Annotated in this window: 98 protein-coding genes (1 of these 98 running past the window's edge); 40 read left to right on the top strand and 58 right to left on the bottom strand. The window is 66.5% G+C overall.

The window, feature by feature from the left end:
* From VNM24_09150 to VNM24_09175, 6 genes are all read right to left on the bottom strand, one after another.
* Nucleotides 1-962 (bottom strand): Zn-dependent alcohol dehydrogenase (locus VNM24_09150; GenBank protein ID HWQ38756.1); only part of this gene is annotated, 962 nt, incomplete at its 3' end.
* A gap of 25 nt (nucleotides 963-987) precedes the next feature.
* Nucleotides 988-2,295 carry a TRAP transporter large permease subunit gene (locus VNM24_09155; GenBank protein ID HWQ38757.1) on the bottom strand — a complete coding sequence of 436 codons (1,308 nt, stop codon included), beginning with the start codon at nucleotides 2,293-2,295 and terminating at the stop codon, nucleotides 988-990.
* Nucleotides 2,292-2,795, bottom strand: coding sequence for a TRAP transporter small permease subunit (locus VNM24_09160; protein HWQ38758.1), 504 nt, complete (start codon nucleotides 2,793-2,795; stop codon nucleotides 2,292-2,294). The genes VNM24_09155 and VNM24_09160 overlap by 4 nt, the downstream gene beginning before the upstream one ends.
* A gap of 60 nt (nucleotides 2,796-2,855) precedes the next feature.
* Nucleotides 2,856-3,893, bottom strand: a complete 1,038-nt coding sequence (locus VNM24_09165; protein ID HWQ38759.1) for a TRAP transporter substrate-binding protein — start codon at nucleotides 3,891-3,893, stop codon at nucleotides 2,856-2,858.
* A gap of 172 nt (nucleotides 3,894-4,065) precedes the next feature.
* Nucleotides 4,066-4,935, bottom strand: coding sequence for a phytanoyl-CoA dioxygenase family protein (locus VNM24_09170; protein HWQ38760.1), 870 nt, complete (start codon nucleotides 4,933-4,935; stop codon nucleotides 4,066-4,068).
* Nucleotides 4,936-5,011: 76 nt separating this feature from the next.
* The gene (locus VNM24_09175; protein HWQ38761.1) at nucleotides 5,012-6,091 is read right to left on the bottom strand and encodes an SMP-30/gluconolactonase/LRE family protein; all 1,080 of its coding nucleotides are present in this window, start codon (nucleotides 6,089-6,091) and stop codon (nucleotides 5,012-5,014) included.
* A 149-nt stretch (nucleotides 6,092-6,240) separates the two neighbouring features.
* Between VNM24_09175 and VNM24_09180 the strand changes: the two genes are divergently transcribed.
* The gene (locus VNM24_09180; GenBank protein ID HWQ38762.1) at nucleotides 6,241-7,041 is read left to right on the top strand and encodes an IclR family transcriptional regulator; all 801 of its coding nucleotides are present in this window, start codon (nucleotides 6,241-6,243) and stop codon (nucleotides 7,039-7,041) included.
* A gap of 13 nt (nucleotides 7,042-7,054) precedes the next feature.
* On the opposite strand, the gene VNM24_09185 is transcribed toward VNM24_09180, so the two are convergent.
* The 4 genes from VNM24_09185 to VNM24_09200 all read right to left on the bottom strand — a co-directional run bounded on the left by VNM24_09185 (nucleotide 7,055) and on the right by VNM24_09200 (nucleotide 11,159).
* Nucleotides 7,055-7,915 (bottom strand): sugar phosphate isomerase/epimerase, encoded by an 861-nt coding sequence (locus VNM24_09185; protein ID HWQ38763.1) that lies wholly within the window; start codon nucleotides 7,913-7,915, stop codon nucleotides 7,055-7,057.
* A 46-nt stretch (nucleotides 7,916-7,961) separates the two neighbouring features.
* The gene (fghA, locus tag VNM24_09190; protein ID HWQ38764.1) at nucleotides 7,962-8,804 is read right to left on the bottom strand and encodes an S-formylglutathione hydrolase; all 843 of its coding nucleotides are present in this window, start codon (nucleotides 8,802-8,804) and stop codon (nucleotides 7,962-7,964) included.
* A 191-nt stretch (nucleotides 8,805-8,995) separates the two neighbouring features.
* On the bottom strand, nucleotides 8,996-10,108 hold the full coding sequence (locus tag VNM24_09195) for an S-(hydroxymethyl)glutathione dehydrogenase/class III alcohol dehydrogenase (GenBank protein HWQ38765.1): 1,113 nt from the start codon (nucleotides 10,106-10,108) through the stop codon (nucleotides 8,996-8,998).
* Nucleotides 10,109-10,271: 163 nt separating this feature from the next.
* Nucleotides 10,272-11,159 (bottom strand): phytanoyl-CoA dioxygenase family protein, encoded by an 888-nt coding sequence (locus VNM24_09200; protein ID HWQ38766.1) that lies wholly within the window; start codon nucleotides 11,157-11,159, stop codon nucleotides 10,272-10,274.
* A 303-nt stretch (nucleotides 11,160-11,462) separates the two neighbouring features.
* On the opposite strand from VNM24_09200, the gene VNM24_09205 reads away from it, so the two are divergent.
* A complete protein-coding gene (locus VNM24_09205; protein HWQ38767.1) occupies nucleotides 11,463-12,566 on the top strand; it encodes a cyclase family protein in 1,104 nt (367 codons plus the stop codon).
* Nucleotides 12,567-12,651: 85 nt separating this feature from the next.
* Here VNM24_09205 and VNM24_09210 read toward each other — a convergent pair whose 3' ends face one another.
* A complete protein-coding gene (locus tag VNM24_09210) occupies nucleotides 12,652-12,828 on the bottom strand; it encodes a hypothetical protein (protein HWQ38768.1) in 177 nt (58 codons plus the stop codon).
* A gap of 282 nt (nucleotides 12,829-13,110) precedes the next feature.
* On the opposite strand from VNM24_09210, the gene VNM24_09215 reads away from it, so the two are divergent.
* The gene (locus VNM24_09215) at nucleotides 13,111-13,785 is read left to right on the top strand and encodes a hypothetical protein (protein ID HWQ38769.1); all 675 of its coding nucleotides are present in this window, start codon (nucleotides 13,111-13,113) and stop codon (nucleotides 13,783-13,785) included.
* Here the strand turns inward: VNM24_09215 and VNM24_09220 are convergent.
* Nucleotides 13,769-14,560 carry a fumarylacetoacetate hydrolase family protein gene (locus VNM24_09220; protein ID HWQ38770.1) on the bottom strand — a complete coding sequence of 264 codons (792 nt, stop codon included), beginning with the start codon at nucleotides 14,558-14,560 and terminating at the stop codon, nucleotides 13,769-13,771. The two genes, VNM24_09215 and VNM24_09220, sit on opposite strands and share 17 nt — an antisense overlap.
* A gap of 240 nt (nucleotides 14,561-14,800) precedes the next feature.
* On the opposite strand from VNM24_09220, the gene VNM24_09225 reads away from it, so the two are divergent.
* The 6 genes from VNM24_09225 (at nucleotide 14,801) to VNM24_09250 (ending at nucleotide 22,823) form a co-directional block, all read left to right on the top strand.
* Nucleotides 14,801-16,336, top strand: a complete 1,536-nt coding sequence (locus VNM24_09225; protein HWQ38771.1) for a sugar ABC transporter substrate-binding protein — start codon at nucleotides 14,801-14,803, stop codon at nucleotides 16,334-16,336.
* A 103-nt stretch (nucleotides 16,337-16,439) separates the two neighbouring features.
* The gene (locus VNM24_09230) at nucleotides 16,440-17,330 is read left to right on the top strand and encodes a sugar ABC transporter permease (GenBank protein ID HWQ38772.1); all 891 of its coding nucleotides are present in this window, start codon (nucleotides 16,440-16,442) and stop codon (nucleotides 17,328-17,330) included.
* A 7-nt stretch (nucleotides 17,331-17,337) separates the two neighbouring features.
* Entirely contained in the window at nucleotides 17,338-18,168 is an 831-nt protein-coding gene (locus tag VNM24_09235) for a carbohydrate ABC transporter permease (GenBank protein HWQ38773.1), read from the top strand.
* Between the two features lie 63 nt (nucleotides 18,169-18,231).
* Entirely contained in the window at nucleotides 18,232-19,332 is a 1,101-nt protein-coding gene (locus VNM24_09240) for an ABC transporter ATP-binding protein (GenBank protein ID HWQ38774.1), read from the top strand.
* An 86-nt stretch (nucleotides 19,333-19,418) separates the two neighbouring features.
* Nucleotides 19,419-21,377 carry a hypothetical protein gene (locus tag VNM24_09245; GenBank protein ID HWQ38775.1) on the top strand — a complete coding sequence of 653 codons (1,959 nt, stop codon included), beginning with the start codon at nucleotides 19,419-19,421 and terminating at the stop codon, nucleotides 21,375-21,377.
* A 114-nt stretch (nucleotides 21,378-21,491) separates the two neighbouring features.
* Nucleotides 21,492-22,823 carry an MFS transporter gene (locus VNM24_09250; GenBank protein HWQ38776.1) on the top strand — a complete coding sequence of 444 codons (1,332 nt, stop codon included), beginning with the start codon at nucleotides 21,492-21,494 and terminating at the stop codon, nucleotides 22,821-22,823.
* 50 nt (nucleotides 22,824-22,873) lie between these two features.
* Here the strand turns inward: VNM24_09250 and VNM24_09255 are convergent, their stop codons facing one another.
* A complete protein-coding gene (locus VNM24_09255; protein ID HWQ38777.1) occupies nucleotides 22,874-24,352 on the bottom strand; it encodes an aldehyde dehydrogenase in 1,479 nt (492 codons plus the stop codon).
* 124 nt (nucleotides 24,353-24,476) lie between these two features.
* Here VNM24_09255 and VNM24_09260 point away from each other — a divergent pair, with 124 nt between their 5' ends.
* Both VNM24_09260 and VNM24_09265 read left to right on the top strand, forming a co-directional pair.
* Nucleotides 24,477-25,748, top strand: coding sequence for a Glu/Leu/Phe/Val dehydrogenase (locus tag VNM24_09260; protein ID HWQ38778.1), 1,272 nt, complete (start codon nucleotides 24,477-24,479; stop codon nucleotides 25,746-25,748).
* A 37-nt stretch (nucleotides 25,749-25,785) separates the two neighbouring features.
* Nucleotides 25,786-26,883, top strand: coding sequence for a DegT/DnrJ/EryC1/StrS family aminotransferase (locus VNM24_09265; GenBank protein HWQ38779.1), 1,098 nt, complete (start codon nucleotides 25,786-25,788; stop codon nucleotides 26,881-26,883).
* A gap of 160 nt (nucleotides 26,884-27,043) precedes the next feature.
* On the opposite strand, the gene VNM24_09270 is transcribed toward VNM24_09265, so the two are convergent.
* Nucleotides 27,044-27,988 (bottom strand): Gfo/Idh/MocA family oxidoreductase, encoded by a 945-nt coding sequence (locus VNM24_09270; GenBank protein ID HWQ38780.1) that lies wholly within the window; start codon nucleotides 27,986-27,988, stop codon nucleotides 27,044-27,046.
* A gap of 8 nt (nucleotides 27,989-27,996) precedes the next feature.
* Nucleotides 27,997-28,878, bottom strand: a complete 882-nt coding sequence (locus tag VNM24_09275; protein HWQ38781.1) for a lipid A biosynthesis acyltransferase — start codon at nucleotides 28,876-28,878, stop codon at nucleotides 27,997-27,999.
* Nucleotides 28,879-29,269: 391 nt separating this feature from the next.
* On the opposite strand from VNM24_09275, the gene VNM24_09280 reads away from it, so the two are divergent.
* Both VNM24_09280 and VNM24_09285 read left to right on the top strand, forming a co-directional pair.
* Complete coding sequence (locus VNM24_09280; GenBank protein HWQ38782.1) at nucleotides 29,270-29,494, top strand: hypothetical protein; 225 nt, start codon at nucleotides 29,270-29,272, stop codon at nucleotides 29,492-29,494.
* Between the two features lie 100 nt (nucleotides 29,495-29,594).
* Nucleotides 29,595-30,386, top strand: a complete 792-nt coding sequence (locus VNM24_09285; GenBank protein ID HWQ38783.1) for an SDR family oxidoreductase — start codon at nucleotides 29,595-29,597, stop codon at nucleotides 30,384-30,386.
* 99 nt (nucleotides 30,387-30,485) lie between these two features.
* Here VNM24_09285 and VNM24_09290 read toward each other — a convergent pair whose 3' ends face one another.
* Both VNM24_09290 and VNM24_09295 read right to left on the bottom strand, forming a co-directional pair.
* Entirely contained in the window at nucleotides 30,486-31,040 is a 555-nt protein-coding gene (locus VNM24_09290; GenBank protein ID HWQ38784.1) for an AraC family transcriptional regulator, read from the bottom strand.
* Between the two features lie 60 nt (nucleotides 31,041-31,100).
* Nucleotides 31,101-31,562, bottom strand: coding sequence for a hypothetical protein (locus tag VNM24_09295; GenBank protein HWQ38785.1), 462 nt, complete (start codon nucleotides 31,560-31,562; stop codon nucleotides 31,101-31,103).
* Nucleotides 31,563-31,687: 125 nt separating this feature from the next.
* Between VNM24_09295 and VNM24_09300 the strand changes: the two genes are divergently transcribed.
* Nucleotides 31,688-32,536 (top strand): helix-turn-helix transcriptional regulator, encoded by an 849-nt coding sequence (locus VNM24_09300; GenBank protein HWQ38786.1) that lies wholly within the window; start codon nucleotides 31,688-31,690, stop codon nucleotides 32,534-32,536.
* Nucleotides 32,537-32,557: 21 nt separating this feature from the next.
* Here VNM24_09300 and VNM24_09305 read toward each other — a convergent pair whose 3' ends face one another.
* The 15 genes from VNM24_09305 to VNM24_09375 form a co-directional block, all read right to left on the bottom strand.
* Complete coding sequence (locus tag VNM24_09305; protein ID HWQ38787.1) at nucleotides 32,558-33,550, bottom strand: SMP-30/gluconolactonase/LRE family protein; 993 nt, start codon at nucleotides 33,548-33,550, stop codon at nucleotides 32,558-32,560.
* An 87-nt stretch (nucleotides 33,551-33,637) separates the two neighbouring features.
* Nucleotides 33,638-34,789: an alpha/beta fold hydrolase gene (locus tag VNM24_09310; protein HWQ38788.1), complete on the bottom strand. Its 1,152-nt coding sequence runs from the start codon at nucleotides 34,787-34,789 to the stop codon at nucleotides 33,638-33,640.
* Between the two features lie 48 nt (nucleotides 34,790-34,837).
* Nucleotides 34,838-35,695: a TauD/TfdA family dioxygenase gene (locus VNM24_09315; GenBank protein HWQ38789.1), complete on the bottom strand. Its 858-nt coding sequence runs from the start codon at nucleotides 35,693-35,695 to the stop codon at nucleotides 34,838-34,840.
* Nucleotides 35,696-35,801: 106 nt separating this feature from the next.
* On the bottom strand, nucleotides 35,802-36,821 hold the full coding sequence (locus tag VNM24_09320) for a hydroxyacid dehydrogenase (protein ID HWQ38790.1): 1,020 nt from the start codon (nucleotides 36,819-36,821) through the stop codon (nucleotides 35,802-35,804).
* Between the two features lie 66 nt (nucleotides 36,822-36,887).
* Nucleotides 36,888-37,691 (bottom strand): aldolase/citrate lyase family protein, encoded by an 804-nt coding sequence (locus VNM24_09325; protein HWQ38791.1) that lies wholly within the window; start codon nucleotides 37,689-37,691, stop codon nucleotides 36,888-36,890.
* Between the two features lie 186 nt (nucleotides 37,692-37,877).
* On the bottom strand, nucleotides 37,878-38,633 hold the full coding sequence (locus VNM24_09330; protein ID HWQ38792.1) for a glucose 1-dehydrogenase: 756 nt from the start codon (nucleotides 38,631-38,633) through the stop codon (nucleotides 37,878-37,880).
* Nucleotides 38,634-38,819: 186 nt separating this feature from the next.
* The gene (locus VNM24_09335; GenBank protein HWQ38793.1) at nucleotides 38,820-39,584 is read right to left on the bottom strand and encodes a glucose 1-dehydrogenase; all 765 of its coding nucleotides are present in this window, start codon (nucleotides 39,582-39,584) and stop codon (nucleotides 38,820-38,822) included.
* Nucleotides 39,585-39,778: 194 nt separating this feature from the next.
* The gene (locus VNM24_09340) at nucleotides 39,779-40,753 is read right to left on the bottom strand and encodes a quinone oxidoreductase (protein HWQ38794.1); all 975 of its coding nucleotides are present in this window, start codon (nucleotides 40,751-40,753) and stop codon (nucleotides 39,779-39,781) included.
* Nucleotides 40,754-40,895: 142 nt separating this feature from the next.
* Entirely contained in the window at nucleotides 40,896-41,399 is a 504-nt protein-coding gene (locus VNM24_09345) for a 2,4'-dihydroxyacetophenone dioxygenase family protein (GenBank protein ID HWQ38795.1), read from the bottom strand.
* 390 nt (nucleotides 41,400-41,789) lie between these two features.
* Entirely contained in the window at nucleotides 41,790-43,280 is a 1,491-nt protein-coding gene (locus VNM24_09350; protein HWQ38796.1) for a tripartite tricarboxylate transporter permease, read from the bottom strand.
* On the bottom strand, nucleotides 43,281-43,754 hold the full coding sequence (locus VNM24_09355) for a tripartite tricarboxylate transporter TctB family protein (GenBank protein HWQ38797.1): 474 nt from the start codon (nucleotides 43,752-43,754) through the stop codon (nucleotides 43,281-43,283).
* Between the two features lie 89 nt (nucleotides 43,755-43,843).
* A complete protein-coding gene (locus VNM24_09360) occupies nucleotides 43,844-44,785 on the bottom strand; it encodes a tripartite tricarboxylate transporter substrate binding protein (GenBank protein ID HWQ38798.1) in 942 nt (313 codons plus the stop codon).
* 71 nt (nucleotides 44,786-44,856) lie between these two features.
* Nucleotides 44,857-45,834, bottom strand: a complete 978-nt coding sequence (locus VNM24_09365) for a tripartite tricarboxylate transporter substrate binding protein (GenBank protein ID HWQ38799.1) — start codon at nucleotides 45,832-45,834, stop codon at nucleotides 44,857-44,859.
* A 126-nt stretch (nucleotides 45,835-45,960) separates the two neighbouring features.
* Nucleotides 45,961-47,217, bottom strand: a complete 1,257-nt coding sequence (gene phaZ, locus VNM24_09370; protein HWQ38800.1) for a polyhydroxyalkanoate depolymerase — start codon at nucleotides 47,215-47,217, stop codon at nucleotides 45,961-45,963.
* A 156-nt stretch (nucleotides 47,218-47,373) separates the two neighbouring features.
* The gene (locus VNM24_09375) at nucleotides 47,374-48,354 is read right to left on the bottom strand and encodes a serine/threonine protein kinase (GenBank protein HWQ38801.1); all 981 of its coding nucleotides are present in this window, start codon (nucleotides 48,352-48,354) and stop codon (nucleotides 47,374-47,376) included.
* A 66-nt stretch (nucleotides 48,355-48,420) separates the two neighbouring features.
* Here VNM24_09375 and VNM24_09380 point away from each other — a divergent pair, with 66 nt between their 5' ends.
* Nucleotides 48,421-49,458, top strand: a complete 1,038-nt coding sequence (locus tag VNM24_09380; protein HWQ38802.1) for an alpha/beta fold hydrolase — start codon at nucleotides 48,421-48,423, stop codon at nucleotides 49,456-49,458.
* 117 nt (nucleotides 49,459-49,575) lie between these two features.
* On the opposite strand, the gene VNM24_09385 is transcribed toward VNM24_09380, so the two are convergent.
* Nucleotides 49,576-50,652, bottom strand: a complete 1,077-nt coding sequence (locus tag VNM24_09385; GenBank protein ID HWQ38803.1) for a hypothetical protein — start codon at nucleotides 50,650-50,652, stop codon at nucleotides 49,576-49,578.
* Nucleotides 50,653-50,836: 184 nt separating this feature from the next.
* Between VNM24_09385 and VNM24_09390 the strand changes: the two genes are divergently transcribed.
* The 14 genes from VNM24_09390 to sulP all read left to right on the top strand — a co-directional run bounded on the left by VNM24_09390 (nucleotide 50,837) and on the right by sulP (nucleotide 72,895).
* Nucleotides 50,837-52,351: an amidohydrolase family protein gene (locus tag VNM24_09390; protein HWQ38804.1), complete on the top strand. Its 1,515-nt coding sequence runs from the start codon at nucleotides 50,837-50,839 to the stop codon at nucleotides 52,349-52,351.
* A gap of 233 nt (nucleotides 52,352-52,584) precedes the next feature.
* On the top strand, nucleotides 52,585-53,013 hold the full coding sequence (locus VNM24_09395; protein ID HWQ38805.1) for an SRPBCC domain-containing protein: 429 nt from the start codon (nucleotides 52,585-52,587) through the stop codon (nucleotides 53,011-53,013).
* 15 nt (nucleotides 53,014-53,028) lie between these two features.
* The gene (locus VNM24_09400) at nucleotides 53,029-53,499 is read left to right on the top strand and encodes an NUDIX domain-containing protein (GenBank protein ID HWQ38806.1); all 471 of its coding nucleotides are present in this window, start codon (nucleotides 53,029-53,031) and stop codon (nucleotides 53,497-53,499) included.
* A 264-nt stretch (nucleotides 53,500-53,763) separates the two neighbouring features.
* On the top strand, nucleotides 53,764-56,061 hold the full coding sequence (locus VNM24_09405; GenBank protein HWQ38807.1) for a PAS domain S-box protein: 2,298 nt from the start codon (nucleotides 53,764-53,766) through the stop codon (nucleotides 56,059-56,061).
* Nucleotides 56,062-56,093: 32 nt separating this feature from the next.
* Nucleotides 56,094-56,564 (top strand): response regulator, encoded by a 471-nt coding sequence (locus tag VNM24_09410; protein HWQ38808.1) that lies wholly within the window; start codon nucleotides 56,094-56,096, stop codon nucleotides 56,562-56,564.
* A 31-nt stretch (nucleotides 56,565-56,595) separates the two neighbouring features.
* Nucleotides 56,596-59,316: an EAL domain-containing protein gene (locus tag VNM24_09415; GenBank protein HWQ38809.1), complete on the top strand. Its 2,721-nt coding sequence runs from the start codon at nucleotides 56,596-56,598 to the stop codon at nucleotides 59,314-59,316.
* A gap of 71 nt (nucleotides 59,317-59,387) precedes the next feature.
* Nucleotides 59,388-60,875, top strand: a complete 1,488-nt coding sequence (locus VNM24_09420) for a PAS domain S-box protein (protein ID HWQ38810.1) — start codon at nucleotides 59,388-59,390, stop codon at nucleotides 60,873-60,875.
* Complete coding sequence (locus tag VNM24_09425) at nucleotides 60,872-61,513, top strand: response regulator transcription factor (protein ID HWQ38811.1); 642 nt, start codon at nucleotides 60,872-60,874, stop codon at nucleotides 61,511-61,513. Before VNM24_09420 ends, VNM24_09425 begins: the two co-directional genes overlap by 4 nt.
* Nucleotides 61,514-61,685: 172 nt before the next feature.
* Complete coding sequence (locus VNM24_09430; protein HWQ38812.1) at nucleotides 61,686-66,050, top strand: EAL domain-containing protein; 4,365 nt, start codon at nucleotides 61,686-61,688, stop codon at nucleotides 66,048-66,050.
* A gap of 46 nt (nucleotides 66,051-66,096) precedes the next feature.
* Entirely contained in the window at nucleotides 66,097-68,790 is a 2,694-nt protein-coding gene (locus tag VNM24_09435; protein ID HWQ38813.1) for a diguanylate cyclase, read from the top strand.
* Nucleotides 68,791-69,071: 281 nt separating this feature from the next.
* Complete coding sequence (locus tag VNM24_09440) at nucleotides 69,072-69,557, top strand: GNAT family N-acetyltransferase (protein ID HWQ38814.1); 486 nt, start codon at nucleotides 69,072-69,074, stop codon at nucleotides 69,555-69,557.
* Between the two features lie 169 nt (nucleotides 69,558-69,726).
* The gene (locus VNM24_09445; protein HWQ38815.1) at nucleotides 69,727-70,200 is read left to right on the top strand and encodes an isoprenylcysteine carboxylmethyltransferase family protein; all 474 of its coding nucleotides are present in this window, start codon (nucleotides 69,727-69,729) and stop codon (nucleotides 70,198-70,200) included.
* A gap of 113 nt (nucleotides 70,201-70,313) precedes the next feature.
* The gene (locus tag VNM24_09450; protein HWQ38816.1) at nucleotides 70,314-70,985 is read left to right on the top strand and encodes a Crp/Fnr family transcriptional regulator; all 672 of its coding nucleotides are present in this window, start codon (nucleotides 70,314-70,316) and stop codon (nucleotides 70,983-70,985) included.
* 8 nt (nucleotides 70,986-70,993) lie between these two features.
* Nucleotides 70,994-72,895, top strand: coding sequence for a sulfate permease (sulP, locus tag VNM24_09455; protein ID HWQ38817.1), 1,902 nt, complete (start codon nucleotides 70,994-70,996; stop codon nucleotides 72,893-72,895).
* Here the strand turns inward: sulP and VNM24_09460 are convergent.
* The 4 genes from VNM24_09460 to VNM24_09475 all read right to left on the bottom strand — a co-directional run bounded on the left by VNM24_09460 (nucleotide 72,789) and on the right by VNM24_09475 (nucleotide 77,463).
* Nucleotides 72,789-74,009 carry an ABC transporter permease gene (locus VNM24_09460; protein HWQ38818.1) on the bottom strand — a complete coding sequence of 407 codons (1,221 nt, stop codon included), beginning with the start codon at nucleotides 74,007-74,009 and terminating at the stop codon, nucleotides 72,789-72,791. The two genes, sulP and VNM24_09460, sit on opposite strands and share 107 nt — an antisense overlap.
* On the bottom strand, nucleotides 74,006-74,719 hold the full coding sequence (locus tag VNM24_09465; GenBank protein ID HWQ38819.1) for an ABC transporter ATP-binding protein: 714 nt from the start codon (nucleotides 74,717-74,719) through the stop codon (nucleotides 74,006-74,008). Before VNM24_09465 ends, VNM24_09460 begins: the two co-directional genes overlap by 4 nt.
* Nucleotides 74,720-74,902: 183 nt before the next feature.
* A complete protein-coding gene (locus VNM24_09470) occupies nucleotides 74,903-76,051 on the bottom strand; it encodes an efflux RND transporter periplasmic adaptor subunit (protein HWQ38820.1) in 1,149 nt (382 codons plus the stop codon).
* Nucleotides 76,048-77,463, bottom strand: a complete 1,416-nt coding sequence (locus tag VNM24_09475) for a TolC family protein (GenBank protein HWQ38821.1) — start codon at nucleotides 77,461-77,463, stop codon at nucleotides 76,048-76,050. Before VNM24_09475 ends, VNM24_09470 begins: the two co-directional genes overlap by 4 nt.
* A gap of 198 nt (nucleotides 77,464-77,661) precedes the next feature.
* Between VNM24_09475 and VNM24_09480 the strand changes: the two genes are divergently transcribed.
* Together VNM24_09480 and VNM24_09485 are read left to right on the top strand one after the other, a co-directional pair.
* A complete protein-coding gene (locus VNM24_09480; GenBank protein HWQ38822.1) occupies nucleotides 77,662-78,954 on the top strand; it encodes an amidohydrolase in 1,293 nt (430 codons plus the stop codon).
* A gap of 18 nt (nucleotides 78,955-78,972) precedes the next feature.
* Nucleotides 78,973-79,566 (top strand): ACP phosphodiesterase, encoded by a 594-nt coding sequence (locus VNM24_09485; protein HWQ38823.1) that lies wholly within the window; start codon nucleotides 78,973-78,975, stop codon nucleotides 79,564-79,566.
* Between the two features lie 16 nt (nucleotides 79,567-79,582).
* Here the strand turns inward: VNM24_09485 and VNM24_09490 are convergent, their stop codons facing one another.
* The 3 genes from VNM24_09490 to VNM24_09500 all read right to left on the bottom strand — a co-directional run bounded on the left by VNM24_09490 (nucleotide 79,583) and on the right by VNM24_09500 (nucleotide 82,683).
* Nucleotides 79,583-80,998 carry an amidase gene (locus VNM24_09490; GenBank protein HWQ38824.1) on the bottom strand — a complete coding sequence of 472 codons (1,416 nt, stop codon included), beginning with the start codon at nucleotides 80,996-80,998 and terminating at the stop codon, nucleotides 79,583-79,585.
* 35 nt (nucleotides 80,999-81,033) lie between these two features.
* Nucleotides 81,034-81,867: a mechanosensitive ion channel domain-containing protein gene (locus VNM24_09495; GenBank protein ID HWQ38825.1), complete on the bottom strand. Its 834-nt coding sequence runs from the start codon at nucleotides 81,865-81,867 to the stop codon at nucleotides 81,034-81,036.
* Nucleotides 81,868-81,978: 111 nt separating this feature from the next.
* The gene (locus tag VNM24_09500) at nucleotides 81,979-82,683 is read right to left on the bottom strand and encodes a superinfection immunity protein (protein HWQ38826.1); all 705 of its coding nucleotides are present in this window, start codon (nucleotides 82,681-82,683) and stop codon (nucleotides 81,979-81,981) included.
* A gap of 172 nt (nucleotides 82,684-82,855) precedes the next feature.
* Between VNM24_09500 and VNM24_09505 the strand changes: the two genes are divergently transcribed.
* Nucleotides 82,856-83,440: a hypothetical protein gene (locus tag VNM24_09505; protein ID HWQ38827.1), complete on the top strand. Its 585-nt coding sequence runs from the start codon at nucleotides 82,856-82,858 to the stop codon at nucleotides 83,438-83,440.
* A 19-nt stretch (nucleotides 83,441-83,459) separates the two neighbouring features.
* Here VNM24_09505 and VNM24_09510 read toward each other — a convergent pair whose 3' ends face one another.
* On the bottom strand, nucleotides 83,460-84,515 hold the full coding sequence (locus tag VNM24_09510) for an alcohol dehydrogenase (GenBank protein HWQ38828.1): 1,056 nt from the start codon (nucleotides 84,513-84,515) through the stop codon (nucleotides 83,460-83,462).
* A 244-nt stretch (nucleotides 84,516-84,759) separates the two neighbouring features.
* Between VNM24_09510 and VNM24_09515 the strand changes: the two genes are divergently transcribed.
* On the top strand, nucleotides 84,760-86,409 hold the full coding sequence (locus tag VNM24_09515) for an amidase (protein HWQ38829.1): 1,650 nt from the start codon (nucleotides 84,760-84,762) through the stop codon (nucleotides 86,407-86,409).
* 47 nt (nucleotides 86,410-86,456) lie between these two features.
* Here the strand turns inward: VNM24_09515 and VNM24_09520 are convergent, their stop codons facing one another.
* From VNM24_09520 to VNM24_09535, 4 genes are all read right to left on the bottom strand, one after another.
* Nucleotides 86,457-88,931, bottom strand: a complete 2,475-nt coding sequence (locus VNM24_09520) for an SAM-dependent methyltransferase (GenBank protein ID HWQ38830.1) — start codon at nucleotides 88,929-88,931, stop codon at nucleotides 86,457-86,459.
* Between the two features lie 15 nt (nucleotides 88,932-88,946).
* The gene (locus VNM24_09525) at nucleotides 88,947-89,582 is read right to left on the bottom strand and encodes a protein-L-isoaspartate(D-aspartate) O-methyltransferase (protein ID HWQ38831.1); all 636 of its coding nucleotides are present in this window, start codon (nucleotides 89,580-89,582) and stop codon (nucleotides 88,947-88,949) included.
* Nucleotides 89,583-89,725: 143 nt separating this feature from the next.
* Nucleotides 89,726-90,919: a CoA transferase gene (locus VNM24_09530; protein ID HWQ38832.1), complete on the bottom strand. Its 1,194-nt coding sequence runs from the start codon at nucleotides 90,917-90,919 to the stop codon at nucleotides 89,726-89,728.
* 51 nt (nucleotides 90,920-90,970) lie between these two features.
* Nucleotides 90,971-91,933 (bottom strand): tripartite tricarboxylate transporter substrate binding protein, encoded by a 963-nt coding sequence (locus tag VNM24_09535; GenBank protein ID HWQ38833.1) that lies wholly within the window; start codon nucleotides 91,931-91,933, stop codon nucleotides 90,971-90,973.
* A 72-nt stretch (nucleotides 91,934-92,005) separates the two neighbouring features.
* On the opposite strand from VNM24_09535, the gene VNM24_09540 reads away from it, so the two are divergent.
* Complete coding sequence (locus VNM24_09540) at nucleotides 92,006-92,788, top strand: fumarylacetoacetate hydrolase family protein (protein ID HWQ38834.1); 783 nt, start codon at nucleotides 92,006-92,008, stop codon at nucleotides 92,786-92,788.
* 20 nt (nucleotides 92,789-92,808) lie between these two features.
* On the opposite strand, the gene VNM24_09545 is transcribed toward VNM24_09540, so the two are convergent.
* Both VNM24_09545 and VNM24_09550 read right to left on the bottom strand, forming a co-directional pair.
* The gene (locus VNM24_09545) at nucleotides 92,809-94,452 is read right to left on the bottom strand and encodes a cation:proton antiporter (GenBank protein HWQ38835.1); all 1,644 of its coding nucleotides are present in this window, start codon (nucleotides 94,450-94,452) and stop codon (nucleotides 92,809-92,811) included.
* A gap of 203 nt (nucleotides 94,453-94,655) precedes the next feature.
* The gene (locus tag VNM24_09550) at nucleotides 94,656-95,270 is read right to left on the bottom strand and encodes a hypothetical protein (GenBank protein HWQ38836.1); all 615 of its coding nucleotides are present in this window, start codon (nucleotides 95,268-95,270) and stop codon (nucleotides 94,656-94,658) included.
* Nucleotides 95,271-95,537: 267 nt separating this feature from the next.
* On the opposite strand from VNM24_09550, the gene VNM24_09555 reads away from it, so the two are divergent.
* Nucleotides 95,538-95,792, top strand: a complete 255-nt coding sequence (locus VNM24_09555) for a hypothetical protein (protein ID HWQ38837.1) — start codon at nucleotides 95,538-95,540, stop codon at nucleotides 95,790-95,792.
* A 119-nt stretch (nucleotides 95,793-95,911) separates the two neighbouring features.
* On the opposite strand, the gene VNM24_09560 is transcribed toward VNM24_09555, so the two are convergent.
* The 6 genes from VNM24_09560 to VNM24_09585 form a co-directional block, all read right to left on the bottom strand.
* On the bottom strand, nucleotides 95,912-96,664 hold the full coding sequence (locus VNM24_09560) for an aldolase/citrate lyase family protein (protein ID HWQ38838.1): 753 nt from the start codon (nucleotides 96,662-96,664) through the stop codon (nucleotides 95,912-95,914).
* A 207-nt stretch (nucleotides 96,665-96,871) separates the two neighbouring features.
* Nucleotides 96,872-97,261 carry a cupin domain-containing protein gene (locus tag VNM24_09565; GenBank protein ID HWQ38839.1) on the bottom strand — a complete coding sequence of 130 codons (390 nt, stop codon included), beginning with the start codon at nucleotides 97,259-97,261 and terminating at the stop codon, nucleotides 96,872-96,874.
* Between the two features lie 53 nt (nucleotides 97,262-97,314).
* Nucleotides 97,315-98,289: an META domain-containing protein gene (locus VNM24_09570; protein HWQ38840.1), complete on the bottom strand. Its 975-nt coding sequence runs from the start codon at nucleotides 98,287-98,289 to the stop codon at nucleotides 97,315-97,317.
* Nucleotides 98,290-98,361: 72 nt separating this feature from the next.
* The gene (locus tag VNM24_09575) at nucleotides 98,362-99,930 is read right to left on the bottom strand and encodes an amidase (protein ID HWQ38841.1); all 1,569 of its coding nucleotides are present in this window, start codon (nucleotides 99,928-99,930) and stop codon (nucleotides 98,362-98,364) included.
* Between the two features lie 158 nt (nucleotides 99,931-100,088).
* Entirely contained in the window at nucleotides 100,089-101,216 is a 1,128-nt protein-coding gene (locus VNM24_09580; protein HWQ38842.1) for an FIST C-terminal domain-containing protein, read from the bottom strand.
* Nucleotides 101,217-101,317: 101 nt separating this feature from the next.
* Nucleotides 101,318-102,550: a magnesium transporter gene (locus VNM24_09585; GenBank protein HWQ38843.1), complete on the bottom strand. Its 1,233-nt coding sequence runs from the start codon at nucleotides 102,548-102,550 to the stop codon at nucleotides 101,318-101,320.
* A 180-nt stretch (nucleotides 102,551-102,730) separates the two neighbouring features.
* On the opposite strand from VNM24_09585, the gene VNM24_09590 reads away from it, so the two are divergent.
* The gene (locus VNM24_09590) at nucleotides 102,731-103,549 is read left to right on the top strand and encodes an enoyl-CoA hydratase (protein HWQ38844.1); all 819 of its coding nucleotides are present in this window, start codon (nucleotides 102,731-102,733) and stop codon (nucleotides 103,547-103,549) included.
* A gap of 94 nt (nucleotides 103,550-103,643) precedes the next feature.
* Nucleotides 103,644-104,636, top strand: coding sequence for a hypothetical protein (locus tag VNM24_09595; protein HWQ38845.1), 993 nt, complete (start codon nucleotides 103,644-103,646; stop codon nucleotides 104,634-104,636).
* Here the strand turns inward: VNM24_09595 and VNM24_09600 are convergent.
* From VNM24_09600 to htpG, 4 genes are all read right to left on the bottom strand, one after another.
* Entirely contained in the window at nucleotides 104,626-105,159 is a 534-nt protein-coding gene (locus tag VNM24_09600) for a CDP-alcohol phosphatidyltransferase family protein (protein ID HWQ38846.1), read from the bottom strand. The two genes, VNM24_09595 and VNM24_09600, sit on opposite strands and share 11 nt — an antisense overlap.
* 29 nt (nucleotides 105,160-105,188) lie before the next feature.
* Nucleotides 105,189-105,575 carry a dienelactone hydrolase family protein gene (locus VNM24_09605; protein ID HWQ38847.1) on the bottom strand — a complete coding sequence of 129 codons (387 nt, stop codon included), beginning with the start codon at nucleotides 105,573-105,575 and terminating at the stop codon, nucleotides 105,189-105,191.
* Between the two features lie 100 nt (nucleotides 105,576-105,675).
* Complete coding sequence (locus VNM24_09610; protein ID HWQ38848.1) at nucleotides 105,676-107,961, bottom strand: hypothetical protein; 2,286 nt, start codon at nucleotides 107,959-107,961, stop codon at nucleotides 105,676-105,678.
* 259 nt (nucleotides 107,962-108,220) lie between these two features.
* Nucleotides 108,221-110,164, bottom strand: coding sequence for a molecular chaperone HtpG (htpG, locus tag VNM24_09615; protein ID HWQ38849.1), 1,944 nt, complete (start codon nucleotides 110,162-110,164; stop codon nucleotides 108,221-108,223).
* Nucleotides 110,165-110,286: 122 nt separating this feature from the next.
* Here htpG and VNM24_09620 point away from each other — a divergent pair, with 122 nt between their 5' ends.
* Complete coding sequence (locus VNM24_09620; GenBank protein HWQ38850.1) at nucleotides 110,287-111,387, top strand: sorbosone dehydrogenase family protein; 1,101 nt, start codon at nucleotides 110,287-110,289, stop codon at nucleotides 111,385-111,387.
* Here VNM24_09620 and VNM24_09625 read toward each other — a convergent pair.
* Nucleotides 111,371-113,542, bottom strand: coding sequence for an AMP-binding protein (locus VNM24_09625; GenBank protein ID HWQ38851.1), 2,172 nt, complete (start codon nucleotides 113,540-113,542; stop codon nucleotides 111,371-111,373). The genes VNM24_09620 and VNM24_09625 overlap by 17 nt on opposite strands.
* Nucleotides 113,543-113,984: 442 nt before the next feature.
* Between VNM24_09625 and VNM24_09630 the strand changes: the two genes are divergently transcribed.
* Nucleotides 113,985-114,938, top strand: a complete 954-nt coding sequence (locus tag VNM24_09630) for a crotonase/enoyl-CoA hydratase family protein (GenBank protein ID HWQ38852.1) — start codon at nucleotides 113,985-113,987, stop codon at nucleotides 114,936-114,938.
* 73 nt (nucleotides 114,939-115,011) lie between these two features.
* Nucleotides 115,012-115,343: the 5' end (the start) of an EAL domain-containing protein gene (locus VNM24_09635; protein HWQ38853.1), read on the top strand. 1,609 nt of this gene lie beyond the right edge of the window; 332 of the gene's 1,941 nt are visible here — the first part of the coding sequence; its start codon is at nucleotides 115,012-115,014; its stop codon lies off the right edge, out of view.

Genomic DNA, 115,343 nt, shown 5'->3' on the forward strand with positions numbered 1-115,343 from the left:
GGGAAATCGCGCATCGGCCGCGCGCCGCCATAGCTGGAGCGCACGATGCGCCGCTCGCCCATCAGCGAACCCCAGCGAAAGCTCACTTCCTCGTCGACGTTGACCTTGCCCAGCCAGACCACGTTGCCCCCAGGCCGGCAAACCTCCACCGCAAGGCGAAAGACTCTTGCGCTTCCCGCCGCTTCGAACACATGGTCCGCGCCGCGGCCGGCAGTGAGCGATTTCACCTGCTGCGGCACATTTGCGTCGGCTGCGTCGATTGCATGAGTGGCACCGAAGCGCATGGCGCGCGCCAGCTTCTCTCCTCCGAGGTCGATCGCGATGATTCTCTGCGCACCGGCAAGCTTCGCACCCTGCACGGCGTTGAGTCCGACGGCGCCGCAGCCGATCACCGCCACATTCGAGCCGGGCTCGACCCTGGCCTTGCGTGTCACCGCTCCCACCCCGGTCATCACGCCGCAGCCGATGATGCAGGCGCGGTCGAAAGGCATCTCTTTCGGGATCGGAATAGCGCCGGATTCCGGCACCACCGTCAGCTCGGCATGCGTGGAAGTCACGGAATAGTGGTGCACCTTCGCGCCCTTGCGCTTCATCCTGGAAGTGCCATCCAGCAGAAGTCCCTGGGGCTGGTGGCGGGTGAACGGCTCGCAGAGGATCGGCAAGTCGCGCTCGCAGTAGAAGCAGTGGCCGCAGTGCGGATTCCAGGACAGGATTACGTGATCGCCCGGCTTTATCCTCGTGACCCGGCTGCCGACCGCTTCCACGATGCCGGCGCCCTCGTGACCCAGCACGATGGGCGTCGGGTAGGCGAGGTGGCCCTGGATCACCTCGAGGTCCGTGTGGCACAGTCCGCTCGCCTTGATCCGCACCAGCACGTCTTCGGGCTGCAGCGGATCCATCTCCAACTCGTCGATGACGAGCGGCGTGCCCACCTTCTCCAATACCGCCGCCTTGAATTTCATTCGACTCACCTTTTAATAAAAGCGCTCATAGGGAAGGCAGCCAGAGAGCGATCTGGGGAAAGAAGAGCACCGCCATCAGCACCGCCGCCTGGAGAACGATGAACGGCCATAGCGAAGCAAAGATGTCGTTGAGCGAAATGTGCGGCGGCGCCACGCCCTTCAGGTAGAACGCCGCGGGACCGAAGGGCGGCGTGAGGTAGGAGATCTGCATGTTCAGGCAGAACAGCACGCCGAACCACACCGGGTCATAGCCCAGCTCGCGCACGATCGGCACGAAGATCGGCATGGTGAGCAGGCAGATGCCCACCCAGTCCATCACACAGCCCAGGATCACCAGAATGCCCATCATCATCAGAACGACGACGACCGGGGGTACGGCCAGCCCGGTAAAGAGCTCCTTGACGAACTGGGGCCCGCCAGCGAGATTGTAGACACCGATCATCGCCGTCGCGCCGAAGGACAGCCAGAGCAGCATCCCGCAGGTGTGCATGGTCTGCCTGAGGGACTTGCGCACCGCGTCGAAGCTCAACTCGCCGCGCGCCGCGCAGGCGATCAGCGTGCCGATTACGCCCATGCTCGCGGCCTCCGTGACCGACGCGATCCCGAAGTAGATCGTTCCCAGCACCGCCGCGATCACCAGCAGCGGAAGTCCGAGCCCTTTGAGCAAAGCGACCTTCTTGCCGAAGGACCTGCTGCGTTCGGCTTCCGGCGCCGGTGGTCCGAGCTTCGGGTCAAGCTGGCAGCGCGCGAAGATGTAGGTCATGTACACCGCGGAGAGCACGAGCCCCGGGACCACATTGGCCACGAACAGCTCGCCGATCGGGACGTTGACCGTCAGTCCGTAGATGATGAGCACGATCGAGGGCGGGATCATGGTGCCGAGCGAACCGCCCGCGCAGATCGTTCCGATGGCCAGGCTCTTGTCGTAGCCGAGCCGCAGCATCTGCGGCAGCGCGATCAGGCCGAGCAGTACGATCTCCCCGCCGATGATCCCGGTCATCGCGCCCATGACGGTCGCCGCGACCATGGTCTGGATGGCCAGCCCGCCGGGGAGCCGCCCGGCCCACACGCGCATGGCGTCGAACAGGTCTTTCGCCACGCCGGAGCGCTCCATGAGCGAGGCCATCATGATGAACATCGGCACCGAGACCAGCGCGTACTCGCCCATGAAGCTGTAGATGCGGCTCGCGACGAGCTGCAGGCCATTGACACCGAACAACCCGACCGTGAACAGCACGCCGATCAGGCCGGTGACGAAGGCGAGCGGCAGACCCAGCGCCAGCAGCAGGAACATGGCGCCGAACATGAGCAGCGTGATCAGCTCGATGCTCACGCGCGGCCTGCGCGCCCCCTCAGCGCGGAAACATCCTGGACGAAGTGCAGCGCCGACTGCAGGGTCATCACCACCGCGCAGACCGCGAAGAGGGTTTTCAGATACACCGGAATCGGCCAGTTGAGCGCGGTCCCGGTCTTCTCCATGACCTTGAGCGCCAGCCCTGCCTGCACCAACGTGGCGAAGGTGAGAAATCCGCAGAAAGCCAGGGCGAACAGGGAACCCAGCGCGCGGGACCAGCGCCGGGCCGCCGGGCTCATGCGCTCATAGAAGAAGCCGATCGCGATGTGATGGCGATCCTGATGCACGTAGGGACCGCCGATGACGAAACAGGTAGCTGCCAGCGCGACGGAAAGCTCATGCACCCACAGCGTGGGCGCATTGAGCAGATAGCGCATCGTCACTTCATAGGCGGTGATGAGGACGACGACAAGGTACAGCCAGCTCGCCGTCTCGCCCGCTCGGCGCACGAGCCGGGCGATGCGCTCCTCCAGGCGCATAGTTCCCCCTGGTGTTGTTCCGGCGTCTTCTCGCGGCGGCGGGAGTCGGGTCCCGCCAGCCTATTGCAGCAGCCCCAGTTGCTGCAGGAAGGCGATCTGGGAGTCGTAGACCCTCTGCGCCATGGGGCTCTTGGCAGCATAGCTCTTCCACACGCCCCTGGCGATCTCCCGGAACTTCTGCCGCTCGCCCGGCGGTAAGTCGATCGGCTCGAACCCGCGTCTGGTCGCCTCGACCGCGATCTTCTGGTCCGCGAGGTAGTTGCGCTGGATCATCTCGCGCGCGTACTCATGGGTGGCGACTTCGATCGCGGCCCGCAGGTCGGCAGGCAGCGCTTCCCAGCGCTTCAAGTTGATCGAGATGTCGCCGCTCGGCATCGAGTGAAACCCCGGATAGGTCGGATATCTCGCGAGCCTGTGGTAGCCGAGATCCTCGTTCATCGACAATGTGCCCCAATCGCTCGCATCGACTACGCCCCGTTCGAGGGCGGTGTAGACCTCGCTGCCCGGCAGCTGGACGGGCGCGGCGCCAAGCAGGCTGAAGATCTCTCCGCTCATCCCCTGCGGTGCGCGGATCTTCAGGCCCTTGAAATCGGCCAGCGCGCGCAGCGGCCGCTTCGAGACCAGGGATTCGACGCCGTACCACACGCCGCCGACGTAGCGAACGCCATACTGTGCATACAGCTCGCGTGCCAGCTCCTTGCCTCCGCCATATTCCATCCACATTTGCATTTGATAAGGATTGTCGAAGGCGCCCTGAGGATCGCCAATCAACGCGAATGCCGCGTCCTTTCCGGTGTAATAGGCCGGGCCGCCATTCTGGCCATCGAGCACGCCGGCACCGACGGCGTCCAGGCCTTCGGGAGGGGCCACTACTGCATTGGTCGGCAGCGCCTCGATCCTGAGACGTCCGCCTGAGAGCGTCTCCACGCGCTTCGCGAAATCCTCGAAGAGCTGCTGCGGGAGCGTGCCCGACTGCCAGTAAGACTGCATCTTCCACTGCAAGGTCGGGCTTGGCCCGGCTGGCTGCTGCACCTGCTCGGTCTTCTGCCCGCAGGCGACCAGCACGAATACGATCGCGGCAAGCAGCGGATTTCTCACGTGGTTTGTCTCCCTGGTCGTGAACGTCGTCAGTGCCGCAGCCCGGCGCCGGCATCAGTCTCGCAGCGCAAAAGGCGCCGGGCACAGCCGGTCATCGAAGCACGACAGTGGTCGGATTCTGGCCGCATCCTCGACCGAGCCTGCCGGTTCTTCGCCTCTCGCCCTTGCGCCTTCACCCCCGCCCTGGCGCCCGGTCCGTGCCCCGATAGAGGATCCGGTTGGCTTCTTCGGTGATCAACCGGTGCGCGGCGCGCTCCTCCTCGCCGAACTCGACCTTCGGTACCGGCTCGTACTCGAAATGACGGTAGCGATCCACGCCGCGCACAAGCGTGGCATAGTCCTTGGGGCCGGCGGTCTGTCGCACGTAGGTCGGCACGTACCGGATCGCAAGTCCGATGCGCCGGTAGTCGGCGCGGTTGGGCTCGGAGCCATGCACCATGCGCACATGGTGCAGCGACATCTCGCCCGGCTGCAGCGTCATGTCCACCACCGTGCGCTCGTCGACCTCCACCATTACCTCCTGCCCGCGCGTCAACAGATTGTTCTGGGCAAAGGTGTCCCTGTGCGGAAGCTGGTCCTTGAGGTGGCTGCCTGGCACGACCCGCATCGCGCCGTTCGCCGGATCGCTCACGGAAAACGCCACCCAGGCGGTCACGATGTCGGGGTGCGACAGGCCCCAGTACGTGGAATCCTGGTGCCAGGAGATGTAGGCCGGATCGTGAGGTTCCTTGATGAAAAAACTCGATCCCCACACCAGCAGATCGGGGCCGAGCAGATCTTCGATCGCATCCACGATGCCGGGGTGCCGGATGAGCTGGTTGACCCACTTGAAGACCAGATGCGGCTTGTTGCGGTACGCGGTCTTCATGATGAGCCCGTGCTGCGCTTCGAACTCCTCCAGCCGGCGCCGGTAACCGGCGGCCTCCTCGGCAGACATCACGCGCAACGGAAAGTGATAGCCGTTGCGATTGAAAGCCTCCACCTGCTCCGCGGTGAGCCGCCGGGTGGTTGCGGCCCTGGATGATCGCTGCGCAGTTTCCATTGTCTCGCTCCTGCCCGAAAGCCCGCAGGGACCTCACGGTCCCTGCGCTTGCTCAAAGCAGAGAATGTCCGTCGCCTTAGGGCAGGTGATAGCCCTTCCTGTTGGTCCGCACGCGGTACAGACTCTTGCCCGAGGTAATGTAGAGAATGTTCGCCATGTCTCCCCGACCGAACCCCACGTTGGTCGGCAGTTCTTTGCCGGTGGAGATGAAGCCGACTTCCCGGCCGTCGGGCGAATAGACCGCGATGCCGGGCCGGTGCTCGCAGCGCTCGGCGACCCAGATGAAGCCTTCCGAGTCCATGACCAGACCGTCGGGCCCGCTGCACGCGGGACTGCGGTCCTTGCTGTAGTCCTTGAACACGCGGCGGTTGGACAGCGTGCCGTCGGCGTTCACGTCGTAGACCTGCAGCAGGTGATGCCCCTGCAGCGTCTTCTCCCCCTGCTTCAGGTTCTCGAAGGCGAGGAAGCCGTTGTCGTTGCTGACGATGTACATGCGCTTCTGGTCCGGCGAGATGGCGATGCCGTTGCACTTGCCGCAGTCGGTCGCCACGCGCGATACCGTGCCGTCCGGATCCAGGCGGTAGGCCGCGAAGCCATCCGCCATCACGGGCTCGTGGCCGAGGTAGCGCGGATCGGTGAAATAGATGCGGCCCTGCTCGTCGATCGTGATGTCGTTCAAGGCGTTGAATGGCTTGCCCTCGAAGCCCCCGGCGAGAATCATGCTGCGGCCGGTCTTCATGTCGATCTTGGCGAGCATGCGCAGGCCGAAGTCCGCACCCATCGCCAGGATCATGTTGCCTTCGCGATCGAACTTGGTGCCGTTGGACATGCCCGAGGGGCTGCGGAAGATCTCCGCCTTGCCGGTCTTCGGGTTGTACTTCCACACGTGGCCGCCCATCGGATGCTTGCCGCTCGGGTCCTTGCAGAACCTGGTGAAGGTGATGTCGCTGAAATAAACCATGTTGTCCGGGCCCACGGACACGCCCTCGCTGAAGCAGTCGGCCTCGAACAGTTTCTCCACCTTCGCCCCCGAAGGAAACACGTTCCCCGTGGGAGCAGGAAACCCGGCGTCGGTCTGTGCGCCGGCCAGGCCGATCAGTCCGAAGCAGGCGCCCACGACGGCGGCACTTTGTCGCGCAAAACGCATCGCTCTCATCACACTCCTCCTCTTTGCTTTACTTTCTCGATGGTCGGCCGCGTCGCGGCCGGGAAAATGGCTTGGATTGCCACGCGGCGCCTGATTGCCGCTTGCAGGCAGTGTTCACCTATAAAATGGGTTTTCAAATTTAAAAACGGAGTTCGACGTTGTCAACAAAAAAACGCGCGGTGCATCGCAACAAGGCGCGCTACTCCGCTCCGGCGCTGGAAAAGGGCCTGGACGTGCTGGAGCTGCTGGCGCAGGAAGCGCATGGACTGAGCCTGCAGGAGATCGCGCAGCGGCTCGCACGCTCGCCCAACGAGATCTATCGGATGCTCGACGTGCTCGTACGCAGGGGTTTTCTCGCACGCCGGCCGGATGCGACCTACGTCCTGACCCTGCGCCTGTTCGAGCTGGCGCACCGGCATCCGCCGATGGGCCGGCTGCTCGACGTGGCGATGCCGCACATGCAGGAGCTGGCGCGCCTGACCGGACAGTCGAATCACCTGTGCGTGCATCACGACCGGCGGCTCGTCGTTCTTGCGCGCGCCGAGCCTCCGGAGCCCATGAGCGCCTCTTTCCGGCAGGGCGCGCACTTTCCGTTTCACGACGACCGCGTCTCGGCACGCGTGATCTCCGCGTTCCAGCCGCCCGACAAGCGGCCCTGGTACCTGTCCGAGTTGCTGGCCGACGAAAAGCCGAGTGAGGCGCGGCGCCGGGCGCTCGCGAAGAGACTGGACGAAATTCGCGACCGGGGCCATGACGAAGGGCCCAGCGATACCGTCTCCGGAGTGGTCGACATCTGCTTCCCGATCTTCGACCATTTCGGCGTGGTCGCCGCGATGACGGTCGTTTATCTGAAGCACCGCGACGTGCGCGTGGACATTCCCACCGCGCGCGAGCACGCACGCACGGTGTCGCAGTCGATCTCGCGGGCGCTCGGCCACACCGAGACCGCTGCGGCGTGAATCCCTCGACCTGCTAGGCCGCGCGCGCTTCCTGCGCTTCCTCGTCCTCGATCCTCTTCCACAGCGCGCGGATCATGTCCTTGAGCATCAGCGACTCTTCCCAGCGGTCGGACAGCTCGTAACCGTCGCGTCCGGTGATCGCGTACTCCTTCGGCCCGAGCTCGCAGAGGAAAGTGAGCGTGGCGTCCTTGGGTGCGCGCCGGCGCCAGCTGCGCAAGCCGTATTCCCACCACTGCATGAACAGGTCGACCCAGTGCTTCATGGTGGGGAAGCTGATCTGGATCTGGATCTGCTCGCGGCTCGCGACGCGACCGTGGTAGGCCCAGCAGTGGTCCATGATCCGATGCATGAGCACGTGGTGCTCGTCGGGCACCGGATACCAGAACTCGCGCCCGACGAGATAGTGCGAGAGATCTCCCGTGAGCTTCAGGTCGGGGAAGCAGTCCAGAAGGCGCAGCGTGAAGTGCAGGTCGGTCGTCATGCGGTCGCGGTGCGTCTCCATGAACATCGGAATGCCCGCGTCGTCGGCGAGCCGCCGCCAGCCTTCGACATAGGGAATGCAGTCCTCCAGCCGCAGTGGCCGCACGTCCGCCTGCAGGTTGATGTGGTCGGCACCCAGTTCCTGCACATACTCGATGACGGGTTTGAGGTCATCCACCGTCTTCGGATAGCACTGCGCCTGCCAGATCATCCCGTGCGCGCGCAGGAAAGAGGTGACCTCCCTTGCGAAGCCGTAGTCGATGAAGCGCACTCCGCAGCCGTCGAAACCGGCGTCGCGGATCATCGTAAGCTTCTCTTCCAGCGTCCACTCGAGGCCATCGGGCCGGCGGCGCTCCATGGCCCAGAGCGATTGCAGCACTTTCAGCTTTTGCATTGCTCCCTCCACCGTTTTGAAGCGTTCACCGCGGCGAGCGCTTGTCTCAGGCACCGAGCTGGGCGGCGTGATGGCGCAGATGGTCTTCGACGAAAGTCGAAATGAAATAGTAGCCGTGATCGTATCCCGCATGGCGGCGCAATTGCAGCGACTGCTTTTTCTGCCTGCACGCCGCCTCGAATACATCCGGATACAGTTGTTCGGCGAGAAACTTGTCCGCCATGCCCTGATCGAGCAATATCGGCCCGGGAAAGGGCGCGCGCCTCACCAGCTCGCTCGCATCGTACTCGCGCCAGACCGTCGGATCCTCGCCCAGATAACCGTGAAACGCCTTCTGCCCCCAGGGACAGCGCATCGGCGCGCAAATCGGCGCGAGCGCGGAGAGGGACCGATACCGGTCCGGATTGCGAAACGCGCACACCAGGGCGCCGTGCCCGCCCATTGAATGACCGAAAATGCCTTGTCTGCCGCCGTCGGCAGGAAAGTGCTCGCCAATGATCCGTGGCAGCTCGCGAGTCACGTAGCTGTACATCCGGTAGTGCTTCGACCAGGGCTCCCGCAGCGCATCGACGTAGAAGCCGGCGCCGAGTCCGAAATCCCAGGAATCGGCCTCGCCGGGAATATTGGCGCCCCGCGGGCTCGTGTCCGGCGCAACCAGCATGAGGCCCGCCTTTGCCGCGAAACGCTGGGCGCCAGCCTTGATCATGAAGGTTTCCTCGGTACAGGTCAGACCCGCCAGGTAGTAGAGCACCGGCACCTTGGCGTGCCTCGCGTGCGGCGGCCGATAGACCGAGAAGCGCATCGGCAGGCCGATCTCTGCCGAATCGTGCAGATAGAAGCCCTGCACGCCTTCGAAGCACTTATGCTCGCTGATGGTCCTGATGGCCATGAACGAATTCAAGCGCTCGCCGCGCAGGATGCGAAGCGATACGCAGAAAGAGCGAGCCATGAGGGCATGAAGACCCGAAGATAGAGAAGAACTTCATGCGCTTTCTTCGTGCTCCTTTGTGTCCTTGCGCGGCGTGCTTTACAGGGTTGCCTGTTCCGCGTCCCCCGCGCCCTCGGCGGTGAGACCCTGACTCAGTAGACGACAACGCTGCGGATCGACTCGCCGGCGCGCATGAGCTCGAAGCCCTTGTTGATGTCCTCCAGCCTCAGCGTGTGCGTGATCAAAGGATCGATCTGGATCTTGCCTTCCATGTACCAGTCCACGATCCTGGGCACGTCGGTGCGCCCCCTGGCGCCGCCGAAGGCGGTGCCCTTCCACACGCGGCCGGTGACGAGCTGGAACGGACGGGTCGAGATTTCGGCGCCGGCCGGCGCCACTCCGATGATGACCGAGACACCCCAGCCCTTGTGGCAGCACTCCAGCGCCTGGCGCATCACTTTGACGTTGCCGATGCACTCGAAGCTGTAGTCCGCGCCACCCTTGGTCAGGTTGACGAGATGGGGAACCAGCTCGTTCTCGGCCATGTCCCCGGGATTCACGAAGTGCGTCACGCCGAACGCTTCGGCCAGCGCCCTGCGCCTGGGGTTGACGTCGACACCGACGATCATGTCGGCGCCGGCCATGCGCGCGCCCTGAACGACGTTGAGCCCGATTCCGCCCAGGCCGAACACCACCACGTTGGCGCCGGGCTCGACTCGGGCGGTATTGATCACCGCGCCGATCCCCGTCGTTACGCCGCAGCCGATGTAGCAGACCTTGTCGAATGGCGCATCCTCCCGGATTCTGGCCAGCGCGATCTCGGGCACGACGGTGTAATTCGAGAAGGTGGAAGTGCCCATGTAATGATGGAGTTTCGACGCCCCCAGCGAAAAGCGGCTGGTGCCGTCGGGCATCAGGCCCTGGCCCTGGGTGAGGCGGATCGCCTGGCAGAGATTGGTCTTCCGGGACAGACAGTACTCGCACTCACGGCATTCGGGGACATACAGCGGAATGACGTGATCCCCTTTCTTCAGGCTTCTCACGCCGGGCCCGACGTCGACCACGACCCCGGCGCCTTCGTGCCCGAGAATCGCCGGAAACAGGCCTTCGGGATCCGCGCCGGAGAGCGTGTATTCGTCGGTGTGACACAGGCCAGTCGCCTTGATCTCGACCAGGACTTCGCCGGCTCTGGGTCCGTCGAGCTGCACGGTTTCGATCGATAGCGGCGCGCCCGCCCTGTGCGCGACCGCCGCGCGGGTTTGCATGGGTCTCCTCCTGGTCTTCGTCCGGCCGCCACGCCGGGCCGCGGTGTCCGCTACAGTATAGTGAACCGGCGTGAGGCAGCCGGAGCCACCGCCGCAATGCAACGCATCGCGACAAAAAAAGGCGCAGCCGGCGCTGCACCTTCTTGCCGGGCGAGGGCCGCGCTCAGGTCGCTGCCTGCTTGATCTCGAAGAAGCGGTTGCGCAGCGCCGTCTGGTTCTCGTAGATCGACCCCTGCGCGAGCGCCGGCGGATAGGGCATGCGCACCGGCACCTTCTCCAGGCGCGCTTCCAGGGTCGGCTCACCGCAGATCATGCGGCTGTTGAAGTCGTCCAGCCCGCCGAAATTGAGCGCCGTCAGCGGCCAGGCGTCGGCCGCGGCGCACTCGTAGAGCAGCAGATTGCGCGGCTTCACCGACGTGTTCTGCGCCGAGCCGTGCACCAGCCGCACGTGGTGGAAGGAGCACGAGCCCGCTCTCCCGGTGCAGGCCACGGCCCTGGAGTAATCGAGGTCCGGCGTGTTGGCGGGGTCCATGGCGCCGCAGAAGCGCCCGTCCAGGTGGTGGTCCCACACCTTGGGGACGCGGTGCGTACCCGGCATTACCAGCAAAGGTCCGTTCTCCAGCTCGACGTCATCGAGCATCACCCCGATTGCCAGCAGGTCGTCGTTGGTGTGGGGATAGAACGCCCAGTCCTGGTGCCACTCGACCGGCGAGCCGTACTGGGGGGATTTCATGTTGAGCTTGGACCCGTGCAGGCGCACATTGGGCCCGAGCAGCGCCTTCAGAATCGCCACCATCTTCGGGCTTTTCACGATCTCCCAGAAGATGGGATGCCACTTGTGAGGTGTCTTGATGCGCCGCACACGCGGGCTGTCCGGCGAGTGAGTGGGCTCGAGATCGTAGACCTCGTTGTGGGTGGTCAGGCCCTTCGCCTTGGCCACGAACTCGGCGATCACGCCCTTTATCCGGCTGACCGTATCCGGATCGATGACGTTCTCGACCACGATGTAGCCGTTGTCGCGGTAGAACCGAACCTGCTTGTCGTCGATCACTGTCGCCCCCGAAAGCGAATGTTCACTGAACCCACCAATAGCTTACCCCAAGATCGCGCGCGCCGAGTTTGCTGCGAATCAAACCGGCTCCGACCGGCACAGGTCGGGCTCGCACCCGAAGGTCCCGATGGCCCCGTCGTGCCGCCATGGCGCTGTTCTGCGGCTTGCAACCGACTGCGCCTTGTGCCATCTTACTGCGGCGTCTGCGGGCGGGGTGCGTTCTCGGTGCTCCACGCAGAGGTCGGAGAAACAACAACCACCGGCAGTTCCAACACCGATTCATTCGGGGAGAGAGGAGAATCCATGAAGCTGAGCATCATCGCGAGCGCCGTCGCGGCCCTGTGCGTAGGTTCGGGCGCGATCATGGCGCAGACACTGAAGGGCAACGTCGACGACTCGCCCATCACCGAAAAATGGTTCCCGAGCAAGTGGGGTGCCGACGACAAGGCGGGGAGCTCCAACCACACCAAGAATCCGGCGAATGTGCGCAAGGCGCTCGGCACCATCAAGCAGTACAAGGTGCTGACCGTCGGCAAGTACTATCATCGCGAAGCACCGGCTTTCGGTCCGCGCGGATGGCACATGTGGATACCCGGCACACCCACCGGCGGCCCGTTCGGCAAGAACGCGCTGGTGTATCACGACGAGCTGGTCACCACGCAAATCGGCCAGATCCAGACCCAGTTCGACGGTCCCGGCCACATCGGCGTGAACACCTCCAAGGGCCCGATGTTCTACAACGGGCGCATCAGCTGGGATTCCTACGAGCGCGGCGCCGGCGGCCAAGTCATGGGCATGGGCCCGCTGGGCGTCGAGCACGTGGGCGAGAACGGTTTCGTCTGCCGCCTGGTGGTACTGGACGCGGTGGGCTGGCGCAAGTCGCAGGGCAAGCTCGCGCAGGACGCCGAAATGCTGCCGATCCCGCGCAGCAAAGACTCTCCGGGTATCGTCACCGCAGCCGACGTTCAGGGCATGGTCAAGGCGATGGGCATCGCCGAGATCGGTCCGGGGGACTGCGTAGCGATCCACACCGGCCAGGGCAACTCCTGGGGCAACGGCCGCTACAAGTCGCTGACCTCCGAGCAGCGGGCCGCCGCGCGTGCGCTCTTCGGTCAGGGCGAACCCGGCTTCGGTATCAGCGCCTGCCAGTACCTCGCCTCGCGCGACATCGCGCTGACCATGGGTGACACCTCGGCCAATGACGCTCAGCCCTTCGGGGAGGAAGGCGACCAGTACGCGGTGCCCTGCCACACGCAGCTGCAGACCCGCCGCGGCATCTGGAACCTGGAGAACGTCGACACCGAGTCGCTGGTCAAGGCCGGCATCAAGGAAGCCGCGTTCATCTGGGCGCCTCTGCGCATCATCGGCGGCACCGGCTCGCCCGGCAACCCGGTCGTGATCTACTGAGATCAAGCAGTCAACAACGAAAGCAGCAACGACTCGAACCGGCAGCGCGCGAAAGCGCCTGCCGGTTTTTCTTCAGATGCGCACGTCAAAGCGGCCGAGCATCCAGATCGTCGCCGGACAGGCCCCCGCGGTGAGCAGCACAGGGAGGGCGAGACTCCAGTAGAGCGCGCAGCAACGCCGGCAGCGCGAGAAACAGCAGCAGCGAGGGCGGCACCAGCGAGAACACGCCGACGGAGAAATCGGCGATCCTCCGGCTGTCCATGGTCCACGTAGATCCAGATCATGGCCAGCACGCAGACCAGCGCAATGGACGCGAGCAGCGCTCCCGCAATGACACTGCGTTTCCCCCTTCGGACACGACCACCACCAGAACGGCGGTGATCAGGAGCTTGATGGCATATTCGGTCACAGTGCCTTCGCCTCGTTGGACGCCGGCCGCGCGCGGGCTCGCTCTCGGCGCTCCGGTTTTCTCAACTCGATGCGCCCCGACCTCGCGCTTTCCCTGCCGTCCTGGAGCCTGGATGGTTCAATTGCGTAATTCGACATGACGCTGAACGACTACGTCGATGCGTACTGCGAGCGGGTCGAACCCGGCTTCTGGAGCGAGCCGTTCAACGCCTTCAGCAACGCCGGCTTCTGGATCGCCGGCGCATTGCTGGCCGCGCGGCTGCGCCGCAACGCAGTTCCGCTGCCGCTGTCGATCCGGCTGCTGCCGGCCTGGCTGATCCTCGTTGGCTTCGGCAGCTTTGCCTTCCACACCCTGGCGACCGTGTGGGCCGGGTGGCTGGATACCGGATTCATCCTCGCGTTCGCCTGCACCTTCGTCTACGCGTTCCTGCGTCATGTCGCCGGCTTGAAGACATGGCTGTGCGCACTCGCCGCGCTGATCTTCTTCTGGCTGAGTTTCGGCGCCAAGGCCTGGATGCCCGCCCTGGGGTTGAACGGCAGCGAAGCCTACCTGCCGATGCTGCTGGGACTGTTCGCGATGACCGCCTGGCTGTGGCGTCGTAGCACCGCCTTCAAGCCTTTCCTGGGCGCGAGCCTGCTGTTCTGCGCGTCGCTTGCGCTGAGAACCCTCGACCATGCGTTGTGTGCGGACTTCTCGCTCGGCACGCACTTCGCTTGGCACCTGCTCAACGCGCTGCTCCTCTACGTCCTGACCACGGCAGTGGCCGGCAACGGCCGCCATGCGCGACAGGCCGCTAGGCGCCAACGCTGAGCGAGACTTCGCCCAGTTCCTCGATCTGCACGCGGACCTCGTCGCCGGCATCGAGCCATTTGGTTTCGACGACGCTGCCCAGCAGAACGAACGCGCCTTTCTTCAACCCCATGCCCCGCAGCGCGCGGGCGCGCGCCAGCCAGGCCAGCGCTTCGAAGGGGTGATCCATGACCAGCGCCCCCGTGCCGCGCCCGACCTCGATCCCGTTGATTCGGGTCGCGCCGCAGATGCGGCTCAAATCCAGGCTGCGCCAGTCACGTACGGGCTCGCCGAGCACGCAGCCCGAGTCGAAGAAGTCGTCCGCGATCAGCGTGGGCACACCCAGCGCCCGGTAGTCCCGGTAGCGGTCGTCGACGATCTCGATCGCGGCCATCACTTCATCGACGGCGAACGCGACGCTGTCGCGAGTGAACGGCGCGTCCTGAGGAAAGATATCCCGGCCCAGCCGCACGGCGATTTCGCATTCGATGCCCAGCTTGATGAAGCCCGAGCGCGGAACGCGCCCGGCGCGCTGCATGACGGTTCGCTCGAACACATCGCCTGCGCAGGGGTTCGGGATACCGAGAAAGCGCTGCATGACCGGGGTGGTGCATCCGATCTTGTGGCCCACCACCGGACCCAGGCCGGCCTCGGTCAGCATGCGGTTCACCGCCTGCTGGATGCGGTAGCCCTCGGGCTCGTCGCGCGGGCGCCACCCCGTGGGCAGGGGCTCGATGGGGCTCAGCGACAGGCGCTGCTCGACCAGTCGCGCGGCCGCCTTCTCGTGTCGCTTCATTGCTGCGTCCTGTTCTGATCGGCGGCCTGCCGGCGGCCGCGAAAACTGCGGTGCACAATGCATCGGGGGGCACCGCGACTATGGCATCATAGCGCGGGGCAGCGGGCGACGTTGCTTGACGAGATCGCGAGCCCTTAAAGATAATCGGCCGCAAAAATCGGATCCGGACATCGGCACCCCCGGGTCACGGCCAAGAAACAAGACCGCAATCACAAAGACCACACCTCAGGAGGAACCACCATGAAGGACAGCGTCGCCTTCCCTCGCCGTCCAGATTTGCCGCAAGCGCATTCGTCCACGAAGCTCGGTCTGACCGCCGCGGCGTTGCTCGCGCTCGCGTTGAGCGCCTGCGGCAAGAAGGAAGAAGCGGCACCCACCGCCGGTCCTGCAACAACCGCTGGCAAGAGCGCGGCGCAGATCGCCGTCGAGGCGGCAAAACCGCTGTGCCAGGGCGGCAAGACCATCACGATCGTCTGGGAAGCGGGCCTGCAGTCGCTCGATCCGCTCAACTTTTCCGGCCCGAAGTGGGAGCAGGAAACCGGCTGCAAGGTGAAAGTGGTCGAAGTCCCCACGGCCGAGATGTTCACCAAGATCATGCAGGAGTATCGCGCCGGCACCGGGGCCTATGACGCGCTGAACGTGATCCCGGCCTGGATGCCGGATCTGGCCCAGGCCGGCGCGCTGGAGGTCCTCGATCCCTACGTCGACAAGTACGGCTACCGGGAAGAACTGCAGAAAATCGCGCCGACCTACCGCGACAACCAGATGACCGTCGACGGCAAGATCTACGGCTTCCCGGACGACGGCGACGTGTTCCTGTTCTACTACCGCAAGGACATCTTCGCCCGCGAAGATCTGCAGAAGGCCTTCAAGGCCAAGCACGGCTACGATCTCGCCCCGCCCAAGACGTGGAAGGAATTCGACGAGATCGGCTCCTTCCTCACCGACGCACTGAAGAAGGAAGGCGTCTACGGCGCTGCGTTCTTCCGCGAGCCGCCCTACACGATGTACATGTTCCAGGAGCGCTTCCGCGTCGAGGGCGGGAAGTTCTTCGACGCCGACACGATGAAGGCCACGGTAAACAGCCCGATCGGCGTCAAGGTGCTGACCGAGATGCGCAAGGAGAACCGCTTCATGCCGCCGGGCGTGGAGAAGTTCGGTTTTGTCGAGAACCTCGCTACGTTCCTCGAGGGCAAGAGCGCGATGACGATCTCCTGGCCGCCTTATGGCCGCTTCGCCGCCGGCTACCTGGCGGAGGAGAAGGCGCTCGCCTGGGTGCCGAAGTCGAAGATCGCTGGCAAGGTGGGCTACGCGCTGCCGCCGGGCGGCCATCCGGAACTGGCCGCCGGTTTCGCGCTGTCGGTCGCCTCCACCAGCAAGAACAAGGAAGCCGCATACCTGTTCATCCAGTGGCTGAACAGCGAGGAGACCAGCAGCCAGCGCGTGAAACTGCCCTTCGCCCTGCGCGACCCGTTCCGCGATTCGCACTTCACCGATGCGGACTACATGAAACTGTGGCCGGACGCGAAGGACTATTTGGCCGCGCTGAGCGAGGGCGCCAAGACCGGTTTGCTCGACCTGTCGCTGATCCAGACCGACAAATACGAGGAAGCGCTGCGCCAGGGCATCAGCCGCCTGTGGGCGGGCGACGATCCGCAGAAGATCCTGGACGATGTCGCCAAGCAGTGGGACGCGGTCACCCAGCAGGTGGGTGTGGACAAGCAGAAGGCGGTGTACGCCGCCTGGGCCGCGAAACCGGGTGCCTATCCCAGGTAAGCGGGCGTCGTTGATCGCCCGCGCTGCCGCGCCGCGGCGCGGCAGCGCGAAGACGGGGAGCGCTCGACGGCGCTCCCCGTTTTTCCGTCTGGAATGACGCAAAGTGGTCTCGCACACGTCGCACGCCAGCTTCACCGAGCGCAACTTCAAGTACCTGCTGGTCTGGCCGGCCATTCTCGTGCTGCTCCTGATCGGCATCTTCCCGCTCGTCTATCTGCTGGTGGTGAGCTTCCAGGGCATCACGATGACCGAGACCGACACCGGTTTCATCGGCTTTCGCAATTACGCGATGCTGTTCCAGGACGAGCGGCTGTGGGAAGCGATCCTGCACACCGTGATATTCACCGCGATCGCGCTGCCGGTCGAGCTGCTGCTCGGGCTGGCGATGGCGCAACTGTTCCTGGACAGAATGCCCGGCCGGCAGGTCTTCATCGCGCTGCTGGTGCTGCCGGTGGTAGTCTCTCCGATCGTCTCGGGCGCGACCTGGTCGCTGCTGTTCGATCACCGCTTCGGTCCCATCAACCAGATCATCGGCTGGTTCACCGGCTCCGACGAGGCGATTCTCTGGACCATCAATCCGAACCTGGTCTATCCGGCGATCCTGGCCGCGGAGATCTGGCAGTGGACGCCTTTCATGTTCCTGCTGTTGCTCGCCGCGCTGGCCAACGTCGACAAGTCGCAGCTCGAAGCGGCATCGATCGACGGGGCGGGCTGGTGGCGCACTTTCTTCAGGATCGTGCTGCCGGCCATCTGGCCGGTGATGGCGATTGCGATCCTGATTCGCGGACTGGACTTGTTCCGCCTGTTCGACATCGTGTGGGCGCTGACCAAGGGCGGACCTGGAACCATGACCGAAACGATCTCGATCTTCACCTATGTGAAGGGCTTTCAGCAGTTCGAGACCAGCTATACCGCTGCGGTCGCGTTCCTGATCGTCGTTCTGCTGTCGATCGTGGTGATGCTCGCGTTGAAGCGCGTCGAGCTGGCGAGATAGGACCGCGATGACGCTCAAGGGACGGCGGACCGTTCAGCTGTGGCTCAGGGTGCTGGCCGCCGCCGCGCTCACGCTGCTCTTTCTGTTCCCCATCTACTGGCTGGCGATGATCTCCTTCAAGACTCCGGAGGAGATCTATTCCTTCCCGCCGAAGTGGTACCCGGGACAGATCCAGTTCGACAACTATGCCGTGCTGTTCAAGGACGGTGACGCCACCACGGTAATGAACAGCCTCATCGTGGCCGGCGTGAGCACGGTGATCGCGATGATCCTCGGCACGATCTGCGCCTATTCGCTGGCGCGCTTCCGCACCGGCGGCGAGCATCTGGCCAACTGGATCATTTCCCAGCGCATGATTCCGCCGATCGCGATCGTTTTTCCGATCTTCCTGCTCTACGTGTGGCTGGGGCTGGTCGACACCTTCGCCGGCGTGATCCTGCTCTACACCGCGTTCAACCTCCCTTACGTGATCTGGATGATGCGCGGCTACATCCTGGATATTCCAAAGGCGCTCGAGGAATCGGCGCTGGTCGACGGCTGCACGCGCTGGCAGGTCATCTGGAAGGTGGTGTTCCCGATGTCGCGGGCGGGTCTGTTCGCCACCGCGATCTTCACCTTCGTCTTCGCCTGGAACGATTTCCTGTTCGCCCTGGTGCTCACGCGCACCGAGGTCACCACCTACACCGTGCAGGTCACGCACTACTTCGGCGGGCAGTCGAACTTCTGGGCCAAGATCTCCGCGATGTCGGTGCTGGGCACGATCCCGATCTTCGTCGTAGTGGCGTTCATGCAGCGATATCTCGTGCGGGGCATCTCCCTGGGCGCGGTAAAAGGTTAAGCCGATGGGAACCACCAAGGCGCCAGGACACGACGAAAACCGAATCGGAGCGAGATGACGTAGATGGCGGATTTGAGGATTACCGGTCTGCACAAGTACTACGGCAACGTGCACGCCGTGCGCGGGATCGACCTAGAGATCCCGGCTGGCGAGTTCACGGTGCTGGTCGGCCCGTCCGGGTGCGGCAAGAGCACGCTGCTGCGCACGATCGCGGGGCTGGAGGACGCGGACGAAGGCGTCATCGAGATCGGAGGCCAGCCGGTCACCCATCTCCCGCCGCGCGAGCGCGACATCGCGATGGTATTCCAGAATTACGCGCTGTATCCGTACATGAAGGTGTACGACAACATCGCCTTCGGACTGCGCTCGCGCAGGACTCCGGAAGCCGAGATCGCACCCAAGGTGCGCGGCGCCGCGAAAATGCTCGCCATCGAACATCTGCTCGACCGCTATCCACGCCAGCTCTCCGGCGGGCAGCTGCAGCGCGTGGCGATCGGCCGTGCCATCGTTCGCAATGCCCGCCTCTACCTGTTCGACGAACCGCTGTCCAACCTCGACGCCCAGTTGCGAGACGAAATGCGCAGCGAGATCAAGCGCCTGCACCAGGAGCTGGGCAAGACCATGATCTACGTCACGCACGATCAAATCGAGGCGATGACCATGGCCGACCGCATCGTGCTGCTGCGCGACGGCGTGATCGAGCAGGCTGGCGCGCCGCTCGACCTCTACGAACGCCCGGCCACCAAATATGTCGCCGGCTTTCTCGGTTCGCCGTCCATGAACTTCATTACCGCCGACCTGACGGAAGCGAACGGCGGGCTCGCGCTGCAGCTTGCCGATGGCACGGCACTGAGGCTGCCTGCGTCCCGCCAGGACAGGTACGCTGCGCATCGCGGGCGGCCGGTCGTTCTCGGCGTGAGACCGGAGCACATGAGCCGCGCGCAGGCCGGGGAACTCAGGGCGGGCTTCGCACGTCATGCGGCGACCATCGACCTGGTCCAGCCGACCGGCTCGCGCACTTACGCGACGTTCAAGCTCGGCGGGGTGGAGACGGTGGCCGAGCTGCATGCGCACGACGTTTCGCAGCCCGGCGAACGCATCGAGCTTGCGATCGACATGAATCGGGTCGTGCTGATCGACCCGTCGACCGAGAGAGTGCTTTGATAATGGAAACACGGAGGAAAGCCGACGCTCAAGACGAATGTGTCCTCCGTGGTTCCAGTCGCTTCCAATAGAGAGGAACCAACAAGATGAAGAACGCTTCGCAGGCGATCAAACTCTGCGGCACCGAGCAGCCGGACCTCGTCGGACGCATCCTGAAGGCGGGGCCGATGGAGGTGGAATTCGACAACGGCCAGTTGCGCTATCTGAAAGTCGACGGCGTCGAGGTGCTGCGTGCGATCGGCTTTCTGGTGCGCGACGAGAACTGGGGCACCTACGTGCCGAAGATCAGCGACCTGAAGATCGAGGAGCGCCGCGAATCATTTTCCGTGTCGTTTCATGCGGTCTGCAGCCGGCCGGGCCAGGAGATCGCGTACGACGCCGAAATCCAAGCCACGCCGAACAGTCTCGAGTTCACCGGCACCGCGGTTCCGAAGACCGACTTCCTGACCGCGCGTACCGGCTTCGTGGTGCTGCATCCGCTCAAGGGCGTGGCCGGGTGCCCGGTCACCGTCGAACATGTCGACGGCAAGATCGTCAATGCGAAGTTCCCCGAGCGGGTCGATCCGGTCCAGCCATTCCTCAACATTCGCGCGCTCACGCACGAAGTGCTGCCAGGTCTGAAGGCGACGGTACGCATGGAGGGCGACACCTGGGAGATGGAAGATCACCGCAACTGGACCGACGCCTCGTTCAAGACCTATGTGCGCCCGCTGTCGCTGCCCTGGCCGTACACGCTCAAGGCCGGCGAGACCGTGAAACAGTCGATCAAGGTCACGCTCTCCGGCTCGGCCAAGGCCCGGGCCGGGGGCGCCGTGCCGAGCGGCATCGAGGTGAAGTTGGGCGCGACGATGCGCCAGACGCTGTTGCCGGTCGGGCTCGGCGTGCCGGCCGAGGAAGTCGAGCACGCGGTCAAACGGCTCGATCTGGTGCGGCTCGCGGCGCCACGCCTGCTGCAGTGCCATTTCGATCCGCGGCAGAAACATGGACTCGCGGAGCTGTACGGCTACCGGCTGCTCAGCGAAGCGTGCGGCGCCGATGCAATCCTGGAAATCGTGGTCGAAAGCCTGGATGAATACGCGAAGGAGCTGCAAGGCGTCGCCGCGCTGGTCAAGGAGTCCGGCCTCAAGCTCTCCGGCGTGGCGCTGTGCCCGGTGGGCGATCTGAAGGCCGTGCTTCCGGGCGGCGCGCGTCCCCCGGCACCCGCACTGGAAAAGCTGTACGCGGCCGCGCGCGCGGCTTTTCCCGGGGTCGAGCTGGGCGGCGGGATGTTCTCCTTCTTCACCGAACTGAACCGCAAGCATCCACCGGCGCACTTGCTCGATTTCGTGATGAACACGACCTGCCCGATCGTGCACGCGGCCGACGACCGCTCGGTCATGGAAACGCTGGAAGCACTGCCCTACCAGGTGCAGACCGCACGCTCGTTCATCGGCAAGACGGCGTATCGCGTGGGGCCGAGCGCGATCGGTTGCCGCGACAATCCGCACGGCAAGACCTTCACGCCGAATCCGGACAACGAGCGCGTCTGCCTGGCGAAGATGGACCCGCGGCAGCGCGGCCTGTTCGGCGCGGCGTGGACGCTCGGCTACATCGCCACCTTCGCGCGCACCGGCATCGCCTCGCTCACGCTCGGCGCACCCACGGGCCCGCTGGGATTCATCTACCGCAAGACCGACTACAGGCAGCCCTACTACGACGAGCTCGCCGGTCCCGCGGTCTATCCCGCCTTCCATGTGGTGAGCGGCGTGGCGCGTGGCGCGGGCCGCAAGCTCGTTTCGGCGACCTCGTCGGACAGCCAGAAAGTCGAATGCCTCGCCTACCGCGCAACGGGCGGCACCACCGTGTGGCTGGCGAATCTCACCGCGAAGCAGCAGCCGGTGAAACTCGCCGGGGTGGCGCAAACGGCGTTCGGCACACTGCTCGACGAAGACAGCTTCGAGACGGCCACCGCCGACCCGCGCGGTTTCCAGCGGACCTGGAAGGCGATGAAGAACTCGTTGACACTGAAGCCCTACGGCGTTGCAATCCTGTCGCTGAGCGACTAGAACCTGTTCCAGCCGTCAAGCCCGCGCAACCGCGGGCGTCGCGAGCACAACCCGAAACCGCACGCAGCGCCGCGCTCGCGGCACTGTTGCGCGAGTCTCGCCACAGGGGGAGCCATGGACGTTTCGCACAAGAGAGTCATTCTGGCGTCGGCGGTGGGCTCGGCGCTCGAGTGGTACGACTTCTTCATCTACGGGACGGCTGCGGCCCTGGTTTTCGGCGAGCTGTTCTTTCCCAAGGCCGAGCCGGCGGTCGGCACGCTGCTCGCGTTCGCCACGTTCGGCGTGGGCTTCGTCGCGCGCCCCTTCGGCGGTCTCGTCTTCGGGCATCTGGGCGACCGGATCGGACGCAAGCCGGTGCTGGTCATGACGCTGCTGCTCGTGGGCGGCGGCACTTTCCTGATCGGCGTGCTGCCGACCTACGAATCGATCGGCCTGTGGGCGCCGGCGCTGCTCGTGCTGATGCGCCTGATCCAGGGCTTCGGTGCGGGCGCCGAATACGGCGGTGCGGTGATCATCGCCGTGGAGCACGCCCCGCCCGGCAAGCGAGGCCTGTTCGGCAGCTGGGCGCCGCTGGGCGTGACGGTGGGAATCCTGCTCGCCAACGGCGTGTTCGCGCTGTTCGCCGCGCTGCCGCGGGAAGATTTCCTGAGCTGGGGCTGGCGCATACCGTTCCTGCTCAGCATCGTGCTGATCATCGTCGGCCTGTACATCCGCGCCAAGCTTTCCGAGACACCGGTGTTCACCGAGATCGCGGCCAAGAACAAGGCGGCGCGTTCACCGGTCATCGAAGCGGTGAAGAAGCATCCGCGCGAGTTCCTGGTCGTGATCGGCGCTCGTCTGGCGGAGAACGGGCTCGGCTACCTGTTTCCGGTGTTCGCGTTGAACTACATGACGCAGCAGCTGCAACTGTCCAAACCGATGATCCTGCAGGGCAACATGCTTGCCTACGCGGTGCAGCTCGTCACCATCCCGTTCTTTTCCATCCTTTCGGACAAGGTCGGCAGGCGGCCGGTGTACATGGGCGGTGCGCTGTTCTCGGCGGCGTTTGCCTTTCCCTTTTTCATGCTGGTCAACACCCAGGTGCAGCCGCTGATCTATCTCGCGCTGGTGCTCGCGATTTCAGTGGGCGTGGGCGCGATGTTCGGACCGCAGGCGGCCTATTTCGCCGAGCTGTTCGGCGCGCGGCTGCGCTACAGCGGCTTCGCCTTCGCGCGCGAACTGGGCTCGATCCTGGCGGGCGGACCGGCGCCGTTCATCGCGGGCGCGCTGCTCATGTACGCGGGCGGAGAGCCCTGGCTGGTGGCGGGCTACATGATGCTGCTCGCGCTGGTAACCGCGGCCGCCGTGTACTGGGGGCCGGAGACCTATCGCAGCGACATCCACGCCGATGTCGCGGAACCCCCTGCGAGGACCGGTCGCGCAGCGGCGATGCCGGTCGGGGATTGACGCGGTACACGGCGAAGGCAGCGCGCTGCGCTCGTTCGGCGGCGCACCGCTCAGCGCATCACGAACGGATTGGCGGTCGCCGCGCCGGAATTGATCCAGACACTCTTGACCTGCAGGTACTCGCGCACCGCGTCGATGCCGTTCTCGCGCCCGAGTCCCGAATCCTTGTAGCCCCCGAACGGCGACATGAAGCTCACCGCGCGATAGGTGTTCACCCAGACAGTGCCCGCCTGGATGCGCTCGGCCATGCGGATCGCGCGCGCGATGTCACTGGTCCATACGCCCGAGCCGAGGCCGAAGCGCACGTCGTTTGCGATTGCCACTGCTTCGTCCTCGTCGTGGAACTTGATGACCGAGAGCACCGGGCCGAACACCTCCTCCTGGGCGATGCGCATGCGGTTGTTCACCGCGCCAAAGATGGTGGGCTCGACGAACCAGCCGCTGCCGCATTCGGGCCGGGTGGCCGGGCCTCCCCCCATCAGCAGCTCGGCGCCTTCCTGTTTGGCGATCCCGATGTAGTTGAGCACTTTCTCGTACTGCGGGCGCGTGGTGACGGGACCGACCTGCGTGTCGAAGCTCATCGGATCGCCCATGCGCGCGGTCCGGGCGAGCTTGAGCAGCCGCTCGACGAACTCGTCGTGCAGGCTGTCCTGCAGCAGCAGGCGCGAGCCGGCGATGCAGGTCTGTCCGGTGGCGGCGAAGATCCCGGAGACGGCGCCGTTGACCGCGTCCTCGATCTTGGCATCGGCGAACACGATGTTGGGCGACTTGCCGCCGAGCTCGAGGCTCACGCGCTTGAAGCTCTTCGCCGCCAGCTCGTTGATCGCGCGCCCCGTCGCGTCCGAGCCGGTGAAGGCGATCTTCCTCACCAGAGGATGCGCCACCAGTGGCGTGCCCACTTCCTTGCCGAAGCCCGTCACCACATTCACCACGCCGGGCGGGAAACCCGCCTCCTCGACCAGCTTTACGAATTCCAGCGTCGAAGCCGAGGTGAACTCGGAGGGCTTGACCACCACCGTGCAGCCCGCCGCGAGCGCCGGGGCAAGCTTCCACGCAAGCAGCAGCAGCGGCGAGTTCCAGGGCGTAATCGCAACCACGACGCCGAGCGGCTCGTGACGCGTGAAGTTGAAGTAGCCCTTCTTGTCCAGCGGGATCACCGTACCCTGGATCTTGTCGGCCAGCCCCCCGAAGTAGTAGTACCAGTGCGGCACGTAGTTCAGTTGCGCCTGCATCTCGGCGATGAGTTTGCCGTTGTCGCGCACCTCGATCTCGGCCAGGCGCCCGGCTTCGCGCGCCACCAGATCGCCAAGACGATGCAGCAGCAGCCCGCGCTGGGTCGCCGTGAGCTGCGCCCATGGTCCCGCGCTGAATGCCCGATGCGCCGCCTGCACCGCGCGGTCCGCATCCTCGGCGTTGCCGCGCGCGATTCGAGCCCACGGCTGCCCGGTATACGGGTTGTAGCTGTCGAACCATTCGCCCGACGCCGGATCGACCGACTGTCCATCGATGTACATACGGTACTGCTGCATGCGTTCCTCCCTGTTCTTCACCTTGCCCCGCATTTTCCGATTTCTACGCGTGATTTGCACGGAGATAAACTCACCGGGCCTTGCCCCGCGTCAGGGGCGAGCGTCCCTTCGTCGAGGAGAAGACATGAGCGAGCTGTCCTACGTCACCCCGGCCCCGAGCGGTCCCTGGCAGACCTTTCTTTCGCAGGTCGAGCGCGTCACGCCCTACCTCGGCCCATTGGCGCGCTGGGTGGATTCGCTCAAGCGGCCCAAGCGCGTGCTCGTGGTCGACGTGCCCATCGAGATGGACGACGGCAGCACGCGCCACTTCGAGGGCTACCGCGTTCAGCACAACCTGTTCCGCGGACCGGGCAAGGGCGGCGTGCGCTACCACCCGGACGTGACGCTCGAAGAAGTGATGGCGCTCGCGGCGTGGATGTCGATCAAGACCGCCGCGGTCAACCTGCCCTACGGCGGCGCCAAGGGCGGCATCCGGGTCGACCCGAAGCAACTGTCGATCAAGGAACTGGAGCGCATGACCCGCCGCTACACCAGCGAGATCGGCATCGTCATCGGACCGCAGCACGACATTCCGGCACCCGATGTCAACACCAACAGCCAGATCATGGCGTGGATGATGGATACCTATTCGATGAACGTGGGCGCCACGACGACCGGCGTGGTCACCGGCAAGCCGGTCGACCTCGGCGGATCGCACGGACGGCTGAAGGCCACCGGGCGCGGCGTATTCGTCACCGGCCGCGAAGCGGCCCGGCGCCTGGGTTTGAATCTCGACGGGGCGCGCGTGGCGCTGCAGGGTTTCGGCAACGTGGGCAGCGCGGCGGCCGAGCTGTTCGTCGGGTCCGGCGCGAAGGTGGTGGCGGTGCAGGATTCCAGTGGCACGATCGCCAATCCCCAGGGCCTGGACATGTCGGAACTGATGCGTACGCTGCGCCGCGACGGCCACATCCATGCCTACAGGAACGGAGAGCGCATGCCCAACGAGGCGTTCTGGGACGTCGATTGCGACATCCTGATTCCGGCCGCGCTGGAAGGTCAGATCACCGCCGGGCGCGCGCGCCGCATCAAGGCCAGACTGGTGCTCGAGGGCGCCAACGGTCCGACGCTGCCCGAAGCCGACGACGTGCTGCGCGAGCGTGGTGTCCTGGTGGTGCCGGATGTAATCTGCAACGCCGGCGGAGTGACTGTGAGTTACTTCGAATGGGTGCAGGATTTCTCCAGCTTCTTCTGGACCGAGGACGAGATCAACGTCCGCCTGGACAAGATCCTGGTGGGCGCGCTGAAGAGAATCTGGGAAGCCGCAGACCAGCACCGCGTCACGCTGCGCACCGCCGCCTTCGTCATGGCTTGCGAGCGCATCCTCACGGCGCGCCAGCAGCGCGGGCTTTACCCATGAAAACAGATACAGCATCGCACCGGGAGCTTCCTCCGACATGGAATTCATCGATCTGAGATCCCAGTACCGGGCCTTGCGCGAGTCGATCGAGGCGCGCATCGGGCGCGTACTCGCGCACGGGCGGTTCATTCTCGGCCCCGAGGTACGCGAGCTCGAGACACGCCTGGAAGAATACACGCAGGCCAGGCACTGCATCACCGTGGCCTCCGGAACCGACGCCTTGCTCATCGCGCTCATGGCGCTCGAGGTAAAGGCCGGCGACGAAGTCATCACGACGACTTTCTCATTCGCCGCCGCAGCGGAGGTCATCGCGCTGCTGGGCGCCCGGCCGGTTCTGGTCGACGTGGAAGCCGACACCGGCAACATCGATGCGAGCCTGATCGAGGCCGCGATCAGCCCGCGCACGCGCGCGATCGTGCCGGTGTCGCTCTACGGTCAGCCGGCCGACATGGACGAAATCAACGCGGCTGCCGCGCGCCATGCGCTGCCGGTTATCGAAGATGCGGCGCAGAGCTTCGGCGCGACCTACAAGGGCCGCAGGAGCTGCAATCTGTCCACGATCGGTTGCACGAGCTTCTATCCGTCCAAGCCGCTCGGCTGCTATGGAGACGGCGGCGCGATCTTCACCAGCGACGACGCCCTCGCCAGGGCGATGCGCGAAATCCGCGTTCACGGCCAGGAAGGCCCGTACCGGCATGCGCGCCTGGGCGTGAACGGCCGGCTGGACACGATCCAGTGCGCCGTCCTGCTGGCGAAGCTCGAGCGCTTCGACTGGGAAGTGCGGCGCCGTGGCGAGATCGCCGCGCGTTACGACGAACGACTGCGCCCGCTCGAGCCGGCGCTGCGGCCGCTGCGCGTGAAGCCGGATCGAACCAGCGTCTACGCCCAATACACCGTCCGGGTGCACAAGCGCGAAGCCGTGCGGGCCCGCCTGGGAGAGGCGGGCGTTCCGACCGCGGTCCACTATCCGCTGGCCCTGCATCGGCAGCCCGCGTACGCGGCGCTGCGCCTGGCCCACCCCTGCCCCATCGCCGATGCGCTCGCCGAAGAAGTACTCAGCCTTCCGATGCACGCCGACCTCGACGAGAATAGCCAGGACACGATCGTCGATGCTGTGCGCAAAGCGGTCGTCTGAGCACGAGCCGGCGCGAAACACGAAAGCGCAAAGAGGAAGCGACCCAGCCTCCGACCGCAAGCCAAGGCTCAGAGGTTCGTCGAGGGAAACCCGAGCTGCTGCCGTTGCCCTGCTGGTGATCTTGGTGGTTCCATCGGCTCTTGCTTTGTTCGCGCCCGCTTCAGCGCGAATCGCCGCGGATGCGATGATCGATGAGCAGCGCGAGTTCCAGCGCGCGGCGGCCCTCCTGCGCCGAGGCGGCGTTGCGGGGCAGCCCGCGCACCGCGTCGACGAATGCCGCGAGTTCCGCCTGCAGCTCGTCCCCTTCGGAATAGGCGATGCGTTCCAACGCGATGCCGGGAAGCGGGCCGCTGTCCGCATTCGATTCCACGCGCGCAATCTCGACCGAGCGCTCGCGGAAGTCGACGGCGAGGTAGCAGTCGGACTGGAATACGCGAAGCTTGCGCATCTCCTTCCCGCTCACCCGGCTCGCGGTGACATTGGCCACGCAGCCATTCTCGAACTCGATCCTGGCATTGGCGATGTCCAGTCCGCCCGTGAGCACCGGCGCCCCATTGGCCCTTACCTCGGCGACCGGTGAATCGGACAGCGAGAGGATGATGTCGAGATCGTGGATCATGAGGTCGAGCACGACGTCGACGTCGGTGCCGCGCGGCTTGAATGGAGCGAGTCGATGCGCCTCGATGAAGCGAGGCCGGCTGATGTGCTTGCGTGCCGCGATGAGCGCCGGATTGAATCGCTCCAGGTGTCCGACACACAGCACCAGTCCCTTGGCCGCGGCCAGACCGACGACGCGATCGGCCTCCTCCAGGGTCGCCGTGAGCGGCTTTTCGACCAGCAGGTGAATGCCGGCGCCGAGCAGCGCCTCGGCCACTTCCGAGTGGATGCGCGTGGGCACCGCCACCGTGGCGATGTCCACGCTGCCGAGCACTGCCCGGTAATCGGTCGCGGTCCGCGCATTCAGCTCGAGGGCGAGTTCCCGGGTCCGCGAGCGATCCGCGTCCACCAGGTACTCGAGCCGCACGCCGGGCAGTCGCGCGAGGCGCAGGGCATGGCGCGAACCGAAATAGCCCACGCCGATCACCGCCGCGCGCAGAGTTTCCATGGAAGCCCTCAATAGAAGCCGGGCTCGCCCGGGGGTCGCGTCTTGAAGCGCCGGTGGATCCAGTTGTACTGTTCGGGCATCTCGCGCACGCACTGTTCGATGAACGCGTTCACGCGCCGCGCGTCGGCGCGCTCGTCGCCGGTGGGGTAGTCTTCCCACGCGCGGTAGATTCGCACTTCGTAGCCGCGCGCGCCGGGCAGCATGCGGGTGACGGCGGGGACCACCCGTGCACCGGTCAGCCGGGCGATCCGGGACACGCCCGTGATGGTCGCGGCCGGCACCCCGAAGAACGGCACGAAGATCGAATCGCGAGCGCCGTAGTCCTGGTCCGGCAGATAGTAGAAGGGCAGCCCGTTCTTCATTTCCTGGATCACGCGACGGATCCCGTGCTGTCGGGAATAGAGCCGGATCGGCTTGAAACGGTTGCGCGCACGCTCGAGCAGCCGGTCCACGTGGGGATTCTTCTGACGCGAATACATGCTCACCGCTTCGCCTTCCATGGACAGTCGGGTCGCGCCGGCGTGCAGGCCGACGAAATGCGGCGCCAGCAGAATCACCGGCCCGGTGGCGGCCGCCCGGTAGTGCTCCATGCCGTCAATGCGCACCAGGCGGGCGATGCGCCGCGCCGAAGACCAGAACAGGATCCCGTGGTCGACCATGCTTCGGCCAAGGGCCGCGAAATGCCGCTTGGCCAGCGCTCTGCGCTCGCTCTCCGGCATTTGCGGGAAGCACTTCGCGAGATTCACCAGGCACACATGCCTGCGCTCCGCCAGCAGGTGGAAGCCCAGCCGCCCGAGCGCCGCGCCGATCGGCGCCAGAACCGGAACGGGCAGAAAATGCAGGAGCCACAGCAAGCCGATGCCGCAGCGGGTAAGGACGGACCCGAGCACTGAGCAATCGGCAGCCGGAATGATTCGCCGGCGCGCGATCGATCGGGAAGTGCGTGCCGATCCGGATGTTGTCATGGCGCCTGTTTCAATTCGTTGCGGGAGATATCCGGTGCCAACCAGGACCTTGCCGCTGCTGAAATCCAGCGCGCGTGTTGCCCGGACCGCGCGGCCGCATCAAGGCGAATTCAACCCCCAAAGCGCCCCGCTGACAAGCGTCCTTGCTTCGCCGCTGTTGCGTGTTCCGAGCGGTCGTCCGCGTGCCAGGAAGATCCACGACTCTCCGCTCTTGGCCGGATCGGACCGGCGAAGCTATGCTATCGGCAAGCCGGGCATACCCCACGCCAGAGGGGTGGCTTCGCCTGGTGACGCGATGCCCGGTGAGGAGAAGACGATGAAGACCGAACTGTTCTGTCTGCCGCTGGCGACGCTGTTGACCGGCCTGATCTGGATCCCTTGCATCCCGGTTCGCGGTGGAGGGAATCGCCGATACGGTCGGTCACCCGGAGCACCCCAAGACCCGGTCCGCGTGGGCGCAGCGGCCAACCTCGGCTTCGTTTCACAGGCAGCGATCGCCTGGCGGCTGCCGGTCTTGAACGCTGCGCCAGCTTGCCGCTGACAAGCCGTTTTCTCTGGCCGCGGACTGCGCCAATGACTCCCATGAGCCGAAGCGGCGGGAAGAGCGACTTCCCCGTGGATTTCCTGTTGCCCGTTGATCGATGGACCTCAAACTTCAGGACAAGCTCGCACTGATCTCCGGTTCCACCAAGGGCATCGGCCTCGCCGTGGCCACGCTGCTTGCGCAGGAAGGCGCGCGAGTCATCGTCAACGGCCGCAGCGAGGCCGCGCTCGCGGAAGCGACTGCCGAGATCCGCCGCAGCGCGCCGAGTGCGCGGATCGACGGTTTCGCCGGCGATCTGTCCACCGCTTCGGGATGTGCCGGGCTCGTGCGCCGCTTCCCGGCGGTGGACATCCTCGTCAACAACCTCGGCATCTTCGAACGCAAGGCGTTCGAGGACATCACCGACGAGGACTGGCAGCGTTACTTCGACGTCAACGTCATGAGCGGCGTACGCCTGTCACGCGCCTATCTGCCCGGCATGAAGCAGCGCAACTGGGGCCGCATCGTGTTCATCAGCAGCGAGAGCGGCATCCAGATCCCCGACAACATGATCCACTACGGCATGACCAAGACCGCGCAGCTCGCAATCTCGCGCGGACTCGCCGAGACCTGCGCGGGGACGAACGTGACGGTCAACGCCGTGCTGCCCGGCCCGACACTGACCCACGGCAACAAGGCCGCCATCGCGAAGCGCGCCCCCGGACGGCCGTTCCCGGAAGTCGAAAGGGAGTTCTTCGAGAAAGTCCGCCCCAGTTCTCTGCTCAAGCGCTACGCCACGCCCGAGGAAGTGGCCACCCTGGTGGCGTACGTGTGCAGTCCGCTTTCCTCGGCCACCAACGGGGCCGCCCTGCGCTGCGACGGCGGAGTCGTACGAGCCTGCTTCGGATGAAGGTCAAGCGATGCGGTTGCCCGCCGCCGATGTTCCCGAGCGCGGCGATCACCGACTTTGTCTTCGTTACCGTTTCGAACGAGAAGAGGCATCTGCGCATCATTCGCGCGCTGCTCGAAGAAGGCGCTGACCGGTCCTTCCCGCAGCCTCACCGCCTCCCGGTCCGCGCGACACCCGGCCCGGCGCAACGCCAAAGGCGCGCTTGAAGTGCCGGGCCAGATGGCTCTGGTCGGCAAAGCCGACAGCTCCCGCAATCTCGGCCAGAGACCGGTACCTGCCGCTCATCAGCAGGCAACGCGCCGCATTCACTCGCACGTGAATCAGATAACGATGCGGCGTGAAGCCCGTTGCCCGCTTGAAGCGGCGGCTGAAATGGAACGGACTCAGGTGCGCCGCCGCGGCGATGTCCCGGACCGTGATCGCGCGTGCATAGTTGCCTTGCATGAAGACAAGCGCCTTCATCACGGCCCGTGGCGGCGGCTTGCCCGCGCCAGCGTCGCCCGGCGCGCGACGGTTCCGCAGTAGATGCAGGGCCACAATTCCGGCCCACGACTCGACGTAGAAACGGCTGCTTGCGCCCCCCGTGCCGGATGGGGCTGCAGTTTCCGGGATCGCGGCATCGCGTCCGGCCGATGCCGACTGCATCGTGTTCATGATCGATATGCCCGTTGAAGCGCCCGCGGGGCGCGGCCCCGCGGAATCTGCGCTCGAGTGTCAGATCGCTGAAGTCGCGCCGGCCGGCGAAAGGGTCCTGCCTTGCAGGTACGCGAGCACGCCCACGGCGGCGCCCACGACGCTCATCGCCAGGATGCCGATCGCGGAGAACAACGAGTGCCAGAGGGCGAGCACCACGATGGCCAGCACGACGGTGGCCCAGTTGGCCGCGACAATCCAGGAACGGAAGCGGGCGAGTCCGCCGCGCGAGCGGGCCGCCAGTACCGTCTCGGCGGCGAACAGGATCAGGAAAGCGCCGAGAAAGCGCATTACCGATTCCGAGGCGAAACCGAAGACCGTCGCCTGCCCGGGCAGCAGCAGCCGCGCAACGTCGGGGGCGAAGATGAGCAGATCCAGTCCCACCGCGGTGTCGGCGGCGGCACCGACGTAGAAGGGCCACGAGCGACGCGCGCCTTGACGCGGAGCCGAAGAAGTCTGTCGAGCCAGGGTACCGGTGAACATGATGTGCCTCCTTCAAGAGTTGAACGTTTTCGAACAGCGAGCGCATCATGCAGGCCGTGAGGTCGGCGCCGCAATTACCTGCCAGGTAATTGCCAGAGATCACAAACAGGAGGAGAAAGCCTCCCATGACCGTGAATTCGATGGACCGGAGCCTGTCCTCCGCAGCGCCGGCTTTCGGGCTGATGCTGCGGGAGTGGCGCAAGGCGCGCGGCGTCAGCCAGCTGGACCTGGCGCTGAGCTGCGGGCTGTCGCAGAAACACCTGAGCTTTCTGGAATCCGGGCGCAGCCGTCCGAGCCGCGGCATGGTGCTGCATCTGGCTTCGGCGCTGAACGTGCCGCTGAGCCAGCAGAACGCACTGCTGCTGGCTGCGGGGTTCGCGCCGGCCTACAAAGAGCGGTCCATGGACGCACCCGACATGCAGCCGGTGGAACTGGCCCTGGGCCACGTGCTGCGGCAGCAGGAACCCTATCCGGCGCTCGTCGTCGATCGGGCGCACAACATTCTGCGCATCAACCGCTCGCTGGGCGGCTTGCTGGCGTTCCTCTCCGGCATGGACCCGCCAGCGCTCGCCGCCGGACCGCCCCTGAACGCGATCGAGTTTTCCCTCAGGCCGGACGGCCTGCGGCCGGTGATCGAGAACTGGGAGGAACTCGCGGTCTGGTCGGTGCGGCGGCTGCGCGCCGAAGCGATGGTGGAAGGCGGCGCCGCGCAGCCGCGGGCGCTGCTCGATCGCATCCTCTGCCTGCCCGGCGTGGCCGAGGCTGCGCGCGCCGCGCACGACGATGGCGAGTTTCCGCCCACGCTCGCCGTACGCTTCAGGAAAGGCGACACGCGCCTCGCGCTGTTTTCGATGATCGCCACCATCGGAACCCCGCTCGACGTATCCGTGCAGAACCTGCGGCTGGAGCTGTTCTTCCCCGCCGACGCGCAGACCGCACGATGGTTCTCCGAGCGTCTTCCCGCCGGTAACTGAACCCGGTCAACGCAAGCACCCTCAAGCGCCGGCAACGCCCTGGGTGTTGACGTAGAGCGCATAGACGCTCCTGGCGGCTGCCATGAAAAGCCGATGGCGATGCAGGCCGCCGAAGCACACGTTGGCGCAGCGTTCCGGCAACGCGATGCGGCCGATCAGCCGACCCTCGGGGTTGTAGACGTTCACGCCATCGAGCGCCGCATCGCCCATGCCCCAGCCGATCCACAGATTGCCGTCGACGTCGCAGCGCATGCCGTCCGGCGTTCCCGGCCCGGCGTCGATGAGCTTGCGTTTTCCCGACAGCCGCCGTCCACGGTCCACCACGTCGTAGGCGTACACGTTGCGCGGCGTCGTGCCCGATTCGACGATGTAGAGCGCCGACTCGTCCGGGGAGAAACACAGCCCGTTCGGCCGGTTGATCGAGTCTTCCACCACCGTCACCTCTGCACTCTGGCCGTCGACCCGGTAGACGTTGGTCGGCAGTTCCTGTTTGCCTGAACGACCCTCGTAGTGACTGAGCAAGCCGAACGGCGGATCGGTGAACCAGATCGAACCGTCGGACTTCACCACCACGTCGTTGGGCGAATTGAGCGGCTTGCCGTCGAAGCGATCGACAATCACCGTCAACGTCCCGTCGTACTCGGTGCGCGTGAGGCGACGAGCGCCATGCTCGCAGGTCACCAACCGGCCTTGCCGGTCGCGCGTGTTGCCGTTGGCCAGATTCGAGGGCTGCCGGAACACGCTCACCGCAGCGGTTTCCTCCTCCCACTTCAGGATGCGGTCGTTCGGGATGTCGCTCCACAGCAGATAGCGACCGTCGCCGAACCACACCGGGCCCTCGCACCAGCGCAAGCCGTGCGCCAGACGCTCCACCGATGCCAGGTTCAGCCGATACCTGGCGAAGCTCTGATCGAGCACCTGTACCGCCGGGTCCGGGTAGCGCGCGCTCGGTACCCACGGCACGCGGTTGTCGCTGCCCAGACCCAAGGAGGATGTGCGGTCGTGCGTTGTCATGGTTCACACCGTCTCGTGGCTGCCCGGACACCTCGCGGTCCGTGGCGTCGATGTTCGGCCCGATGCGCTCGCTCGAAGCGATCCTTGTCAGCGGGCCGATCGGGCCAGCAGTCGCTCCAGATACGGCTTCCACAGAGAAGCATCGTAGAAGCTCGCATGCCCGCGGGTCCGATCGCTGGCCGGAATGGTGACGGCCTTGCCTTTGCGCACCCGCATGATCTCCTTTTCCAGAATGCCCAGCTCCGGCGGAGTACGCTCGTCGTCGGCGAAATTGATCGCGACCACGGCTGCACGGATCTCCTCCAGGCCCGGAGCCGGGTTGTAGTCGCGCGAAGCTTCCCAGGCGTAGAGAAAGTCGTTGGCGTCGGTGGCTCGCAGGCGCTCCTGCACCCGCTCATCGAGCAGGCGGTCGGCTGCTTCCATGGTGGGCGCAGCGAGGTAGAGCTGGCGCGCGCTGCCACTGGTGATCAATGCCGCCTTCAATGCCGTCGCGAGCCCTTGCGGCGGCCTGGCGTAGTTGCCGCCGTTCCATTCCGGATCGTTGCGAATGGCATCCACGATGAGTCGCCGCTCCATGCGGTTGCGCCCGGAAATCTGCGCCGGCAGGCAAGCCAGTGGCAGAACCGCGTCCATGAAGTCGGGATAGTTCACCGCCCACATCCAGGCGTGCATCCCGCCCATCGAGGTTCCGAGGACGAGCCGCAACCGGTCGATGGCGAGCTTCTCCGTGACCAGCCGGTACTGGGCCGTGACCATGTCGGCGTAGCCGTAGCGCGGAAAACGCGTCCGCAGACCGTCGCTGGGTTTGCTGGAGCGGCCGTGACCGATGTTGTCTGGAACGATGATGAAGTAGCGCTCGGCGTCCAGCGGCTGCCCGCTGCCGAACAGCTCGCCTGCGAAACTGCCGATGAAGAAGTTGGCCGCGCTGCCCGCGGTGCCGTGCAGCAGGAGAACGGCATTGGTCGTGCGCCCGGCGGAGTCGCGCTGCAACCGGCCCAGCGTGTAGTAGTGGAGCTTGAGCTCAGGCAGGGTCTCGCCGTTGGTGAAGCGAAAGCCGCGCAAGATGAACTCGCCCGGCTGGGGTTCCGGATACGGCGCGGCGCGCGCGTCTTCCATGAAGACGGGACAGCCGACCGCCAGGGACACCAGGAGAACCGCGAAGCGAAATCGCGAAGCGAGCGCCGGTTTCCGCTGCGCTACAAAATCCGCCCAGGCCTTGTCTTTGACGCTCCCGGTCATGCGCTTGTCCTGGTGAACTTGGTGTTCCGGGCGGTTCGCGTGCCGCCTCTAGGCAGCCGGGCGCTGGGTTTCCTTGGTGGTGATGCGCCACAGCGTGCGCGGGTCGTTCGGGTCGGTGAGGGTCGCCGAATGCAGTACGGAGGCGTTGTCCCAGACCACCACGTCGCCGACGCCGTATTTCACGCGGTACTGATATTTCGGCTGGGTCGCGTGCGCGGCCAGCTCGCGCAGCAGCGCCAGTCCTTCGGCTTGCGGCAGGCCCTCCACGGCGAAGGATGTCCCGCACACGGCGTACAGCGCCAGCCGCCCGGTGTAGGGATGGCGCCGCACCAGGGGATGGCGAATCAGCGTGGCGCCGCGGCGCATTTTCTGCTCCTCGGTCGGCTGGTAGGCCGAGGTGCGCGACGCCGGGTCGGGATCGTCGCGGTTGCCGTAAACGTTCAGAGTCACCATGTCCCGGATGCGCCGCTTGGTCGCCTCCGGCAGTTCCTCGTAGGCCTGTTCCTGGTCGGCGAACAGCGTGTCGCCGCCGACCCTGGGCACCTGGATCGAATAGAGCAGCGTGGCGCGCGCCGGAATCTCCAGATAGGAGTAGTCGCTGTGCCAGTAAGTGCCGCCGTCGGCCAACCCGATCGGCTTGCCGTCCTTCCTGACGTTGGACAGGATCAGAATGTCGGGATACCCGGGATGGTGAAACTGGTCGAGCACGTGCGGCTCCGGCGGGCCGAAGCGGCGTGCAAACTCCAGAAAGGACCGTGGTTCGAGCCGCTGCGCGCGAAACACCAGGACGTGGTAACGGTGCAACGCCTCACGGACCGCGCCGAAGCTATGGTCCGGCAACGGCTGCGACAGGTCGAGGCCGGAAACCTCGGCGCCCATGCAACCGCCGGAAGGGCGAATGTCCAACGTGGTCGCCTCCTCTCGCTATTGAACGAATTGTGGCATCAACCAGCGCGGCAGCGCCAGAATCGCACGCGGGAAGCGGCGGGCACCTCGTCACCCGTCTTTCGCTTTACCGATGGAAGTAGGGAACCCTGCCGAGCACTTCCTGATTGACGACATTCTTCGGTACGCGCCCCGCGGCGAGATCCCGACAGGCGCTGAACACGCTCGCGGCGATGGTGTTGATGCATTCGTCGGTCAGGCAGATGTGATGCGGGGTCACGATGACGTTGTCGAGCTTCAGCAACGGGTTGTCCGGCGACACCGGTTCCTGCTCGAACACGTCGAGCCCGGCACCCGCGATGCGCCCCGCCGCCAGCGCTTCGTAGAGCGCCTTCTCGTCGACGATCGGTCCGCGCGCCGTATTGATGAAGAATGCGGTCGGCTTCATCAAGGAAAACTGCCGCGCGCCGATCATCTTGCGCGTGTCTTCGTTGAGCGGACAGTTCACGCACACGAAATCCGACTCGCGCATGAGCGTATCCAGATCTACGAGCTTCACTCCGAGCGGAGCCACCGATTCCTGCGTAATGTACGGGTCGTGGCCGAGATGCTTCATGCCGAAGGGCGCGACCAGCCGGAACAGCTCCGAGCCGATGTTGCCCACGCCGACCGAGCCGAGCACGCGCCCGGAAAGCCCCGTGCCGAAGTGGTTCAAGCGTTCCTGCCAGCGGCCTTCGCGCGTGATCCGATCCTTGATCAGCACGCGCTGCGCCAGCATCAGCACGAAGGTCAGGGCCGACGTGGCCACTGGCCGGCGCACTCCGTCGGGGGTAATCGTCAGAATGACTCCGTTCTCGGTGAGCGCGGGGACGTCCACCGTGTCGTAACCCACGCCGAAGCGGGCCACGAGTTTCAATCGCCTGCTCGGGCCGGAAACGGTCTTGCGGGTGACCCTGGCCAGCATCACGGCCAGGGCGTCGTACTTCGCAGCGCTTTCGGGCGTCAGCTCGGGTTCGGTCTGAGTCAGAAATTCGTACTCGATGCCCGCCTGCTCCAGGATCTTGAAGGCCGACGGGTCGAAGATCGGCTTGCCGTCCGGCTTGAGGTTGTCGCGGGTGATGCCGACGCGAAATCTGCCTTGTGCCATCGCTTCTCCTCCTTGAACCTCGACGACGTGGGATTCTCCTGCCGACCGGCGCGCCGGCCGCCGACGCTATTTCCCGCTTCCAGCCGATCGGCCGGATGCGCTGAGAGTCCGCAGATGATCGATGCCGTTCTTGAGGGCGCCCTGCAGCAGCATCGAGTCGATACCCATGGAAAAAAGACGGAATCCCTTGTCCCAGTACTGGCGGCTCCACTTCTCGTCCGCGGTCATGCAGCCCAGGACCTTGCCGTGCCTTTTCGCGGCTGCAACCATCCTGTCGATGGCCTTGACGTACTTCGGATGATCGAACTGCGCCGGAATGCCGAGAAAGTTGGTGAGATCGAAGTGGCCGAGCCAGAGCACGTCCACTCCAGGCTCGGCCGCGATCTTTTCCACGTTTTCGATGCCTTCCGCGGTCTCGATCAGGCACATCACCAGGGTGCGCTGGTTAGCGATCCGGATCTTGTCGGCGACACTGCCGCCGATGTAGTCGTCGGCCGCAAAGCCGAATGCCGCGCCCCGGCGGCCCTCCGGTGGATAGCGGGTGCAGGAGACGATGTAGCGCGCTTCCTCCGCCGATCCCACCATCGGAGCCATGATGCCCATGATGCCGAGGTCGAGCGCACGCGAGATGTAGTGGTACTGGTTGGCTGGCACGCGCGCCATCGGCACGAGGTCGAGGCCGCGGCACAGCGCGGCCTGGTCCTTGATGGTTTCGTAGGTCGTGCCGGCGTGCTCCATGTCGAGCAGCAGGAACTCCGCACCCGAAGCCTTCACCATCTGCGGCAGACCGGGAACCATGAACTCCCAGCCGAACGCACCGAAGACGGCCTCGCCTCGAAGAAGCTTTTCCTTCACCGGATTGGTTCTCATAGGAGCTCCGTGGTGACGTGACTATCGCAGCGAGCCCACTTCGGTCGAGAACCGCGCAGGCACCAGGGCACGAAGCAACACGAGGAAAGGCGCCTCGGATTTTCCGATTTTCTCTGTGTCACTTCGTGCCTTTGTGTCTTTGTGGCAAGTCCGATCGGCCACCGATCCGGCAACCGACTCTGCCGTCTACATCGCCGCCGAAAACGCCCCGTCCACCACCAGCACGTGGCCGTTGACGTAGGATGCCTCGTCGGAAGCGAGGAATACGGCGACCGGGCCGATTTCCTTCAGCTCGCCCCAGCGGCCGGCCGGCGTACGCCTGCACACCCAGTCGTTGAATTCGCGATTCTGGATGAGCGCAGTGTTCATCTCGGTGGCGAAGTAGCCCGGTGCGATCGCGTTCACCGTGATGTTGTGCGGGGCGAGCTCGACCGCCAGCTCCCGCGTCAGCGCATGGATCGCGCCCTTGGACGCGACGTAGGCCGAGATGGTCGGCCGCGCCAGCAAAGCGCTGATCGAGCCGGTCATGATGATGCGGCCGCGCTGCGCGGGAATCATCGCCTTCGCAGCTTCGCGCACGAGCGCCCAGACGGCCGTGAGGTTGGTGTCGATCACGCGCCGAAAATCAGCGGTTTCGAACTCCGTGACGGGCTTGCGGTGCTGGATGCCGGCGTTGGCGACCAGGATGTCCAGGCGACCGTACTTCTGCACCGCACCCTGGATCGCCGCGGCGCCCGCGGCATGGTCGTTGACGTCGAAAGCCGCCGCCTCGCCTTTCAGACCCCGGGAAGCGAGCTCGCCGGCGCGTTCCTTCAACGCTTTTGCATCACGGGCGTTGAGCAGGACGAGCGCGCCCGCTGTGGCCAGCGATTGCGCCATCGCCCAGCCCAGGCCGCGCGAGGCACCGGTGATCAGCGCCACCTTCCCGCTCAGATCGAACATCTCTCCTCCCGGAATTCCATCCACCACGCAGAAACAGAGAAGGACGAAATCCGCAATCAACCGCCGAGGCTAAAAAGCGCCAAGAATCGCCCCGGACTTTCAAACGAACCCTTGGCGGCTTGGTGGTGGGGCATGTTTTCGTCGGTGCAGCTGCGTGCCTGCGTGTCTGTCTGGCGAATGCCCTGCCTACGGCATGTATTGACCGCCGTTGACTTCCAGAATCTGCCCGGTCATGTACCCGCTCATCCTGTCCGAGGCGAGGAACAGGAACGCGCCGGCGCACTCGTCAGGCGTTCCCAGTCTGTTCATCGGAATCGTGGCCTTGAAGCTCTCCAGCATCTGCGGCGTGGAGAAGCGCTCGTGGAAAGGCGTCATGATCACGCCGGGGCTCACAGCGTTCACCCGGATCCTGTCCTTGACCAGCTCCTTCGCATGGCCGCGCGTCATGGTCGACACGAAACCCTTCGCCGCGGCGTAGAGCACCGCGCCCGGTCCTCCGCCATGCCGCGCCGCGACCGAAGTCACGTTGATGATCGCGCCGCCGCTGCCCTGCCTTCTCATCTGCACGACGGCGGCGCCGGTGCACATGACAGCGGAGCGCACGTTGAGGTCGATCACCTGATCGAACAGCTCGTCGGTGATCGACTCGACCGGCAGGCGCTGGACCAGGCCGCCGGCGTTGTTGATCAGAACGTCGATGCGCCCGAAGTGCGCGACAGTGCTCTGCACCAGATCCTTGCAAACCGGGGAGCTGGTGACATCCCCGGACACCAGGAAGGCCTTGCCGCCGGCCTTTTCGACTTCGGCGGCGACTTGCTCCGCTTCGGCCTTGCTCCTGTTGTAGTGCACGGCGACCTTGGCGCCGTTCGCGCCGAAGGCCTTCGCCGCGGCGGCACCGATGCCGGTGCTCGATCCGGTAATCAGCACGACCTTGTCCTTCAGGTCCTCGATCATCTCTACCCCCGATTCAATCTCCCGGCGCGGAGGACGCGAAGGGCGGGGCGGAAGACGAGAACCAGGGGCGAAACACGAAGGCACGAAGAGACAAAAGGCCGGGATTTGTTCTCCGTGTGCTGCATGGTTCCGATTCCTTCCTCCTGCTCGCCTCTGCGTCCTTCACGGCCTGCGCATCGAGCGTTCTTGCGCTAGGGCAACAGAACAGTGGAGCCGGTGGTCTTGCGGCCTTCCAGGTCGCGATGCGCCTGCGCCGCGTCGGCCAGCTTGTAGGTCTGGTTGATCTCGATCTTGACCTTGCCGGACTTCACGACGTCGAACAGCCGGCTCGCGCCTTCCTCCAGGTCCTCGCGCCGCGCCGTGTACGTCATCAGGGTCGGCCGCGTCACGTAGAGCGAACCCTTCGCTGCGAGCAGGTTGAGATCGAAAGCCGAAACCGGGCCCGAGCCGTTTCCGAACACGCACAGCAGGCCGCGCGGCATCAGGCAGTCCAGCGATCCCATGAACGTGTCCTTGCCGACGGAGTCGTAGACGACCGGAACCTTGCGCCCGCCGGTGATCTCCTTCACCCGCTCCACGAAGTTCTCCCGGGTGTAGACGATCGTGTGATCGCAGCCGTGTGCCTTGGCGATCTTTGCCTTCTCGTCGGAGCCGACCGTGCCGATCACCGTCACTCCCAGCGCTTTCAGCCACTGGCAGGCGATGAGTCCCACGCCGCCGGCCGCGGCATGCCATAGCACCGTTTCCCCTTTCTCGACCCGGTAGGTGCGATGGATCAGATACCACACCGTCAAGCCCTTGAGCATCATCGCCGCGGCCTGCTGGTCGGTGATTCCGGCGGGGACCCTGACCAGCTTGTCGGCCGGCATCACCCTGATCTCGGAATAGGCGCCCGGAGCGCCCCCGGCGTAGGCCACGCGGTCGCCGGCCTTGACGTGTGCCACCCCCGGGCCGACCGCCTCGACGATACCCGCGGCTTCCAGTCCCAGCCCACTGGGCAGCGGCAACGGATAGAGGCCGCTGCGATGGTAGGTGTCGATGAAATTCAGGCCGATCGCGGTATGCCTGACCCGGACCTCTCCGGCGCCGGGTTCACCGACTGCCACATCTTCGTAGACCAGAACTTCCGGTCCGCCTGTCTTGTGAAAACGCACAGCCTTCGTCATGTTGTTCACTCCCGTGCATCAAGCAATATTGTTTCGATTCCAGCGGTCCTGCTGCCCGCTCCGCGGTCACGTTCAGCGCGCCGAAACGCGCGGAACCCGTTCCACTGTCGGGATGGCCGGTTGAAGCATTGATCGTCTCGTCTCAACGTATGAACTGATTCACGAAATCGCGACCCAGCCCCACCTTTTCATAGTGGGCCCGGCACATCTCGATCTTGGTGAAGACGTCCTCGTAGGCTAGGGTCTCGCCTTTCCCGTCGACGTAGATCATCGCGCCGTTGACGTTGAACAGGGTGATCATCTCTTCCGCGGCGTCGTCGACGATCAGCGTGTGGACTTCGCCCGGCGGTTCGTACACGAAACCGCCTTCCTCGGCGATCCAGTCGTGCTCGAGGTAGCGCCATCTGCCCTTGATGACATATCCATAGACCGCCATCGGGTGGCGATGGCGGGAAAGAATCCCGCTCTTGCGCACGCGCAGCAGGTTGAACCAGCCCCCGGAAACGGTATTCAGCATGAGAGGCCGGAACCACACCCCTGGAGCCTGCGGCACCCAGACGCGTTCGTCGGAGGGAACGGCCAGTGTCACGATCTCGTGATGCATTCCGGCCGCCGCAAGGGGGTTCGACCTGAGCGGAGCGTTCATCGCATTCTTTTCCTCAGCCAATCGGGTCAGGTGACCAGGTGCCCGCCGTCCCCCGGGACAATCGCCCCGTTGACGAAACCGGCGAGGCGAGCAGACGACGGCGCCGGCGACACCTTCGGGCACGGCCCCAGCGTCGCAGGGCGTGCGAGCATGCCGCGGCTGCGCTCGGTCCCTCCGAAGCGCCTGCGTGAGCGGGGTCGCGATCCCGGGAGCGACGCGTCAACGCGTATTTTATCAGCGGCACATGCGCTCGAAAGCGACTTCCTCGGTTGCGGCTGCGTTTCGAGGTCGAAGTCCTTCGACGCGATGCAACGCAAAGGACACGTCGTCAGCGGCGATCGAGAACGATCGGGGCACAGGTGTCGTCGTCTGCCTCGCGTTGAACGCCTTTCAGGCGGCTGCGGCGCGGCGGCGCCGCAGCCGGAGGAAGAACGGCGAGAGCCACACCAGAATGGCGAACACGCCGAGCGCGCCGGCGATCGGCCGCTCGAAGAATGCGGCGATGCGGCCTTCGGACTTGATGAGCGAGGTCGCCAAGTTCTCTTCCAGCATTGCGCCCAGCACCACCCCGAGGATCGCCGGCGCGACCGGAAAGCCGTTGCGTTCCATGAAGAAGGCGATGATGCCCGCGGTGAGCATCACGCCGATATCGAATGCGGTGTTGTTGATGGCGAAGGCGCCCACCATGCAGAAGGTCAGGATCACCGGCATCAGCACGTGCCTGGGGACCCGCAGCACGCGCTTGTAGCCCTTGATGGCCATGAGCCCGAGCGGGATCATCAGCAGGTTGGCGATGAAGAAGACGATGAACACCGCGTAGATGTTCTCCGGGTTGTTGAGGAAGATCGTCGGGCCCGGGTTCATGCCTTTCAGATAGAGCACGCCGATCGCGATCGCCGTGATCGAATCTCCCGGAATGCCGAACACGAGCGCGGGAATCCACGCACCGGACAGCGCGCCGTTGTTGGCGGCACCGCTCTCGATCACGCCCTCGACGTGCCCGGTGCCGTACTTCTCCGGAGTCTTCGAGAACTTCTTGGAGATTGCGTAGGAGATCCACGCGGCGATGTCGGCGCCCGCACCGGGCAGCGCGCCGATGGCGGTGCCCACGGCACTGCCCCGGAAGGCGGCGGCGGGATACCTGCGGACGAGCTCCCACTGCCCGCGAAAGATGTTGCCGATTCTCTCCTGCGCCAGGTGCAGCGGCGCATCCTTCGAGGTCACGTAGCGCAGCACCTCCGAGACCGCGAACATGCCGATCATCATCGGAATGAAGTTGATGCCGCCCATCAGCTCGGTATTGTCGAAGGTGAAGCGGGGAAAGGCGGCCGGATTGTTCAGTCCCACGCAGGAAACCAGCAACCCGAGGAGCAACGAGACGCTCGCCTTCAGCGGGCGGTCCGACGCGATGAACACCGCGCACGTCAGTCCCAGCAGCACCAGCCAGAAATACTCGAACGAGCTGAAGTTGAGCGCCACTTCTGCGAGCCAAGGCGCCGCCGTGACCAGCACGACCGTTCCGAGGATGCCGCCGATCGCGGAGAAGACCAACCCCGCCCCGAGCACCAGCTCCGCCTGCCCTTTTCGGGTCATCGCGTACGCTTCGTCGGTGTAGGCAGCGGAGGCCGGCGTGCCGGGCATGCGCAGCAGCGCACCCGGAATGTCGCCGGCGAAGATGGCCATGGCGGTGGTGGTGACGATCGCCGCGACCGCGGGAACCGGCTCCATGAAGAACGTCACGGGCACCAGCAGCGCAGTGGCCATGGTGGCGGTCAGTCCCGGAATCGCGCCGACGAAAAGCCCGAACAGCGCGGCACCGAGAATCACCGCGAGGACATAGGGATCCAGTACCAGCGCAAAGGCGGTGGTCAGCTCGCTCATCTACCAGGCCAGCGGTTCGAGCAATCCCCACGGCAGAGGCACCTTCAGCGCGCCGTAGAAGATCCAGTGGATGACGAAGGCGGCGACCAGCGCCGTGGGCAGCGCGACGAACCAGCGGTTGCGCAGCGCGAGCAGGATGGCGAGGAGGGCAAGCGGCGCTGCGATCAGAAAGCCGAGCCTATCCGAAAACAGAATGTAGAACGCCATCGCGCCGATCACGACGGCGAAATTCAGCGCCAGCCGCGGCGTACGCATCCACTCAGAAAGTTCGATCGCCCCTTGCGTCTTCCAGCGGCGCAGGCCCGATGCGATCAAGGCGAGACCGGTGAGGGCGAAGCCCGCGGCAATGGCGCGGGGAAACAGCGACGGCCCGAACTGCTGCCCGGGCATGGGCGGGAAACCGTGCACGTACCAGGCGATCAGGGCGGCGAACGCCACGAGCGCCGCGCCAATGAGAGCGTCGTTGAATCTCATCAGCAAAGGCCCGGCCGAGGACGGGTCCGACTTACCACAGTCCGAGTCCGGCTTCCATCGGCGCGCTCTCGATCGCTCGACCCCAGCTTCTATTTCGCCAAGCCGACGACCTTCATCAGCGCGCCCAGCTCGGCGTCGTCCCTGGCCATGAACGCCGCGAATTCCTGCGGCGGCGCGTAGCGCATGCCGAAGCCGCGCGAGGTCATGAAGTCGCGGAACTCGCGGCTGTCATAGGCCTTCTTGACCGCGGCGACCAGGCGGGCTTCGATGTCCTGTGGCAGCCCTTTCGGCGCAGCAACCCCGCGCCAGGCCCCGCTCACCCATTTGCTGCCGATCGCCCGCCTGAGCGTGGGCACCTTGGGAAACAGCGTCGAGGGCTTGTCGTCCATGATCGCCAGGCTCCTGACCTTGCCCGCCTCGATGAGCGCGCGTGCCTCCGCGTGCGATCCGACGACCATGTCCACTCCGCCGGCCACCAGATCGAGCAGCCCGGCGGCGTTGCTGGCGCTGGGCACCCACAGAACGCTCTGCGGATCGACCTTCAGGTCGTGCAGCATTCCGTAGAGCGACAGATGCCAGATTCCGCCGTGCGCGGTCCCTGAAGCCTTCAACTTGCCCGGACTGGCTTCGATGGCGGCAATCAGATCGGCGAGATTTCCGTAGGGCGCATCGGCGCGCACCTGCACCGCCGCGGCATCGACGTTGATCAGCCCCAGCGGCGCGAACGAGGCACCGTTCAATCGGGTCAGACCCTGGTGATGCATCATGCCGATCTCGACGGTGATGACGCCGATGGTGTAGCCGTCCGGTTTTGCGGCGGCGATCGCCTGATGTCCGACCACTCCGCTGCCACCGGTGCGGTTGACGACATTGACCGGCTTGCCCAGATCGCGCTCGAGCAGCGTGGCCATCATGCGGCCGACGGCATCCGTACCGCCGCCCGCGCCCCACGGGACGATGAAGGTCACCGGGCGCGCGGGGTAGTCGGCGGCGACGCAGAACGGTGCGGCGACGGTGAGCAGCAGCGTCAAAAGCAGTCTTCGCCTTGCGAAGCGCATTTGCACCGGCTGGCCCCGAAGGCGGCGACAAGCAAGAGGCGGACTCATCGATTGATGATGCCCACAACTGTCATCGTCCTGCCCATCGCCGCGTTGCTCTGCTTCATATGCTCGGCAAACTGTCTCGCGTCGCCCCACAGCAGGCCGAAGCCGCGGCTCGCCATGAAGTCGCGATACTCCCTGGCCTCGTAGACCTTTTTCAGGGATGCCGCCAGCCGGTCGACGATCGGCTGCGGCATGCCTTTCGGCCCGGCCACCCCGCGCCATGCTCCCAGCGTCCAACCACTGGCGACGGCTTCCTGTAGCGTGGGCACGTCGGGAAACAAGGGGGCTCGCTTCGCGTCCATGATCGCCAGGCTCCTGACCTTGCCGGCCTCGATCAGCGAACGCGCTTCCGGCAGCGAACACGGAACCACCTCGACGCCGCCCGCGACCAGATCGAGCAGGCCGGGCGCGGCGCCGTTGCTCGGCACCCAGGCCACCGACCCGGGATCGATCTTCTTGTCGGCGAGCAGGCCGAAGAACGACACGTGCCAGATGCACCCCTGTCCGCAGCCGGTGGCCTTGATCCGCCCGGGCCGCTTGCGGATGTCGTCCAGCAGATCCTGCAGCGTCGCGTACTTCGAATCGGCCCGCACCTGCACGCCGGCCGGGTCGAAGTTCATCAGCGCGATCGGGGTGAAGTCATCGGGCGTAAGCGGTGTCAGGCCCTGCCAGTGCAGCATCGCGATCTCGGTGGTGATGAAGCCGAGGGTGTAGCCGTCCGGCGGGGCGCTGGCCACGGCCTGATGGCCGATGACGCCGTTGCCGCCGGTGCGATTGACCACGTTGATCGGCTGCCCGAGGTCCCTTTCCATCAGGCTGGCGATCATCCGCGCGATCGCGTCGGTTCCGCCGCCCGCGCCCCAAGGCACGACGATGGTGATCGGGCGCGACGGATAGTCCTTGCTGCCGCCGCAACCGGCAAGCGCCAGCAAGACGGCGCAAAACGCCGCCAGCAGCCCGTTTCTCCTCCGAATCATCGTGTGCTTCTCCTGCCTGGTCGTTCCCGGCGCGACCAAAAACAAGCGGCGCCTTCAGGCGCCGCGGGGGTTTTCGCGGATTGTATTGCAAGGCCGCCGCCTGAATCGAGCCCTTAACGAGGCTTTCTATCTCGCGAGGCGAAGGCGTCCGAGGGCGCGCTGCTGCCGTGTCTGCTGGAAAATGAACTCGCGGATCTGCGGGTAGATCGTTTCGCGGAACTTGCGGCCGCTGAAGATTCCATAGTGGCCGACACCTCTGGCCAGCAGGTGCCGCCGCCTCTCCGCCGGAATGGCCCTGCACAGGGCGTGCGCAGCTTCGGTCTGACCGTTGCCGGAGATGTCGTCCAGCTCGCCTTCGATCGTGAACAGCGACGTCTGCGCGATGGCCTCGGGGCGCACCGGCTCACCACGCACCCGCCACTGGCCCTTCGGCAGCTGGAATTCCTGGAACACCACCTTGATCGTGTCCAGGTAGTACTCGGCGGGCATGTCGAGCACCGCGTTGTACTCGTCGTAGAAGCGGCGATGCGCCTCGGCCGATTCGCCATCGCCTCGCACCAGGTGCATGTAGAACCTCCAGTGCGAATCGAGGTGCCGGTCGGGATTCATCGCCAGGAAGCTCGCGTGCTGCAGGAAGCCGGGGTAGACCTTGCGCATGAAGCCGGGGTAGTTGGGCGGCACGCGCATGATCACCTTGTCGGCGAACCAGGAATGCGGCCGGCCCTGGGCGAAATCGTTCACCGCGGTCGGATTGCGGCGGGTGTCGATCGGCCCGCCCATCATGACCATGGTCCTCGGCAGGGCCGGATCGTCGCTCGCGGCCATCAGCGACACCGCCCCCAGTACCGGGACGGTGGGCTGGCACACCGACATCACGTTCACGTCGGGGGCCAGAAAGCGGATGAATTCCCGGACATAGTCGACGTAGTCGTCGAGGTGGAACGGACCCCGCGGCAGCGGAACCATCTTCGCGTCCACCCAGTCGGTGATCCACACGTCGAAGTCGGGCAGCGCGGTACGGACCGTATCGCGCAGCAGTGTCGCGAAGTGGCCGGACAGCGGCGCGACGATCAGCAGCTTGGGGTGGGCATGTTTCGTTTCCTTGCGGAAGTGCAGCAGCTCGCAGAACGGTTTCGCGAGGGCGACCTCGCGCCGCACGACCACCGTTTCGCCATCGACGACGGTGTGCTCGATGTTCCACTGGGGCTTGGGATACCGCCGCAGCAGGCGCACGAACAGCTCGCTGCCCGCCGCGAGGGTGCGCGCGCCCGGCACATAGGCCAGAGGGCTGAAGGGGTGGGTGAAGAACTGCCTCGCCGCATCGGCCCAGACGACAGCCGGGGCCATGACGTTCTTATGAAACTCGTGCAACTGGTAGATCATCGCCGATGTCTCCCACCCCCCTTGAAGCCGTGTTGCTTTTGTTCGGAGCTGAAACCTGCCGCTGTGTTGCGGCTGCCACGGCGCACCGCCGCGACTGTAAGGATTGTGTCATGAAGCGTCAAGGAGGTTCTCGACGCTGCCGGACCGCGGCTTTGGCTAGAGCGCCAGCGGCGGTTCGCCCATCGCGCCCACCTGCTCCCTCAAGTGCAGGATGTGTTCCTCCCAGTAGCGGCGGGAGCCGAACCACGGAAAGGCGGCCGGAAAGGCCGGGTCGTCCCAGCGGCGGGCAAGCCAGGCGGCATAGTGGATCATCCGCATGGCGCGCAGGGTTTCGATGAGCCGCAGCTCGCGGTCGTCGAACTCGGCGAACTGTTCATAGCCGTCCAGTACATGGCGCAGCTGCCGCGCCATCGCCGACCGATCGCCCGACAACAGCATCCAGAGATCCTGCACGGCCGGTCCTGTCCGGCAATCGTCGAGATCGACGAAGTGCGGCCCGTCGTCGGTCCAGAGAATGTTTCCGGCATGGCAGTCGCCGTGCAGCCGGATCCGGCCGACGGGCCCGGCGCAATCGAACGCCGCGGCGCCCGCTTCGAGCGCCTTCGCGGTTACGGCACGATACGGCTCGACCAGGTCCGGCGGGACCTTTGCGCTCTCCAGCAAGAAAACGCGCGGCTCCTCGATGAAGGACGCCAGGTCGAGCTCCGGCCGGTGCGCGAATCGCCTCGCGGCGCCAACCGCGTGAATGCGCCCCAGAAACCGGCCGATCCATTCGAGCACCTCGGGATCCTCCAGTTCGGGCGCCCGGCCGCCCCGGCGCGCAAAGAGCGAAAAGCGAAACCCTTCGTGCCGATGCAAGGTGGCGTTGCCGGGCGCCAGCGGAGCGACGACGGGAATCTCCGCGGCGGCCAGTTCGAGCGCGAAGGCGTGCTCTTCCAGAATCTGGTCATCGGTCCATCTTCCCGGACGGTAGAATTTGGCAACCACCGGCGCGCCCTGCTCGATGCCGACCTGGTAGACGCGGTTCTCGTAGCTGTTGAGCGCAAGCAGCCGTCCGTCCACGCGCAGCCCGCAGGATTCGACCGCGTCGAGGATCAGATCGGGAGTGAGCGCCGAGTACGGGTGTGCCGCTGGCATCGCGCGATTGTATCGAGCCCTGCTCACCGGCAAGATTCCGGATTCAAAGCAAGACCGGAGAACGAATTGAAGCCAGCAACGATCGCACTCGCCACGCTTCTTGTTTTCGCGGCGCTGACGTCATCGGCCGATGACGCGGCCATTCGCGAAGCCGCGAAGCGGCTCGTCACCGAGCATCTGATGATCGACTCGGATACGCCCGGAATCCGGCTCTATCTGCGCAACAAGCGCCTCCCCGGGTTGAAGTTCGCGGCGCAGCGCACGCTGCTCTATGTGCACGGCGCGACCTACCCGGCGGAGACCGCCTTCGATCTGCCGCTCGACGGCCTGTCGTGGATGGATTACATCGCCGCGCACGGCTGGGACGTGTGGCTGGTGGACCTGCGCGGCTACGGGCGCTCGACGCGCCCGCCCGAGATGGACCAGCCGCCCGAAGCCAATCCGCCGATCGTCACAACCGACGTGGCGATCCGCGACGTCTGCGCCGCGGTGAACTTCATTCTTCGCCGTCGCGGCGTGGACCGGCTCGCCCTGCTCGGCTGGTCGTGGGGCACCACCATCATGGGCGGGTACACCGCATCCAGTAACGACAAGGTATACCGGCTCGTGCTTTACGCTCCGCTGTGGCTGCGCACCACACCCTCGCAGATCGCCTCGGGCGGTGGGCCGCTCGGCGCGTACCGCACCGTGACCCGCGAAGCCGCTCGTAAACGCTGGCTGGCTGGCGTGCCCGAAGACAAGGTCGCGAGCCTCATCCCGGCGGGGTGGTTCGAGCAATGGGCGCAGGCGACCTGGGCGACCGATCCGAAAAGCCGGGATAGCGGACTGCTGCGTGCGCCCAACGGCGTCATCCTGGACGCCCGCAACTACTGGATGCAGGGCAAGCCGCTGTACGATCCGGCGCAGATCCGCGTGCCCACGCTCATCGTGCACGCCGAATGGGACCAGGACACGCCGCTGTACATGGCCCAGGCCGTGTTCGAGAAACTCGCCAATGCGCCTTACCGGCGCTGGGTCGAGATCGGCGAAGGCACCCACAGCCTCATCATGGAAAAGAACCGCTGGCAGCTCTTCCGCGAGGTCCAGCTCTTCCTCGACGAATAGGGTCAAGAAGATTCTCACCCCGAAGGACGCGGGGGCGGCAATCCTGTAGAGCAGGCCGCCGAGGCACAACGACACAAGGGAGCGTGCCGTCGTGCTTTCGTGGTTCGCTCTTGCCCTTCAGATGTCCACCGCATCTCCCGCGTCCTCTGCGGTGCCAGGCGCAGCGGGTTGAACGGTGTCGAGAACGGCGACACGATCGAGGCGGACTTCCGCGAGCAGATCGAGGATGCTCCGGGCGACTTCGTCGAGGTCGTCGGCCGGGCCGAGCGCCCAGCGGTACTCTTCGACGAAAGATTCGTCCAGGGGCGAAGTCAGTCGCACGCGCACGGTCGCATCGGAATGGGCCGCCACGCAAACGTCCGGATCGCCGAAGCGGGAACGCGCCCTGCGCAGCGCGTTGCTCACGAAAAGCTGAAAGCCCAGCTCGGCCCGCGCGAAGGACCCGGCGTGCGCCGCGCGTACAAAGCCCATCGGCGGCCGCGGGATCGGCAGCACGGTCGCGGCCCGGGTGGACAACTGTTTGGCCAGCGTGCGGGTGAACGGAATACCCCAGCGGCCGATCGCGCCGGCCGTCTCCAGAAAGGTCGGAGCATCCGCGCGGGTGACTGCCGCGCCCGGCAGGAATCGCAGATCCACCTGATCCTCCCCGGTGTGCAGCACGATGTCCTCCGGCTCCAGCGCGAGCGGCCCCAGCTCGACGGGCTCATCGGATTGTGCGATCCGCAACAGCGCGGTCCACGACACCGCCTCGAGCGAGGCCCGCGAAGTCAGGGCGTTGGAAAAGCCGAAGTTCCTGACCGGGCCGAGCGCTCCGGCCGCCTCGAATACGCGGGTCAGTTCCGCAGCATCGCCAACCGCCGAGGGCACGACGGCGCCGGCCTCACCCCCGGTCACGACCACGATGGGAATCGCGAACAGCCGGATCTGCGCGCCGTCGGCCTGCAGCCGGCGCACGAGGGCCGAGTCCACTGCCTCGAGCAGGGTGCGGCAGATGGCGGCGCAAGGCGCCTCGCGTATCGCCTCCTGCACCAGATCCGCCCGCGCCTCGGCCAACAGGCGGGCCACGGCTTGTTCCAGCGACTTGTCCGGTTCGTCGTGTTGCGATGCAGGAGTCTGTGCCAGGCGTTGTGCGAGCGCCACCAGCGGCGAAGCGCTGGTCGCGCTGTAACGACGTGGATCGGGAAGAATTCTCATGGATCTCGGCGCGCGATTCTAACAGGCGAAACATCGGCGTCTGCCGTGGCGCAGCGCAGGCATTTCTTGAACTCGGTAGCAACAAGCGCTACAAAGGAAGGAGTGATCGCCAGCGGCGCGCGAAGTACCTCGCCGAGCGGCGATCACCACTCGCGAGTAAAACCTTTATGGGGGAGTTCACCAAATGTGGTTGAGCGATAAAGAACGCAAGGAAATAACGACGGCCGACGAACTCGACATCGGGTTCAGCTCGCCGGTTCCGACGCAGGTCGTGTCCAACGGCGAGTACAACCCGCCACCGCAGACCGAAAAACAGCGGCAGGTCGAAGGCCGGATCAAGGAGCTTGCGGACCAGTATGCCCGCAAGCTCAACATGGACCGCCGTCAGTTCCTGAAGACCGCTTCGGGGATGGCGGTGGCCTTCCTGGCGATGAACCAGGTCTTCGGTCCCGTCTGGGACGTGTCCGAAGCGGAAGCCGCCGATCTCGACATGGCCAACGAGCGCGCCAAGGCGCTGAAGGGTCAGTTCATCTTCGACGATCAGACCCACTTCGTGCGCGACGACTTCGACAAGGAAGGCCTGCTGGGGCTGGGCAAGTACGCCGCCGAGCACTGGAACCCGGACATGCTGAAGGACATGCCGCTGGTGTTGCAGCGCTACAAGTTCCAGAACTACCTGAAGGAAGTCTATCTGGACAGCGACACCAAGGTCGCGCTCCTGTCCTCGGCGCCGTTCGACGATCCCGACTGGTGGCTGCTGATGAACGATCAGATCGTGGCGGCCCGTCAGGCCATCAACAAGGTGGCGGGATCGCGCCGCATGTTCGCGCACACGGTGGTCACGCCCGGCCAGGGCAACTGGATGGAGGAGCAGGTCGAGCGCGGCATCGCGGAGTTCAAGCCGGACTCCTGGAAGTGCTACACGATCGGCGATCCGCTGGCGCCTTCGTCCAGAGGCACGGCCTGGCGGCTGGACGACGAGAAGCTGGTCTACCCGTGGTATGAAAAGGCGGTCAAGGCCGGCATCAACACGATCTGCATCCACAAGGGCCTGCTGCCGCGCGACTACGAGCAGTCCTGGCCGGGCGTGTGGAAGCACGCCACGGTGGACGACGTCCTGAAGGCGGCGAAGGACTGGCCGCAGATCAACTTCGTCATCTATCACGGCGCACTGCGCATGTTCCTCGAGGACCCGGCCTATACGCTGGACAACTTCGAGAAAACCGGCCGCATCGACTGGACCACGGACGTCTGCGAACTGGCCTCCAAGCACGGCTTGAAGAACGTCTACGCCGAACTCGGCACGACCTTCGCCACCTGTGCGGTCGCCAGCCCGCGGCTGGCCGGTGCGATGATCGGCCAGTTCGTCAACGAGATGGGCGAGGACCACGTGGTCTGGGGCACCGACTCGGTGTGGTACGGCAGCCCGCAGTGGCAGATCGAAGCCATGCGCCGTCTGGAAATCCCCGAGGACATCATGAAGAAGATGGGCTGGAAGAAGAAGCTCGGCGGCCCGGACAGCAAGGTCAAGCGCATGATCTTCGGCGAGAACTCGGCGCGCATCTACAAGTACAAGATCCAGTCCGAGTACGAGGACCTCACGCACGATCAACTGGCGCTGATGAAGCAGATGTACGAATCCGAGGGCGTGACGCGCAACAACGTCGCCTACGGCTACGTACACAAGCGCAGCGCGTAGCAGCATTCATCGCTGCACCCTCCAGAGGGGAGCCCAACGGCTCCCCTCTTTTTTTGACTGAATCACGCATCGAGGGTCCGCAAAAGCTGTGGAGGAAACGTGCTTCCGGATAGCCCACCACATAGGGACAAAGGACACAAACTACTCAAGGTCGATCGGGAAACTTCGTGTTTCTTTGTGTCTTCGTGTCTTGGTGATGAGTTTTCGGCGGTGAGGGGTATGATGAAGCGCGTATGCTGATCCGCCAGTCGGTGGTGCTGCCTGCGCCGCCAGGCAGGCTCTACGAGATGTATCTCGACTCCCGCGAGCACGCGAAGATCATCGACGCGCACGCGCGCATCGTGCCGAAACCCGGCGGCCGCTTCAGCGCCTGGGGTGGCGAGATCTCCGGCACCATCCTGCAACTCGTGCCCGGGCGGCTGATCGTGCAGTCGTGGCGCGCATCGGACTGGAACAAGGCCGATCCGGACTCGACGCTGATCCTCTCTTTCCATCGCGACAGGAGGGGCGGGCGCATCGAACTCACTCACGTCAACGTGCCGCCGCGACACCTCGCGGGCGTGCGCCGCGGCTGGCGCGCGTTCTACTGGAGGCCGTGTGGCGCGCCCTGCTGCAGCGCTGAGGGCGTCTTGCGCAGGCATCTCGCATTTGCAACTTTCTGAACATCGCACTCCGGTATGGCGAACCAGAGCGCGGGTGTTCTTCTCTACCGCCGGCGAGGCGCCGATGTCGAGGTGCTGCTCGCCCATCCCGGCGGCCCGTTCTGGGCGCGCAAGGACCAAGGCGCGTGGTCGATCCCCAAAGGCGAGTTCGACGACAGTGAGGAACCGCTCGCCGCGGCCAGGCGCGAGTTCCAGGAGGAAACCGGCTTCGCGCTGGACGGCGCCTTCCTCGCGCTGGCTCCACGCCGGCAGAAGAGCGGCAAGATCATCCACGCGTTCGCCCTGGAACGGGATCTCGACCCCAGTGCGGCGCGCAGCAACTTTTTCACGATGGAGTGGCCGCGCGGCTCCGGCCAGACCGTGGAGTTTCCGGAAGTCGACCGCGTCGCGTGGTTCCCGCTGCACGAAGCGCGCAGGCGCATACAGCCGGGGCAGCGTGCGTTTCTCGACGAGCTTTCCGATCGCCTGGGCCTGCGAGGCCGATAGACCACCCTCGATCCCCCCGGCGCCACGGCGGCAGGGTTCTCACACGCGGTTCGTTCTTATAGACTGTCCGGCCGTGACAGGCGGCCGGGCGCATTCCCCGGCGCTGCCAGCCGACCGCGGGCGCGTCGACGGGCTGCGGCTACCGGCTGCAAACTTCCTGCATGGCACGGATATCGACATGTCCTGCGGAGAGGAAACGCGCGCGCTGAAACAGGGGAGCCTCGCCCTCTGAGTCCTTTGCATTCCAGGCTCAAAGCGTTTTCCGTGGCCGCCAGCGCGCTGGCCATTCTCGTCGGCGCGCTCGTGCTGGCGGGCTGGGCATGGGACATCGAGCGCTTGAAGCGCGTTTTCGCCGGTCTGGTCGCCATGAACCCGATGACCGCGGTGTCGTTTCTCCTGGCGGGCGTTTCTCTCTGGCTGCAGAGTGGTGCATCGGTGCCTGCCGCCCGCCGATTCGCGCGATTGTGCGCGTTGCTGATCCTGTGCATCGGCTTGCTGAAACTGGCCGATTACCTGCTCGGGCGGGAATCGGGCATTGACCAGCTTCTGTTCACGCCAAAGCTGCCCGGCGACACGGTTTTGCCGAACCGGATAGCGCCGAACACGGCGTTGGGTTTCGTCTTCCTTGGCCTGGCGCTCTTGCTCCTGGACCTGACCACGCGGCGCGGATGGCGCCCGAGCGAGTTGTTCGCCGTCGCGACCGCACTCGTTGCGTTGCTGGCGCTGACGGGTTATGCCTACAAGGTCCAGTGGCTCTACGGCGTGGGCACGTTCATTCCGATGGCGCTGCACACCGCGGCGGTGTTCCTTCTGCTGTCGCTGGGAGTGCTCTGCGCGCGGCCCGGCAAGGGCTTCATGGCGGTCGTGACCGGCGACAGCGGCGCGGGCCTCATGTGGCGGAGGCTTTTTCCCGGCACGGTACTGGTGTTGATCGCGCTCGGCTGGCTGCGGATCGAAGGCGAACGCCGCGGCCTCTATGGCACGGAGTTGGGGGTGGCGCTACACACCACGGCGACCGTCACGATCCTCGGCGCATTGATCTGGTGGAGCACCCGCTCGCTCGACCGCGCCGAAGCCGCCCGCAGGCGCTCGGAGGCGGAACGGGAGCGGTTCTTCACCCTGTCGCTCGACATGCTCTGCATCGCGGGCTCCGATGGCTACTTCAAGCGCCTCAACCCTGCCTTCAACCAGACGCTGGGCTACACCACGGAGGAATTACTGGCGCGTCCCTTCCTGGAATTCGTACACCCGGACGACCGCGCGGCCACGCTCGCAGAAATGGACAAGCTGAGCCGCGGCCAGCCGACGCTTCAATTCGAGAATCGTTACCAGTGCAAGGACGGCTCATGGAAATGGCTTTCGTGGAGAACCCAGCCCTTCCCCAGCGAAGGGCTGCTCTACGCAACCGCGCGCGACATCACGGAGCTCAAGCGCGCGGAAGCGGAGCTTCTGGCGGCGAACCGCTTCCTCGACTCCGTGATCGAGAACATTCCCGACATGATCTTCGTCAAGGAGGCCGGCGACTTGCGTTTCGTCCGCGTCAATCGTGCGGGAGAGGAGCTTCTGGGCTACTCGCGCTCGGAGCTGCTGGGCAGGAACGACTACGACTTCTTTCCCAAGGAGCAAGCCGACGGCTTCACGGCCAGAGACCGCGAAGTGCTGCAAGACAGAGTCGTGAAAGACATTCCGGAAGAACCGATCCGCACGCGCCACAAGGGCGAGCGTATTCTCCACACCAAGAAGATTCCCATTGCCGACGAGCACGACCGGCCTCGCTACCTGCTGGGCATTTCGGAAGACGTGACCGAGAGAAAGGAGAAGGAACGCGAGATCTTCAGGCTCAATGAAGAACTGGCCGAGCGTGCCAAGCAGCTCGAAGCCGCTACCAGGGAACTGGAATCGTTCTCCTATTCGGTGTCGCACGACCTGCGCGCGCCGCTGCGGCATATCGACGGCTATATCGAGATGCTGACCGAGGAGGCGGGCGACGCCTTGTCGGTCGAGGCCCGACGGCACCTGCAAGTGATCACCGACGCCAGCCGGCGCATGGGCCAGCTCATCGACGATCTGCTGGAATTCTCCCGCATGGGGCGCGCCGAGTTGCACGAGGAACGCGTCGATCTCGACGCCCTGGTCCGGGAGGCGATGCGCGGCCTGGAGATGGCCACCCGCGGACGCGCCATTTCCTGGAACGTGTCGCCCCTGCCGGTGGTTACCGGCGATCCGTCGATGCTCGGTCAGGTCCTCGCCAACCTGCTGAGCAACGCAGTCAAGTACACCCGCGGTCGGAGTCCGGCGCAGATAGAGATCGGGCGGGCGGGCGAAGAGAACGGACGCCTCGTCTTCTACGTGCGCGACAACGGGGCCGGCTTCGACATGAAGTATGCGGACAAGCTCTTCGGCGTCTTCCAGCGCCTACACCGCCAGGACGAGTTCGAAGGCACCGGCATCGGGCTCGCCAACGTCCGGCGCATCATCGCGCGGCACGGCGGCCGCGTCTGGGCCGAGGCCGCGCCGGACAAGGGGGCGACGTTCTTTTTCACCTTGAAGCCGGCGCCCTGAGCCGCGCGCCGCGTCCGTTTGGAGAAGCGACAATGAACTGGCTGCCTCGCATACTGCTGGTCGAAGACAGCGCGCAGGACGCAGAGATGACGCTCAGGGCGTTCGAAGCCTGCCACCTCGCGAATGAAGTGCTTCACTTGCATGACGGCGCGGAGGCGCTGGACTTCCTGCACCGGCGCGGGAAATTCGCGGGCCGGACCAATGGCCAGCCGGCGCTCGTGCTGCTGGACCTGAAGATGCCGAAGATGGACGGCCTGGAGGTGCTGCGGCAGATGCGGGAGGATGCGGACCTCAGACTCATCCCGGTCGTCATCATGACCTCGTCGCGCGCCGAGCGCGATCTGCTCGACAGCTACCGCCTTGGCGTCAACGCCTACGTGGTCAAGCCGGTGAAGTTCTCGGATTTCATCGGTGCGGTGCGGCAGGTGGGCGCGTTCTGGGCGGTCCTGAACGAGCCGCCGCCGGGAAGCGTGCCCAGGCGCGCCCCGCCAGAGACACGGTAGAACACTCACCATTCATGACTCGCAGGGCAAGATGAGCCGACCGGTCCGCGTGCTGCATCTGGAGGACGACCCGCGCGACGCGGAATTGATCCATCGGAGGCTCAAGGCTTCCGGCCCGCAGTGCGAGATCGTACGGGTCGCCGACAGAAAGGGTTTCGAGACCGCGCTGGACCGGCAAACCTTCGACCTCGTGCTGTGTGACTACAACCTGCCCGACTACGACGGCCCAACGGCGCTGCGCCATGCACGGGCGCATCGACCGGAACTGCCGATCATCGTCATCTCCGGCACGGTCGGCGAAGACGAAGCCGTCGAGTGCCTCAAGGCCGGCGCCACCGATTACGTGCTCAAGCAGCGGCCGCAGCGGCTCGGCGCCGCCGTGTCCAGGGCGCTCAAGGAGGCCGAGCAGCGCAGACAACTTCGCCAGGCCGAGGAAGCCCTGCGCGACAGCGAGGAGCGGTTCCGGTCGGCCATGCATTTTTCGGCCATCGGAATGGCTCTGGTCGCGCCGGACGGACGCTGGCTGGAGGTCAATCGGGCGCTGTGCCGGATCACGGGATATTCAGCGGAAGAATTGCGGGCGACGAATTTCCAGTCGATCACCCATCCGGACGATCTGGCGACCGATCTCGAACAAGTGCGCCGGATGCTGGCCCGCGAAATCGACAGCTATCAGCTCGAAAAGCGCTACATCCGCAAGGACGGTGGCATCGTGTGGATATCGCTCGGCGTTTCCCTGCTCTGGACCCCGGATGGACAGCCGCGGCACTTCATCTCCCAGATACAGGACATCACGCAACGCAAGGAACAGGAACAAAAGATCGCCCGACTGAGCCGGATCCACGCCGTGCTGAGCGGCATCAACTCGGCGATCGTGCGCATCCGCGAGCGTCAGGAGCTTTTCGCCGAGGCCTGCCGCATCGTGGTCGAGCACGGCGGCTTCAGCATCGGCTGGATCGCCAGGCTGGATGAGCCGACCGGAAGACTGGTGCCCGTCGCGCAGGCGGGGCTGCCGCTGGACCTGGGAGGTGGCAGCCAGTCCCTGGAGCCACGGGCTGGATTCGCGCCGGCCGGCGTCGCCGAGATCGCCCTGCGCGAGGGCCGTCCCGCTATCGACAACGACCTCGGGGCCGGGCGGCGATCGGCGGACGCAGCGCAGTACCCGGACACCCTGAGCATCCGGCGCGCGGCCATCGAGCTGGGCGCCCGGTCGGTCATCGTGCTGCCGCTCTTCGTGGAGGAACGGACCTTCGGAGTCCTGACTCTGTACGCGCCGGAGCGCAATTTCTTCGACGAGGAAGAGGTCAAGCTCCTCACGGAACTCGCGGGCGACATTTCCTTCGCGCTCGCCTTCCTCGCCAAGGAGGAGAAGGTCAACTATCTCGCGTACTACGACGCACTTACCGGCCTGGCCAACAGCACCCTGTTGCTCGACCGCCTGGGGCAAGCCCTTCGTGCCGCGCGGCGCGAGCGGCGCATGGCAGCACTCGTTTTCGCCGATCTGGAGCGCTTTCACGTCGTCAACGACACACTGGGCAGGTCCACCGGCGATGCGTGTCTGAAGGAAGTCGCATCCCGCCTTCGGCGGCAGGCGCGCGCCGAGGACATCGTCGCGCGCATCGGCGCAGACTGCTTCGCGGTCGCCCTGATCGATGTGTCCGATGCGGACGAGGCGGCGCATTTGCTGCACGATCGCGTGTCGGCTTTCGCCAGGCAGCCGATCGTGCTTTCCGGCCAGGAGCTTCGCCTTTCGGCACGCTTCGGCGTCGCGATGTACCCGTCCGACGGGCAGTCTCCCGAGACGCTGTACGCCAATGCCGAAGCGGCACTGAAGCGAGCCAAGTCCACAGGCGAGCCTTTCCTGTTCTATACGCCGGAGATGAACGCGCGTATCGCGGAATCGCTGGTTCTCGAGAACAAGCTCCGGGCAGCGCTGGAGAAAGATCAGTTCGTGCTGCACTACCAGCCCAAGGTCACCGTCCGCGACCGCAGGATCACCGGATTCGAGGCGCTGATCCGCTGGAACGATCCGGAACTCGGCCTGGTTTCGCCCGCGAAGTTCATCCCCCTTCTGGAAACCACCGGCCTGATCCGGGAGGTCGGGCGATGGGCGCTTTCCCGGGTCGCGCGCGATTGCCGCCTGTGGGCGGAGAACGGAGTCGCGCCGCCGCGCGTGGCTGTCAACGTCTCCGCGATAGAGCTGCGGCAGAAGGATTTTCTGGACACGATGATCGAGGCAGCGCAGATGATCCGGGACACGAACGGTCTGCTCGACCTGGAGATCACCGAGAGCGTCATCATGGAGAACCTGGACGCCGTTACAGGCAAGCTGCAGACGTTGCGCGGTCTGGACATGCAGATCGCCGTGGACGACTTCGGCACGGGCTACTCTTCCTTGGCGTATATCGCGCGGCTGCCGATCCATGCACTCAAGATCGACCGCAGCTTCACTGCGGGCATGACGGACAGCGCCGACAGCCTGGCGATCGTCACTTCGGTGATCTCGCTCGCCCATTCCCTCCGGCTGCAAGTGATCGCCGAGGGCGTGGAAACGCCGCAGCAGGCCGCGATGCTCGAGGAGCTGGGCTGCGACCAGATGCAGGGTTACTTCTTCAGCCGCCCGCTGCCGCCGGACGCGGTGGGGCGCCTTCTCGCCGCGCAACCCCCGGAGCAGCGCGAAGCGCGCCGTCGCGAAGCCTCCACCGCGAGGCGAATACGCCCCGCCCGGCGCGGCAAGGCGCACCGGAGGTAGGCGCACGCCAGTCGCCCCTCGGCACCTTCCGCGCGATAATGGCGCCGGGGCGCAGCTCGGGGCAAAGGCGCATGGCCAGTCGAACGAGTGAACGATCTGCCGCGGCCCGGCCGGCCAAGGCGGTGCGCGACCTCGAGGCGCGGCTCGAGCTGGCGATCCGGGCCTCGAACATCGGATTCTGGGACTGGGACGTCGCCCGCGGATCGGTCTACTTTTCTCCCGAGTGGAAAAGGCAGCTCGGCTATGCGGACGAAGAGCTGCCCAACCGCTTCGAGGAGTGGGAAACCCGACTTCATCCCGACGACCGGGAGCGCACGCTCGACCGGATACGCGCGTATCTCGCCAATCCCTGGCCGGACTACCAGGTCGAATTCCGCCTGCGCCACAAGGACGGGTCCTACCGGTGGATCCATACGCGCGCGGAGCTGATGCGCGACAGTGCCGGGCTTCCGCGGCGCCTGCTCGGGTGCCACGTGGACGTCACCGACCGCAAGCACGCCGAAGCCGCGCTGCGCGAGAGCGAAGAGAAACTGCGGCTGTTCATCGAGCATGCGCCATCGGCCATCGCCATGTTCGACCGCGACATGCGTTACCTGGCCTACAGCCGTCGCTGGCTTGTCGATTACGGGCTGGAGGGGCAGCAACTCGCCGGCCGCAGCCACTACGCGGTCTTCCCCGAACTGCCTGAGCGGTGGAAAGCGGTTCACCGGCGCTGCCTGGAGGGCGCGACCGAGAAATGCGAACAGGATCCGTTCCCGCGCGGCGACGGCACCGTGGACTGGATCCGCTGGGAGGTGCACCCTTGGCGAACAGACGACGGCATCGTGGGTGGCCTTGTCATCTTTTCCGAGGTGATCACCGACCGCAAGCGGGCCGAGGAAGCGTTGCGCGAGCACACCGAAAGGCTGAAAGGACTGTCTCAGCGGCTGATGGAAGCCGAAGAAGCGGAACGCCGTGCCATCAATCGCGAACTGCACGACCGCATCGGCCAGAACCTGTCCGCGCTCAATCTCAATCTCAACGTCCTGCGCGCCGGCCTTTCCGGAGCATCGCTGGAGGCGGTGAAGTCGCGACTCGACGAGATCCAGAAACTCATCGAGGAAACGACGGTTCAGGTGCGCAACGTCATGGCCGAGCTGCATCCGCCGGCCCTGGACGACTACGGTCTCATTGCCGCGCTTCGGACCTTCGCGGAGTCTCGCGGCCCCCACGGCCCGCTCTCGATCGAGGTCAGGGGCGAGGAGCCGGCACCGCGGCTGCAAAGACCGGTGGAACTCGCCCTGTTCCGGATCGCCCAGGAAGCGCTGACCAACGCGCTCAAGCACGCCAATGCGCGTCGCGTGGAGGTTGCGGTCGCGGCCGCAGGCGCCCGGATCGCGCTTGCCATCCTCGACGACGGAGTCGGCGTCGATCGGTCGGACGCCGGCTCCGCAGCCCGCGGTTGGGGACTGACCATCATGCGCGAACGCGCGGAAGCGATCGGCGCGCGGCTGCGCATCGAAGCGCGACCCGGCGGCGGGACCCGGGTACTCGTCGAACTGGAGCGGAAGGCCGAATGACGATCCGCGTGCTGATCGCGGACGACCACGCCATGATGCGCGACGGGTTGAAGGCGCTGCTGTCCGCGGACCCGGAGTTCGAAGTGATCGGGGAAGTGGGCAACGGTCGCGACACCGTGCGCCGCGCCGAGGAACTCGGGCCCGATGCGGTTATTCTGGACATCTCCATGCCGGACCTGAACGGCATCGAAGCCGCTCGACTGCTGCGCGAGCGGTGTCCCGGCGTGCGTATCGTCATGTTGTCGATGCACTCCAGCTCCGAGCACGTGTTCCGTGCGTTCGAAGCGGGGGCCTCCGCCTATCTTCTGAAGGACTCGGCCGGCGCGGAGATGAAGGCGGCGCTGCGCGCCGCATGCGCGGGCAGGCGTTATCTTTCCCGCGCCATCGCCGACCTGGATCCCTCGAAACGGGCGCTTCCCGCGCGGGCGAGCCCCCTCGAGCGCCTGAGCGCACGCGAACGGCAGGTTCTCCAACTCGTGGTGGAAGGCCATTCGAGCGCCGAGATCGCCCGGCTCGTCCACCTGTCGCCGAAGAGCGTGGAGACCTATCGCGCCCGCCTGATGCGGAAGCTCGGCGTGAAAGACGTGCCCGCGCTGGTGAAGTTCGCGATCGAGCACGGACTGACTACCTCCGGCTAGGTCTTCAGCGCGCCTGGTGCAACGCCATTGCTTGATCCAGGTCAAGCAGGCCGGCGTTGGTTGGGCGCATCGTGTCAGTTGTAGGGTTCTCCCGACAGACCGGATTCGTGCCGCTCTGTATCGTGCCGGCCGTGGCAAAGCGGGTGCCACGCGCTCCCGGAAAGGGTCTGTTGTGAAAATACTGATTGTCGAAGACCAGGACACGATGCGCCGCGCACTGCGTGGCTTCCTGGAACTTTCTCTGCCGGCGGCTACTGTCCTCGAGGCGGCGGACGCCGCCAGCGCATTCGAACTGTGCCTGGCCCATCGGCCTGCGCTGGTGCTGATGGATGTCTCGCTTCCAGATGGTAACGGCATCGAACTCACCGGCCGGATCAAGTCGGTGTTGCCGGACATCGCCGTGATCGTGGTCACACAGCACGCCGGACCCGCCTACCTGGAGCGGGCGCGCGCGGCGGGCGCAGGCGCGCTGGTCGGCAAGCACGCGCTGCACCGCGATCTGCTGCCGGCCATTCGAAGTACCGTCGCGCAGGCCGAGGGACCGAAGCCCGAGCAGGATCGAGCGCCGCTTGCGGCCGAAAGTACCGGCGCCGACCGCGCCGCGGTCGCTCGGGAAGCGGCCGCACGCGCGGGAATCGAGGCGGCGCTGCGCACGAGCGAGCGCAGGCTGCGCGCCATCGTCGAGACAGAGCCGGAATGCGTCAAGGTCGTCTCGCGCGACGGCGAGCTGCTGGAGATGAACCCGGCTGGCCTGGCCATGCTGGAAGCCGCCTCGCTCGAGGAAGCGCGCCGGCGGCCGCTGCTCACATACCTTGCCCCGGAGCACCGCGCCGCCTTCCGGGCACTGCATGAGCACGTGATGCGCGGTGAACGAGGGTCGCTGCGCTTCGAGGTGGTCGGTCTCAAGGGGACCCGCCGCTGGCTGGAGACGCATGCCGCGCCGCTGCGAGACGACGCCGGCAATGTGTATGCGCTGCTCGGCGTCACCCGCGACATCAGCGTTCAGGTATGGTCGGAGCGCTGGTCCGCGGCCGAGCATGCGATACTGGAGCGCATCGCCAAAGGCGAGGCGGCCAGCGAAGTGCTGGATGCACTGTGCCGGGCCATCGAAGAGCGGATTCCGGGCGCACGCTGCTCGATCCTGGAGGTCGACGAGCAGGGTCTGCACCTGCGCCATCTTTCTGCACCCAGTCTGCCGCGACGCTACGTCGAGGCGATCGACGGCGCGGCGATCGGCGAGGCGGCCGGTTCGTGCGGCACCGCCGCCCATCGCCGCGAGCCGGTCACCGTCTCGGACATCCGGACCGATCCCCTGTGGCGAGAATATCGGGACGTGGCGCTGCGCCACGGACTGCGCGCCTGCTGGTCCACGCCGATCTTGTGCGAAAGGCAGGAGGTGCTCGGCACCTTCGCGATCTACCCGGCGGAGGCGCGCGAACCCACCGAGGCAGAACGGCGCCTCACAGAACGCGCAGCATACCTGGCCAGCATCGTGATGATGCGTGCGCGTTCGGAGCGCGCACTGCGCGAAAGCGAGCTGCGCTTTCGCCAGCTCACCGAGAACATCCGCGAGGTGTTCTGGCTCACCGACCCGGCCAAGGAGCGGATGCTCTACATCAGCCCCGGCTACGAGCAGGTCTGGGGGCGCTCCTGCGAGAGCCTTTATCGCTCGCCGCGCGACTGGGTCGAGGCCATCCACCCCGAGGACCGCGCGCGCGTGCTCGAAGCGGCGCAGACCCGACAGGCACGCGGGCAATACGACGAGGAGTATCGCATCGTGCGCCCGGACGGGTCGGTGCGCTGGATACGCGACCGCGCCTTCCCCGTCGCGGGCGACAGCGGGGAGGTCTCACGCATCGCCGGCGTGGCGGAGGACATCACCGAGCGAAAGCGTGCCGAGGAAAGCCTGCGCCGCAACCAGGAGCGCCTCGGCACATTGATCAGTTCTGTGGACGGCATCGTGTGGGAGGCCGATGCGCAGACGCTGCGCTTCACCTTCGTCAGCCCGCGTGCCGAGCGCCTGCTGGGCTATCCGCTGTCGCGCTGGACGGAGGAGTCGAACTTCTGGCGGGATCACATCCATCCCGACGACCGCGACCAGGCCGTGGGTTATTGCCTGCAGTGCACGAGGCAGTCGCGCGATCACGAGTTCGAGTACCGCATGCTGGCTGCCGACGGGCGCGCCGTATGGCTGCGCGACATCGTGACCGTGGTGTCGGAAGGCGGCCGGCCGACCAAGCTGCGCGGGGTCATGGTCGACATCACCGAACGCAAGCAGGCCGAGCAGCGCTTGCGCGAAAGCGAGGCGCGTTTCCGGCGCATCGCAGAGCAATCGCCGGACGCGATCCTGATGCATCAGGCAGGCCGCATCGTGTTCGTCAACGAAGCGATGGTGCGCCTGATGCGCGCCGGGGCTCCCGAGCGACTGATCGGCAAGCCGGCCACCTCGGTGCTGCATCCGGAATACACGGCCATCGCTGAAGCGCGCATCCGCCGCCTGTACGCCGGAGACGCGCTGCCCCCGAGCGAGCAGCGATACGTGCGGCTCGACGGCACGACCGTCGACGTCGAGGTGGCCGCAGCGCCATTCGATCTGGATGGCAAGCCGGCGGCGCTGGTGACCGTGCGGGATATCACGACGCGCAGGGAGCAGGAGAAGCGCATTGCGCGATTGACCCGGATCTACGAGGTGTTGAGCGCGATCAACTCGGCCATCGTCCGGGTGCGTGAGCGCGAGGCGCTGCTGGAGGAGGCCTGCCGCATCGCCACGGCACACGGTGGCTTCACCGCCGCATGGATCGGTTCCTTCAACCACGCGACCGGCAACCTGATCGCCGTCGCGCACAGCGGGCTGCCGGCGGAAGTCGTGCCCAACGCGGACGAAAGCCCGCTGGAGCTGATACCGCAGGGCCCGGCGCAAGCCGCCCTGCGGACGGGAACTCCGGCGGTGAGCAACGACATCGCGAGCGAGCCGGAGTTCGTCGAAAGCGCGGTCGGCCCCGATACCTGGAACATCAGGCGCGCAGCCATCGCCAGAGGCGCGCAGTCGGTCATCGTCCTGCCGCTCTTTGTCGAGGAGCGGACCTTCGGAGTCCTGACCCTGTATGCGTCCGAGCGCGAGTTCTTCGACGAGGAGGAGTTGAGACTGTTGACGCAACTGGCCAGCGACGTGTCCTTCGCCCTCACCTTCCAGGCCAAGGAAGCGAGGGTCAACTATCTGGCGTATCACGACGTGTTGACCGGACTGCCCAATCGCACGCTGCTCCAGGACCGCCTCGCCCAGCACCTGCACGCCGCGCAACGCGACGGCACGATGACCGCGCTCATTCTGATGGATCTCGAGCGCTTCCGCCTCCTCAACGAGACTTTCGGCCGTCAATTCGCGGACGAAGTGCTGAAGGAAGTCGCGCGGCGGCTGCATGCAGCGGCGCGCGCGGAGGACTCCCTCGCGCGGGTCGGCGGCGACCGCTTTGCGCTCACGCTGAGCCGCATCGCGGATTCGGCGGAAGTCGCGCACTTCCTTCGCAACCGACTGATGCCGGTCCTGCGCGATCCGGTCGGTCCTCCGGGCCAGGCACTGCGCGTGGCGGCACGGTTCGCGGTGGCCGTCTTTCCGCCGGATGGCGGTACGCCGGACGTGCTGTATTCGAACGCGGAGGCGGCCCTCAAGAAAGCCAAGGAAAGTGGAGAGCGTTTTCTGTTCTACGCTCCGGAGATGAACGCGAAGGTGCGCAAGGCGTTCGAACTGGAGAACCGGCTGCGCGAGGCGCTCGACGAGGAACGCTTTGTCCTGCACTACCAGCCGAAGATCGCCACCGGCGACCGCAGGATCACCGGATTCGAGGCGCTGATCCGCTGGAACGACCCGGAACTCGGGCTGGTCCCGCCCGGCGAATTCGTGCCGCTCATGGAGGAAACCGGGCTCATCCTCGAAGCCGGCCGCTGGGCGCTGTCGCAGGTGGCGCGCGATTGCCGGACATGGGGGGAACAAGGCGTCCGGCCGCCCCGTATCGCCGTGAACGTTTCCGCGCTGGAACTCCGGCAGAAGGATTTTCTCGCCGTCGTCACCGAGTCGGCGCGAGAGATCCGAGCGGCGGGCGGCGCGCTCGACCTCGAGATCACGGAAAGCGTGCTGATGGAGAACGTCGGTGGTACCGCCGGCATGCTGCTTGCGCTGCGCGAGCAGGGCGTGACAATCGCCGTGGACGACTTCGGCACGGGCTACTGCTCGCTCGCCTACATCGCGCGGTTGCCCATCGACGCTCTGAAGATCGACCGCAGCTTCGTCGACGGCATGACCAGTGACGCGGACAGCCTGGCGATCGTCACCTCGGTGATCTCGCTCGCCCATTCCCTCCGGCTGCAGGTGATCGCCGAGGGCGTGGAAACGCCGCAGCAGGCCGCGATGCTCGAGGAGCTGGGCTGCGACCAGATGCAGGGTTACTTGTTCAGCCGCCCGCTCTCCGCGGAGCAAGTCGGTGCATGGCTCGGGCAATTGCCGCCCGGGCACGAAGCCGCGACGCGCAGGCAAAAGTAGAATGGAACGCGCTCCGGGAGCGTGACCGCAGGTACAGCCGACGTACATGGCAGGCCGAAACATCATGAAGCATCGCAAGACCCGATCCTCGAAGTCGAGCCGGTCCGGACCGCCCGGCAAGCGCACGAGCCGCCGCGCGCCCGCGGCGCGGGCGAAGCAAGGTCGGTCGAGCACCCAGCCGCCCGACGGGACACCAGGTCTGCGCGCCCTGCTCGACCTTTCTGCGCACTGGTACTGGGAACAGGACGAACATCTGCGCTTCACCTACATGTCCCCCGGCGTCGAAAGACGGCTGGGACTGCCGGCGGAGGCGTTTCTCGGCAAGACGCGCGACGCCATGGCGATGTTCGAGTCGGAGTCGGCCAAACGCCGGCATCTGGCGGCGCTGGAAGCCCGCCAACCGTTCGAAGACGTGCTGGTCTGTCAGCGTCGCACGGATGGCAAACTGGTCTATGCACGCATCAGCGGCCAGCCGGTATTCGACGAGAAGGGACGCTTCAAGGGCTATCGCGGCGTGGGGCGCGACGTCACCGCGCAGGTGGAGGCGGAACGGGCGCTGCGCGAAAGCGAAGCCCGGTTCCGGGACCTCACGGAACTGTCCTCGGACTGGTACTGGGAGCAGGACGAGAATCTGCGGTTCACGAAAATGTCCGGCGGGGTGCTGAACAAGCTCGGATGGGATCCGCAATCCTTCATCGGCAAGTCGCGCTGGGATTTCCCGATCCTCGTGGACGAAGCGGCGCTGGCCGAGCACAAGGCGCTGCTCGGCGCGCACAAGCCCTTTCACGACTTCGTCTACGGCAGGCGCAACCCGGACGGCACCGTGGCATACGTCAGCGCGAGCGGAGTGCCGCTGTTCGACGAAGCGGGCAACTTTCGCGGCTACCGCGGGGTCGGGCGAGACATCACCGCGCAGAAGCTCGCCGAGGAAGCGCTCGAGGTCGAATCGCGCCGGCTGCGCCGGATGGTCGAGCGGTTGCCGGCGGGCGCTGTATGCGTGGAGGGCGATTCGCTCTACATCAACCCGCGTGTCGAGCAGATGACGGGCTACACGCACACGGAGCTGCCCACGCTGCAAGCGTGGTTTCGCGCGCTCTACCCCGCGACGTCGGACGAGGTGTGGCAGCTCTACCAGGCTGACAGGGCCGCCGGATTTCCCGTACCCAGAGTGGTGCCGGCGACTCGCAAGGACGGGACGCGCCGCCTGCTGGAGTTCGCCGCCTACGGAGACGAATCCTCCGAGGTATGGTTGATACAGGATGTCACGGACCGTGTCGAGGCGGAAGCACGCGTGCGACACGCCCGCGAACAGCTTCACCTTGCACTTTCCGGCTCGCGGCTCGCATTGTTCGAGTGGAACCTGGCTTCCGGCGAAGTCTATCTGAGCGAGCGCTGGGCCGAGATGCTGGGAGAGCCGCCAAGGCCCACGCGCACGACGGTGGACGCGTTGAGGCAGCTCGTCCATCCCGAGGATCTGCCGGGCGTAGAGCGCGCAGTCGAAGAGATCGTTCGTTGCTCGACGGAGTTTTACGACACGGAGCATCGAGTCAGAACACCGGCTGGCGGCTGGATCTGGATCCGCAGCCGCGGTCAGGTGGTCGAGCGCGATGCGAACGCGAGAGCCTTGCGCATCGCCGGCACCAATGCCGACATCACCCAGCGCAAGCAGGCCGAGGAGTCGCTGCGCGAGGCGCACGAAAACCTCAAGCGCAGCGTCGCCGCCCTGCAGCGCCGGAACCGGGAGATCGCCACGCTCTCCGAGCTGAGCAATGCCCTGCTCTCCTGTCTCGCGGTCGAAGAAGCCTGCCACGTCGTCCCGAAGTACGGCGAGATGCTGTTTCCCGGAGAGCGCGGCGCGTTGTTCCTCATGCGAAACTCGCGCGACCGGCTGAATCCATGTGCCACCTGGGGCGCGCCCCCGATTCACGACGGTCGCGCTCTCGAGCCGGAGCAGTGCTGGGCGCTGCGGCGAGGGCGTGTCCACCTCATGCAGGATCCCTCCCGCGATGCGGTGTGCGATCACGCGCAGGACGTGGCACGCGAGGGCAGCCCTTGCCTGTGCCTGCCCCTGATCGTGCAGAGCGAACTGATCGGCCTGTTGTGGATCGCATTTCGTCCGGGAACGCGACTGTCCGACGAGCGCGGCACCGGGGACTACGGCACGCACCAACTCGCCGTGTCGCTCTCCGAGCAGATGGCGCTCGCGCTGTCCAACATCAGGCTGCGCGAGAACCTGCGCCAGCAGACGATCCGCGACCCGCTCACGGGCCTCTACAACCGGCGCTTCCTGGAGGAAGCCCTGGAGCGCGAGATCGCGCGCTGCAGGCGCAGCGCAACCGGGTTTGCGCTGTTGATGATCGACGTCGATCACTTCAAGCGCTTCAACGACACCTATGGCCACGAGGCCGGCGACAGCGTGCTGCGCGCGGTGGGCACCTGCCTGCGGGCCAGCACGCGGGAAAGCGACATCGTGTGCCGGTTCGGAGGCGAGGAGTTCATGATCGTGCTGCCCGATACCGCACTGGACGGCGCGACAACACACGCGCGGCGCATCCTCGACTGCGTGCGCAACCTGCAGCTTCTCCACGCCGGCCGCGCCCTGCCACCGATCACGGTGTCAGCGGGAGTGGCCATGTATCCCCAAAACGGGGACAGCCTGCAGTCGATGGTCCGGTCGGTCGATCAGGCGCTCTACGCGGCCAAAGGGGCCGGGCGCGATCGGTTCGTGGTCGCCCAATAAGCTGCGGGGCCGGCGTTCTCATGCGCCGGCGCCCCTCTTCCGGCCAGGGGCGGGCTTTCCGATCCACCGAGCCGTTCGTGCTGCCGGTAGCCCGGTTCCGGCAGGAGGCACGCCGGATCCGCGGGGCTCGGCACAGTTCACGAAGGGGGGCTGTGCCACCGCGGCCGCAACGAGCGAGTCGCGCGCTCGATCGCCGGCGCGGCGATCCGACCCGCCGCTTTTCTTCGCGGGCGCCCGGCGTATACTTTGCGCGACCCAACGCTGCTTTGCAGTCCACGCCCATGGCCGTCCCGCAAATCGTCTACAAACCTGCGTCGCTGGCTGACGCCCTGGCCATCGCGGAGCTGTCCCGCGATCTGATCGAGACCGGCCTGGGCTGGTCCTGGACTCCGGTTCGGGTGGCGAACGAGATCCGCGATCGCGACACGATCGTTCTGACCAGCCGCCACCGTTCGAGCATCATCGGTTTCGCCATCATGAACTTCGGCGACGAGCTGGGGCACCTGTCTCTGCTCGCGGTGCGGCGCGACTGGCAGCGGCGCGGCGTGGGCCGTGCGATGTTCCAGTGGCTCAAGTCCTCGGCGCTCACGGCCGGAATCGCCGCCATCGGACTGGAGCTGCGCGCGGCCAATCACCAGGCCCGACAGTTCTACCGCGCGCTCGGCTTCGAGGAGGCCGGTTACGCGCCCGGCTACTACCGCGGCCGGGAGACCGCGCTGCGCATGCGGCTCAATCTGCGGCCCGCCGCCCTCGGCTTCCGCACCTGACAGACAATTTCGGTCAAAGAGAGCACGCAGAAAAATCGAGACCCACCACCCGGACACCGAGCACCAGGAATTCGTTCAGGAGAGCCTTGCAGTTCCTGGTGTCTTTGCATTTTGGTGGTGAGCGTCATTCCCGGTTTTCTGCGGCCTCGTCGGCCAGACAACTTGTCCCGTGAGCGCTGAGAAGAAGGAAACGGCAGGGGTCATCGCGCCGCCGCCGCTCGTCTACGCCGCCGGCCTGGTGCCGGGCTGGCTGCTCGAGCGGCGCTGGCCTTCGCCCTACGGCCTCATCGAGCCGCTGGCGCAGTGGATCGGCTGGTCTCTGATCGCCGTCGGGGTGGTGGTGTTGGTCTGGGCGCTGATCGCCCTGCGCCGCGTGCGCACCTCGGTCAATCCCTACACGCCGAGCACGGCGATCGCCACGACCGGGCCCTATCGCTGGTCGCGCAATCCCATCTACGTCGCCGACCTCGTCATCTACCTGGGCGTGTGTGCGCTGCTCAATTCGCTCTGGCCGCTGCTGTTCCTGCCGGCGGTGATCTGGATCGTGAACAAGGGCGTGATCGAACGCGAAGAGCGGTATCTGGAGAACCGGTTCGGGAATCTCTACACCGTGTACAAGTCCCGCGTCCGCCGCTGGCTCTAAGAGTGTATTTTTCACCACCAAGCCACTAAAGACACCGAGTAGATCTTTTCTGGGTTCTGTTTCTGCATTCATTTCTTGGTGCCTCGGTGTCTCGGCGGTCATTCAATCACGGCATGGATGCGGCAACGCTGAGGCAAGAGCTGCTGGCGCGGTTCCCGGTGTTCGGCTCGGTCTCGCGCGAGGCGCTGGAACGCGTGCTCGCTTCCGGACGGACGCGAACGCTCAGGGCCGGCAGCCTGTTGTTCGACACGGGCAAGCCCTGCACCGGATTTCCGCTGCTGCTCTCGGGTACGGTGCGGGTGGCGAAGGCGGCGCCCAACGGCCGGGAGGTGCGGCTGTATCGCGTCCAGCCCGGAGAGGCCTGCATCATGAGCACCGGCTGCCTGCTCGGCGAGGTGGACTACAGCGCCACCGGAATCGCCGAGAGCGACGTGGTGGTCTTTGTCCTTCCGCCGGCACTGTTCACCGAGTTGATGGCACGCGAGGAAGCGTTCCGCAAGTGGGTGTTCGGCCTGTTCAGCGAACGGCTGTCGGGCATGATGGAGCTGGTGGAGGCCGTCACGTTTCAGCATCTGGACCGGCGGCTGGCGGCCTTCCTCGCCAGGCGCGGGCCGCTGGTCGTGGCTTCGCAGCAGCAGCTCGCGGACGAGTTGGGCACGGTGCGCGAGATCGTCGGGCGGCTGCTGCGCAGTTTCGAAGACCGCGGCCTGGTGGAACTGGGGCGCGGACAAGTGCGCGTGGTGGACGCCGCGGGCCTTGCCGCCATCGCGGGTGAGCCGCGCTGAGCGTGCCCGTGCCCGACGCGGCGTTCCCGGTCGCCCCTTCCCGTCACCGGCTGCAGCGCTGGCTGCCGATCTGCGGCTGGCTGCGCCGCTACACGCGCGAAGACTTCCAGGGCGACCTGCTGGCCGGCTTCGTCACCGCCATCCTGCTTGTGCCGCAGGGCATGGCCTTCGCGCTGCTGGCCGGACTGCCCGCGCAGATCGGGTTGTACGTGAGCATCCTGCCGCCGATTGCCTACGCGCTGTTGGGCACCAGCCGGGCACTGGCGGTCGGGCCCGTGTCGGTCGCTTCGATCATGGTGGCGCAGGCGCTGCGCGATCTTCCCGCCGGGACCGATCCGGTGAACGCCGCGATCGTCCTGGCATTGCTGTCCGGCGCGATGCTCCTGGCGATGGGGCTGGCCCGCTTCGGCGTGATCGCGAGCTTCCTCAGCCATCCGGTGCTCTCGGGATTCACCACCGCGGCCGCACTGCTCATCATCGCGAACCAGCTGCCCAGCCTTGCGGGGCTTCGCCTCCCTCAACACGCGTCCTGGCAGGCGTTGCCCGCCCGGTTGTCGGAAGCGCTGGCCAGCGTTCACGGTGCCACGGCGACGGTCGGGCTGGGCGCGATCGCGCTGCTGCTCCTCGCCGGCACGCCGCTGATCGCGTTGCTCACCCGTGCCGGCATGCCGCAACGGCGTGCGCTGATCGTGTCGCGTGCGGCACCTCTGGCGGCGGTCGTGGCCGGCACCGTTGCGGTCGGGGCCTGGGACGCGGCCAGGGGATCGGTGGCCATCGTCGGGACAATTCCCGAAGGGCTGCCGGACCTGCGGCTCGCGCTGCCGGAGCCGGGACTGGTCTGGCGGCTCCTGCCGGCCGGTTTTCTCATCGCGCTGGTGGGCTACGTGGAGAGCATCTCGATTGCGAAATTCCTCGCCGGCCGGCACCGCCAACCCATCGACGCCAATCAGGAACTGATCGCGCTCGGTGCGGCCAATCTCGCGGCGGGCGTCTCGGGCGGCATGCCCGTCGCCGGCGGCTTCTCGCGCACGATGGTCAATTACACAGCCGGCGCGCGCACGCAGCTCGCGGCGATCGTCACCGCGCTTCTGGTGGCGCTGGTGGCGGTGTTCTTCACCGCGGCGCTGGCCGACGTGCCGAAAGCGGCATTGGCGGCGATCATCATCGTCGCCGTGGCCCAGCTCGTCGACCTGAAAGGCGCCCTGGCGGTCTGGAAGTACGACCGGGTGGACGGTGCGGTCCTGGCGCTCACGGCAGCGGGCGTGCTCGTGCTCGGGATCGAACCCGGGCTCGCCGTGGGCATCATGGCATCGCTTGCGAGTTTCGCGCTGCGCGCAGCGCGCCCACACGTCGCGGTACTGGGGCGCATCCGCGGCAGCGAACACTTCCGCAACGTCCGGCGCCACCCGGTCGAGACCTGGCCGCACCTGCTCTTCCTGCGCGTGGACGAGAACCTGACCTTCGCCAACGCGGCATTCCTGGAGTCCGTGGTGATGAACGAACTCGCCACCCATCCGCAGGTGCGCCACATCGTGCTCGTGATGAGCAGCGTGAACGCGATCGACGGCACCGCGCTGGCCACGCTGGAACGCCTGGCCGAGAACGCGCACGAGGCGCGGGTCACGCTGCACCTTTCGGACGTGAAGGGACCGGTCATGGACCGGCTGAGGCCCACCGCGCTGCTCGAATTGCTGGAGCCGGGAAAAGTGTTCCTGAGCGCGCATGAGGCGGCCGAAGCGCTCGCCGATCCGCCCCCAGAGCCCCGCCGCGCATGGCGGACCGAAGGCGAAGAACGCCGTGCGCCTACTGGTATCTCAGCGCCTCGATGGGGCTCATCAGCGCCGCCTTGCGCGCCGGATAGAAGCCGAAGAAGATGCCGACCCCTGCGGCCACGGCGAAGGCGAGCGTGATGGAGCCGGCCGTCACCAGCGCCGCCATGCCCGCCACGCGGCCCGCGCCGAGCGCGCCCGCCACGCCGAGCGCCACGCCGACCACGCAGCCGATGACCGACACGATCAGCGCCTCGAGCAGGAACTGCAACAGGATGTCGCGCCGGCGCGCGCCGATGGCCATGCGGATGCCGATTTCGCGCGTGCGCTCGGTCACCGACACCAGCATGATGTTCATGATGCCGATGCCGCCGACCAGCAGCGACACCGAAGCGATGGCGCCGAGCAGCAGCGACATCACGCGCGTGGTCTGCGCCTGCACCTCGGCGATCGCCGAAAGATTGCGGATCGTGAAGTCGTTGTCCATGCCCTCCTGCAACCGATGGCGCTGCCGCAGCAGCGCGGTGATGGCGCGCTCCACCCGCGGCATCGCCTCCTCCGACACCGCCTGCACCATCGCGAAGCGCACGCTGTCCGGGAAACGGTTGCCGAACAATTGCCGCTGCGCGGTGGTGAGCGGGACGATGATGGCGTCATCCTGGTCGCGCCCGTCCAGGCTCTGCCCCTTGGGGGCGAGCACGCCGATCACCAGGAAAGGGCTGTTGCGGATGCGGATGGTCTGGCCGACCGGGTTCTCGGTACCGAAGAGATTGCCCGCCACCGTGTCGCCGATGACGGCGACGCGGGCCGCGGAGCGCAGATCGCTTTCGCTGAAGGACGTGCCCGCCGTGAGCCGCCAGTCCCTCACCTCGAAATAGCTCGGCGTCGATCCATAGACCTGCGTGCTCCAGTTGCTGGAGCCATGGACCACCTGCGCCGAACCGGGCTGGATCGGCGCCACGCCGGCCACCGAAGGCAGTTCCGCGATCGCCCTGACGTCCGCCAGGGTCAACGTAGGGGTCGATCCGCTCGCGCCGCGCGCCCCGGAAGTGACGGTCCATCCGGCGGAGACGATGAAGAGGTTGCTGCCCATCGTGGCGATGGTCCGCTGCACCGCCACCTGCGCTCCCTGGCCAATGGCGGCCATCATGACCACGGCGCCCACCCCGATCATCATGCCGAGCATGGTGAGGAAGGTGCGCATCCGGTTCGCGCCCATGGCACGCCAGGCCTCGCGTACGAGCTGCAGGATCATGCCGCAACTCCGGCCGGCCGTCGCACCTCGCCGTCGTGCTCGATGCGCCCGTCGAGGAAGCGCACCAGGCGCCGCGCGAAACGCGCGACGTCCGCTTCGTGCGTCACGACCACGAGAGTGATGCCCTCGCGATCGTTCAACCCGGCGAAAATCTCCATGATCTCGCGGCTGGTGTGCGTGTCGAGGTTGCCGGTCGGCTCGTCGGCGAGGATCAGGCGCGGATGGTTGGCCAGCGCCCGCGCGATGGCGACCCGCTGCTGCTGTCCCCCGGAGATCTGGCCGGGCAAGTGGTGGGCGACGTGCGCGAGCCCCACCCGCTCCAGCAACTGCGCGGCGCGGGAACGGCGTTGCCGCACGCCCAGGCCGGCGTAGAGCAAGGGCAGCGCGACGTTGTCGATCAGATCCACCCGCGGCAGCAGGTTGAATCCCTGGAAGACGAAACCGATCAGCCGGTTGCGCAGGCCCGCGAGCCGGTCCGAATCGAGGCGCGCCGTGTCCTGCCCGTCGAGCAGATAGCGCCCGCTGCTCGGCGTGTCCAGGCAGCCGAGGATGTTCATGAAGGTCGACTTGCCCGAGCCGGACGGGCCCGTCACCGCGACGAACTCGCCGGCCCCGATCGCCAGATCGATGCCCTGCAGAACCGGATAGACGCCGGCCTGCGTCTCGTAGTGCTTGTGCAGCGACTCGACCCTGATCAGCGGCTCGGTCATGAAAGGACCCGGGAGCGAAACACGAAGCCACGAAGGCACGACGAAAAACGGCAATCGGGTGAAAAACACATGTGCGAGAACGCCCACATGACAAGTACCTTCGAGTCTCCCCGTGCCTCTGGGTGTTCGTGGTCAGTTTGTCTGGATTGTCTTCGTGGCTTCGTGTTTCGCTTCTACGCGCCCTCAGAAAAGCCGCATGCGAGGCGGGCCGGCCGGCGCGGCGGATTCGCCGCCGAGTTCCTCGACCACCACGCGATCGCCCGGCTTGAGAGCGCCCTCGACGATTTCGGTCAGCCGGCCATTGGTGATCCCGGTGCGCACCGCAAGCGGCGCCAGCTTGCCGTCGCGCACGCTCCACACGGTCGAACCGGCCGGACGCGTGCGCGCGAGTTCCCGATCGCGCGGGCGGAAGCGCAGTGCGGCATTGGGGACGAGCAGCGCGCTGTGGCGCTGGTCCACCTCGATGCTCAGATAGGCGGTCATCCCCGGCAGCAGCGCGAGATCGGGGTTGTCCACCGAAACGACCACGTTGTAGGTCACCACGTTCTGCTCCACGATCGGGTTGAGGCGGATCTGCTTCACCGCGCCCTCGAAACTGCGCTCCGGATAGGCGTCCACGGTGAAGCGCACGTGCTGCCCCACGCGCACCTTGCCGATGTCGGCTTCGGCGACGTTGCTGTCGATCTGCATGAAGCGCAGGTCGCGCGCAATCCTGAACAGCGTGGGCGTCTGGAAGCTCGCCGCCACCGTCTGTCCCACGTCGACCTCGCGCGACACCACCACACCGGATACCGGCGAGCGGATGACCGAATAGGCGAGGTTGGCGCGATCGCGCTGCAGCCTGCCGCGGGCGATCTGCAACTGCGCTTCTGCGGCTTCGCGCGCCTGGACCGCCTGGTCCAGCTCTTCGCGCGAGACGTATTCCTGCGCGTGCAGCTCGCGCAGCCGCGCTTCGCTGGCCTGCGCCAGCCGCAGCGAGGCTTCGGCGCTCTTCACTTCGCCTTCGCTCTGGGCCACCGCGGCGCGGAACGTGGTGGGATCGAGCTCGAGCAGCACCTGCCCGGCCTTCACCTGGTCGTTGAAGTCCGCACGCAGCCGCATCACGGTACCCGATACCTGCGTGCCCACATTGACCAGCGATACCGGATTGAGCTTGCCGTTCGCGGTTACGGTCTGCACCAGGGCGCCCGTGGTCACTTCCTCGGTGACGAAGCGCGCTTGCGCGGGCCGGTCGTTCGCCTTCTTCCATGCGACCCACGCGCCGCTCGCGACTCCGGCAGCCACCCCGAAGATCACGATGGCGCGCAGCGCGCCGGCGAGTACCCTGTTCATGGCTCGCCTCGAGAAACCGGCTCCGAGAAGACGCCCGCGTCCAGCGTGCCCAGCGCGCGCACCAGGGACGCTTTCGCGATGTACCAGTTGAACTGCGACTGGATCTTCTGCGACTGCGCGGCGGCGGCCGAACTCTGGGCGTTCAACACGTCGATGAGCGTGCCGACCCCGGCCTTGTAGCGCGCGAGCGCCGCGCGATAGGACTCCTGCGCGCTGGCCACCAGATCGAGCGCGGTTTCGAAAGCCTGCCCTTCGGTCTGCAGGCTCTGGTACGAAGTCCACACGTCGAGCGCGATCTGCGAAGCGAGCCGATCGCGCGTGGCGATGCGCGTCTCGACCTGGCTGCGTGCCGCACGCAACTCATAGGTGTTCCGATAGCCGGTGAAAAGCGGAATGCTCACCTGCACGCCGATGGCGCCGCTGCGCGGATCGGAACCGGGAGCTTCCTGCGCAGCGGAGAGTCCGGCAAAACTCGACACGGTCGGTTTGCCTTGCGCTTCGATTGCGCGCAGGTTCGATTGCGCGGCCCGGACTTGCGCTTCCGCAGCGAGCAGATCCGGCCGGCGCTCCCGCGCGGTCCGGATCAGGCTCGCCACCGCGTCGCGAACCACCCGCAAGGCGAGCTCCGGTGGCGGGGCCAGCGCCAGCGCGCGATCGGCGTCGAAGCCCAGCGCGGTGGCGAGCGTGCCCTGCGCGGAAGCCGCATCGCCCTCGGCGCGGGTACGGTTGAGTTTCGCCTGCGAGTAGGCGGTCTGTGCCTGCAGCACGTCGGCGCGAGTGCCGCGCCCCGCGGAAAGCCGGGCCTGCGCCGCCTCCAGGCTCTCGCGCGCGCTGTCTTCCGCGGCGCGTGCCGCCGCCACGTTCTCGGTCGCGGCGAAGAGCCGGTAGTAGGCCTCCGCGGTATCGAACAGCACCTGCTGAATGACGGCGTTGTGCGTCCAGTTGGCCGCCGCCAGCGACTGGCGGGCGGTGTCGAGGTTTGCTTCGCGAGCGCCGAAATCGAACAGCACGTAATTCAGCGTTGCGCCGGCCGCCAGGCGCGTCTGCCCGCCCGAGCCCGGCGCGTTGCGCGCCTGTTCCCGCTGCGCGGAGACATCGGCTTGCAGCGTGGGCAGCCGTGCCGCCCGCTGCACGCCGACTTGCGCCGCGGCAACGCGCGCATTGGCCCAGGTCTCGCGCGTGCGCGGATTGCGGCACAACGCGACGTTGATGGCATCGAGGAGCGTGAGCGCGGCAGGAAGGGCGGCGGCGTCCAGGCACGGGTCGGGAACCACACCGGGGAGCGGAGCATGGACGTGCGAGGGCGCGAGCCGCCCGGTGTCGAACGGGTCGCGTCCCACGGCCGTGCACGACAACACGGCGAGCGCGACGCAGAGCGCGGCGCGCGGAAACCCGCGGAGCCAGTTGTTCATGCCGCGCAGCCGCCCGCAATCGGCTTCGCTCGCAGAAGGGTATCGTATCGCTTGCCCGTATCCCGCCACCGGCCGGATTGTGTCGCTGTGTGAAGCCCGGCCAGAGACGGACCTTGCACCGGCTGCGCCGTGCGCCGCAAGTTGACGCGCCGGGACGACCCCTTGAAACTGAAGCTTTCCTCGTTCGATTCGCGACCCATGAATCCCTGCCGTATAGTGCTTGGCGCCGCCCTTGCCGCTGCGCTTCCCGTGCAAGCCGATTTGCGAGCCGAACTCGACGCGCTGGCGCGCCAGATCGAGCCGAAGGTCATCGAATGGCGGCGCGACATCCACCAGCATCCCGAGCTGGGCAACCGGGAATTCCGCACCGCCGGCATCGTGGCCGATCACCTGAAGGCGCTCGGCCTGGAGGTCAGGACCGGTGTCGCCCATACCGGCGTCATCGGCCTGCTGCGCGGCGCCCGGCCCGGCCCGGTGGTCGCTCTGCGCGCGGACATGGACGCGCTGCCGGTGACCGAAGAGGTTGACCTGCCGTTCGCCTCGAAAGTTCGCACGGTCTGGGCCGGCAAGGAAACCGGCGTGATGCACGCCTGCGGACACGACACGCACGTAGCGATCCTCATGGGCGTGGCCGAGATCCTGGCAAAGAAGCGCGCCGAGCTGCCGGGAACCGTGAAGTTCATCTTCCAGCCGGCCGAGGAAGGCCCGCCGCCCGGCGAAGAGGGCGGCGCGGCGCTGATGGTCAAGCAGGGCGCGATGGAGAACCCGAAGCCCGAGGCGATCTTCGGCTTGCACATCGGCTCCATGCACGAGGCCGGCACGATCGCCTATCGCCCCGGGCCGCTGATGGCAGCCGCCGACGTGCTGCGCATCACCGTGCAGGGACGCCAGACCCACGGCTCGGCCCCGTGGACCGGCGTCGACCCCATCGTGGTCGCCGCGCAGATCGTGCTCGGCCTGCAGACCATCGTCAGCCGTCAAGTCAATGTGACCCACGAGCCGGCGGTCGTCTCGATCGGCGGCATCGACGGCGGCAACCGCTTCAACATCATCCCGGACAAGGTCGAAATGGTCGGCACCGTGCGCACCTTCGACGAGGCGATGCGCGAGGACATCCACCGCCGCATTCGCCTGACCGCGGAGAAGATCGCCGAGGCGGCGGGTGCCAGGGCGAGCGTCGAGATCGACAAGCCCTACGGCGTCACCATCAACGATCCGGCGCTCACCGAACGCATGCTGCCCACGCTGAGGCGGGTGGCGGGGGAGAAGAATGTCATCCTTCGATCCAAGACCACCGGCGCGGAGGACTTCTCCTTCTTCGCCCAGAAGGCGCCCGGGTTCTTTTTCTTTCTGGGCGGCTCGCCGAAGGGGACCGATCTCGCCAAGGTGGCCTACAACCACTCGCCGCGTTTCTATGTGGACGAGTCCGCGCTGCTGCTCGGTGTGCGGGCGCTCACGCATCTGACGATCGACTACATGGAGGCAAAGTAGGATGAAGGGTGACCTTCCGTGAACTACCTCGGCCACCTCTATCTCTCCCCGCCCGACGAGGACGCCCTGCTCGGCAGCCTGATGGGGGATTTCGTCAAGGGGCCGGTTGCCGGTCGCTACCCGCCATCGATCGAGCGGGCGATCGTGCTGCACCGGCGCCTCGATACCTTCACCGACACCCACGCGGCCGTGCGGTTGTCGCGCTCGCGGATCAGCGCGGCGCGGCGCCGCTACGCGGGCATCATGATCGACGTGTTCTACGACCACTTCCTCGCACGCTCGTGGACGGAGTTTCACGCCCAGCCGCTCGAAGTCTTCTGTGCGCGCATCTACGAGATGCTGGAGCGGCGCGAGGCGGAGTTGCCCGAGCGGCTGCGGCGGGTCGCGCCGAACATGGCGCGCTGGAACTGGTTCGGCTCGTACGCCGAAGTGGAGTCGATCTACGGGACGCTCGAGCGCATCGGCCAGCGCCTGAAGCGCGAGAATCCGCTGTACAACGCGGCGGACGAGCTGCTGCAGAACTACGCCGCGCTGGAAGCGGATTTCCGCGCCTTTCTGCCCGATTCGCGGGCCTGGTCGAGGCAACTGGCCGCGCAGGCCGCGCCTGCCTGAACGTCAGGCGAAGAGTTCACGATTCACTGACCGGCGGCCTGAGATGCCGCCATGGCCGTGCCTGCTCGAAGGCGCGGGAAGCCTGCAGCACGCGCAGGTCCTGATGGCGCCCTGCGGCGATCTGCAATCCAACCGGCAGTCCGTCGCGGGTCAGTCCACAGGGACAGGTCGCCGCCGGCAGCCAGGTGAGGTTGAACGGGTAGCTGAAACCGGCCCAGCGCAGCCAGTCCCACTCGTGCTGTTCCCAATGCTCGGGAATGAGCCGGTCGGCCGGGAACGCGGCGACCGACAGGCTGGGTGTGACCAGCAGGTCATAGCGCTCGAAGAACGCGCGCACCTTGTCGTAGTACAGGAGGCGCTGCGCGAACGCCTTGCAGTAGTCGACCGCGCTGAACTTCTGGCCGTAGCGCACGAGCGCCACCAGGCCGGGATCCATGCGCTCGGCCCATTCCGGCAGGAACTCCGCCAGCATGCCCGCGAGATTGGCGGCGAACAGGCAATGCTGCATTTCGGTCGGATCGCCCCAGCCGGGATCGACCTCCTCCACGTGGCAACCCAGCTCTTCGAAGGCGGCGACGGCGTCGCGCACCGGCCGCGCGACCTCCGCGTCGACCCTGAGGTATCCGAGATCCGGACTGTAGGCGACGCGCAGGCCGGCGATGCCCGCGTCGAGCCGGGTGAGATAGTCCTCCGTCGGGCCGTCGATGCTGGTCATGTCGCGCGCGTCGGGACCGGCCATCGCCAGCAGCATCAGCGCGGCGTCGGCCACGGTGCGCGTAATCGGACCCACGTGCGAGATCAACCCGTTGGGCGGCTGAGGCCAGTACGGCACGCGTCCCTGCGAGGGCTTCAGCCCGTACACGCCGCAGAATGCGGCTGGCATGCGGATCGAACCGGCGCCGTCGGAACCCTGATGGATGGGGCCGATCCCCACCGCGGCGCACACGGCGGCTCCCGCGCTGGACGCGCCCGCGTTGTAGCCGTGTTTCCAGGGATTGTGGGTAATGCCGGTCAACGGGCTTTGGCTCACGCCCTTCCACCCGAACTCGGAGGTGGTGGTCTTGCCGATCGAGATCGCGCCGGCGGCGCGCAACCGCTCCACGTGGACATGGTCGAGATCCGGAACGCGATCGCGGTAGATGTGCGATCCCGCCATCGTGCGCACGCCTCTGGTCAAGGCGAGGTCCTTGATCGTGGTCGGAACGCCATGCAGCAGCGGCAGGCGCTCGCCGCGCATCACCGCCGCCTGCGCGCGCTCGGCTGCCTCCATCGCCGCCTCGAAGGTCGGCGTGCAGATCGCGTTGAGCTTCGGATTGAGCTTCTCGGCGCGCTGCAGGACGGCGCGCATGAGTTCGACCGGCGAGAGCTCCTTCCCGCGGATCAGGCGCGTGAGCTCGGTGGCCGGAGCAAAGCACAGTTCTTCGTTGTTCATCGATGTGCACCCGGTTTCCGGGGTAGGACGGCGGCTCAGGCCTCGGTGCCCGGTCCCGTTGCCGTCCGCTGCGCTGCCATGTAGCGGGTGATGATCTCCTGCTCGGTGCGCGTGCGCTGGTCGGCCCGGCAAGGATAGCGCAGCACCAGCGTGACCTTGCCTGCATCCATCAGCCGGACTGTCACTCGCGGTTCGGCCGAAGGCATCACCACGAACTGCTCGCCCTCCAGTTCGCGCAGCGCGTTCTGCGCCGCAGCCACGAAGTCGGCGCACACGGCCTTGGTGACCTCGATCAGCTTGCGCCGCTCGGTCTCCACGTCGCTGCCCGCGGCGAGCGGGACCTTCAGCAGCCCGAGCTGATAGTCGCCGAGGCGCGAATGGTTCTTCAGCGGATGAGCCACGTAGAAGCTGTTCGGGAACTGCACCACCCGCCCCGTGAACAGGTGCTCCTCGCTCATCTCCAGCACGGTGGTCGACAACAGCGTCTGGTCGATGACCTCGCCCTTGACGCCGTTGATCTCGATGACGTCGCCGAACTCGAAACTTCCCGAGGTGGTGCGATGGATGTAGCCGAGGATCGAGGTCAGCAGCTCCTTGCCCGCCAGCACCAGGGCCACGCTCAAGGCCGCCAGCGACAGGGCCGCCGCGCGCAGCTCCGCGCGCCACACGAAGAGCAGCGCCACCAGCGCCAGCAGCAGCGAGAAGTTGCGCCAGAAAACCGAGGCGCGCAGCTTGGTTTCCCGCGACAGCGAGGACCGGCGGCGCAGGATCGCGGTGATGGCCAGGTTGGCCACCACCACAGCGACGATCACGACGATGGTGCCCAGCAGTTCCGGGCCCAGACTGTAGAGGAAAGAAAGCAACTGCATCGCGGATGGCCGCGCCGTCAACGCATCACTTCAAAGCCCGGCGCGCCGGAAATCACGCTCCGATGGGCGGTCATGCCGCCGGGATTGCGCCGGGTGCGGACGGCAGCAGCTTCAGCGGTTGAAAACCACGCGCGCCGCCGCCAACACGTCGGGCTCCGCCGGCTCCAAGACGGGAGGCGTTTTCCAGGGCGCAACCTCCTCGTCGTCCCCGTTTCCCATGGGCAGGGGCTGGCCCGGCGGCTGAGCAGCCTTGGCCCGGTCGACGATCGCGGTGCTTTCCTCGGCTTCCAGCAGCCGCGCGTACTCGAAGACGTCGAGCAGGCTGCGCTCCTGTTCGACGCCCTCCGGCCCGTCGATGAGCAGCTTCTGCAACTGGCGCGCTTCGTGTTCGTCGAGATCGGTGGCGGACCTGCGCTCGCCGTTGCGGGGCAGGTCGCGTCCGCAGTAGCGGCACACGATCGCCTGCGCGCGGATATGTTCGGCGCAATACGGGCACTGCTTGAGATTGCCGGCCGGCGGGGCGCTCTCCGCCGACTCGGCGGAGCCTTCGACCTTCCACCTCGGCTCGAGCAGTGCGTCCGGAACGGGGGCGGGAAGCTCGTCGGCGAGGCTGCGCACGTCCTTGTTCACCGCCCATACCAGCGCGGCAAACCAGCCCAGGCCGGTCCATCCGAGCACCAGGTTGATCGCGCCGATGGTCCAGAGGTAACGGTGCCTGCGCTCGAAGGCGATCAGGAAAGGCGCGAGGTAGGCAAGGAAGGCAAGCGGGACCAGCGCCACGAACCACCCGGCGTTGGCCGTGATCAGGGGGTTCAACGGTTCAAGGATTCTCGTCTCCTCCCAGTGGCCCCGACATTTGTCTAGTTTAGTGCGGGTTTCCTCGAAATCTCAACCGATTTCGTCGTGCCGGGGCGCGCGCGATGGTCAGAGGCAGGGCCAGTCTTCGTTTGCGCGAGCGCCCGGGATTGAGAAGTACAATCGAGGCCGGATGACACTGCTGCTCCTGCCCTTTCTGCTGCGCGTGGAGGCTGCCGTGGTACTGGACAACGACTACGTGCGCGTGACGCGCGACGCCGCGCCCTGCGCGCAGGCGGCAACACCCGGCTGCGGACATCGCATCGTCGTGGCCCTGGGCGACCTGACGCTGGTCTCGGGCGCGGCCCCCCGGCGCATGGCCCGCGGCGACATCGCGGTTTTCGAACCCGGTGAGTCCTACGAGCCGCCGGCCGGCGCTTTCTACGAGGTGGCGATCAAGCCCGGGCACCCGCCGGTGCTCCGGCCGCCGGAGGTCATCGCCGCGGAGAAGAACACGCTGCTTTACGACGCCGCGGAGTTTTTCGTCTTCGAGGAAAAGCTCGATCCGGGCGACACGCGCGCGCGCCACAGTCACAGCCAGCGCGTGGTCATTCAGCTCAATCGCACGCGGCTGCAGCAGTGGCCGGACGGCGAGCCGGAAAAGTTCGTGGACATCGTGCCCGAGCGTCCGACGTTCAGTCCGCCGGTGATCCACGTCGTCAAGAACGTCGGCGCGGCACCGCTGCGGGGTGTGGTCATCGAGTTCAAGCCGCGCTGAGCGCCGCCTTGTCCGCAGCTCAGGCGATCTCGGCGACCACGCGTCCCGTGATCTGTCCGGCCTTGAGCTCGTCGAGCGTGCGGCTGACTTCCGACAGCGGCCGTTTCTCGAGCGGGATCGGCTTGATGCGCCCGGCGCGGGCCAGCCGTACGACTTCCTTCAGCTCGGCCACGTTGCCCACGCTGGAGCCCTGGATGCGCCAGGCCCGTTGCACGACCAGCACCAGCGAGATCGGAATCTCGCCGCCGTAGAGCCCCACCACGATCAGCCTTCCGCCCTTGCGCAAGGCCCCGAGCGCGAGATTCGCGGTGTCCGCGGAACCAACGAGATCCACCGCGCCGTACAGCGGCCCGCCGGCGATGCGCTGCAGCTGCTTCAGCGCGTCGGGATCGCGCCCGTTCACCGCGGCGGCGGCACCTTCCTTGCGCGCCACTTCGAGTTTGCGCGCATCGATATCGACCGAGATGATCCGTTCATGACCGAGAGCCCTGAGCATCTCGATCGCCATCAGACCGAGTCCGCCGGCACCCAGCAACACCACCCATTCGTCTCGCGGGATCGGCTGCAGTTGCGAGACGGCCGAGTAGGTCGTCAGCCCGGAACAGGACAGCGTCGCCGCCCATGCGGGATCGATGCCGCTCGCGTCGACCAGGTACTTGGGGTGAGGCACGAGCAGATGATCGGCATAACCGCCCGGGCGCTGGATGCCGATCCAGCGCGGCGTCATGCAGTGATTGTCCATGCCCTCGGCGCAGCGCGCGCAGTTTCCGCAGCCGATCCATGGACACACCAGCCGATCCTGTCCGATCGGCACATCTCCGGCGTCGGGACCGGCGGCGATCACGGTGCCGAAGGGCTCGTGTCCCAGCGTCACCGGCGGATGCATGCCGCGCTCGCTCATATGCAAGCGCTTGCCGCCGCCCAGATCGAAGTAGCCCTCGCGGATATGCACGTCGCTGTGGCAGACACCGCAGTATTTGAGTTTCAGGAGCACTTCGGTTCCACCGGGCTCGGGTGTCGCGCGCTCGCGCCGCGCAAGCGGTCGGCCCCATTCCACCACGTCGTAGCTGAACAATCTGTCCTCCCTCGCTGCGAAGACCGCGGCCGGCGCCCCCTGCGCCGTTGCCGCGCCTTCATCGCGCACCATCTTACCCCGGCAGGCAATGTCACCCGGATGACAGCGGACCGCGAGCCACGGGAGTATCTTGATCGCCGGGACCCGATCGGCCTGCCGCAACGCCGCTTGCGGGCGGCGCACCTGCAGCCGCTCGGGCAGTCCTGACGGTCCGCAACACAAACCGACGCGAAAGGAGGAGACCATGAACAGGGCCAGACGTTATTCCCGCCGCAGTTTCCTGCAAGCCGGCGCCGCCGGGGTGGCCGCCGGCGTCATGGGCGCCGGCGTACCCGGCCGGGCGCGCGCCGCAAGAGTCCAGGCGCCGCCGCCCATGGCCACCGCGCCCCGCGTGTTGCGCAAGCCGCCGCTTGCGGAACTCGAGCGCATCGCCGCCGCGTACAACATGCAGATCAGCCACGAAGACCTGGCGTCGCTGCGCAACCTGATGGACGGCGTGCTCGCCTCGTACCGGCGGCTCGATCAGTTCGCCGAGCCCACCCTGCCGGTGAAGTACCCGCGCGACGCGGGCTATCGCCCGAGCGCGGCGGAGAACAAGCTCAATGCCTGGTACTGGAAGTGCTCGATCAAGGGCGCGCCGTCCGGCCCGCTCTCCGGCAAGAAGATCGCGATCAAGGACAACGTCTGCGTGGCCGGCATCCCGATGATGAACGGCTCGAACGTGCTCGAAGGCTACGTGCCGGACATCGACGCCACGATCGTGACCCGCATCCTGGACGCCGGCGGCGAGATCGTCGGCAAGGCCGTGTGCGAACACCTGTGCTTCTCGGGCGGCAGCCACACCTCCGACACCGGGCCGGTGTTGAATCCCCACGACCCGACCCGTTCCGCGGGCGGCTCATCCAGCGGCAGCGCCGCGCTGGTGGTCGCGCGCGAAGCCGACATGGCGATCGGCGGCGACCAGGGCGGGTCGATCCGCATTCCGAGCGCATACTCCGGGGCCACCGGCCACAAGCCCACCTGGGGCCTGGTGCCCTACACCGGCGTATTCCCCATCGAGCTGACGCTGGATCATACGGGGCCGATCGCGCGCACCGCGGCCGACTGCGCGCTGCTGCTCGAAGCGATCGCCGGGCGCGACGGGCTCGATCCGCGCCAGCCGCACGATCTGCGCACCGAGCCTTACACCAGGCAGCTGACGGGCGAGGCGCGCGGGCTGAAGATCGGGATCGTGCGCGAAGGGTTCGGCTGGCCGAACTCGGAAAAGGACGTCGACGAGATGGTTCGCGCCGCGGCGCAGCGTCTCACGCGCGCAGGCGCCAGCGTGAGCGAGGTGTCCGTTCCGCTGCACCGCGATGGCATCCACATCTGGAACGCCATCGCGGTGGAAGGCGCCACCATGCTCATGGTGGCCGGCAACAGCATGGGTACCAATTGGAAGGGTCACTACACCACTTCGCTGCTCGACTTCTACGGGCGCAGCCGGCGGGCACGCGCCAACGACCTGTCGGAGACGGTGAAGCTCGTCATCCTGCTCGGCCAGTACATGCAGGACAACTATCATGGCCGCTACTACGCCAAGGCCCAAAACCTGGCGCGCATGCTGCGCGCGGCCTATGACGAAGCGCTGGCCGGCGTGGACCTGCTCCTCATGCCGACCCTGCCGCTCAAGGCGACCAAGCTCCCGGCCCCCAACGCGCCACGCGAGGAGTATGTCGCACGGGCGCTGGAGATGATCACCAACACGGCGCCCTTCGACGTGACCGGCCATCCCGCCTGCACAGTCCCCTGCGGCATGTCATCCGGGCTGCCGGTCGGCATGATGCTCATCGGCCGGCACTGGGAGGACGGTACCGTGCTGCGCGCGGCCGACGCATTCCAGAAGCTCGCCTGAGAAAGTCCCGACGCTCCGGGCGGCGGCCGCTGCAGGCCGCCGCTTCTTCATGCGCGCGGCGCCGGAAAGGTCGCGGCGCAGACGGCGTAGAGCCCGATGGCGATGAGGATCACCGCGCTGAAGCCGAAGTGGATTGCGAGCAGCGTGGCCAGGATCGCGCCGGCCACTGAACTGCAGGCGTTGATGCCCCAGGCCCACGGCACCGTGCGCCCGCCACTACGGCTCAACGCCTCCAGTCCGAGCGGAAACGGCATGCCCATGCACAGTCCCAAAGGCGCGATGAGCAGGATGGCGGCCGCGATGCGCGCCGCGTCCGGCAGGCGGACCAGGATTTCGGTCAGGGCGGGCAATGCGAGCAGGTAGAGCGCGCATGCGATCGCGATCCCGCACACCGGCCAGGTCACCGGCGGAACACGGCCGCGGCGGCCTGCCATCCAGCGCCGGGAAGCCGCGCTGCCCACGCCGGCCCACAGCAGAAACGAGAACAGCGCGACCGCCACTGCGTAGCTCGGATGGCTCAGGAACAGGATGAATTTCTGGATGAACGCAATCTCGATGAACATGAAGCCGAGCCCAACCGCGGCGAAATAGAGCGCGCTGCGCGCGCGCAGTGCGGCGGGTTGCGCTCCCGCGCCGCGCAGCCGGCGCAGCGGCAGAAGAATGAACAGGGCGCCCAGCACAAGCGCCTGCAGCAGGGTCGCCGCGAGCAGCGGATAGCCCCATTCGATGAGCGGCAGCCCGCCGCGCTCCCTGAGCCTGAGCAGCTCCGGCAGCGTGCGCCAGCGGAAGAAATGCGCAAAGTAGGGGCGATCGTCGGTGGCCGGGCGAACGTCGAACTTGTAGCGCTCGAAGAAGGCCGCGCGCTGCGCACCCAGGAGTGCAACCGCGGCTTCGTGGAAATACGGCTCCTCGAGCCGGTTGTAGACATCGGACTGCGCGGCGCTCATCCCCGGATACCACACGAGGTCGAACGACCTCTGGCGGCAGAATGCACGCAGCCGCTCGAGGTCGCTGCCCGTGACCGGCCCGTTCTTCACGAGCAGCGTCGCGGTGTTCCAGCTTCGAATCATCATCATCCGCCCACCGGGATCGGCGACGCCGGAGCGCTCGAGCGCGACAATCGCCGTGGCGAGCAGCTTCAACGCGTCGCGCGGCGGCAGATTCACCCAGCGGGTGATCGACAACAGGCCCTGCGGCGCGAGGCGCTCCAGATAGGCGCGCAGCGCCTCGACCGTATAGAGGTAGTTTTCCGACAGCGCATACAAACCGGCCGAAGAAGCGGCGAACGAATCGAGCAGTCCGATCTGGATCACGTCGTAATGGCCGCGGCTGCGCGCGATGAAGCCGCGCGCCTCCGCGACGTGCACCCGGACGCCGGGCCGACTGTACGGCTTGCCGGAGAAGGACGCGAAGCGGTTCTGCACCAGATCGACGATCTGCGCATTGAGTTCGACCGCGTCGACGCCGGGCGCGTGGTGATAGAGCGCCTGCAGCACGTCGGCGCCAGCACCCGCGCCGAGCACGAGCACGCGCGGGGCGGGCTTGAGATGGTAGGCCAGCGCCGAAGTGAGATCGTCCAGATAGGCCAGCGCTTCCAAGCGACCGTCGAAGCGGTTGAGCGCGCTCATCCCTTCCCCGTCCGTGAAGATGCCCAGTTGCTCCGGAGGGGCCACCGCGGCGTTGAAACTCAAGCCGGGCGCATGGCGCAGCGGCACCCGGGGGCTTTCCACCACCGCGATCCAGCCGAGCGGGCTGGAGCGCTCGGCGAGCACGCGGGCGCCGATCGCCTGCATGGCCTGCGAGAGCTGCTTGTAGGGCGACAGGCGCAACTGCCCGGCGGGTGTCTGCAACAATGCGGCGAGCGCGATCGCCGCGAGCAGCGGCACGGCGGCGATCAGTCGCGGTCCGCGCGCTCCGCTCACCCAGGCCAGCGCGGCGGCAGCCAGCCCGAGCGCGGACACGCAGCCCAGAACATTCATCGGCGCCAGCACGTACAAGACGAGGATCACGCCCAGACTGCCGGCCGCCGCGCCCAGGATGTCGAAGCTGTAGACGGCGCGGGCCGCGGCGGCGTGGCGGGTAAAGCACAGGCACGCGCACAGCGCCGCGAAAAAGAAAGGGACGAACAGCAGCAGGTAGATGAGCGCCAGCCACAGAGGCTGGCGCAAATCCCACAGAAACTCCAGCGCGTTGAACGGGACCGCCTGCGCGGCGAGAAAACCTGCGCTGGAGGTCAAGCCGAACGCCGCCGCCGCGGCCGCGAAGCTCTCGAACAACCTGCTGCGCAGCCGCTCTCCCAGCAGGGTCACCGCGGTGCCGGCGGCGCCGTAACCGAGCAGCGCCACGCTGATCATCATGTACGCGAAGTGATGCCACTGGATGATCGCGAACAGCCGGGTCAGCAGGATTTCGTAGGCGAGCGCCGCCGCCGAAACCATCGCCAGCGCCATTCCGAGCGCCAACGGTACGCCGGTTTGCGCGCCCGCGTCGTCCAGCGCGCGAAAGGACCGATCCCGTTGCACGCGCCGCGTCCCGGATCAGTGCTTTCCGGTCAGCGGCACGAAGCGCACCGGCAGGATCTGCCGGCTTCGCACCGAACCGTCGCGCCGCTTCTCCACCAGCAGCAGGTACTGCGTGAGAAAACTCGGCCCCACCGGTATCACCATGCGCCCGCCGGGCTTGAGCTGCTGGATCAGCGGGGGCGGAACGTGGCTTGCGGCCGCCGTGACCACGATGCCGTCGAAGGGCGCGCGCTCCGGCCAGCCGTAGTAGCCGTCTGCGACCCTCACCTCGACATTGCGGTAGCCCAGCCGCGCGAGCCGCTCGCCGGCCGCGCGGCCCAACGGCTCGATGATCTCGATCGTGCACACGCGCCGGACCAGTTCGGCCAGCACAGCGGCCTGGTAACCGGAGCCGGTGCCGATCTCCAGCACGGCGTGACCGGCCTTCGGGTCGAGCAGATCGGTCATCAGCGCGACGATGTAGGGCTGCGAAATGGTCTGCCCATGGCCGATCGGCAGCGGTCGGTTCTCGTAGGCATAGGGCTGCTGGTTGTGCGGCACGAACAGGTGCCGTTCGATCTTGTTCATCGCGGCGAGCACCAGCGGATTGAGCGCGGCGCGTCCGGTCTCGGCGGCCGTGGCCGCCGCCAGGCGCTCAATCTCCAGCACCATCCGGTCGCGCTGCCTGGCGTGTTCGGACTGCGCCCGCGCCGCGAACGGGATGGCGAGCGAGGCCAGCAGGCGCAGCGCGGCCCGACGTCGCAACTGCGCGCGTGCGCTGCCGGTCGTGCTGCGCAACTGCGCGCGAGGACGCGTCACGGCTCTGCACCCTCGCGCGGGAGCGACGAGAGCACTTCCCCGTTGTGCTCGCCGAGCAACGGTGGAGGCAGCGCGTACTCCAGCACGGTGGCCGACATGCGGATCGGATTGGCGGTCATGGCGAGCCTGCCGGCGCTGCGGTGGGGCAGCTCGATCTTCATGCCGCGCGCGCGCACCTGCGGATCCTCGAACACCTGGTCCATGGTGTAGATCGGACCGCAGGGAACACCGGCTTGCGTGAGCATCGCCACCCAGTGGGAAACGGAATGCCGCGCGAACCAGCCCTGCAGCAGTCCGATGAGGAGGCGGCGATGGCGCACGCGCGCGCTATTGGTGGCGAAGCGCGGGTCCGCGGCGGTTTCCGGATGGCCGGCGGCGGCGCACAGCCGCGCGAATTGCGCGTCGTTGCCGGCCGCGAGCATCAGCCAGCCATCGGAGGCCTTGAACGGCTGCGAGGGCACCACGCTGGGATGTACGCCGCCGTTGCGCCTCGCCACCACGCCGGCGCCCAGGTAGGCCGAAGCGATGTTGGCCATCGACCCCACGCCGACGTCGAGCAGGGCGATGTCGATGTGCTGCCCCTGGCCACTCTGCTTGCGGTGCAGCAAGGCGGCGAGAATGCCGATCACGGCATACTGCCCGGCCATCAGATCGACCACCGCCACGCCCACGCGCTGCGGCGTGGTGCCGGGCATGTCCTCCGGCTCGCCGGTCACGCTCATGAGGCCGCACATCGCCTGCGCGATCGGATCGTAACCGGCGCGCTCGGCGTAAGGCCCGGTCTGGCCGTAGCCGGTGATCGAGCAATAGACGAGCCCCGGATGCAGCGCGTGCAAGGACTCGTAATCCAGGCCGTGGCGCTTCAGGTCGCCCACCTTGTAGTTCTCCACCAATACGTCGCAGCGCCGCGCGAGCGCGCGAACCGCCTCCTGTCCCTCGGCCGTGGCGATGTCGATGGTGACCGATTTCTTGCCACGGTTGCAGCCGGCGAAGTAGGTGGTTTCGGTCGTGTCGCACCCCCGGGCATCCTTCACGAACGGCGGACCCCAGCCGCGCGTGTCGTCGCCGCTGCCCGGGCGCTCCACCTTGATCACCTCCGCGCCCAGATCGGCCAGGATCTGCGTGGCGAACGGACCCGCGAGCACGCGCGTCAGATCCAGCACTCGAATCCCCTTCAACGGTCCTGCCATCTCTTTCCTCACTTCAAATCCGCAAAACCGGCCACCGAGAGCAGTGAAGTTCTAGTCCGGCCTGGCGCCGGACATCCTGACGATCGGGCGCCACTTGTCGATCTCTTCGCGCAGCAGATCCGCGAATTGCTCCGGCGTGCTCGCCCGCGGCTCGAAGCCGGCGGCGACCAATCTGCCGCGCACCGCCGGATCCCCGAGCGCCAGCTCGAGTTCCCGCTGCAGGCGCTCGATCACCGGGCGGGGCGTGCGCGCCGGCACGAAGATGCCGAGCCACGAGTGGGCGCTGTAGCCCTTCAGTCCCGCTTGCTCGACGGTGGGCACGTCGGGCAGCAAAGCAGAGCGCGTCTTCGAGGCCACCGCGATCGCACGCAGCTTGCCGGCACGGATGTGCGGCAGCGCCGACGCGATGCTGTCGAACATCAGCTGCACCCGCCCGCCGATCAGATCGAGAATCGCCGGCGCGCTCCCGCGGTAGGGCACGTGCAGCAAGTCGATACCGGCCATCGATTTCAGCAGCTCGGCTTCCAGGTGCGACACCGTACCGCTGCCCTGCGAGGCGATGTTGAGTTCGCCGCGCCGCTTGCGCGCCAGCGCGATCAGTTCGGTCAGCGAGCTCGCCGGCAGATCCCTGTTGACCACCAGCACGTGCGGGACGTTGGCGATGAGCGAGACCGGCGCCAGGTCCCTGACCGGATCGTAGTTCAGCCGCGGGTACAGCGTGGCGGAGATGGCGTAGACCGAGGCCGGACCCATCAACAGCGTGTAGCCGTCCGGCGCCGCGCGAGAGACCAGTTCCGCGCCGAGATTGGCGCCGGCGCCCGGCTTGTTCTCGATGACTACGGACTGGCCGAGCCGCGCGCCGAGTTGCTCGCCGGTGAGCCGCGCCAGCAGATCGGTCGCGCCAGCCGGCGTAAAGGGTACGATCAGGCGGATCGGTTTTTCCGGATACGCCGCGGGCGCGGCGTTGGCCGCAAGAAGCGCCAGCAGCGCGACCGTCCATCGTCGTGCAGGCATCGCGTGGTGTGCTGAACGGGACAGGACAGCGAGCATACCGCCAAGCCGATATGATGTGGTCGGGAGGAAGGCATGAGCGTCAGAGCAGAAGAGGCCGCGGCGGCGTTGACGCGCGATCACGCCGGAAAGCGCAAGTTCATCCCCTTTGCGCGCGACTATGGCGCGATGGACATCGCCGGGGCCTACGCCATCCAGGCGGCCTACGTCGCGCGCCTCGAAGCGAGCCTGGGCCGACGCGTGGGCTACAAGATCGGGCTCACCTCCAGGCGCATGCAGCAGATGTGCGGCGTGGATCACCCGAATTCCGGCGTCGTGTTCGAGAAGCGCCTGCACGCGAGCGGCGCGACGCTGTCGCTGGGCGGCCTGGTACATCTCGGGCTGGAGTTCGAGTGCTGCGCCCGGCTCGGCCGCTCGCTGGGCCCGAAAGCGGACCCCTACACGCTGGAAGAGATCTCGGCCGCGGTGGAAGCGGTTGCACCGGCGTTCGAAGTGATCGACGACCGCAACGCCGACTACCCGCTCGATCTGCTCTCGCTGATTGCGGACAACTCATGGAACGAGGGCAACGTGCTCGGCCGGTTCCGGACTTCGTGGCCGGACCTCGCCCGGGCGCGCAGCGCCCTCGAGTGCGACGGCAAGCTGATCGATGAAGGAATCGGGCGCGACGTGCTGGGTCATCCGTTCGAGCCGCTGCGCTGGCTGGCCAACACGCTGAGCGCGCAGGGCCGGGTCTTGAAGGCGGGCGAGATCGTCCTGACCGGGAGCTGGGTCACCACCCGGTTTCCCCGGGCGGGCGAGCATTACCGCCACACCATCGAAGGCATCGGCTCGGTCGAAGTCAGGCTCTCGGCATAGGTGCGCAGGCGGCAAGGCGCTCACAGCGCGCTTCGGACCGATCTGATCAGCGCGTCCACCGTCTCGTCCATCACGTCGACCACGTAGGCGGCACCGAACTCCTCGAGCCAGGCCCGTTCGGCGCCGGTGGCCGCGGTGGCGATCACCGCCAGCCGCGGATTGAGTTCGCGCGCCGCCGCGCACACACGGATCTTGTCCTGCAGCGCGGGATTGGCCACGACCAGCACTCTGGCGTCGAGCAGGCCGGCAGCTCTCAGGACCTCGGGACGGCCGGCGTCGCCGAACACGGTCGCCACGCCGAGCGCGCGCAACTGCTCCAGAACATCGACGTCGGTATCGATCGCGCACACCGGCACGCCGCCTTGCGCGCAGCGTCGAATCAGTCTCAGGCCCGCCTCTCCGAGTCCGCACACGAGCACCGGCGCGCCGACGCCTTCGCCCGGCGCTTCGCCGTGCGCGGTGGCCGCCGCCGGCGCGCCCGCCGGCGGCGAACCGTCCAGTCGCGCTTCGAACGCCCTGAGCGCCCGGAAAAGCAGCGGATTGAGCGCGATCGATACGATCGCCGTCATGATCAGCACATCCATGCCTTGTTCCGGCAGCACGCCCAGCGAGTTGCCGAGCGCGCCGAGAATGAAGGAGAACTCGCCGATCTGGGCAAGTCCCACGGCCACCGTGAGACCGGTGCGCACAGACTCGCGCAGCACGGCCACGATCGCCAGGGCGACCAGCGGCTTGACGATCAGCACGACCGCAAGCGCGCTCAGCACCACGGCCGGTTGCGAGCCGATCAACGCGGGATTGAACAGCATGCCCACCGAGACGAAGAACAGCGCGGAGAACACGTCGCGGAAGGGAAGCATGTCGGCGGCCGCTTGCGGTCCGAAGCGCGACTGGCCGACCACCAGACCGGCGAAGAAAGCGCCCAGGGCCACCGAGACGTTGAATACCGCGGTGGCCAGGAGGGCGATTCCCAGCGCGACCACGAACACGGCGAGGGTGAACAGCTCCGTCGATCGCACGCGCGCGACGCGGGCCATCGCCGGCGTCAGTACACGCGTGCCCGCGATCCATACCAGAACCGCGAACACCGCGGCCTTGCCCAGTGCGACGAAGAGCTCGCGGGACACGCCGAGGATGCCGCTGCGTTCCACGGCGAGCGCGGGCAGCACGACCAGCGCAACGACGGTGAACAGATCCTCGACGATCAGCCAGCCGACCGCGACATGTCCGTCGTGCCGGCCCAGGCGATCCTGCGCGACCAGCATGCGCATGAGCACCACGGTACTGGCCACGGCGAGCGCCATGCCGAACACGATCCCTGCGCCGTGCCCCCATCCGAACGCGCGCGCGGTCGCCCAGCCGGCGATGGTGGCGAGCGCGCTCTGCGCCACGGCGCCGGGCAGCGCGATGCGCCAGACGCGCAACAACTCTTGCGGATGGAAGTGCATGCCGACGCTGAACATCAGCAAGATGACGCCGATTTCGGCCATCTGCGCTGCCAGCCGCGGGTCGGCGACGAAGCCCGGCGTATACGGGCCGACCACGACCCCGGCCAGCAGATAGCCCACCAGCGTGGACAGGCCCAGGCGCTGGGTCAGCCATCCGAGCGCCAGCGCGAAGGCGAGCGCGCCGGCCAGCGTGGTGATGACGGTGAGATCGTGCATCGATTTGCGGCCAATGGTGCACCCTACGCCCCGGCCTTTGCGAGGCCAGCGGCCGCGGAGAACGCGCGGCGAACACGAGGCGCGGGCGCGCAGCGGATCATGCGACGCGCGCCAGCCCCGCAAGCGGCGGGAGGAACGCCGTTTCGCAGCCGGCTATCCGGCGGCCCCCGAATCCTCGGCGGTGGGGCTCGCGAAGCGTCCCCTCAGGCCTTGATCCAGGTTTCGGAGAACGCGAGGAAGGCGGTGCTCGAGTCTTTCTTGCCGGCGAACTCCCGCGGAAACGGCTTGCCGTCGACGGCTTTGCCGTTGATCGCCGCCGCGGCCCTGTGGGCATCGAAGAACAGCGAGATCATCTCGTGCCTGCCGGTGGCCGAGTGCTCCTTGTCGAACTCGACCAGGAAGGGCGCCGAAAGATCGGACCAGGTCAGGCAGACCTGGCCGATGGCGGACCGGAACCATTCGCTGTGGACGCTGGTTCCATTGCCGCCCGCCACGAAATCCCAGCCCGGTCGGTATTCAACGCCGGCCAGTCCGCTCGCATTGCGGAAAGCCGAGAAGTGGGCGACGAATCCCTTGCAAAGGTACTCGGCCAGCGGCTCGTTGTCGGTCAGGCACACGTTGGGCCTTCCCGGCTTGCGCCCGTTGCCCTGCGGGTCGAGCAGCATGAACGCTGCGTGGCCTTTGCCGTGGGGAGAGGTCACGACGCGAAAGAAGCTCACCAGCGTCACGAACGGCCCGTCCGTCGAATCCTTCAGATACATGCCGGGATTCTCGCCGGACCAGTCCACTTTGCCCGGATTGATCGGTACACGTGCCATCGGTTCTCCTCCTATTGCTTGGGGTTTGGCGGGTCAGGCCGTCCGAAAAGTTGGCCAAAGTCCTTTCTTCACGCTTTTTTCACGCCCGTGTTAACACGCCCTTCACGTTCGACCCGGATGATGCGCACATCCCGAAAGACGCGAGCCGGCGTTGGCAGGCAGGCAGTCTAACGCAGCAGCGGCTGATGCCACCGACCGCCGGGCGCGCTGACCCGAGGGATCAAGGCAGACGTTATTTATCCATCATCCAATGAAAGGAGCATGACCATGAAAACGCTGAAGAGCCTCACCATCGCTGCGATCCTTGCAACCGCTTCCGGCCTCGCCCAGGCGGGCGGTGTCGAGCAGTATGGCCGCGGCACACCGGACCCCAAGGCCGGCGTGAGCGTCCCCAGCGCGGGCGCCAACACCGACGTCGCCGCCGTGCAAGGCCGCGCCTCCGTCATCCGCAGCGCCCAAGGCGGCAATGCACGACTGACGGTGTTCGCACGGTCCGTCTCCGAAGTTTACGGCCGTTCGTAACCCGCAACGCCCGACAGCGGACGGCGCCATGAGCGCCGTCCGCTTTTTTTCGTTGGGCGCGCCCTGCCCGCACGGCACGCGGCGTCGAGCGGCTTTGCGAGCCGGACCTGTTCGCCGGGTCAGTTGCGTGCCGCCCTCAGGTAATCGGCGGCCTGACGCGCCAGCATGATGTAGTCGGTGCACAATCCGATCACGCGGTAGCCCTGCGCCATGTAGGTGCGCGCGTGGACCGGCGTGTGCGCGTAGATGCAGCGGGCGATCGCGCGCTTTTCGCACGCCTCGATGACGCTCCCGATCGCTTCCTGCACCCGCGGGTGATCGATCTGGCCGGGCAGACCCATGCTGCCGGACAGGTCGAAGGGACCGACGAAGACGCCATCGATGCCCGGCGTATCGAGAATCTCCTCGATGTTCCTGATCGCTTCGACATGCTCGATCTGCACGATGACCGCGATGTCGTCGTTGGCCCGCTTCATGTAACCGTCGAAATCGAGATCGAAGCGCTGGCTGCGCGTGATGCCGACGCTGCGAACGCCCATCGGCGGATATTTGCAGCGACCTACCGCCAGGCGAGCGTCCGCGGCGTTGTTGACCAGGGGCACGATCACCCCCGTGGCGCCGATGTCCAGGGCCTTCTTGATGTGGGCTTCGTCGTTCCAGGGCACGCGGACGACACAGGCGATGCGGTCGTCGACCGCGGTGAGCACGTCGAGCGCGTTGCGCGCATCCATCGGCGAGTGCTCGAGGTCGACGAACAGCCAGTCGTAGCCGGCGGTGACGAAGATTTCGGCCACTTCGGGCAGCGGCATCTGCAACAGCGCCCCGATCAGCACGTCGCCCTTCTGGAGGCGCCTGCGGAATGAGATTGTCATTTCTTCCTTCTTCGGCTGGATGACAGGGACGAACCAAAAAGCACCAGGGACGCCGGGAAACCAGGACCGGAAGAGCTTCGACGACGACCGGCGCGCCCACCGGCCCCGGCGCGCTCCCGCGGCGGATTTCAGGACTTGCGCCGTGAGCCTCTTGCCGTTCTCGGCGTCCCGGGTGGTTCGCTGGACGATTCCAGGCGTCGATTCGGGTCAGTCATCGATGGTCGCGAAGTCCGCCGGCATCACGATCTCGATGAGTTCCAGGTCGTCGGAATGCCCCAGCTCGGTGTGCCTGATCCCGGGCGGCTGGTGCACGCAGGTGCCGGCGGTCAGGCGATGTCTGCCGGCACCTTCATACTCGAACTCGATCCAGCCCTTGAGCACGTACACCATCTGGAAGTCCACGGCATGATGGTGCTTCTGCGGCCTGGCCAGGGCACCCGGTTTGGCGCGAATCACGTGAGCCAGCACCTTGCCCCCGGTCGCCGCCCGGATTCCCAGATCGCGGTACTCGAAGAATGGCCGCAACCCGTCGGCCTCGAAGCGGCCATCCGCTGCATGACTGATCGAGAATCTCATGCCTTGCGCTGACTGGCCCATGTTGCGCTCCTGATTGTCTATCCCGGCGACCGGGGCATGACACCCGTGTCGGACTACCGAACGAAAGTCAGCTCGACCGCACCGTCCGTGCTTCGAAGCACGAGGCGGTTGCCCTCGCCCCGGTAATGGCGGGTGCGGCGCAAGGCAGCGAGAAATGCCTGCTCCTGCCGCATCAGCGCCGGCGAGCCCGCCATCCTGGTCGCGACGAAGCCCGTTGCGGACCATTCAAGCTCGCCATCCAGGTTGAACCGGTACTGCCCGTTGAAGCGATTCACAGAAGCATTGCCCGTCACCTTGCCGCTGGGATCGAAGGACACCGTGATCGAACTGCCGGGCAGCAGGGCACGGCTGCGCCCGCGTTCCTTCCACTGCGCCAGCCGCCACTGCACAATCGGTCGCTCGCTCGCAGCCGGCAAGACGGTCTCGGCACTCGACGGGCTGGGTGCGGACGAAGCGGTTGCCGCCGGGGAGATGGCCGTCAGGGGCTCGGCAGGCGCGACGATGACCGAGGCGCCTTGCTCCTCCACGACGGTCACTGCGGGCAAGGCCACCTGCGTCTGCGGCGCGTCGGCTGCCGGCGGGGGGGCGGAGGATGACGTCGCGGGCAGTGCCGGCGCGGCGTTGGCGCGTTGCACGAAAGCGGCAAGCTCCTGCTCGCGCGCGAGCGTTGCACGAATCTGGCAATCCTTGACGAACTCCTCGCCGCGGCTCCCCGGCGGAGCCTGAACCGCCTGCCAGGTGCAGTTGCTGTCGCGATAGGCGTTGAACCTGCGCTGGCTGTCGATGAAATTGCTCATCCCGGCGCGCCGGTTGTCGCGCTCCAGCTGCTCGATGCGTTGCTGTGCCGCCCTGAGCGCGGCGTTCAGTTTCAGAGTGGCGTCCCTGAGCTTCGCGTCCAGACATGCGATGAGCGCGCTGCGCTCGACTGCGCCCTGCGTGCATTCCTCGAGCGGAGTTTGCGCCGCGGCGGCACCGCCGCCGAACAGCGCAATCAGGACCGCCGACCGCGAGATGCTGCGAATGTTCATGTGCCTGTGCTCCTCCGTGAAACCCTTCCCTTCATCGCGATGCCAACACATATCCCCGTGGTTGCGCGCGCCTTACCGGGCGAAGACGCCCTCGCACCATTTTGCCGCCTGCAGCACACGGGCGTCGGCACCGGGCCGGCCGACGATCTGCACGCTGACCGGCGCGCCGTTTCCGGCCCTGCCGCAGGGCAGACTGATCGCCGGCAAACCGCAGAAGTTGATCGGCGAAGTGAAGCGCGTCAAGAGCGGCGCGATGTGCAACGGTCGGCCGCCGATCTCCACCGTGCTCGTGCCGGACTTCGGCGGCAGCACCGGCATCGCGGGAATCAGCATGACATCGGCGTCAGCGAACGCACCGATCATCGCGTCGCGCACCTGTTTGCGCAGCTGCTGCGCCTTGATGTAATCGACCGCCAGATAGAACTGTCCGATCTCCAGGCGCACGCGCACATCCTCGCCGAGCTTGTCTCCATGCGCCTTGAGCAGATGCGCGTTGCTCTGCGCCGCTTCGCAGTTGATGGTGATGAGCTGGATGCCGGGGGACAGCTCGATGCCCGGAATGTCGGTGGGCGCGATGCGCGCGCCGGCCGACTCCAGCTTCTTCAGGGCGGCGTCGACCGCCACGCGCACCTCGTCTTCCAGCAGATCGAAGAAGAAACGGCGGGGGCGCACGATGGACGGCGCGCTCACCGTTTCCGGCGGCAACGTGCAGTGCGGCGGCAGACCGGCCATCACCTCGAACATGAGCGCGGCGTCCTCGACCGATCGGGTCATCGGGCCGACATGATCCAGCGACCAGGCCAGCGGCCAGACGTCGCCCGCCGGCACCGCGCCGTAGCTGGGCTTGAACCCGACAACACCGCAGCAGGCCGCCGGCAGGCGGATCGAGCCGCCGGTGTCCGACCCGATCGCCAGCGTAGTCAGACCGGCCGCCAGCGCGGCGGCCGAACCGCCGCTGGAGCCGCCCGGAATGCATCCCGGCAGCCGCGGATTCTGGACGTGGCCGAAATGGGGGTTGGCGCTGGTCACCCCGAAGGCCAGTTCGTGCAGGTTGGTGACGCCAATCACGAGCGCGCCCGCTTCCCGCAGGCGGGCGACGCACCGCGCATCGCGCGCCTGACGTTTCGCCTCCGCCGCCCGGGTTCCGCCAGTCAGCGGATAGCCCCGCACCGGGCACAGGTCCTTGACCGCGACCGGCACGCCGGCCAGCGGGCCGGGATCTTCGCCGCGCTGGATGCGCACCGCGAGCTCTTCGGCCTCGTCCCTGACACGGGCGTGATCGACCGCGATGAAGGCGTTCAGATGGGCAGCCGCCTCGATGCGCCCGAGAAACAGCGAGGCGACCTCGAGCGGGGAGAGCGAGCGCGAGCGCACCTGCTGGGCGATTTGCACCGCCGACGCGAAGGCGAGATCCGCCGCGATGGCCGGCGCGCGGTATTCGCCGGGCGGATGAGCGCCGTGCGCCAGGGGGACCGGCGGAGCGAGCAGCGGCTCCCCGCACACCACGGTCTCGAACACCTGCTCGATGTCCTCGACGCCGAACGCGAACCGTTCCTCCCAGAGCTGCACGCGCTCCGGGGGCTCGTAGCGGCGGAACGCGGCGATCGCCCGCAGCAGTTGCGAATAGCGCCGGTCGATCATGCCGTCGCGCTCGGAAACCGAAGGCCGGCGACGCAACGCCGGCCGAAAAGCGGCGGCATCGCGAACGCTGCAGCGCGACGCATCGTCAAGCTACCGTTCAGGGCGCATCCGAAACCGCCATCTTTCTTGTTCATCCGCCGCTCCCCGGTTGTGGGCCCTCAAAGGAAAAGCGTGAGCACGCCAGTGTAGCCGTACAGGCGATTGTGGGAGATCTCGCCGTTGCAGAAGAAACCGACCAGCGGAATGTCGCCGAGCGCGCGCTCGATCATGCGCAGTTCTTCGGAGTCCTCGCCGAACAGACTGGCCCCGCGACCGATGCACGAGTAATACACGCCGCCGCGCGGCGCCCGATAAAGGCCGTTCTTGATGCTCTCGAGCATGCGCTCCATGTCATCGGCCGCCGAGGCGTTGTCGCGCCGGCAGAACATGATCTTCGTCCCTTCCTGAGGCACATCACCGATGGCGAGCAGCTTGTTCACCGGGTCGATGCCGACCAGGTTGCGCACCAGGTAGTCGGCGCGGTCGCGGACCGCCAGGCCGGCGAATATCGTTCCTCCCAAGTGCGCGAGATTGCGCCAGAGCGGCTCGCCGATGTCCTCGCGGAATACATCCAGCGCAGCCCGTCCGTCGAGCGTGATCAGCACGTTCTGCTGCGCGTGCGTGATGGTGTGACGCGGCCCGATCGGCGCACATCCCTGTGTGAGCCGCGTGGACACCACGACGTCCTCGGAGAACAGCACGCCCGACAGTCCGCCCCGGACCACGCCGTCAGCGATCTGCACGTAATCGCGCCGCGAGCTGGTCAGCCCGCCGGTCAGAAACCCGCTCTCCAGAATGCCCGCCAGGTCGGACACCAGTCTGGCGAGCTGGGCATTGCGCGGGTCGGCGTGGACCACGGCGAAGTTGGCCGGCACGCCGCCGAAATGCAAGGCCACGCGTTCCAGATCCTGCGCGGTGCGCACGCCCGAGAACACCCGAAAGCTGTCGTCTGCGAAGGCGCACAGCATGACGGCGAGCGCCGGGCGGTCGTAGAACTCCCGGCCGGTGGCACAGATCCCCATGCCCACCGTGCCGACCCAGTGCAGCACGCCGGTGTTCTGCCGGAAAAACTCCAGGATCGGTCGCGCCTCGGAAGCCAGGCTGTCGGTGAGATAGAGAAAGCCGAGGTTGGCGCCGTGCGGACCCTTGCCAAGCTGGGCGAGGCAGGCGTTGGCCGCGTCGCGCCAGTTGGGCGAGGCGGCGCAGCCGCAGGCAAAGGGTTCGGACCAGGAAGCCGACGTAGTCACCGGATGACTCGAGCGGGTGGCGGAGCAATGAACAGTGCGCGGCAGCGGCGGACAACCCGCTTCGCCTTCCGGACCAATGTTATTCCCACCGCGTCCCCAACTCAAAGAATCAGCAGCGTGGCCAGTCCCAGGAAGCAGCCCATGCTCGCGATGTCGGTGGCGGTCGTCAGGAAGATGCTCGAAGCGCTCGCCGGGTCGAAGCCGAGCCGCTTGAGCATGAGCGGGATCACGGCGCCGGAGACCCCGCTCACCACGCAACTGGCGATCATGGCGAGCAACGTCGCCGCGCCCAGCAGGAGCGCCGCGGGGTTGTTCTGCGATACCGCGGTGGCGTACATGCCCATGGCGGCCACGACGCCGACCAGCGCTCCGTTCGTAAAACCGAGCGAAGCTTCCTTGAAGATCAGCGCGCGTTCCTTGCCTTTGCCGAGTTCTCCGAGCGTGAGCCCGCGCAAGGTCACCGCCAGCGACTGGCAGCCGGTGTTGCCCGACTGCCCGGCCAGCACCGGCAGGAACAGCGCGAGAATGACCAGTTGGTCGAGCGTGTCCTGGAAAAGGCCGACCACCGCCGCGGCCAGAAAAGCGGTCAGCAGATTGAGCTGCAACCACGGGTGGCGGAACTTGAAGCTGCGCGCCCAGGAGGTGGCCAGGCGCTCTTCCTCCACGCCGACCATGGCGGCCGGCTGCGCGCTGATCTCGAAGGTCTGTTCCTCGAACAGGACCTGCCCGCGCACCAGACCGACCAGCCGGCCCCGCTCGTCGCACACCGGATACACCGGATAGTGGCGATTGAGCGCCTGCCTCATCGCGGCATCGAGCCGCGTATCGGGCGAGAGCGCGAACGGGTCCCGCAGCATGATTGCTTCGAGCCGGTCCGAAGGCCGGGCGAACAGCAGGTCGCGCATGGTAACCAGGCCGAGCAGACGCGATGCGCCGTCGACCACGTAGCAATATGTGACGAAGGCGGTGCGAATGACGCCGCGCAGCCGCGCGAGCGTCTGCTCCACGGTCAGGCCCGGGGGAAACACCGCCACGGCCGGCTCCATCATGCGGCCGATCGCGCCTTCAGGGTAGGACTGGTTGCGGGCCCATTGGCGGGCGACTTCACTGGGCGCCGCCGCCAGTACCCGCGCACCGAAATCCTCCGAGAGCCGCTCCAGGATGTCGGATACGAGGCCCGGGTTGAGCTCCTGCAGCACCTGAGCAGCGAGCAGCGCAGACTGTTCCGACAGCAGCCGCGCGCCGTCGCGCGGCTCGCGTCGCCTGATCTCGCTGATCAGGGCGCGCTTGCGGTCCGAGTGCTCGCTCCAGGCAGTGCTGCGAACTTCATTCATCGACGGGATCCCCTTGTGGTCCGCTCGGCGGCACCGACGCCGCGGTCTGCCTGCGAGCTCGAGTTTACCCTCGCGCACGCCGGGGGCGCCCCAGCCGCGCAGGGGGCCGCGCGGCGGGCTTGGACGTCCCGCCGCGCGCGCCTAGAATGTGGGCTCGAAAGGTCCCGACCGGAGCAAGCCATGAGCACCACCGTCGCTGCCACCACGCAAGCCGTCGCGACCGCCGAGCCGCTGCTTTTGCGCAGCGACGCGGGCGGCATCGCCACGCTCACTCTGAACCGTCCCAAGCATTACAACGCGCTGTCGCAGGAGCTGCTGACCGAGCTGCAGTCGGCGCTCGATGCGATCGAGCGGGATGCGTCGGTGCGAGTCGTCGTCATCGCCGGCAACGGTCCGGCATTCTGCGCCGGTCACGATCTGAAGCAGATGCGCGCCACTCCGCGCAAGGAGTACTACGAGGCGCTGTTCGCGCAGTGCAGCCGCTTCATGCTGACCCTGGCCCGCATCCCGCAGCCGGTGATCGCGCGCGTGCACGGAATCGCGACTGCGGCCGGTTGCCAGCTGGTCGCCGCGTGCGACCTGGCGGTCGCTTCGGAGGCGGCGAAGTTCGCCACCTCGGGCATCAACGTCGGCCTGTTCTGCTCGACGCCGGCGGTTCCCGTCTCGCGCAACGTCGCGCGCAAGCCGGCGATGGAAATGCTGTTGACCGGCGAATTCATCGATGCGCAGACCGCGAAGTCGTATGGGCTGGTGAACCGCGTGGTCTCCGCGGACCGGCTCGACGCCGAAGTGTCCGCGCTGGCTGGCGCGATCATCGCCAAGTCGCCGGTGGCGGTGGCGACCGGCAAGCGCATGTTCTACGAGCAGATCGAAATGGGCATGAAAGAAGCGTACGACTACGCCGCCGAGGTGATGGCCTGCAACATGATGGCGGAGGACGTCGGCGAAGGCATCGACGCCTTCATGCAGAAGCGCCCGCCGGTGTGGAAGGGCCGCTAGCGCCTCGCCCACGGACGGCACCGGATACGGGCGACCGGTGGCCCCGTCAGGGGCCATTGTCGTTTCTGTGCAACCTCGATCGAAGGACAAACCGATGCGCGTGATCCCGCTGCTTGCGACCCTCGCCACGCTGTCCTCTCCGAGCGCGGCGCTCGCGGGCGGCTCCAACTATGGGCTGGCTCCGGGAAGCCCGGCGAGCTTCCAGAACAAGGTGGCGGAATGGCCGGTGCCCACGCCGGAGTTCGCGCGCGACCCGGCGCCGGGACCGGACGGCAACATCTATATCGCGGTCATGTACGGCAACAAGATCGCGCGCTTCGACGTTCAGACGCAGAAGTTCCACGAGTGGGATCTGCCGTCCGGGGCGCGCCCGCACGGCTTGCTGGTCGATCGCGACGGCATCGTCTGGTACACCGGCAACGGCAACGGAACCATCGGGCGGCTGGACCCGAAGAGCGGCAAGGTCACCCAGTTCAGGACGCCGACCGGGGGCGATCCGCACACGCTGGTGACCGACGACCGCGGCACGATCTGGTTCACGATGCAATCGGCGAACAGGATCGGGCAGCTCGATATGAAGACCGGGCGCATCGTTGAATACCCCACCTCCGGCAGGCCCTACGGCATCGCGCTGGATCGATCGGGAAACGTGTGGTTCTGCCGCATCGGCAGCGGCCAGCTGGGCAGACTGGATCCGAAGACCGGAAAGATCGAGGACGTCGATATCGGGCCGGGCACCGCACCGCGGCGCATGGCGGCCGCGCCCGACGGCACGCTCTGGATCACGCTCTACGGCAACGGCAAGCTGATCCGGCTCGACCCTGCGAGCGCGCGCATCGTGGGGGAATATTCGCTTCCGGCGGGCGCCAACGGCGGACCCTACGCGGTCACCGTCGATGGCGCCGGCATCGTCTGGGTCAACGAGATCAACACCGACACGGTAGTGCGCCTGGATCCGACGAGCGGCGCAATGCAGGTGGTGCCTCTGCCGTCGAAGGGCGTGGGCATCCGCAAGATGATCGTCGATGCGCGCGGCCGGCTCTGGTACATGGGCTCGCACAACGGTCGCCTCGGAGTCATCGAATAAGACCACCCGATAGCCACGCGCGGGCGTAGAGGGCGAGCGAAACCACGATCGAGACCGTCAGGACCACCTGCAGCGCAAGCAGCAGCGCGGGAGCGTCGATCCAGCGCGCGCCGTGGGCGATCGTCGCCGCCAGGGTCAGCAGCGCCAGCGCAGTGTGCGCCTTGCCTGCGCGGTTGGGGGAAGGCCATTGATCCTTGAACTTCGGGTCGATGAGCAGCGGCGCCAGGATCAGCACGTCGCGCGCCACCAGCGCCATCGCCAGCCACAGCGGCAGCAGGCCCTCCCAGGCCAGCACGAACGCCGTGGAAATGACGAACAGCTTGTCGGCGACGGGGTCGAGCACGACACCGACCTGGGATTCCGCGTTCAGCCGGCGCGCGAGCCAGCCGTCGATGCCGTCGGACACGGCGCCGATGGCGAAAACCGCGAACGCCCCCGCGAAACGCTGTTCGGCGAGCAGCACGGCGATCACCGGCACCAGCAACAGGCGCAACAGCGTGATCGCGTTGGGCAGATTCTTCATGGCAGTCGGCGCGATGCGCAGCGCGCTTCCTAGCGCGCGCCGTGCCGGGCGAACCAGTCCTGGATGTCCTGCATCGCGGAGACATCGCCCTGCCGCGCATAGAGCTCGGGCGCAACCGCGAAGTAACCCGCGTGCGCAAGCCGCCGGCAGACATCCTTGATGTGTTCGTGCACGCCGGAGATTTCCTGCACCACGAGCACCAGCGGAAACATGACGCCGGCACTGGGCAGCGCGCGGTAACCAGGGATTTCCCCGTCGCTCACCGGAATCCTCACTTCGCCGGCGATCAGACCCGCATCGCCGGTGTGTATCGTCTGCGCCGCCACCGGCCGTACGGCAGCGGCAAATCCGGTGGCCAGCGTCGTGACGAGGAACGCCCGTCTGGTCAATGGCCGATGATCGTTCGAAGGAAACATGCGCACCTCGTTCACGCAAGGCAGGCGGTCACGTTAGAGCAGCCGCCGCCCTTCTTCAACGGTCCCGCCGGCCGGGCGGCATCGCCGTCGCGCTCTTTTTTCACGGACGATCCAGCGCGATTCCGCCGACGCCGGCGCCGTTGCTCGGCTCGCCGGCCCGCCAGCGCGTCTCGCCATTGGCCAGTCGCGTGGAATAGCGATCGAAGCCGAATTCGTCGATCAAGACGCCGAGACTGAAGATCGGATCTTCGCCGCGGAAGTGGTAGGCATTCTCCCCCGCCGCCCCCTGCGCAACCTCGCTCGCCGCGCGGTAGAAATCGTCGCCGGACAGATCGTGCAACAGCGCGCGGGCCTGCTGTGCGGCGGCGCCCTGGCTCAACGCATCGGCACGATAGACATCGTCGCCGGAGCCATCGATGAGCAGCGCGACCGACTGGTCCCAGGCCGCGCCCTGCCCGGCCGCCGTCATCGACCAGTAGACGTCATCGCCCGCGGCGTCGGCGAGCAGGCCGAACGCCTGGTGAGCGGCGAAGCCCTGTGCATAGCGATTGCCGTAGTACAGGTCGTTTCCGCCTGCGTCGTGCAGCAGCCCGACACCCCAGAAGTAGCCGCCGCCCTGGCTGAATTCGCCGCCCTCATAGCGATCATCCCCGCCCAGATCGAGCAGCACTCCGACCCCGCCCAGATCATAGGGACGGATGCCAACGCCCACTCCCTGGCTGAACGCCATGAATGAAGCCGGAACGCCGTACGCCGAAGGCACCGGCCCGTTGGCGCGATAAAGATCCGCACCGCCCGCGTCCAGCAAGACGCCGAATCCGCGCGGCCCGCCTGCGCCCTGGCTGAAGACTTCGGACCGATAGACGTCCGACTCGGCGCCTTGATCGAGCAGGATCCCGCTGCCATAGAGCGCGGCGCCGGCCGACCACGCAGCGCACTGATAGCGATCGGCGCCAGCGCCGTCGAGCAGGACACCGAAGCCCATGGCACCCGCGCCGCACCCGCCGAGCGCGCTCTCGTAGCGATCATCACCGGCCCGGTCGATCAGTACCGAGACACCCAGCCAGCCGGCACCGGGCCCGCCGACTGCGGCTTCGTAACGGTCGGCGCCCGCGAGATCGATCAGCGTCTGCGTCTCGCCCGGCATCTCCCCGCCCCAGCGATATACGTCATCACCGCCGGGGTCGATCACGGCATAGAGCCGGTCCATCGCATAGCGATTCGGTCCGGGGCCGCCGACCACGACGTAGCCGCCGTCGACTTCGACATGATCGAGGATCTCGCCTTGCACGATGGCGGCGAGCGCGGCAGGCGGGGCGTGCGCGACTCCGGCAGCCTCTACCGGGCGCTGAGCGTTCCGGAGCAGATCGTCGAGGACCGCGAGCAAGCCGGCCAGCTCCAGGCGCATGCTGGATTGCATGGCCCGGATGCCCCGCAACACCTCCGGTTGCCGCAGCAAGGTGCGATCGGCCGCGGTCTTCTGCAGTAGGTAGTGCAGATCCGCGACCGCTTGCGCGCGGTCGATGCCGGCTGCGGCAAAAATGCGGCGCACGCGCGCATTCGCGGAGCTCACGTCCGCCGCGAACTGCGCGAGCCTGACCGGCCCGCTGGGCCAGGTCGTGACGGCGACCGGGCAGTCGAGCGCCAGGTGCTCGCAGATCGTATGGGCGAGCCGGTCGGTCGCTGGCGCGCGCATCCCGGCCACGAGGCGGTCCCGCCAGCGCCTCATCGTGAGAGGCCGCTCCAGCGCCGCGCGAATCAGAGGCAGCTTGTGGTAGCCCGTGTCTCGGCGTGCCAGGTCGGCGAACATCCGATCGAGGCGCCGAGCGATCGGCGCGGCGTCCGGCGCGGCCGCGAGCGCCTGCTCCAGCGGGTCGCCCGCGGAGTCGGCGTCGTCGTCGAAAATGACCGCGGCATAGGGCACGGCTGCGGAATAGTCCGCGGGTCCGGACCAGCGCTCGCGCTCGTCGACCACCAGCTCGACTTGCAGCGGCGTGGCTCCGCGCACGACTTGAAGAAGGAGCCGTGCGCCCGGAGCCGATGCGTCGATGATGGCCCTGGCGCGCGCCGCGTCCACCTCCCTTTCGCCGATGCGCTGGATGCGGTCGCCCTGCATGAGTCCCGCGAGCGCCGCCGGACCGGCCACCATGCCGAGCACCTCCACGCCGCCGCCTTCGGCGTCCCCAAGCCACAGACCCGCAAATGGCGTAGACCCGGCGGGCAGGGCCACGGTCTGCGCGGGGGGTTGCGCCGAGAGCGGGAGTCTCGCTGGATTCGCGCAAGCTGCGCCCAGCGCCAGAGCGCCGATCATGACGGCCGGACGCATCCGCCCGATCAGCCCGAGCACGCCGGCGCTCCCGCGCAAGTCAGGCTCGAACGCCGTCATGTGCGCCGCGAGCCGAGCGCGAGCGGCTCGTCGCGATCGGTGAGGGAAACGACAACGCCGGCCGCCTGGCGCGCAGAGCCGGAAGTCGCCCGCGCGCGGCAGCGGGCAGGCTGCCTTGCTTGTGCTTCTCGGTCCCGAAGGCGACGAGCAATCGCACGGGCCCCGGCTTGGCGTGCCCCTCCCTCGCCGCGTGAACGCGGCGACCCTTGCCTTTGTTCCGGATCCCCCGTGCCCCGCGTCGTTCCAGACATGGAAGGGCTCAGGCCTCGCCGCCGGGCGTCCAGATGCGCGGCCCGCTGTCGCCGGCGAGCGCGAGCATCAGCGCGTTCAGGCGCCGGACGAACGCGGCGGGATCCTCGAGCGTGCCGCCCTCGGCAAGCATCGCCTGGTCGAACAGGATGCGACTCCAGTCGGAGAATCGCGTCTGGTCGGTCTGCGCCTTGAGCCGCTGTACGAGCGGATGCCTGGGATTGATCTCCAGAATCGGTTTGGTGGTGGGTACCTTCTGGCCCGCCGCCTTGAGCAGCCGCTCCAGGTTCATGCTCATGCCGTGCTGGTCCACCACCAGACACGCCGGCGATTCGGTCAGCCGGTAGGTGATCCGCACGTCCTTGACCAGTTCGCCGAGCGCTGCGCCGATGCGCTGCACGAGCTCCTTGTACTCGCCCGCCTCCTGCTCCTGCGCACGCTTCTCCTCGTCGGCGAGCCGGCCCAGATCGAGGTCGCCCTTGGCCACCGAGGCGAGCGGCTTGCCCTGGAACTCGTGCAGGCTGGCCACCACCCACTCGTCGACCCGATCGTACATCAGAAGGACTTCAATGCCCTTCTTGCGGAAGATCTCCAGGTGCGGGCTCGATTTCGCCGCGGGGAAGCTCTCGGCGGTGATGTAGTAGATGCGTTCCTGCCCTTCCTTCATGCGCGCGATGTAATCGGCCAGCGACACGCTCTGCTCCTCGGTGTCGGTATGCGTCGAGGCGAAGCGCAGCAGCTTCGCGATGCGCTCCGCGTTCGCGGGATCCTCGCCGATGCCTTCCTTGAGCACGCGTCCGAACTCGCGCCAGAACGTGGCGTACCTGTCCTTGTCCTTTTCCGCCAGCTCCTCCAGCAGCGCGAGCACCTTGTTGATGCAACCCTTGCGCATCGCCTCGACGTCGCGCGATTCCTGCAGGATTTCGCGCGACACGTTGAGCGGCAGGTCGTTCGAGTCGATCACCCCACGCACGAAACGCAGGTAGGCCGGCAGCAGATGCTCGGCGTCGTCCATGATGAACACGCGCCGCACATAGAGCCTGACGCCATGACGGTGCTCGCGGTCCCACAGATCGAACGGAGCCCGCGACGGCAGGTACAAAAGCAGCGTGTACTCGTGGCGGCCTTCGACCCTGGAGTGCGTCCAGGCAAGCGGCGGCTCGAAGTCGTGGGCGACGTGCTTGTAGAACTCCTGGTACTGGGCGTCGCTGATCTCGCTCTTCGGGCGCGCCCACAGCGCGGAGGCCTGATTGACCTGCTCCTCTTCCTCCTTCGCCACGAACTCGCCCTTGGCCGGGTCCCATTGCTCCTTTCTCATGAGAATGGGCAGCATGATGTGGTCGGAGTACTTGCGGATGATGGCGCGCAGGCGGTTGCCGTCGAGCAGTTCGTCCTCACCGTCTTTCAGATGCAGGATCACGTCGGTGCCGCGAGTCTCCTTGCGCAGCGTTTCGATGGTGTAGTCCCCCTCGCCGCTCGACTCCCAGCGCACCCCGTGCTCGGCCGCAAGCCCCGCGCGCCGGGTGAGCAGGGTCACGCGGTCGGCGACGATGAACGCAGAGTAGAAACCCACGCCGAACTGGCCGATCAGATGCGCGTCCTTGGCCTGATCCCCGGTGAGCCGCTCGAAGAACTCGCGCGTGCCCGACTTCGCGATGGTGCCGATGTTGTCGACCACCTCCTGGCGCGACATCCCCACTCCGTTGTCGGAGATGGTGAGGGTGCGGGCGGCCTTGTCCACGCTGACCCGGATCTTCAGGTCCGAGTCGTTTTCGAACAGCGCCGGGTCGGTCAGCGCCTCGAAGCGCAGTTTGTCGCATGCGTCCGAGGCATTGGAAATGAGCTCGCGCAGGAAGATCTCCTTGTTGCTGTACAAGGAGTTGACCATGAGCTTGAGCAGCTGCTTGACTTCGGCCTGGAATCCCAGGGTTTCTTTGGTGGAAACTTCCGACATGGGGGTGCATCCTCCGTGCGCAAACGTTGAAAACCTTGGGGCGGACGAAGGCGCGTTCAAGGCCCGGCCGGAACTCGCGCGCCACGTGCTTGTCACCCAAACATCGAATCCAGGAGAACCCCATGCCCAGCCCGATGCGCTTCCTGCCCGGTCTGCTCGCCCTCTCGACCGGGTCCGCAGTGGCGGCACTGCCGCTCGACCTGATCAAGCTGCCCGCGGGTTTCTCGATCGAGGTCTTCGCGGCCGGCGTGGCCGACGCCCGCTCGCTGGCGCTGGGCGAAAAGGGCACTGTGTTCGTCGGCACGCGCGCCGAGGGAAAGGTTTACGCGCTCCTCGACGAGGACCGCGATGGCAAGGCGGACCGCCGCTACACCATCGCGACCGGGCTCAATATGCCCAACGGGGTGGCGTTCCGGAAGGGCGCTTTGTTCGTGGCGGAAATCAACCGCATCCTGCGCTTCGACGACATCGAAGGACGGCTCGCCGATCCGCCCCGGCCGGTGGTGGTGAGCGACAGGTTCCCTGGCGACCGCCACCACGGCTGGAAATTCATCGCCTTCGGCCCGGACGACAAGCTCTACGTGCCGGTGGGCGCGCCCTGCAACATCTGCGAGCCCGACCCGGACCGTTACGCCAACATCATGCGCATGAACCCCGACGGCAGCCAGTTGGAAGTGTTCGCGCGCGGGGTGCGCAACACGGTGGGCTTCGCCTGGCATCCGCGAACCGGCGAACTGTGGTTCAACGATCACGGGCGCGACTGGATGGGGGACGACATGCCCTCGGACGAATTGAATCGTGCGCCGCGGCCGGGCATGCATTTCGGCTATCCGTACTGCCATCAGGGCGACACGCAGGATCCCGAGTACGGCCACAAGCGCAAGTGCAGCGAGTTCACGCCACCCGCACTCAAGCTGGGCGGACACGTCGCGCCCGACGGACTGCGTTTCTATACCGGGACCATGTTCCCGCCTGAGTACCGCAACCGGATCTTCATCGCACAGCACGGCTCCTGGAACCGCAGCCGCAAGAGCGGCTATCGCATCATCTCGGTAAGCCTCAGGGACAACGAGCCGGACAAGGCGGAAGTCTTCGCGGAAGGCTGGAAACAGGGCGAACAGAGCTGGGGACGTCCGGTCGACTTGCTGGTCATGCCGGACGGGTCGCTGCTGGTCTCCGACGACCAGGCCGACGCGCTCTATCGCATCACCTACTCGAGGTAGGCGTGCGCGGGGCCGTAGAGGCGCCCGACTTTTCCTGCTCGGGATCGGCGCCGGCGGCGGCCAGCAGGCGCTTGTACGTGTCACCTTCGAGCAGCGCCTGCAATCCCACGTAGTCGGTCTTTCCGGTGGCGAGCAGCGGCATCTCCGGAACGTGGACGATGCGCCGCGCCACCGACAGGTCGTGCGCGCCGAGCGCGCGCGCGGCATCGGCGAGCCGCGCGCGGCTGAGTTGCGGGTCGGTAGTAAACAGCACGGTCGTCTCCCCGCTGAAATCCTGCGCGCGCAGGATCGCGGCATGATGATGGTCGGGCGAGGCTTTTCTCGCCACCTGCTCGATCACGTCGAGCGAGATCATCTCGCCGGCGATCTTGGCGAAACGCTTCACCCGCCCGCAGATGCGGACAAACCCGTCGCCGTCGACTTCGACGACGTCACCGGTGTTGTACCAGCCCTCGCCGAACGAAGACCGCGGCGGCTCCAACAGCCCCGGGTTGGTATAGCGGTAGTAGCCCAGCATCAGGTTGGGGCCGCGGATATGCAGCACTCCGCCTTCACGAATGCCATCGAAGGGTTCGAGTCGGTAATCGACCCCAGGGAGGAACCGGCCAACGCTGCCGCGGCGGACGCTTCCCGGCGTGGCGAGCGCGATGACCGGCGCGGCTTCCGTGGCGCCGTAGCCCTCGTAGATCCGCAGGCCGAACTTCTCCATCCAGGCGCGCGCCACCTCCGGGGCCAGCTTCTCGCCGCCCGAGATCACGTAGCGCAGCCGACGGAAATCCATCGGGCTGGCGTGACGCGCATAGTAGGAGAGAAAGGTACTGGTACCGAACAGAATCGTGCAGTCGCGCCGGTACGCGATTTCCGGTATCGCGCGGTAGCGCAGCGGCGAGATGTACAGAAGGAGCCGGGTGCCAGTGATCAGCGACAGAAGCATGCCGGCGGTAAAACTGTAGGCATGATAGATGGGCAGCGGGTTGAGCACCTTGTCTTCGACTGTGAAGTCGAACACCGCCCGCAACTGGGCCACGTTGGCCACGACCGCGTGGTGGGAGAGCACGACGCCTTTGGGCCGATCTTCGGAGCCCGAAGTGAACAGGACCACGGCCGGATCGAGGTTGGACTGCCTGGCGATCACCAGGCGCGGAAAGCGCAGAGCGAACAGCACCAGCCAGAGCTTGTCGGCGAGGCCGAACTCGGAGCGGATGTCTTCCAGGTACAGCAGGTTCCAGTCCGCGAGTGCCTGGACGAGCGATTCGAGCTTCGCCTGCTCGATGAACTTGCGCGAGGTGACGACGTTGCGCACCCGGGCTGCGACCGCCGCGCTTTGCACCCCGAGGGCGCCGCTCGTGTAGTTGAAGATGGCCGGCACCCGGCCCGCCGCGGACACGCCCATCACCGCGCACACCGAAGCGATCACGTTCGGCAACAGCAGGCCTACGTTCTCACCGGGAGCGGTGTGACGGCGGATCCAGCGCGAGATCGCGAGGCTGCCTTTCAGCAAATCGCCGTAGGACTTCGGCTCTTCGTTGTGGTCCTCCATCAGCAACCGTCGGCGCCCGTGCACCGCGATGGCGTCCAGAAAGCACTCGAAGATCGGCTTGCTCGAATGCGAATGCAACCACATCGACTGCATGATGTCGGCCAGCCGGCAGGTAGCGAAGGCGCGCCGGCGCCGCCCATGGGCGGCCGTTCCCCCGTCGATCCGGGCCGGGGGCAACACGCTGAGCGACACCGAAGGCAGGAGCGGAGGTCTGGTCGAGCGCGCCAGACCGCGGCCATCGGCTTCGACACGAACCGGGACCACCGGGGCCCCGCTTTTCAGCGCGATCAACGCGGCCACCGGATAGACCTTCATGACGCCGTCACCCGCGTTGATCCGGCCTTCGGGATACAAGACGACCGGGCGACCGGTCCTCAGCAGGCGCAACACCCGCTTGATGGTGCGCGGGTTGTTGACGTCGAGCGCTTCGTGGTCCACGAGGCGCAACACGGCACGCCACCAACGGGATCGCGCTTCTTCCGGCGGAACGACGATCACCGGTTCGCGGGGCAGAAACAGCCCCAGCAGCAGCGCATCGAGCCGCAACAGGTGATTGGAAACCACCAGCAGCCGGTTGTTGTGTTTGAAGGGCGTCAGGTCACCGCGTACTCGCACGCGTAGCAGCACCCTGAGCAACAAGCGGAGGGCAAATCTTATTGTCACGAAGCGGCCCGCATCTCCGACGGTCGCTGCATTGTCCGCGTGGGAGCGCTCTTAAGTCAACAAAATCCGCAAGTTGCACAGCCATGCAAAGGCTCGGCGACAAGGGCCCGATTTTATGCCGCTGGCAAAACCTCCTTCCAGAAACGTCGCCTTAGGGAGACGAGTTCATGCAACTTGTTGAGCACTAAGAGAAAAAGGCAAATCTATCAGAGCGTTAGATTTGCAAACCTGCCGCGACTTGGCTAGATTGGCCCAAGCACTATGTTCGGAAACCGCTGTGCGATTGCGTCTGGCCCACCAGCCGGTAAGCCTCCGCCCCAGGATGCCGGTTCAGAGTTTTCGCCAGCCGGTTGCGCAGTGCAACGAACCTTCTCGTCGCTAGGAGAAACACAAAATGGACATGACCGTACCCCAGGCCGTACTGAGCCTACCCACCCGGACCTCCGTCTCGACGCCGAACCCGGCCGCGGCCGGTCCTTCTCTGGCAGGACCCAATGAGTACTTTTTCTCGGAACAGCTGTCGGCTTTCTATGACTATGCGCTGCGCGCGGTGTGGCTGCGGTGGAAACCCATGCCGCGACCGAATTTCAACCCCGATCTGCTGAGCGACCTGAGCCGCTACTGCCGCTTTCTGACCCAGACCGAGGGCCGCCTCGAGGTCGACGGGCAGACCGCCCACATCGAGTACGCGGTTCTCAGCTCGGGAGTCAAAGGGGTCTTCAACCTGGGCGGGGACTTGCAGCTCTTCGTCCGGCTCATCGAACAGCAGGACCGGGAGGGCCTGCTCAAGTACGGCCGTGCGTGCATCGACGTTCTTTACCGCAACTACATCGGGCATGGCCTGCCGATTACGACCGTCTCGCTGGTGCAGGGAGAGTGCCTGGGAGGCGGGTTCGAGGCGGCGCTTTCATCCGACGTACTGATCGCCGAGCGGCAGGCGCGCTTCGGCTTTCCTGAAATCATGTTCAACCTGTTCCCGGGCATGGGCGCCTATTCTTTCCTGGAGCGCAAGATCGGCCGGCGCCTGACCGAGGAGCTGATCTCCAGTGGCAAGGTGTACAGCGCCGATGATATGCTGGCCTTGGGGGTGGTGGATCTCGTCGTCGAGGAAGGCAGAGGAGAGTCGGAAGTCGCGGCCTTCATCCAGGCCCGGGTGCGCAACCGCAACGGACTCAACGGCATCGCGGCCGCCAGGCGGCGCGTGGCCAAGCTCGACTACCAGGAGCTCGACGCCGTCGTGGAAGTCTGGGTCGACACGGCGCTGCGCCTCACGCATCGCGATCTGAAGCTGATGCAGCGTCTGGTCGCACGTCAGAGCGAAATGGGCGGCGCGCGGGCACTCCACTGAAATCGGTCAGTGAGCGCTCCCAAGGGGGTGTGCCGAACCGCCGGTTCGGCGCGAGAACACAAGCGCACGTTTCATGGCTCAGAACGGGTCCGAATACACGATTCAAGAGGCCGCGGCCAAGCTCGGCATTCCGGTGCAGAAGTTGCGCCGGTGGGACGTACAGGGCGTGCTGGTGGCGCGGCGTACCGGCGGCGGCCACCGGCGCTATGCGCGCGAGATCATCGACGGCCTGGCGAACTCCGCTGCGCCGCCCAGGGAAGACCGGCAGAATGACGAACTGGCGGCCGCGCGCAAGTCGCTCAAGGAAAAGCGCCGCGTCATCCAGCTTCTGCTGGAAAGCGAAGCACGCTACCGCGACCTGGTCGAAACTTCCCATGATCTGATATGGACCACGGACGCGCTGGG

The sequence above is a fragment of the Burkholderiales bacterium genome (assembly GCA_035560005.1).
Taxonomy (GTDB): domain Bacteria; phylum Pseudomonadota; class Gammaproteobacteria; order Burkholderiales; family Eutrophovitaceae; genus DASRFY01.

Bases quoted from the DNA above. Each gene is read 5' to 3' on its own strand.
- VNM24_09195 (HWQ38765.1), bottom strand. From the start codon at position 10,108: ATGCAAACCCGCGCGGCGGTCGCGCACAGGGCGGGCGCGCCGCTATCG.
- VNM24_09570 (HWQ38840.1), bottom strand. From the start codon at position 98,289: ATGAACATTCGCAGCATCTCGCGGTCGGCGGTCCTGATTGCGCTGTTC.
- VNM24_09555 (HWQ38837.1), top strand. From the start codon at position 95,538: ATGAAAACGCTGAAGAGCCTCACCATCGCTGCGATCCTTGCAACCGCT.
- VNM24_09210 (HWQ38768.1), bottom strand. From the start codon at position 12,828: ATGGACAGCCGGAGGATCGCCGATTTCTCCGTCGGCGTGTTCTCGCTG.
- VNM24_09225 (HWQ38771.1), top strand. From the start codon at position 14,801: ATGAAGGACAGCGTCGCCTTCCCTCGCCGTCCAGATTTGCCGCAAGCG.
- VNM24_09260 (HWQ38778.1), top strand. From the start codon at position 24,477: ATGAGCGAGCTGTCCTACGTCACCCCGGCCCCGAGCGGTCCCTGGCAG.
- VNM24_09265 (HWQ38779.1), top strand. From the start codon at position 25,786: ATGGAATTCATCGATCTGAGATCCCAGTACCGGGCCTTGCGCGAGTCG.
- VNM24_09390 (HWQ38804.1), top strand. From the start codon at position 50,837: ATGTGGTTGAGCGATAAAGAACGCAAGGAAATAACGACGGCCGACGAA.
- VNM24_09185 (HWQ38763.1), bottom strand. From the start codon at position 7,915: ATGCAAAAGCTGAAAGTGCTGCAATCGCTCTGGGCCATGGAGCGCCGC.
- VNM24_09425 (HWQ38811.1), top strand. From the start codon at position 60,872: ATGACGATCCGCGTGCTGATCGCGGACGACCACGCCATGATGCGCGAC.
- VNM24_09365 (HWQ38799.1), bottom strand. From the start codon at position 45,834: ATGATTCGGAGGAGAAACGGGCTGCTGGCGGCGTTTTGCGCCGTCTTG.
- VNM24_09305 (HWQ38787.1), bottom strand. From the start codon at position 33,550: ATGACAACGCACGACCGCACATCCTCCTTGGGTCTGGGCAGCGACAAC.
- VNM24_09470 (HWQ38820.1), bottom strand. From the start codon at position 76,051: ATGAACAGGGTACTCGCCGGCGCGCTGCGCGCCATCGTGATCTTCGGG.
- VNM24_09385 (HWQ38803.1), bottom strand. From the start codon at position 50,652: ATGAGAATTCTTCCCGATCCACGTCGTTACAGCGCGACCAGCGCTTCG.
- VNM24_09355 (HWQ38797.1), bottom strand. From the start codon at position 43,754: ATGAGATTCAACGACGCTCTCATTGGCGCGGCGCTCGTGGCGTTCGCC.
- VNM24_09495 (HWQ38825.1), bottom strand. From the start codon at position 81,867: ATGCAGTTGCTTTCTTTCCTCTACAGTCTGGGCCCGGAACTGCTGGGC.
- VNM24_09415 (HWQ38809.1), top strand. From the start codon at position 56,596: ATGAGCCGACCGGTCCGCGTGCTGCATCTGGAGGACGACCCGCGCGAC.
- VNM24_09535 (HWQ38833.1), bottom strand. From the start codon at position 91,933: ATGCCTGCACGACGATGGACGGTCGCGCTGCTGGCGCTTCTTGCGGCC.
- VNM24_09550 (HWQ38836.1), bottom strand. From the start codon at position 95,270: ATGGCACGTGTACCGATCAATCCGGGCAAAGTGGACTGGTCCGGCGAG.
- VNM24_09345 (HWQ38795.1), bottom strand. From the start codon at position 41,399: ATGAACGCTCCGCTCAGGTCGAACCCCCTTGCGGCGGCCGGAATGCAT.
- VNM24_09235 (HWQ38773.1), top strand. From the start codon at position 17,338: ATGACGCTCAAGGGACGGCGGACCGTTCAGCTGTGGCTCAGGGTGCTG.
- VNM24_09530 (HWQ38832.1), bottom strand. From the start codon at position 90,919: ATGGCAGGACCGTTGAAGGGGATTCGAGTGCTGGATCTGACGCGCGTG.
- VNM24_09465 (HWQ38819.1), bottom strand. From the start codon at position 74,719: ATGACCGAGCCGCTGATCAGGGTCGAGTCGCTGCACAAGCACTACGAG.
- VNM24_09460 (HWQ38818.1), bottom strand. From the start codon at position 74,009: ATGATCCTGCAGCTCGTACGCGAGGCCTGGCGTGCCATGGGCGCGAAC.
- VNM24_09270 (HWQ38780.1), bottom strand. From the start codon at position 27,988: ATGGAAACTCTGCGCGCGGCGGTGATCGGCGTGGGCTATTTCGGTTCG.
- VNM24_09620 (HWQ38850.1), top strand. From the start codon at position 110,287: ATGCCCAGCCCGATGCGCTTCCTGCCCGGTCTGCTCGCCCTCTCGACC.
- phaZ (HWQ38800.1), bottom strand. From the start codon at position 47,217: ATGATCTACCAGTTGCACGAGTTTCATAAGAACGTCATGGCCCCGGCT.
- VNM24_09295 (HWQ38785.1), bottom strand. From the start codon at position 31,562: ATGTTCACCGGTACCCTGGCTCGACAGACTTCTTCGGCTCCGCGTCAA.
- VNM24_09435 (HWQ38813.1), top strand. From the start codon at position 66,097: ATGGCAGGCCGAAACATCATGAAGCATCGCAAGACCCGATCCTCGAAG.
- VNM24_09585 (HWQ38843.1), bottom strand. From the start codon at position 102,550: ATGAATGAAGTTCGCAGCACTGCCTGGAGCGAGCACTCGGACCGCAAG.
- VNM24_09325 (HWQ38791.1), bottom strand. From the start codon at position 37,691: ATGAGAACCAATCCGGTGAAGGAAAAGCTTCTTCGAGGCGAGGCCGTC.
- VNM24_09160 (HWQ38758.1), bottom strand. From the start codon at position 2,795: ATGCGCCTGGAGGAGCGCATCGCCCGGCTCGTGCGCCGAGCGGGCGAG.
- VNM24_09410 (HWQ38808.1), top strand. From the start codon at position 56,094: ATGAACTGGCTGCCTCGCATACTGCTGGTCGAAGACAGCGCGCAGGAC.
- VNM24_09220 (HWQ38770.1), bottom strand. From the start codon at position 14,560: ATGAAGCGACACGAGAAGGCGGCCGCGCGACTGGTCGAGCAGCGCCTG.
- VNM24_09590 (HWQ38844.1), top strand. From the start codon at position 102,731: ATGAGCACCACCGTCGCTGCCACCACGCAAGCCGTCGCGACCGCCGAG.
- VNM24_09605 (HWQ38847.1), bottom strand. From the start codon at position 105,575: ATGTTTCCTTCGAACGATCATCGGCCATTGACCAGACGGGCGTTCCTC.
- VNM24_09545 (HWQ38835.1), bottom strand. From the start codon at position 94,452: ATGCACGATCTCACCGTCATCACCACGCTGGCCGGCGCGCTCGCCTTC.
- VNM24_09280 (HWQ38782.1), top strand. From the start codon at position 29,270: ATGAAGACCGAACTGTTCTGTCTGCCGCTGGCGACGCTGTTGACCGGC.
- VNM24_09480 (HWQ38822.1), top strand. From the start codon at position 77,662: ATGAATCCCTGCCGTATAGTGCTTGGCGCCGCCCTTGCCGCTGCGCTT.
- VNM24_09340 (HWQ38794.1), bottom strand. From the start codon at position 40,753: ATGACGAAGGCTGTGCGTTTTCACAAGACAGGCGGACCGGAAGTTCTG.
- VNM24_09205 (HWQ38767.1), top strand. From the start codon at position 11,463: ATGAAGCTGAGCATCATCGCGAGCGCCGTCGCGGCCCTGTGCGTAGGT.
- VNM24_09395 (HWQ38805.1), top strand. From the start codon at position 52,585: ATGCTGATCCGCCAGTCGGTGGTGCTGCCTGCGCCGCCAGGCAGGCTC.
- VNM24_09255 (HWQ38777.1), bottom strand. From the start codon at position 24,352: ATGCAGCAGTACCGTATGTACATCGATGGACAGTCGGTCGATCCGGCG.
- VNM24_09540 (HWQ38834.1), top strand. From the start codon at position 92,006: ATGAGCGTCAGAGCAGAAGAGGCCGCGGCGGCGTTGACGCGCGATCAC.
- VNM24_09505 (HWQ38827.1), top strand. From the start codon at position 82,856: ATGACACTGCTGCTCCTGCCCTTTCTGCTGCGCGTGGAGGCTGCCGTG.
- fghA (HWQ38764.1), bottom strand. From the start codon at position 8,804: ATGGCCATCAGGACCATCAGCGAGCATAAGTGCTTCGAAGGCGTGCAG.
- VNM24_09515 (HWQ38829.1), top strand. From the start codon at position 84,760: ATGAACAGGGCCAGACGTTATTCCCGCCGCAGTTTCCTGCAAGCCGGC.
- VNM24_09310 (HWQ38788.1), bottom strand. From the start codon at position 34,789: ATGACCGGGAGCGTCAAAGACAAGGCCTGGGCGGATTTTGTAGCGCAG.
- VNM24_09420 (HWQ38810.1), top strand. From the start codon at position 59,388: ATGGCCAGTCGAACGAGTGAACGATCTGCCGCGGCCCGGCCGGCCAAG.
- VNM24_09350 (HWQ38796.1), bottom strand. From the start codon at position 43,280: ATGAGCGAGCTGACCACCGCCTTTGCGCTGGTACTGGATCCCTATGTC.
- VNM24_09560 (HWQ38838.1), bottom strand. From the start codon at position 96,664: ATGACAATCTCATTCCGCAGGCGCCTCCAGAAGGGCGACGTGCTGATC.
- VNM24_09285 (HWQ38783.1), top strand. From the start codon at position 29,595: ATGGACCTCAAACTTCAGGACAAGCTCGCACTGATCTCCGGTTCCACC.
- htpG (HWQ38849.1), bottom strand. From the start codon at position 110,164: ATGTCGGAAGTTTCCACCAAAGAAACCCTGGGATTCCAGGCCGAAGTC.
- VNM24_09170 (HWQ38760.1), bottom strand. From the start codon at position 4,935: ATGGAAACTGCGCAGCGATCATCCAGGGCCGCAACCACCCGGCGGCTC.
- VNM24_09330 (HWQ38792.1), bottom strand. From the start codon at position 38,633: ATGTTCGATCTGAGCGGGAAGGTGGCGCTGATCACCGGTGCCTCGCGC.
- VNM24_09175 (HWQ38761.1), bottom strand. From the start codon at position 6,091: ATGAGAGCGATGCGTTTTGCGCGACAAAGTGCCGCCGTCGTGGGCGCC.
- VNM24_09610 (HWQ38848.1), bottom strand. From the start codon at position 107,961: ATGACGGCGTTCGAGCCTGACTTGCGCGGGAGCGCCGGCGTGCTCGGG.
- VNM24_09215 (HWQ38769.1), top strand. From the start codon at position 13,111: ATGACGCTGAACGACTACGTCGATGCGTACTGCGAGCGGGTCGAACCC.
- VNM24_09565 (HWQ38839.1), bottom strand. From the start codon at position 97,261: ATGGGCCAGTCAGCGCAAGGCATGAGATTCTCGATCAGTCATGCAGCG.
- VNM24_09475 (HWQ38821.1), bottom strand. From the start codon at position 77,463: ATGAACAACTGGCTCCGCGGGTTTCCGCGCGCCGCGCTCTGCGTCGCG.
- VNM24_09250 (HWQ38776.1), top strand. From the start codon at position 21,492: ATGGACGTTTCGCACAAGAGAGTCATTCTGGCGTCGGCGGTGGGCTCG.
- VNM24_09575 (HWQ38841.1), bottom strand. From the start codon at position 99,930: ATGATCGACCGGCGCTATTCGCAACTGCTGCGGGCGATCGCCGCGTTC.
- VNM24_09320 (HWQ38790.1), bottom strand. From the start codon at position 36,821: ATGGCACAAGGCAGATTTCGCGTCGGCATCACCCGCGACAACCTCAAG.
- VNM24_09525 (HWQ38831.1), bottom strand. From the start codon at position 89,582: ATGGTGCTGGAGATTGAGCGCCTGGCGGCGGCCACGGCCGCCGAGACC.
- VNM24_09595 (HWQ38845.1), top strand. From the start codon at position 103,644: ATGCGCGTGATCCCGCTGCTTGCGACCCTCGCCACGCTGTCCTCTCCG.
- VNM24_09240 (HWQ38774.1), top strand. From the start codon at position 18,232: ATGGCGGATTTGAGGATTACCGGTCTGCACAAGTACTACGGCAACGTG.
- VNM24_09440 (HWQ38814.1), top strand. From the start codon at position 69,072: ATGGCCGTCCCGCAAATCGTCTACAAACCTGCGTCGCTGGCTGACGCC.
- VNM24_09290 (HWQ38784.1), bottom strand. From the start codon at position 31,040: ATGAACACGATGCAGTCGGCATCGGCCGGACGCGATGCCGCGATCCCG.
- VNM24_09600 (HWQ38846.1), bottom strand. From the start codon at position 105,159: ATGAAGAATCTGCCCAACGCGATCACGCTGTTGCGCCTGTTGCTGGTG.
- VNM24_09245 (HWQ38775.1), top strand. From the start codon at position 19,419: ATGAAGAACGCTTCGCAGGCGATCAAACTCTGCGGCACCGAGCAGCCG.
- VNM24_09450 (HWQ38816.1), top strand. From the start codon at position 70,314: ATGGATGCGGCAACGCTGAGGCAAGAGCTGCTGGCGCGGTTCCCGGTG.
- VNM24_09400 (HWQ38806.1), top strand. From the start codon at position 53,029: ATGGCGAACCAGAGCGCGGGTGTTCTTCTCTACCGCCGGCGAGGCGCC.
- VNM24_09630 (HWQ38852.1), top strand. From the start codon at position 113,985: ATGGACATGACCGTACCCCAGGCCGTACTGAGCCTACCCACCCGGACC.
- VNM24_09490 (HWQ38824.1), bottom strand. From the start codon at position 80,998: ATGAACAACGAAGAACTGTGCTTTGCTCCGGCCACCGAGCTCACGCGC.
- VNM24_09375 (HWQ38801.1), bottom strand. From the start codon at position 48,354: ATGCCAGCGGCACACCCGTACTCGGCGCTCACTCCCGATCTGATCCTC.
- VNM24_09300 (HWQ38786.1), top strand. From the start codon at position 31,688: ATGACCGTGAATTCGATGGACCGGAGCCTGTCCTCCGCAGCGCCGGCT.